We start from the raw sequence: 112182 nt of genomic DNA on the forward strand, positions 1-112182 counted from the left end.
GTGGCGCCTGCGGTCGGGACGGATTGTGCGATGGCAGCCTGGGTACCCATCGCCAGCGCGGCAGCGGCTACAGCTTTCAGGACGGTCATTGTTATTCTCCTTACGTGATGACGATGGACGCACTTTAACCGAAATCAAATCACAAAACTGTCGCAGTTCGTGAGCGTTTGTAACACTCTGATAACTTGAAGCGTACTTTTGTGGTCCACCGACGAAGCGCCAAAGTCGAGCGATTCCAACTTCGCGTCAGCAACAGGGCGGCGCATCGCGCCCGCAATAAAGGCGACCTGCTCTTCCAGGCTGCGATAGGCTGCTTCCACACGGCGCTGCTCCAGCTTTTTCGTGGTCTCCTCGTTCAGCCCGAAATTGACGCTCTTGAGCGCCAGGACTTTCTGGGTAGAGGCAACCGTAGCCGGCAAGGAGGCGAAATCGCCGGTTACAAGCCTCACTTCCTGGCTGACACGCCATCCGATTTGCTGCGCATCGCGCTTCTGGGAACGCGCAAGTGCTTCGTCGTAGACCGCGAAAGTCCGGTAGCTGTCCAGCGATAGCCGCGCATTCGGGTTGGCCTTTTTCAGCGCTGCGATGCCCTGCTTCAGCCGCAAGTTGGCATTGGACGCCAGCGCCGCCTTGTCCTTGCCCTGTTCTTCGTAGCCGAAGACGAGCTGCGCCTCATCGTTAGGCGCGGTGACGCTGCCGATCACAGTCACCGTGACCAACGCGTTTTCCTTATCGAAGCTCGAATGTAACTGAAACTGATACAAAAGTGTCATCTGCCTGACACCGGGCTGTGGCATCATCACGTGTCGTCCACTCCATACATGAACAAGGAAAATGGCAAAGCACCTGATTCCCGCACTGGCCCTGGCGGCCTCGTTCGGCGCTTATGCAGCGCCGGCAAAACAGCCAGCACAACCAAAACTCGTCCTCGTGATGGCCGTCGATGGCCTGCCGCAAGAGCAGGTGACGCGCTACGCCAGCCAGTTCGGCCAGGGCGGCATCCGCCGCCTGCTCGAGCAGGGCGCATGGTTCAGCAATGCGCACCAGGCGCACGGCATCACCGTGACCGCGGTCGGCCATGCAGCCATTTTGAGCGGCGCCTATCCTTACCAGCACGGCATTGTCGGCAACAACTGGGTGAACCCTGCCAATGGCGGCAGCATGTACTGCACCGAGGACCAGAACTACAAGTACATTGGTAGCGAAAAGACCGATCCGCATGACGGCACCGCGCCAACCAACCTGCGCGTAGATACGCTGGGCGATCAGTTGCGTTATGCCACCGGCCAGCAATCCAAGGTCATCACGGTTTCGGGCAAGGACCGCGGAGCGATTCTCCTGGGTGGCAAAACCGGCACGGCCTACATGTACATGGAAGAAAGCGGCAATTTCGCTTCTTCTACCTTCTACATGAAAGAGCACCCGCAGTGGGTGCAGAAGTACCAGGCTGGCAAGCCGCAAGAGCGCTATTACGGCGTGAAGTGGAAGCCGCTGCTGGCTGATTCGGCTTACGCGGGCGATTACGGCGATGCGCCGAACCTGCAGCTGTCCAGCGAATCGGGCCAGACCGACGCCGCTTATTACAAGCGTCTGAAGGCATCGCCATTCCTCGACGAACTGACCGTAGAATTCGCGCAGGCTGCCATTGAGGGCGAAAACCTGGGCAAGAACCCGGCTGGCGTGCCGGACCTGCTGGGCGTGAGCTTCTCCGCACACGACCTGGCGAACCATGAATACGGGCCGGAGAGCAAGGTCTCCCACGACCACCTGATGCGCCTGGACCGCATGCTGTCCAACTTCTTCTCGTACATCGACAAGCGCATCGGCATGGACAACGTGCTGGTAGTGCTGACCGCCGACCACGGCTTCCCGAACACGCCGGAGTTTGCCAATGAAATCCAGAAGGCGGGCGTCAACCGCATCGACGGCAAGAAGCTGGTCGATGACCTGAACGCGCACCTGTCGTCCAAATTCGGCTTGAACAAGGGCGTATCGGCTTACTCGATCCCGAACATCCACCTGGATTACGCGCAGATTGAGACCAAAGGTTTGAAGCGCGAGGACGTTGAAAATGCCGCTGCACGTTTCCTGATGTCGCAGCCTGGCATGGCGGATGTGTTCACCCGTACCCAGATGGAAAGCGGCGCCGTTGGCGGCACCCGCGTCGCAACCCTGATGCGCCGCGCCTGGAACCGCCAGATTTCCGGCGACCTGATGGTAGTCGCCAAGCCGCACTGGATCTTCGGCTTCCCGACCGGCAAAGGCACCACCCACGGCGCCCCGTATGCCTACGACACCAATGTGCCATTGATCGTGATGGGCAAGCCATGGGTGAAATCCGGCCACTACGGACAGTATGCCGAAGTCGTCGACATCGCCCCCACCCTCGCCTACCTGCTGAACGTGCGCCCGCCTGCCGGCGCCGAAGGCCGCGTCCTCACCGAAGCGTTGAAGTGATTCAAGAAATGTCCGCCTAGGGTCAGGAACCAAGTGGACATTTCTTCTTTTCAGACCTTTATAATGAGGGTCCATTCCCTTTTCGGAGCAGATATGTCGACATGCCGCATCATCCTCGCTTCCGCCATCCTGGTATTGGCCACCGGTTGCTCAATTAACCGCCCAGTTGCCGACGATTACAGTACCTATTTAGGGAACAATGCGCGCACAGGCGCCTTGCCGAGTGCGAAGGTTGCTGACAAATATTATCTGCCGCCCGCCACACAAGCCCATCACTACGAATTCAAAAGTGTGATGGGTGGGTATGCAAATACCTGGGTAGTCGAATTCGGAAAGGTGCTCGACGCAACCATGCGTTCTTCCGACGTTGTCACCGCCCTTGGAAACCTGAATAAGGCCGGCAATGACAAGCCGGCCGCCGGGAATACCCTTGTATTTGACCTGCTTCGCTATTCGTTCGAAGAGCATGGCGCGCACATTGAGCTGGCGATCAGCATCCGCAATGCCAAGGGCGAGGTCTTCCGCAAAGTCTACAACGCTGACGGACAGACGCAGGGAGGCAAGATGTTCTGGGGTGGCGCATTCGCGATGAAGAACGCAGTCCAGCAATCCACCAAACTGGCCATGGACGATATACTGGCCCGCTTTATTCGCGACGCGGGGAGCAGCAACGTAGCTTCGGCAGGAAAGTGATCCGTGCAGTAACGGCAGAGCCCGTGTCACACCTTGGGGTCTGACCCCACGGTGTGACACGGGCTCTTCACTTGCCATAAAAAAAACGGCCCCGAGGGGCCGTTGAAGTTTGCTTCTAGGGACAATCAGTTCTTGGACTGGTCGACCAGTTTGTTTTTGGCGATCCAAGGCATCATTGCGCGCAGCTTGGCGCCGACTTCTTCGATCTGGTGCTCGGAAGTCAGGCGGCGGCGGGAGATCAGGGTCGGTGCGCCGGCCTTGTTCTCGAGGATGAAGCTCTTGGCGTATTCGCCAGTCTGGATGTCTTTCAGGCACTGGCGCATGGCTTCCTTGGTGGCGGAGGTCACCACTTTCGGGCCGGTCACGTACTCGCCGTACTCCGCGTTGTTGGAGATCGAGTAGTTCATGTTGGCGATGCCGCCTTCGTAGATCAGGTCGACGATCAGCTTCAGCTCGTGCAGGCACTCGAAGTAGGCCATTTCAGGCGCGTAGCCTGCTTCCACCAGGGTTTCGAAACCGGCCTTGATCAGTTCCACGGTACCGCCGCACAGCACGGCCTGTTCGCCGAACAGGTCGGTCTCGGTCTCTTCACGGAAGTTGGTTTCGATGATGCCGGCCTTGCCGCCGCCGTTTGCCGATGCGTACGACAGGGCGATGTCGCGGGCGGAACCGGATTTGTCCTGGTACACGGCGATCAGGTGCGGCACGCCGCCACCCTGGCGGTAGGTGCCGCGCACGGTGTGGCCTGGGGCCTTCGGTGCGATCATGATCACGTCCAGGTCGGCGCGCGGCACGACTTGGCCGTAGTGCACGTTGAAACCGTGGGCGAAGGCCAGCACGCCCCCTTGCTTGATGTTCGGTTCGACGTTTTCCTTGTACACCTGGGCGATGTTCTCGTCCGGCAGCAGGATCATCACGACGTCGGCGTTCTTCACCGCTTCGTTCACTTCCGCCACTTTCAGGCCAGCCGCTTCGACCTTCTGCCAAGAAGCGCCGCCCTTGCGCAGGCCCACGGTCACGTTCACGCCGGATTCGGTCAGGTTCTGCGCGTGCGCGTGACCTTGCGAGCCGTAGCCGATGATGGCAACGTTCTTGCCTTTGATGAGGGAGAGGTCAGCGTCTTTGTCGTAGAAAACTTTCATGGTCATTCCTTGGGTGTGAATTCGGTTCGTATTGTTTAAACTTTGAGGATGCGTTCGCCGCGGCCAATGCCGGAACCGCCAGTACGGACAGTCTCCAGGATCGAGGCGCGGTCGATCGCGTCGATGAAGGCGTCCAGCTTGCTCTTGGCGCCCGTCAGCTCAATGGTGTAGGTCTTTTCGGTCACGTCGATGATGCGGCCGCGGAAGATGTCGGCGGTGCGCTTCATCTCTTCGCGCTCCTTGCCGACGGCACGTACCTTGATCAGCATCAGCTCGCGCTCAATGTGTTGGCCTTCGGTCAGGTCCACCACCTTCACCACTTCGATCAGGCGGTTCAGGTGCTTGGTGATCTGTTCGATGATGTCATCGGAACCAGTGGTCACGATGGTCATGCGCGACAGGGTCGCATCTTCGGTCGGCGCAACGGTCAGCGTTTCGATGTTGTAGCCGCGGGCGGAGAACAGGCCCACCACGCGGGACAGCGCACCCGCTTCGTTTTCGAGCAGTACAGAAATAATGTGTCGCATGATTACAGGTCCTCCGAGCCAAGCAGCATTTCGGAGAGGCCTTTGCCGGCTTTCACCATCGGCCACACGTTTTCACTCTGGTCGGTAATGAAGTTCATGAAGACCAGGCGGTCCTTCATGCCAAACGCTTCTTTCAGCGCGGCTTCGACGTCACCCGGTTTTTCGATGCGCATGCCGACGTGGCCATAGGCCTCGGCCAGCTTCTCGAAGTCCGGCAGCGAATCCATGTAGGATTCGGAATAGCGCGAACCGTAGTCGATCTGCTGCCACTGGCGAACCATGCCCAGGAAGCGGTTGTTCAACAGGATGATCTTCGGCGTCAGGCGGTACTGTTTGCAGGTCGCCAGTTCCTGGATGTTCATCTGGATCGAGCCTTCGCCGGTAATGCAGGCGACAGTCGCATCCGGATTGGCCATCTGCACGCCCATGGCGTACGGCAGGCCGACCCCCATGGTGCCCAGGCCGCCGGAATTGATCCAGCGGCGCGGTTTGTCGAACTTGTAGTACTGCGCAGCCCACATCTGGTGCTGGCCGACGTCGGAGGTGATATAGGCGTCGCCCTTGGTGATGTCGAACAGCGACTCGACCACTTGCTGCGGCTTGATCACCAGGTCGGACGTGGCGTAGGCCAGGCACTTGCGGCCGCGCCATTCGTTGATCTGCTTCCACCAGTCTTTCAGCGCGGCGGCATTCGGGCGCTGCTCGGTCGCTTCCAGCTGCGACAGCAGTTCGACCAGCACGTCCTTCACGTTGCCGACGATAGGAATGTCCACTTTCACGCGCTTCGAGATCGACGAAGGGTCGATGTCGATGTGGATGATCTTGCGCGGGTTCTGGCTGAAGTGCTTTGGATTGCCGATCACGCGGTCGTCGAAGCGGGCGCCGATCGCAATCAGCACGTCGCAATTCTGCATCGCGAGGTTGGCTTCGTAGGTGCCGTGCATGCCGGGCATGCCGACGAAGCACGGGTCGGAAGCGCGCGAACCGCCAAGGCCCATCAGGGTATTGGTGACCGGGAAGCCGAGTTTATCAACCAGTTTGTTCAGCTCATTCGACGCATGCGCCAGGATCACGCCGCCGCCGGCGTAGATCATTGGACGCTCTGCCGACAGCAGCAGCTGCAGCGCCTTGCGGATCTGGCCGGCGTGGCCTTTGTCAACCGGGCGGTAGGAACGCATCTCGATATCCTTCGGATACGAGTACACGTGCTTGTGCATCGAAATGTCTTTTGGAATATCGACCAGCACCGGGCCTGGACGGCCGGTCTTGGCGATATAGAAAGCCTTCTTGATGGTTTCCGCCAGGTCTTTCACGTCCTTCACCAGGAAGTTGTGCTTGACCACCGGGCGGGTAATGCCGACGGTGTCGCATTCCTGGAACGCATCCTGGCCAATGGCGTGGCTCGGCACCTGGCCGGAGATCACCACCATCGGAACGGAATCCATGTATGCGGTGGACAGGCCGGTCACCGCGTTGGTGACGCCAGGTCCGGAAGTGACCAGCGCCACGCCCACTTTGTTCGAGCTGCGCGAATACGCATCGGCGGCATGGATGGCGGCCTGCTCATGGCGAACGAGGATGTGCTGGAATTTGTCCTGCTTGAAGATGGCGTCGTAGATATAGAGAACGGCGCCGCCGGGATATCCGAAAACGTGTTCTACGCCTTCCTCAGCGAGGCAGCGGACAACGATTTCGGCGCCCGTGATGGGAGCTTCGGTATTCATGAAACATTCCTTTCAAGGTCCATAGGAGATTGATCGGATGCTCTTGCCTAGCGAAGTGGGCGACACCGTGCACGACTCTCAGCTTCCCTTCTTTCTGCGGTCACACTGACCCTTCCCCCATGCGTAGCTGGAGTACAAGCCGGTGCTAAACGCAACTCGTTTGGCCGGAGTTTTGCAGCGGTTTCTGGCCTACCTCTCGCGCTTGTGGCACGGGTTAGAGCAAACTGCTGACAATAGAAAGCTGGCTTTCCAGAACGGCTTTGTGTGCCTGTCCCGAAGAACCGGGGAGCCTTGTGGTGTGCAAAGCGTCCTTAACGTTACCGCGCTGCACCATATTGGTCAAGCATATTCTGCATTTTTTGTTAAAATGCCGGATTGTTCAGACTTGCGATATAGCGCAGCCCTCTTCCCGACGCATGGCCACAGACAAAGAATTATCGGATTTCCTCGAAAGTGTCGAGCGCCGCGCCTTCAAACAAGCGGTCTATGCCGTCCGAAAGGACGAATCCGCACTGGACATTGTTCAGGATGCAATGATTAAATTGGCAGAAAAGTACGGCGACAAGCCGGCAGCCGAACTGCCAGCGCTGTTCCAGCGCATCTTGCAAACGACTATACTTGATTATTTCCGCCGCGAAAAAGTCCGTAATACCTGGGTAAGTCTTTTCTCGGGCCTTGGCCCTGGCCAGGAAGAGCATGAGGACTTTGATATACTGGAATCCTACGAGGCTGAAGAGGGTTCCCAGGCGGCCGAGTCGAGTGCAGACCAGGTAGAACGGGCACAGATCTTGCAGATAATTGAAGAAGAAGTGCAAAAACTACCTGCGCGTCAACGAGAAGCGTTCCTCATGCGTTACTGGCAGGACATGGATGTAGCAGAAACTGCCGAAGCGATGGGATGTTCCGAAGGGAGCGTAAAGACGCATTGCTCACGAGCAACACACACTCTCGCTGAATCGCTCAAAGCCAAGGGAATTAAGTTATGAACACCGAAGACACCAACTTTGCATACGGCGTGCGGCGCGCGCTCAATGAAAAGCTAGACGATCTGCCAGCCTCGACCACAGACCGCCTGGCCGCAGCCCGCATGGCTGCAATGAAGCGCAAGAAGGCCGATGCGCCGGCCCGCGTGCGCGTGACCCGTACCGCCCCGGCAGTGGCCGGCGGCGCTAATGGCTTCTTCGCCAACCCGTTTGCCTGGTTCAACCGCGTCAGCGTGGCCCTGCCCTTGCTGCTGCTGATGGGCGGCATGGTTGGCGTGTACCAGTACGAACAACAGCAATCGATCGTGGAACTGGCAGAAATGGACGCCGCCGTGCTGTCCGATGAACTGCCGCTGTCTGCTTACCTTGACCAGGGCTTTGGCGCCTATCTCGAGACCCGCGAGCAATAAAGTATGGCGCGTGTAAGTGGCAGGACAAAATGGGTTGCTGGAGCAATCACGCTGCTGGGTGTGGGGATCGCTGCCGTCGTCTGGCTGGTGAGCCGTCCTGCTTTGCAGCCTGCGTCAGCGCCATCAACTGCCGCTACCGCCGCGGAGCCTGCCAAGCCGGTAGGTGAAAAGCCGCACTGGTCCGATCTCAAGCCAGCCCAGCAACAGGCCTTGGCGCCCCTCGAGTCGACCTGGGAAGAACTGGGCCCGGTGCGCAAGCAAAAATGGATTTCCATCGCCAACCGCCTGGCCAAGATGAAGCCGGACGACAAGGCGCGCGTACAGGAACGCATGCGTGAATGGGTGGCGTTGTCGCCAGCCGAACGCAAGCAGGTGCGCGAGAACTATGCGCGCGCCCAGAAGAAAGCGACGCCACCGGGCCAGCGCGCTGCCGAGTGGGAGCAGTACCAGCAACTGCCGGAAGAAGCCAAGAAGGCCCTGGCAGAAGCCGCCGCGGCAAAGAACAACCAGGTGGTCAAGACGCCTAGCCTGGCGCAGTCCAGCGTGAAGACCCCTGCTCCAGTCAAGGCCCAGGGCCACGGCCTGGTGCCGGCGCCGGGTACCGTCCCGCCGGGTACCGTACCGCCAGCCCCGATCGGTTTGCCGCAAGGCTCTCCTGCCGTCGTGCCGCCAGGCAGCTCGCTGGGTGCAGGCAACGTCGCTCCGGCAACTGCCGCAGCGCCTGCAGCCGCCTCCGGCACCGCTGCGCCGGCCGCGACGACGACCGCCACCCCGGCTGCGCCAGCAGCCGATGCGAACGCACCAGCGTCCCCGTCCCCTGCCGCACCAAGCGCCCCGCCGGCCGTTCCCAATGCAAGCAAATAACGCTGTCCCGACCGTCAAGCGTCGCCTCATTTGCATCGTGTACGAGTCGCTCCTGCTGCTCGCGGTGGAAATGTTTGCGATCGCGGTCTACCTGCTCGTGACGTTTGCGGCGCATTCGCCTGTCCTGGATGCGGGACGCGGCATTTTCGTGATCCTGGTGGCGGCTGCCTATTTCATTTACTCCTGGACGGGGAGCGGCCACACCTTGGCCATGAAAACCTGGCGCATCAAGATTGCATCTGCTGGCGCCGGCCGAATTTCGCTCCGTGCAGCGGCAACCCGCTTCATCCTTGCATGGGGCTTTGTGGCGCCGGCACTTGTCATCATCCATGTATCTCAGCTGCTGACAACACGCGCAGGCATCAGCATGGCTGTCGCAATTCTGGTCGGCAACATCGTGCTGTGGTCGCTGACAGCCCTCCTTGACAAGGATCGCCAGTTCCTGCACGACCGCATGGCCGGCACCCGCCTGCTGCAATTGCCGAAACCGGAGAAAAAAGCCGCGAAAGCCGCCTAAGCAATCGCTATACTGGACTTGGACAAGGGAGGCAACCATGGACAAGGACAGCAGCTTCACTGGCTCAATTCCGGAAACTTACGAGCGTGCCATGGTGCCGCTCCTCTTCACCCCCTACGCGATCGACATGGCGCACCGTATCGCGCAGCGGCGTCCCGCGCGCATACTGGAAGTGGCAGCCGGCACCGGCGCCGTTACCCGCCACCTGCTGCAGGAGATCCCCAACGCGCAAATCGTCGCCAGCGACCTCAATCCCGCCATGCTGGACCAGGCACGCAAAGCCGTCGATTCGCCGCGCGTCGAATGGCGCGAGGCGGACGGGCAGGCGCTCCCCTTCCCCGACGCCAGCTTCGACGCCGTGGCATGCCAGTTCGGCGTCATGTTCTTTCCCGATAAGGCGCGCGGATTCAGCGAAGCACGCCGCGTACTAAAGCCGGGCGGCCTGTATTGCTTCAATGTATGGGATGGCATCAGCCACAACGACTTTTCCGCCACCATCAATCATGCACTGGCCAAGGTATTCCCCGACGACCCACCGCGTTTCCTGGCGCGCGTGCCTTACGGCTGGCATGACATCGACGTGATTCTTGAAGAGCTGAAGCGTGGCGGCTGGACCGGCAACATCACACATGAACTGGTGACGGCCACCAGCCGCGCCGGCTCCGCGGCGTCCACTGCAACGGCGCTATGCCAGGGTTCGCCGCTCAGGGCAGATATTGAAGCGCGCGATCCGGCGCGCCTGCAGGAGGCAACCGACGTGGTAATTGCCGCACTGACCGAGAAGTTCGGCAGCGGCGCCATCGAAGGCAAGATGCAGGCGATCGTCTTTACTTGCGAGGCGTGAACTCGTAGACGCGGGCGCCCTCGCCCACGTCAACATCGTCGCCAAGCGCCAGCTCGCCGCGCTCGAAAGCCGCGACCACTTCCAGTGCCTGCTCCAGTTCGTCCTGCGGCACCATTACACGCGCACCGCCAATGGCAGGCGCCAGCAGGAATGCCGCCTGCACGTGCTGGTCGTCCATCACCGTTGCATTCAGTCCCGCCGCACGCAGGCAGCCGCACAGGATAAAGGCATCCGCCGGAATCAGGCAGCGGCGAACGAGGCAAAAGTCGTTGTCCATGCCCCCATCATAGCAAGCCTTGGTCATCCACGCCGAAACGGATGCCTTGCCGACCGTGGACAATATACATGGCGGCGGCCATCCACACTGTGCCGTTCATCGAAGGTGTCTGAAAGGCGAATCAGGGTCGTCCTTGCATTCCAGGTAATGCGATTTCTCATCCAGCTTTTCGAACCCGTGGGGGCAAATCCGGTCGAGGCCAGGTTGCACATAAGTCTCCAACAGTTTTCCCCTGGCGTCGAAATCGAAGCCCTGCCCCCCGACCAGCGCCGAATCATAGCAATCGGGGTGCGTGCAGTAATACTCGCACTCCTTGCAGGCCGAGCCGATTCCATCATCGTGGAAGGGATGGCAATGGTCATATTCTGCCTGCACGACAATCTTGAACGTGCTGGACTGGAAATAGCCGCATTTGCCGTTCTCACGGAAGCGTCCTACGCCTAGCGGCGCATACGGATAATCGAAATCGCCGGTATGGTAGATGCCCGGCACAACGACACGGCCACGCCGGTCAAGCGCCACCACTTCGTTGGGGCCAGGGTCGCCGTCAATGACAATAACCGACTTGCCCGACTTTTCGAAGGCGAGCTTGCGCAGGTATTGCGGCTTGAGCTGGCGCACACCCTCCCGCACGGTGAAGCAGAGCGGGGACCATTCCTCTCCTCCATCTCGTGCTGGACAGGCCGGCTTGGCAGCAAGGGCGCAGAGTGGCGCCAGCACGAGCAGCAACGACAGGATCGCCCGCATCATTCATTTTTCTCCGGTCAGCAAAGGGTGTTGGGCGGTGAAGGCCGCCAAATGTTCAAGGAGGGCGCGTACGCGGGCCGGCAGGTAACGCTGCTGCGACCAGACGGCATAAACGCTGCGCTCACGCGATGTCCAGCCCGGCAGGAGCCGCACCAGCGCGCCAGACTCCAGGCTGGCGTGGCACTGCAGCTCTGGGGCCAGTACGATGCCAAGGCCCGCCTCCGCCATCATCACCGCCAGCCGCACCTCGTTGACGCGCACGCGCGGTTCGGGATGCAGCACAGAGTGCGCGCCCGTAACCGGGTCCTGTAAATGCCATTCACGCAGCGGCAGCGTGGCGATTGTGGAATGTCTTTCCAGTTCAGCCACATCGGACGGCGTGCCGAACTGAGCGAGGTAAGCCGGCGACGCAGCAAGCACCAGATTGACATTTCCCAGCTTGCGCTGGGTGAGCGTGGAATCGGCCAGTGCGCCGATGCGGATCGCCAGGTCGGCACCAGTGCCAACAATGTCCTGCACTTCGTTGGACAGTTCGAGCTCCAGCCTCACCTTCGGATACTGTTCAAGGAAGCTGGCCCATGCCGGCGCCAGGATCTCGCTCGCGAAATTGACCGGCGCCAGAACGCGGATCGTGCCTTCGATCGCGCCCAGCGTGGCGTCCAGCCGCAGCGTAGCCTGGCGCAGCGACTGAACCAAGGGGCGGCACTGTTCGTAGTACTGCATCCCCTCTGCAGTAGGCTGGGTGCGACGAGCGCTGCGATGCAAGAGGCGATAGCCGAGCGCCGCCTCCAGCTTTTGCAGGCGGCGAGTGACAGTCGCGGTCGGCAGCCCCTCTTTCTCGGCAGCAGCGTTCAGGCTGCCCGCTTCGACGATGGCGATAAACAGGGCGAGGTCATCCAGCATGATTCCATTTTTGGAATTAGAGATTGAATTTTCATCGCTAGTGTACGCCAACGAAATTAACTACGCTTGAGTCATTGATAACTTGCTGGAGAAAGCCATGACTGACCTGCGTACCCGGATGATCTTTGCAGCCCTGATGTCGTTCCTGATGAGTGTGATCATGAGCGGCTGGATCACCTGGCTGAACATCGGCTTCCACCCCGAATATACGGCGCGCTGGGGCCACGCCTTCCTCGCCGCCTGGCCGGCCGCCTTCTTCGCCGTAATGACGATCGCACCGATGGTGCAGCGCCTTACCCAGCGCCTCGCCGCGGCCTTACGCTAGGTTCTTCAGAAGCGTTCGTAGCCTTGGAGGTAGCGCCATTCGCCGGGCTGGAGGCCGGACATGGAGATGCGCCCGATGCGCTGGCGCTTTACTGCGGTGGCTTTCAGGCCGACGTCGGCGCAAAGCTTGGCGACCAGGGCTGGCTTCGGCGGCTTGACGGCGAAGCGCAGGCGGCGTTCGTTTTGCCAGCTCACCTTGCCTGCGCCCTGGTTCAGGAGCGTGAGGCCGTTGTCGGCAATCTCGCCTTCGACATCGACGATCAACTCCTGTTCGACCGTGGCGCCTTCATCCACCAGCTTGCGCGCGACGCGGAAGTCTTGCGTGAACACGAACAGGCCACTGGCTTGCTTGTCCAGCGCGAGGCAGGCGGTCAGGTTGCGCAGGTGGCGCTTGAGGAAGCGAACGCGCTGGGCGTCCTTGCTGCGCGCTTCCGGCAGCAGGCATGCCAGCGCATCGGCGCCGGCAGGCTTGTTCAGAAGGATCGTTACCGGCGCGATGTCGAGCAGGGTTGCGTCGGCGGACAGCACGACTTGCTGGCCGGGCGCGACGCGCGCACCGGGTTCTTCGACGATTTCGCCGTCTACCGTGACGTAGGCGCCTTCGATGTAATTCTCTGCTTCGCGGCGCGAGCATGGAACCATGTCCGCCACGCGCTTGGCGAGGCGGATGGTGTTGTCTTCGTTGTTCATTATTGCTTGAAGTAGTGGGCGAATACGGCGGCGACGTGTTCGAGGTCGGCGCGCGTTACGTCCAGGTGGGTCACGAGGCGCAGTGTCGGCGCCATCGAGACGCGGATGCGTTCTGCTGCCAGCTCTGCATTCAACCCTTCGCAGGCTTCGCGTGGCATGGTGACGAACAGGATGTTCGTTTGCGGCACGCTCACTTGCAGCACGCCGATCTTTGCCAGTTCGGCGGCGAGCCAGCTTGCGTTGGCGTGGTCCTCGGCCAGGCGCTGGACGTTGTTCTGCAGGGCGTATAGGCCTGCGGCAGCAATCACGCCAGCTTGGCGCATGCCGCCGCCCAGCATCTTGCGCCAGCGCTTGCCCTGCTCGATTAATTCACGGCTGCCGCACAGGACGGAGCCGACCGGGGCGCCGAGGCCTTTGCTCAGGCAGACGGAGACGCTGTCGAAGCCTTTTACCGCGTCCTTCAGCGAGATGCCTTGCTTGACGGCGGCATTGCAGATGCGGGCACCGTCGAGATGCGTGGCCAGGCCGCGTGCGTGCGCGAGGCCGGTGGCTTGCGCGACGTATTGCTGCGGCAGGACCTTGCCGCCGATGGTGTTTTCCAGCGCCAGCAGCTTGGTGCGGGCGAAGTGGAAATCGTTCGGCTTGATGGCGGCTTCGATGTCTTGCAGCGCGATGCTGCCGTCCGCCTGGTTGATGATCGGCTGCGGCTGGATACTGCCGAGGACTGCGGCGCCACCACCTTCGTACTTGTAAGTGTGGGCGTCCTGGCCGACCAGGTATTCGTCTCCCCTGCCGCAATGGGCCAGCAGTGCAATCAGGTTGGTTTGCGTGCCGGATGGCGCGAACAGCGCAGCTTCGTAGCCGAAGAGTTCCGCTGCGTAGGCCTGCAGCGCATTGACCGTGGGGTCGTCGCCGTACACGTCGTCGCCGACCTGGGCGGTGAACATGGCTTCGCGCATTTCGGCGCTGGGATGCGTGACAGTGTCGCTGCGCAGGTCGATCCAGCGTTCGCCGTCTGCGGCGAGCGACATTGCGCCTGCGCCGGCCGGATAGCCGGTGCTCACGGCGCCACCTCGGCGTCAGTTGGCGTTGCGACAGGCGCGCCGGTGTAGAAGCGTTCGCCCATTTCGTCGAGGCCGATGGTGGACAAGACTTCCTTCAGGCGCTCGGCAGGCTTGCGGCGCGGGAGGTTCTTGTATGTGGCAACGATCAATTCGTTCTTCATCGAATGCTCCCAGCCTACGAGTTCGGTGACGGTGACCTGGTAGCCGTGCGACTCAAGCTGCAGGCAGCGCAACACGTTGGTGATCTGGCTGCCGAATTCACGGGTGTGAATCGGGTGGCGCCACAACTCAGTGAGCACATTCTTGCCCAGCGAAGAGCCCTTGTTCTTGCGCAGCACGGAGGCGACTTCGGCCTGGCAGCATGGCACCAGCACGATGTGTTTAGCCCTTTTCTTCAGCGCGAAATCGATGGCGTCGTCGGTGGCGGTATTGCAGGCGTGCAGCGCGGTGACGATGTCGATCTGCTCCGGCAGCTTGTCGGAGGTGGTCGATTCGGCCACCGACAGCGGCAGGAAACTCATGCCGGGGAAATCGAACTTGCGCGCCAGCTCTTCGGAACGCGCCACCAGTTCTTCGCGGGTTTCGATGCCATAAATGTGCGAATCGTCGCCCAGCGCCTTGAAGAACAAGTCGTAGATGATGAAGCCGAGGTAGGACTTCCCTGCCCCGTGGTCGACCAGCGATACCGAGCCCTTCGCCGTGCGTACGTCGTTCAGCAGCGGTTCAATGAACTGGTAGAGGTGGTAGACCTGTTTGAGCTTGCGGCGGCTGTCCTGGTTCAGCTTGCCGTCGCGGGTGAGGATGTGCAGCTCCTGCAGCAGCGCGACCGACTGGCCGGGCTTGACTTCAGGGATGTCTGTGACGGTAGCGGGCAGCGGCGTGCCCGGGGCCTTACTGCGCTTCATCGATCCACGCCTGCTGGATCGCTTCCAGCACTTTTTCGCCGCCGCGCTTGTGGTCGTCGTCGAAGCCATCCAGGTCGACGATCCAGTTGTGCAGGTCGACAAAGCGCACCGTCGTCGGGTCGACGTCCGGGAACTTGTCGTACAGGGCTTCGGCAATCGCCGTGACATCACTCCATTTCAGCATGGTGCACCTCGGCTCAGTGGCCGCCTTCGCTGGCGTGGTTGATCGTGTACTTCGGAATTTCGATGACCAGGTCTTCGTCCGCCACGATGGACTGGCAGGACAGGCGCGAGCAGGCTTCCAGGCCCCAGGCCTTGTCCAGCAGGTCTTCTTCGGTGTCGGTCGCTTCGTTCAGGGAGTTGAAGCCTTCACGCACCAGCACGTGGCAAGTGGTGCAGGCGCAGGACTTCTCGCAGGCGTGTTCGATGTGGATGTCGTTCTCCAGCAGGACGTCGCAAACGGACTTCCCTGCTTCGGTTTCGATCACGGCGCCTTCGGGGCACAGCTTGGCATGCGGCAGGATGACGATTTGTGGCACTTCTATTCCTCAGTCAATTAAACAACCTGGTCCAGCGTCTTGCCGGCCAGTGCGCTGCGCACGCTGCGGTCCATGCGGCGCGATGCGAATTCTTCGGTGCCCTGGGCCAGGGCTTCGTAGGCGGCTTTCACCGCGTAGTGGTCGGCTTCGCCGCTGCCGGATTTCACCAGCATGTCCATGGTGGTGGCCATCAGGGCGTTGATGGCGGCGCGCTCGTCGTCGTTCAGAAGGTTGCCGTCTTCGTCCAGCGCGGACTGGGTGGCCAGCATGATGCGCTCGGCTTCGACCTGCTCTTCGCGCAGAGCGCGGGCTTTCATGTCGGCTTCCGCTTCGGTGTGCGATTCGGACAGCATCCGTGCCACGTCGTCGTCACCCAGGCCATACGAAGGCTTGACGGTGATCGATGCTTCCACATTCGAGCGCAATTCGCGTGCGGAGACGGACAGCAGGCCGTCAGCGTCCACCTGGTAAGTGATGCGGATGCGCGCCGCACCGGCCGCCATCGGCGGAATGCCGCGCAGTTCGAAGCGCGCCAGCGAACGGCAATCGCTCACCAGTTCGCGCTCGCCTTGCAGCACGTGCACCGCCAGCGCGGTCTGGCCATCCTTGAAGGTGGTGAACTCCTGCGCGCGGGCGCATGGAATGGTGGAGTTGCGCGGGATAATCTTCTCGACCAGGCCGCCCATCGTTTCAATACCCAGCGACAGCGGGATCACGTCCAGCAGCAGCCAGTCGTCGCCTGCGGCGCGGTTACCGGCCAGCAGGTTGGCCTGGATGGCGGCGCCCAGCGCCACGACCTTGTCCGGATCGATATTGGCGTGCGGGATAGTGTGGAAGTATTCGCCTACCGCGCGCTGCACGTGCGGCATGCGGGTCGCGCCGCCGACCATGACCACGCCGTCGATATCGTCGGCGTCGATGTTGGCGTCGCGCAGGGCCTTCTTCACCGCGTTCATGGTCTTGGCGACCAGGTGCTTGGTGATGTCGGCGAAAATTTCAGGGGTCACGCGCTGGTGGACTTCTTCGCCCGAGCGCAGCACGGCGTCGATGGTGACTTCCGGCTTGGTCGACAGCAGCTCTTTCGCCTCGCGCGCCTTGACCATCAGGGTCGCGGTGTCTTCGTCGGACAGCGGCGCCAGTTTTTCCTGCTCGTGAACCCAGCAGAACAGGCGGTGGTCGAAGTCGTCGCCGCCCAGCGCGGAGTCGCCGCCTGTGGCCAGCACTTCAAACACGCCTTTCGACAGCTTGAGGATCGAGATATCGAAGGTGCCGCCGCCCAGGTCGTACACGGCGAAGATGCCTTCGGAGCCGTTATCAAGTCCGTAGGCGATGGCCGCGGCAGTCGGTTCGGACAGCAGGCGCAATACGTTGATGCCGGCCAGTTGCGCGGCATCCTTGGTGGCCTGGCGCTGCGCTTCATCGAAGTAGGCAGGCACGGTGATCACGGCGCCGACCAGGTCGTCGCCCAGCGAATCTTCCGCGCGCTGGCGCAGGGTGGCCAGGATCTGGGCCGACACTTCAACCGGCGATTTCACGCCGGCGACAGTCTTCAGCTGCACCATGCCCGGAGCATCGACGAAATCGTATGGCAGGTTCTCGGCGTAGGCGATGTCCTTCAGGCCGCGCCCCATGAAGCGCTTGACCGACACGATGGTGTTTTTCGGGTCGGTGGTCTGGTGCGCCTGGGCTTTGTATCCGATATTGGCATGGCCGTTTGGAAGGTAACGCACCACGGAAGGCAGCAGCGGGTGGCCGTCTTCGTCGTTCAGCACTTCAGGAATGCTGCTGCGGACGGTCGCTACCAGCGAATTGGTGGTGCCGAGGTCGATGCCCACCGCCAGGCGATGCTGGTGCGGGGCGGTCGACATGCCCGGTTCGGAAATCTGCAAAAGAGCCATGGTGAAACCTGTCTTGTTCTTTTACGCCTCGATGGCGTCGTAAGCGAAGCGCACTTCTTCGCCAAATTTTTCGATGAACATCAGCGCGCGCACACCTTGCGCGACTGCGTGATAGTCACCGCTATTGCAATGCTGTTCGATCTCCGCCAGCTGAGCCTTGCGCGCGGCACGCAACTGACCGTCCAGCTTGTCGAGCAAATCGCCATCCTTGCCGGCGCGGGCTTCGGACAGCTCTTCGCGCCACTCCATCTGCTGCATCAGGAATTCCATCGGCATGGCCGTGTTGGATTCCATCTTCAGATCGACGCCATTCAGCTCGCACAGGTACTGCGCGCGCTTCTGCGGATTCTTCAGGGTCTGGTAAGCCTCATTGGAGCGGGTCGACCATTGCATGGCGACGCGCTTTTCGGCATCGGTGGCGTTGACGAATTTGTCCGGGTGGACGCGGCTCTGGACTTCGCGGTAGGCGGCGTCCAGGGCGCTCGTATCGACGGCGAACTGCTGGGGAAGCTGGAAGAGTTCGAAGTGGTTCTGCACGATATTAAATGCGGAAGCTTTCGCCGCAGCCGCATGCATCCTTCTCGTTCGGGTTGTTGAACTTGAAGCCTTCGTTCAGGCCTTCGCGGGCGAAGTCCAGCTCGGTGCCGTCGATGTACGGCAGGCTTTTCGGATCAACGAAGACCTTCACGCCATGCGACTCGAAGACCGAATCTTCCGGCGTCACTTCGTCCACGTATTCCAGCTTATAGGCCAGACCGGAGCAGCCGGTCGTGCGTACGCCAAAGCGCAGGCCAATGCCTTTGCCGCGACGCTCGATGTAGCGGTTGATATGCTTGGCTGCTTTTTCGGTCAGGGTGATTGCCATACTTCCTCCGCGCGCTGCTTAGGCGCCGTGTTTTGCCTTGTAGTCGTTCACAGCTGCCTTGATGGCGTCTTCCGCCAGGATGGAGCAGTGGATCTTCACTGGCGGCAGTGCCAGTTCTTCCGCGATCTGGGTGTTCTTGATGGCCAGCGCTTCATCCAGCGACTTGCCCTTCACCCATTCGGTGACCAGCGAGCTGGAGGCGATTGCCGAACCGCAGCCGTAGGTCTTGAATTTCGCGTCTTCGATCTTGCCGTCTGCGCCAACCTTGATCTGCAGCTTCATCACGTCGCCGCAAGCTGGTGCGCCGACCATGCCGGTACCGACGGTTTCGTCGCCCTTTTCAAAGGAACCGACGTTGCGCGGGTTTTCGTAGTGGTCGAGAACTTTTTCCGAGTATGCCATTTTGATGCTCCTGTAATCGTTGAATTAGTGCGCTGCCCACTGGATGGTGCTCAGGTCGATACCGTCCTTGTACATTTCCCACAGTGGCGACAGTTCGCGCAGCTTGCCCACTTTGCCTTTCAGCAGTTCGACGGCGAAGTCGACGTCTTTTTCAGTGGTGAAGCGGCCGATGGTGAAACGGATCGAGCTGTGCGCCAGTTCGTCGCTGCGGCCCAGGGCGCGCAGCACGTAGGATGGCTCCAGCGAAGCCGAGGTGCAGGCGGAACCGGACGATACGGCCAGGTCTTTCACGGCCATGATCAGGGACTCGCCTTCCACAAAGTTAAAGCTCACGTTCAGGTTGTGCGGCACGCGGTGGTCCATGTCGCCGTTGACGTAGGTTTCTTCGATTTCCTGCAGGCCCTTGGCCAGGCGGTCGCGCAGTGCGCGGATACGCTCGATCTCGGAGTCCATTTCCACTTTCGCCAGGCGGAAGGCTTCGCCCATCGCCACGATCTGATGGGTCGGCAGGGTGCCGGAGCGCAGGCCGCGCTCATGGCCGCCGCCGTGCATCTGTGCTTCGATACGCACGCGCGGCTTGCGGCAGACGTACAGGGCGCCCACGCCTTTCGGGCCATAGGTCTTGTGCGCGGTGAAGGTCATCAGGTCGACTTTCAGGTCTTGCAGGTCGATCGCCACTTTGCCGGTCGCTTGCGCGGCGTCGCAGTGGAAGATGATGCCTTTCTTGCGGCAGAAGGCGGCGATTTCCTTGATCGGCTGGATCACGCCGATTTCATTGTTGACCATCATGACCGAAATCAGGATGGTGTCCGGGCGCACAGCCGCTTCCAGCTGCTCGATGGTGATCAGGCCATTGTCCTGGGTGTCCAGGTAGGTGGCGTCGAAGCCCTGGCGCTCCAGTTCACGCACGGTGTCCAGCACGGATTTGTGCTCGGTTTTCACGGTGATGATGTGCTTGCCCTTGGACTTGTAGAAATTGGCCGCGCCTTTCAGGGCGAGGTTGTTCGATTCGGTGGCGCCGGAGGTCCAGATGATTTCGCGCGGGTCGGCGTTGACCAGGGCGGCCACGTGGCCGCGCGCTTCTTCCACCGCTGCTTCCGCGGTCCAGCCGTACATGTGGCTGCGGGAGGCCGGATTGCCGAATTGTTCGCGCAGGTAAGGGATCATCTTGTCCGCAACGCGTGGATCGATCGGCGTGGTGGCCGAGTAGTCCATGTAGATCGGGAAGTGCGGTGCGGTCTTGAATTCTACCGGTGCTACCTGGGCGACGTTCTTTTCGGGGGCGTTCATCTAAATTACTCCAATTCGGTTAACCGAGGGCTGCTTGGTTGCTGTTGCGGTGCACATGGACTGGCTGCTCTGCCGCGGCTTTGGCTTTTTGCTGGTCCACCAGGTCCTGCAGCGACACGGAATCCAGGTAGTCGACCATCTTTTCGTTCAGGGTGGCCCACAGTTCGTGGGTCATGCAGCGGGCGCCGTTCGCATGGTCGGCGCCGTGGCAATTCTCCTTGCCGCCGCACTGGGTTGCATCGAGCGGTTCGTCAACAGCAATAATGATGTCGGCGACGGTCACCTTGTCTGCCTTGCGGGCCAGGCTGTAGCCGCCGCCAGGGCCGCGGATCGATTCCACGATTTCGTGGCGGCGCAGCTTGCCGAACAATTGTTCGAGATAAGACAGGGAAATCGACTGGCGCTGGCTGATTCCGGAAAGCGTCACCGGACCCTTGCCCTGGCGCATAGCCAGGTCAATCATCGCAGTCACTGCAAAACGGCCTTTGGTAGTCAGACGCATCACAACCTCGGTTCAACTCAGTTAAAATATCGTTCTGTTCTCGCAAATCAAAACCTGATTACTTGAACGATTTAGTCAAGTATAACAGACTTGCGCAGACCTTGCCGGACGCGCCTTTCGCTGTCCGAGGGGCAATACGCGCCCTTCTTACCTCTTCAGCAATCCCATCGGGCCGAACAGCGCCTGCATTTTCTTATTAGCAATAAACGACAGGTTGTAAGGGTGTTCCGCCACGATCTGCGGCAAGGCCTGCACGCTGGGCAGCTTGTTGAGCTGTTCGGCGATCTTTCCCCAAAGAATTAATTTTGGCTGCTGGATGGCCAGCGCCTGCATGACGGTCTCGAAGAATGGCAGCCAGGCCTTGGCATCTTTCACTGGAGCAACATGCGGGCGGAACACCAGCGAGGCGTTCAGCAGCAGGAAGCCGTGGCCGTGCAGGCGCTCCTGCATCTCGGCCAGGGTCTGGATCGCGGCGCCGGACTTGGCACGGGTTGAACAAGCGGCGAGGGCTTCGCCGGCGGTATTGCTTTCCTCGAGCTGGCCATCGGCGACCAGCAGCATTTTCATGAAGTTGCGCAGCGAAGTGGCTTTATTGACGGGCTTGGACAGGCCGCCGCCCTCTTCTTCCGACCACAGGCCTTTGACAGCGCCGTCCATGAAACAGACGCCGGTAGCGCTTTCTGCACGCGGATAAGGCCCCTCGCCCACCAGTACGTAGCGCACCTGCTCCAGCGGCTGCTGGAAGGCGGCAAACAGGCGCAGTTCGGTCGGCAGGTAGCTGTCATCCGCCAGTTCCGGCAGGTAGGCCGGGTTGGCCGCTGCAATCGCCTGCAGGCCGCGCTCCAGGATCGGACGCCACGAAGGGTGGGCACGGTCGAGCGCTTGCAGGATGGGGCTGGGAATCGTCATGGCGGCTGTCGGTGATGGGCAAAGGCGAGATTGTATCGCCGCCAGCCATTGCGGTCTACGGCTTGGGCTTCTCCGCACCGTAGACTTTGGCGAGGTAATCCACCATGGCGGGGACGTCGTCGTCCGAGAACTGGGCGCCGAACGGTTTCTTCATTTTCTTCACCGTAGCCTCCCAGTAGCTGCGCGGCGACGTTGGCGGCTGCATCTGCGCGTACTGCGCCGAGTGGCATAGCAGGCAGTTGGCCAGCACGAGCTGGTAGCCCGGCAATGTGCTCTGTTTGTAGGCCGCCGTCTCGTCGGGCAGCTTGATCTCGGCAGCGCTGGCGGCGCCGGCGGACAGCAGGAGCATGATGGCAAAGGTCTTCATCGGTTCCTCCTCAAGCCGCGATGACGCGGGTGGTTTCCACCACGTTGCGCATATAGCCGGCCGCGTTCCACAGTGCGGTCGAAGGCTGGCTCTGGCCGATTCGGTTCACGGCGCGCACCATCAGTGTGTGCTCGCCCTTGCCCGGCTTGAACGAAGCGCTCCACTCGCGGAAGGAATACTTGCCCATATCCTTCCCGAGCGTCGCGGCCTGCCAGCTCTTGCCGCCGTCGGCAGAGAAGGCGACTTCGGTGATGCCGTAGCCGCCGTCGAAGGCGATGCCTTTCACAACCACCTGCTTGCCTGCTTTGAGCCGCGCACCGTCCTGGTGGCTGGTAATGAAAGACCGCACATTGAAGCGGTTGATCGGCACCGTTTTGGCCGGCGTCGTGCCCGGCGTTACGCAAGCGCAGGCGTTATCTGCAATGCGGTAGGCGCTGGCGACCCAGAAGCCGTTGAAGGGCTTGTCCAGCACCGTGATGTCCGACAGGTGCTTGATCCAGTAAGTGCCGTAATAGCCCGGCACTACCAGGCGCAGTGGATAGCCGTTCAGCATCGGCAAGTCTTCGCCATTCATTTGCCAGGCCAGCATCACTTCCTCCTCAAGCGCGTGGTCGATATTGAGCGACTTGACGAAATCGGGGCCGTCGCCGGCGGGCGGCGTATCGAGGCCATTGAACGCCACCTGCACTGCGCCGGCCTTGATACCCACGCGCTCCAGCACTTTTTTCAGCGGCACGCCAGTCCAGCGCGCATTGCCCATGGCGCCGTTCGAAAGCTGGCCGCCGTTGGCGCGCGGGGCAAAGTGGCCACGGCTATTGCCCGAGCATTGATTGACCGCGACAATCTCGATTGGGTCGGCGAGCTGGCGCAGTTCCGCCAGCGACAGTTCCAGCGACATGTTGACGTGGCCGCCGATCTTCAGGCGGTAGCTCTGCGGGTCGATCGAGGTCGGAATGGCGCTCCAGTGATAGCGCACGAAGAAGGCATCGTTCGGCGTCAGCACACCTTCGCCGAACACGCTGAAGGGTGTTTCGAGCTGCGGCGGGCGGCTGGTCAGCACGATCATCGGGCGCTTCTGCGGAAACGCCACCAGATCCCTTTCGCCATTTTCAAACGGCAGCGTCACGCTGCGCGAATCGGCCAGCGCCGACAGCGCCGGGCTGCCCAAAGCGGTCGCCACGCCCGCCATGCCTGCCTGTTTCAGGAATTCACGTCTTGGAATGCTGCTTTTCATGCCTGCCTCCCGGTGGGTGATTCACTCGAGATGCAAATTTATCATGCTATTCCGCTGGGGAATCGGAATTCTTCAGCCTGACGTTGGCGGCGCGCAGCTTGCGGTACAGGAAGGCCACCGCGAGCAAGGCCGCCGCGGCCAGTGCTGCGGCCACCGACCAGGCCAGCCGCAGCTTCGACTGGTTGCGCAAATCCTTGGTATTTTCATCCTTCTGGCGCAAGAGTTCTTCGTCTTCGCGTTCTCTTTTCTGGAGTTGGGTCTGGACCGTGTTGGCGTCCTGCGCCTTGCGCCCCGCGCGCGCGTAGACCTGCAGCGCAAGCTCCTTCAGACCGACATAGTCCAGCGCCCGCGCATATTCCGATAGCGCGTCGGCATCCATCATCTCGATGTTGACCGCCTCGATGGCATCCCTGCCGGCGTCAAGCTGGCCCAGGTAAATCAGGGCGATCCCTTCGTTGAACTGCGAAATCTCCGCCATTTCGCTGTTGCCGGTAGCCAGGGCAGCCTTCTTGGATTCCTGGCTGAGCGACAACGCCTCCTTGTAGTCCTGGCTTTTCAAGCTCATGTCCGCTAGTGTGACTTGCAGCTCGGGCACATCTTCATCCATATGGTGTTTCTGCAGCCAAGCCACCACATCGTTCAGGGCTTCGCGGGCGCGTGCAACCTGGCCAGCGCTTTCAGCGATCTCCCACTCGGCATAGCGGGCCCGGATCATCGGTCCGTCGAGCGGGATCAGCGCAGCCTTGGCTTTCAAGACGTCGATCGACTTCAGTGCTTCCTGGCTGCCGCCGGCCAGTCCGTTCAACGCATAGGCCCTGGCGCGCAGCGCCATGAATTGAGCGATGGGCTGCCCCGACTTGTCAGCCAGCGCCACGGCATTGTCGATGTACTCCAGTCCCTTGCGCCCATTCCCGCGGCGGATTTCATCCTGGCCAACAGTAAGGATTACTTTGGCCTGGAGCGCAAAATCGCTGGTCTGTTCGGCCAGCTGGCGCGCCAGTTCCAGGTTCTTGCTCGCGGCCTCCCGGTCTTCCAGCGCGGAGAAAAGATAGGAACGGTCGAGCAAGCTGTTGGCGATGATCGATTCGTCATCCAGTTGATGGCCGATGCGCTCTTCCTCCGCGACCGCCTTCAGCGAGGTGGCGCGGTCCGAAGTCCGGGTAACTTTGCTGAGCACGGAATAATAAGTCGCCTGGTCACGCTGCGGCCACTGCCCGACTTGCGGTTTCAGTTTCTGCAATTCGGCCAGGGTGCTATTGGTGGCGAGGTAGGAAAACTCCCGCAACTGCCCCAGGCGAGCTGTCACATCCTGTCCCCAGGCCAGCGGCTGGGCCAAAGTAGCGGCGAGGAAGGACATGCGAAGCACGCGCGGAATATTGCAAAACATACAGCTTTCGATTTGATAGGGAGTAAATATATTTTACTGCCCGGCAAACAAATCGTGTGCATTCAGGATTGCAAAAGCGATTTCCGGGTGTCGATCAAGGCATTTGCGTATCGCCGCAGGTACAGTTTGCCGCGTTTTTCGACACAGGCCGGGCTGGTCGCCCAGCTCGATCTGGAAGCCGCGCACAGTGCGCACTTCGTTCGGGCCGGGCGCGATGCGGACCGAGACGCCAAGCTGCTCTTCCAGGCGCTGGCCAATGCGCATCAGTTCCGCATACGTGGAGATCGCCTCGATGCGTTCGAGCAGGCGCTTCTCTTCCTCCTTGGTCAGGCGCAGGACGCGCAAGTCGGCCTGCGGGTCCTCGAGCAGTGACTCGCGCTGGCAGTCGCAGGCGCCCGGCGGGCACTCCTTACGGATGGGAAAAGGCGGCATCGTCATCGCCCCAGTATCCGTTGCTTGCATCGTGCTGTCAAACGCGGCCGGAGCCTTGTCTGTATAGGACACTTGTGTGCGCCGTTCAAGTTCCGTACAGTGCAGAATTGCTAAAAATTACAGCTAGAGAAACGTGTGACTATCAATCCGGAAAGCTTGCAGTTTCTTGCTTCCCCAGGTGCGCTCGGCCAGCAGATCGCAGCCTTCGACTGGTCTTCCACGCCGCTTGGACCGCTCGATGCCTGGCCGCAGAGCTTGCGCACGACCGTCAACCTGATGCTGAATTCGAGCCATCCGATCTGGATCGGCTGGGGTCCGGATGCCACTTTTCTCTACAACGATGCCTACATCGACGTGCTGGGTGCGGCCAAGCACCCATGGGCGCTGGGCCGGCCGGCGCAGCAGGTCTGGGCCGAAATCTGGCACTACTGCGGCCCGCTGGTCGACAAGGTATTCCAGCGCGCCGAATCGAGCTACGTCGACGCGGTGCAGCTTTTCATGAACCGCGGCGACTGGGTGGAGGAAGTCTGGTACTCCTTTTCCTACAGCCCGATCTTCAATGAAGCCGGCGCAGTCGGCGGCCTGTTCTGCCCTTCCACCGACACGACAGGCACGCGCCTCAATGCGCGCCGCCTGGCCGCGCTGTCGACGCTGTCGGCCAGCGCCTTGCGCGAGCAGGACGTGGCCAGCGCCTGCGCCACCGCCATGCACACGATCGCCGCGAATCGGGACGATATGCCTTTTGCGCTGTTGTTCAAGCGCGCCGGCGACACCATACGCCTGCAGCAAACGGCGCACGTTGCGGAGGAAGCCTGCGACCTGGCGCTGTGGCCAGTGGAACAAGTCCTGGCCAGCGGCGAAGCGGCAACAATTGCAACGGATGGCATGTCCGGCCTGCCTTCAAGCCTTGCAGGTCAGGCGGTGCGCTTGGCGCTGGCCTTGCCCATCACGGATGGGGTGCTCGTCCTGGGCATCAGCCCCGCCCGCCAGCTCGATGCGGAATACCGCACCTTCTGCGACCTGGTGGCGGGCCAGCTATCGGCTGCCGTGCAGAATGCCAGCGCCGCTGCCGAGCAGCGCCAGCGCGCCGAAGCGCTGGCTGAACTGGACCGCGCCAAGACCGCCTTCTTCAGCAACGTGAGCCACGAATTCCGCACGCCGCTGACGCTGATGCTGGGCCCCATCGAAGAAGCGCTGGGCGACAGCGCCAGCCGCCTGCCGGCTGTGCACCACGAACGCCTGCGGCTTGCGCAGCGCAACGCCCTGCGCCTGCAAAAGCTGGTCAATACCCTGCTTGACTTCTCGCGCGTGCAGGCCGGCCGCATGCACGCCACATATGCCAGGGTTGACCTGGCCGGCCTCACCCGCGACCTGGCCAGCGGCTTCCGCTCGGTGGTCGAAAGCGCGGGCCTGTACCTGGCAGTCGACTGCGAGGAAGTCGATACCGGCGCCTGGGTTGATGTCGCGCTGTTCGAGAAAATCGTGCTGAACCTGCTGTCCAACGCCTTCAAGTTCACCTTCGACGGCGGCATCACGGTCAGGCTGCGGCAACAGGGCCAGTCAGCCGTGCTGTCGGTGACCGATACCGGCGTCGGCATTTCGCCCGACCAGCAGCAGCGCATTTTCGAACGCTTCCGCCGCGTGGAAGGCTCGCGCTCGCGCACGCACGAAGGTTCCGGCATTGGCCTGGCGCTGGTGCGCGACCTGGTGGAGTTGCTGCACGGACGCATCGACCTGGAAAGCAGGCCGGGTGTCGGCAGCACATTCTCCATCACGCTGCCGCTTGGCCACAGCCACTTGCGCGAGGACCAGTTGACCAATGTCGCCGACGCCGACACCAGCGAAGTGCGTGAAGCCTTCCTGCTGGAAGCGCAGCGCTGGCTGCCGCAAGAAGACGACGAGGAACCATTCCTCGACCTGGCCGACGACGAGAGCCTGCTGACGCTTGGCGCACACGTGCTGGTGGTGGACGACAACGCCGACATGCGCGCCTACCTGGCGCGCCTGCTGCGCCAACGCTGGCACGTCAGCACAGCCGCCAACGGGCGCGAAGCGCTCGACGCCATGGCCGCCGGCATGCCGGAGCTGGTGGTGTCGGACGTGATGATGCCCGAGCTGGACGGCTTTGGCCTGATCGCGGCCATGCGCGCCGACCATGCGCTGCACGACGTGCCGGTGCTGCTGCTCTCGGCCCGCGCCGGCGAGGAGGCGCGCATTGAAGGCGTCAATGCCGGCGCCGACGACTACCTGGTCAAGCCCTTCTCCGCCCGCGAACTGCTGACGCGGGTCGACTCGCAGCTGATGCGGGCCCGCATCCGCCAGGCCGAACGCGCCCATATGGTACGCATGGCCAACACCTTCCAGCAGGCGCCGGCCGCCATCGCCATCGTGCGCGGCCCCGACCTGGACTTTGAACTGGCCAACGATCGTTTCGTGGAACTGAGCTGGCAGCGCGAGCTGATCGGCTTGCCGATGCGGCGCGCCTTCCCGGAACTGGAGGGCCAGGGCATGGTGGAGGAAATGGAACTGGCGCTCACCAGCGGCCGGCCGGTGACCGGCAAGGCGCGCCGCGTCATGCTGAAGCGCGACGGCGGCCTGCAGGAATGCTATTTCGACTATGTGCACCAGCCGGTGCGCAATGCGCGCGGCGAAGTGGACCGCGTCGCCATCGTCGCTTTCGAAGTGACGGAACTGGTGCGCGCGCGGCGCGATGCCGAACTGGCCAACCGGACCAAGGATGATTTCCTGGCGATGGTGGGGCACGAGTTGCGCAACCCGCTGTCGCCGATCCTGATCGCCCTGGAACTGATGCGCCTCAAGGGCCTGGGCGGCCTGGCGCGCGAGCATGCAGCCATCGAACGCCAGGCCCACCACCTGGTGCGGCTGGTGGACGACCTGCTTGATGTGGCGCGCATCGCGCAAGGCAAGATTGCGCTGCGGCCCGAGCGCGTCGAACTATCCAGGCTGCTGGCGCAGGCGCTCGAGACGGTCAGCGGCCTGCTGGAAGAACGCCAGCAAACCCTGGAACTGGACGTGCCGCCGCACGGCCTGGCGGTCGATGCCGACCCGATGCGCTTTGTGCAGGTGCTGGTCAACCTGCTCACCAATGCGGCCAAGTATTCCAACCTGGGCGGCCATATCCGGCTGCAGGCTGGCGCCGTCAAGGGGCGCGCCGTGATCAAGGTGCGCGATACGGGCATCGGCATCGGCCCGGAAATGCTGCCGCACCTGTTCGACAAATTCGTGCAGGCGCCGCAATCGCTGGACCGTTCGCGCGGCGGCCTGGGACTGGGCCTGGCGATTGCCCGCAGCCTGGTGCAACTGCACGGCGGCGAGATCGAGGCGCACAGTGCCGGACTTGGCGCCGGCAGCGAGTTCACCATCCGCATGCCGCTGGCGGGCGACCTGGCCAGCGCGCCCCTTGCCAGCGCCGCGCCGGGCGGCCTGGCCTCCGCCGCGCCGCGCCGCGTGCTGCTGGTGGACGACAACCAGGACGTGCTGCAAGGCTTGCGCGCCCTGCTGGAAGTCGGCGGTCACGAGGTGCAGGCCGTCGCCGATCCTGCCAGCGCACTACGTGCCAGCGCCAGCTTCGTGCCCGACCTGGCCATCCTCGACATCGGCCTGCCCGGCATGGATGGTTATGAGCTGGCCACCGAACTGCGGCGCCGTCCCGGTTATGGCAACACGCGGCTGGTGGCCCTGACCGGCTACGGCCAGCCGGCCGACCAGGCACGCGCCCATGCGGCCGGCTTTGCGGCCCATCTTGTCAAGCCGATTACGCCCGCCCAGCTGTACGCCCTGCTGGTCGATTAAATGCGCCGGGAGCGTTGCAAAACTGCCACGATAGTTGCCTTTAGGGAAATTAAGTTGCACGCGACCGTGCTACACTCATTTCCCCTATGCGCCCCCACTTTTCCCGCCGTGCTGTCCAGTGCCTGGCCGCCGCCTTGTGGCTGGCCTGCGCCTGCAGCCATGCCCTGGCGGACGAACGGCGCGTACTGGTGCTGTACTCTCTGGGCGCCGATTCTTCCTCGGGCTGGCAAAGGCTGGTGCACAAGGGCCTGTACGACGAACTTGAACGCAGCAGCCAGGGCGCGACGCCGGCCATCTTCGAAGAGCGCTTCGACGCCAACCGGGTCGGCGAGGACAAGTCGCAAGAGGGCATGGCGCCCTACCTCGCCACCAAGTACGCCGACGTCAAGTTCGATGCCATCGTGACCGAGAACTTCGTCGCGGCGCGCTTCCTGTCCAGCCATCCGGAACTGTTTGCCGGCGTGCCGCGCCACTATGTCAATCACGGGCGCGAGCAGTGGCAGCCGCGCGATGGCATGGCTTACGAGGTGAGCTCCGATTTCGAGCGCGCGATCGGCGTGATTCCGCTGGTGGCGCCGAACGTGCAGCATATCGCCATCGTCGGCGACAAGACTACGCGCGGCCAGCTGTGGCTGGAGCGCATCCGCAGCGTGATGCCGCGTTTCCCGTCCATCCGCTTCGAGGTGTGGGACGATGGCAGCGTGCAGGAATTGCGGCAGCGCGCCGCGCGGCTCGATCGCAGCAGCGCCATCTTCATGCTGGCATCGCTGCGCGGCGAAGGCAATGCACGGCTCCAGCCGCGCGAGCTGGCGCTGCAGATTGCAGCAGCCACCAGGGCGCCGCTGTTCACCCACTCCGAATCGCTGGTGATGCCGGGCGTGGTGGGCGGCTATGTGGTCAGCGGCGAGGCAGTGGGCCGCATGATGGCGCGCCTGCTGCTGGGCCAGCCGGCCATGACCAGCCAGGTGCAGGGCTATTATTTCGACTATCCAACGGCGCGCCAGGCCGGCTTGCGCAACCTGCCGCAGGATGCGGTGATCCTGAATCGTCCGCACAATGTGTGGGAGCTGTACCGCTGGCAGATCGTCACGGCGGGCGCGCTGATCGTGTTCGAGGGCCTGCTGATCACAGCGCTGGTGTTGTCGCTGCGCTCAAGGCGCCGCGCAATGTCTGAGCTGGCATCGGAACGCAGCAGCCTGGAGGACCGCATTTTGCAGCGCACGCTGGAACTGCTGCAGGCCAACCGCAAGCTGGAACAGCTGGCCACCACCGACCCGCTGACCGGCATCGCCAACCGGCGCAAGATGACGGAGCAGATTGCGCAGGAGCTGGAACGCGCGCGGCGCTTCCACCACCCGCTGTCGCTGCTGATGATCGATATCGACCACTTCAAGCGCATCAACGATACCTACGGCCACGAGGTGGGTGACCAGGCGATCATCCAGACTGCGACGTTGCTGACGGCGAGCCTGCGCGCGGTGGACATGGTGGCGCGCTTCGGCGGAGAGGAGTTTGTGCTGCTGATGCCCGAAACCCATATCGCGGTGGCCGTGCATGCGGCGGAGCGCTTGCGCGAACGCGCGGCGGAGCTGCGCGTGCGGATAGAGCCGGGCGTCGAGGTCGAGCTGACGATCAGCATCGGCGTGGCGGCAGCCGACCCGCATGGCACGCCGGACACGCCCTCCTCCCTGCTGGTGCGCTCCGACAAGGCGCTGTACCGGGCAAAGAAGGAAGGACGCAACCGCGTCGTGCAGTTCTGATTACTCTGCGTCAGGCTGCGAGGAAGGATGCGCCGCCTTAAACGCCGGCAAATCGGCACAATTGGCAGCAATGCGCGCCACGTTCGGATAGGGCGTCAGGTCGATATTGAAGCGCTGCGCGTTGTACACCTGCGGCACCAGGCAGCAATCGGCAATGGTCGGCGTGTCGCCATAGCAGAAGCGGCCGGCGTCGCCGTCGCGCTCCAGGTGTGCTTCGAGCGCCTGCATGCCCTCGCCCATCCAGTGGTAGTACCAATCCATCTTCTGCTCTTCGCTCAGGCCCATCGGACCCTTGATGTGCTTGAGCACGCGCAGGTTCATCAGCGGGTGCGTATCGCAAGCGACCGTCTGTGCCAGGGCGCGCACGCGGGCGCGGCCCACTGCATCCTGCGGCAGCAGCGGCACCATCGGATGCACCTCTTCCAGGTACTCCATGATGGCCAGCGACTGCGTCAGCACGATGCCGTTGTCCTCCAGCGCCGGCACCAGCCCCGCGGGATTGACCTTGCGATAGGCCGGCGCCAGTTGCTCGCCGCCGTCGCGCAGCAGGTGCACCGGCACCGCTTCATACGCCAGCCCTTTCAGGTTCAGCGCAATGCGGACGCGGTAAGCGGCCGAGCTGCGGAAGTAAGTATAGAGCTTCATTGACGTTCCCCGTAATTGCGCACGGTCTGGTCGATGGCGCCGAAGATGGTCTTGCCTTGCGCATCATGCATCTCGATGCGCACGGTGTCGCCGAATTGCAGGAAACCGGTTGCCGGCTTGCCGCCTTCGATGGTTTCGTACATGCGCACTTCGGCCAGGCAGCAGTAGCCCACGCCGCCGTTGGCAATGCTGGAGCCATGCAGGCTGCCCTGCTTGTTCGACACGGTGCCGGAGCCGATGATGGTGCCGGCGCACAGCTCGCGCGTCTTGGCGGCATGCGCCACAAGCTGGGCGAAGTTGAAGGTCATGTCTTCACCGGCATTCGGCTTGCCGAATGGCTGGCGGTTGATCTGCACCAGCAGCGGCAGGTGCAGCTTGTTGTCCTGCCAGGCCTTGCCCAGTTCTTCGGGCGTGACGGCCACCGGCGAGAACGCACTGGCTGGCTTGGAGTTGAAGAAGCCGAAGCCCTTTGCCAGTTCGTTCGGGATCAGGTTGCGCAGCGAGACGTCGTTGACCAGCATGACCAGGCGGATGGCCTGGGCCGCTTCTTCATCGCTGGCGCCCATCTTCACGTCGCCGGTGATGACGGCCACTTCCGCTTCCAAGTCGATGCCCCAGGCTTCGTCGAGCGCGTACACCGGGTCGCGCGGGCCGACGAAGCTGTCCGAGCCGCCCTGGTACATCAACGGGTCGGTGTAGAACGATGCCGGCACTTCCGCGTTGCGGGCCTTGCGCACCAGTTCCACGTGGTTGATGTAGGCAGAACCGTCGGCCCACTGGTAGGCGCGCGGCAGCGGCGAGTGGCACATGCTTTCGTCGAAAGGCTTGGCGCCCGATGCGCTGCCCTGGTTCAGCAGGGCGTAGATCTGTTTGAGCTGCGGCGCGGCGACGTCCCAGTTGTCCAGCGCATCCTGCATGGTGGCGGCGATGTTCGGTACCGGCTGGCAGGATTTCAGGTCGCGGCTAACAACGACCAGGCGGCCGTCGCGGCTGCCGTCTTTCAGGGAAGCGAGTTTCATGTATTTCCTTAGTTCCGGATCTTAATTCTGCGGCGCGTGCATCCAGGCTGCATGCTTGGGCGCCTTTTTCGTTTTAGACCATTCTTCCAGCATTTCCCACTTCACATCATCCAGCTTCCGCATCATTTCCGGAGTGCCGGTGTTGGCGGCCAGTTCCAGGCGGTGGCCGTTCGGATCGAAGAAGTAGATCGACTTGAAGATGGTGTGGTTGACAGGGCCCAGCACCTCGATGCCGGCGGCCACCAGGCGCTCCTTGGCGGCCAGCAGCTCGTCCATCGATCCTACTTCCAGCGCCAGGTGTTGCACCCAGGCCGGGGTATTTTCGTCGCGCCCCATTTCCTTCTGGGTCGGCAGCTCGAAGAAGGCCAGGATGTTGCCCTGGCCGGCGTCCAGGAAGACGTGCATGTAGGGGTCCGGGGCCTTGGTCGAAGGCACTTCATCCTCCGCGATGGCCAGCACGAAGTTCATGTTCAGGTGCTTGACGTACCACTCGACGGTTTCCTTGGCGTCTTTGCAGCGGTAGGCAACGTGGTGGATTTGCTTGATTTTCATGGCGGGCTCCTTTGTATCCCGCCATTAAACTCTTGTTTCAGCTATCATACAAACGATATTTTCACGTCAATTTATTAGTTTTTCTGATGAGTCCAACCGTTCGCCAGATGCGCGCCCTGGTCGCCGTCGCCCGCACCGGCAGCTTTACCGCGGCCGCCGAACTGCTGCATGTCACCCAGTCCGCCCTGTCGGGGCAGATCAAGGAGCTGGAGCAGCTGCTGGGCGTGAAAGTGGTCGAACGCAATACACGTCGCGTCCAACTTTCCGAAGTGGGGCGCGAGCTCTATCCGCTGTTCGACAAGATGCTGCAGGACCTGGATGGGGCGATGGCCGATATCGCCAGCCGCAAGGCTTTGAAGAAGGGTATCGTGCGGGTGGCCGCGCCACAGATGATGGCCTGCACCTTGCTGCCGCAGGTGATCGGCGCCTTCCGCGCTTCTTATCCGGACGTGCAGGTGCAACTGGTGGATTGCCCGGTCGACAACGTCGCCGCACGCGTGGTCAGCGGCGAGGTGGATGTCGGCATCGGCCCGGAGCGCGACGTGACGGCCGAAGTGGACGCGCAACTGCTGTTCGAGATGCCTTTCGTGGTGGTCTTCCCGTCCGCGCACCCGCTGGCCGCCCGCCGCACGGTCGCCTGGGCGGAGGTCAACCAGCATCCCTTCATCGCCTTGCAGGGCCAGTTCACCGAACGGCTGCTGCGCGACATGACCACGCTGGCGCCCTACAACGAAGTGACCTTCATGACGACGGCCCTGGCCATGGTGGCCGAAGGGCTCGGCATCACCGCCTGCCTGCCCTATGCGGAGCCGATGGTGCGGCTGTACGGACTGGAAATGCGTCCGCTGGTCGAGCCGGAACTCAAGCGCAAATTCTTCATCTACACCAAGACCTCGCGCACCCCCTCCCCGGCTGCGGAACGCTTCATCAGCGTGCTTGGCGAGTATTCCCTATAATTTGCCGCATGTCGCACAATACGATTGAAGCCAACCAGGCTATGGACAAGTTCGACGGCCACCACCAGGTGTGGCTGTTCGGTTATGGCTCGCTGATTTACAAGGCGGACTTTCCCTTCATCGAGCGCCGGCCCGCGCACATCTTCGGCTGGTCGCGCCGCTTCTGGCAAGGCTCGCACGATCATCGCGGCACGCCTGACGCGCCCGGCCGCGTGGCCACGCTGATTCCAGCCGAAGGGGACGTCTGCCACGGCATGGCCTACCTCGTTACGCCGGAAGAATTCGCCCACCTCGACCATCGCGAAAAGAACGGCTACCTGCGCGTGGCCATCGACATCCATTTCGAAGCAGGCGGCGTGGAAGAAGGCCTGATCTATATTGCCGCCGCCGACAACGCGGCCTGGCTGGGCGAGGCGAGCGTGGAAGAAATCGCCCACCATATCGCTTCCGCATCCGGCCCAAGCGGCCCGAACATCGAATACTTGCTGCGCCTTGCTGCTGCCTTGCGGGAAATGGGACATCACGACGAGCATGTGCATGCCATCGAGGCATATCTCGATCGCCTGTAAGAGGCCCATCAGGCGACGAGAGGCAAGCCGATCAGGAAAACCACAAAACCGATCAGGCCAGCAAATCCGCCGAGATTCACGAGGAACTTACCGGTATGTTCAGTGTCCTGGAAGTGATACTGAAGAAATTCGTTGATCATGGTGGCCTCCTTCTGCAATGGGCGCACTTCATCATAGTCCGAATTGAACTACCAGACGAACCAAGGCTGCCCAAACGGTCAATAACAGTGAGAACGCAAACGTTGAGTAATGGCGGAGCGGGGCAACACCTTCAGGCCTATGCAGCGAGGTTGGAAATGTTGCGCCACCAGCAGCTACGATACTTGATGCCGCAATGATGAAGACTGCTACTCCCTGTATGTAGCCAACACTCGTGGTTCCCGGAACGCTTCTTCCAACGCCGATTTCATATAACGCTGATGCAGAAAAGGCGATTGCTGTCCAGGTGCCGTAAGCGGTAGCATGACATTGATCAGAAACCAGCCCATCATCGCCTCCCATTTCAGAAAAGGTTCATTTGCCCCGCTTTGGCTGCAGCAACTGCGCGGGCGCCGGAGGGTGGAATGTATTCGGGTCGCTTGAACTGGGTGCAGTCGAGCGAGCGGAACTTGCTGTGGCGGCCGTGGAAGCCGAAGCGGGTGATGCCTTTCTCGATGCGCTGCAGGATCAGGTCCGCCCACACGCCTTCGCCACGCATGCGTGCGCCGAACTCGGCTTCGTAATCCTTGCCACCGCGCATGTCACGCACGCGGTTCATCACGCGCGCGGCACGGTCGGGGAAATGCGCTTCCAGCCACTCCTTGAACAAGGGGCTGACTTCCCACGGAAGTCGCAGTACGACATAGGTTGCCATCACCGCGCCGGCATCGCGGGCTGCGGACATGATCTTTTCGATATCGGGCTCAGTGACAAAAGGAATGATCGGCGCAATGCTGACGCCAACCGGAATGCCGGCCTTCGCCAGCGTCTCGATTGTGCGCAGGCGGCGTGCGGGCGCGGCAGCGCGCGGCTCCAGGGTGCGCGAGATTTTGCTGTCCAGCGTGGTGATGGTGACCGATGCGGCGGCCAGGTTGCGCGCAGCCATCGGCGCGAGGATGTCGATGTCACGCTCGATCAGCGAGGATTTGGTGATCAGGCCAACCGGATGGTTGCACTCGGCCAGCACTTGCAGCACCCGCCGCGTGAGCTGGTATTCGCGCTCGCAAGGCTGGTAGGCGTCGGTATTCACGCCCAGTGCGAGCGACTCCACCTGATAACCTGGCTTGGACAATTCGGCGCGCAGCAGGTCCGGCGCATTCACCTTGGCGAACAGCTTGGTCTCAAAGTCCAGGCCGGGCGACAAGCCCAGGTAGCTATGCGATGGCCGCGCAAAACAATAAATGCAGCCATGCTCGCAGCCGCGATAAGGGTTCAGCGAAACGTTGAACGGAATATCGGGCGACTGGTTGCGCGTGAGGATGGTCTTGGCCGTCTCCGCGGTGACAATGGTGCGCGGTGGAAGCAGTTCAGCCTCGGCATCGTCCGGATCGGGTGCCCAGCCGTCGTCGAACGCTTCGCGCGCCTGCAGCTCGTACCTTCCTTGCATGTTTGATACCGCACCGCGCCCTTTTTTGGCCTTGAGCGATTGCGGCGGCAGCATCACCTGCCCTTCGAATTCATGGTCCTGCATGCGGCGCCCCGAAGTATAACTGTATATACATACAGTATTCTAATCCGCCTGCGCCAAGGCTGCAAGCCAAGCTGGTATCATGCGCACTTCTCCGGGATATCCCCCGACATTCAAAGAGCAATAACATGAGCAAAACCACCAATCTGCCCTCCTTTGGGAGCAGGATTTCCCTCGCCTTTGGCGCCTTTTTCAAAACCCTGGGCGATGCTGAATTCGCCGCCCGCGTGCGTGACGACAGCGTGGGCCCCGCAGCGGCTCCGGCTGCCGCGCCAGCACCTGCACCAGTCGCCGCCCCAGTGCCAGCCGCCGCGCCCCTGCGCGAAGCCACGCCCGACGCAGCACTGCAGCTCCTGTCCCTGTTCCAGCGCGAAGCCCGCCTGATCGACTTCACGCAGGAAAACCTGTCCGGCTATTCGGATGCCGACATTGGCGCCGCCGCCCGCGTGGTGCACGAGGGCTGCTCCAAGGTGCTGCGCGAGCATTTCACCATCGACGCAGTCCGCTCCGAAGCGGAAGGCAGCCGCGTGACGCTGCCGGAAGGCTTCGATGCATCCGCCGTGCGCCTGACCGGCAATGTGGTCGGCAAGGCGCCGTTCACCGGCACCCTGAGCCACCGCGGCTGGCGCGCCTCCAGCGTGCGGCTGCCGAAACTGGCGGAAGCGCATAACGCCAGAGTATTGGCCCCGGCTGAGGTGGAACTGTGAGCGATCCGCGTTTTGCCATCGGCATCGACCTTGGCACCACCCACAGCGCGCTGTCCTACGTTGAACTGGCGGGCAGCGATGGCGAGAAAACCAGGCATGGCGTGCTGGGCGTGCCCCAGCTCACCGCGCCAGGCACGGTAGAAGAACTGCCGCTGCTGCCAAGCTTCCTCTACCTGCCGCATCCGGACGAGCTGGCGGCCGGCGAACTGGCCCTGCCCTGGGCTGCTGCCGACGGGACGCCCGCAGTGACGGGCGAAATGGCCCGCAGCCGCGGCGCCACCACGCCGATCCGTTTGGTGTCGAGCGCCAAGAGCTGGCTGTGCCACCCTGGCGTGGATCGCCGCGCAGCCATCCTGCCGCATGACGCGCCGGAAGAGGTGTCGCGTGTGTCGCCGCTGGAGGCTTCGACCCGCTACCTGAAACACCTGCGCGCTGCATGGGACAACGCCCATCCGGATGCGCCGTTCACGCAGCAGGCAGTCACGGTCACCATCCCTGCATCGTTCGACCCGGCCGCGCGCGAACTTACCGCCGAAGCGGCTCGCGCCGCCGGCTACGAGAACGTCACCCTGCTGGAAGAGCCGCAGTCGGCGCTGTACAGCTGGATCCAGAGCAGCGACGGCCGCTGGCGCAAGGAAGTCAAGCCGGGCGACATCATCCTGGTGGTGGACGTGGGCGGCGGTACCAGCGACTTCTCGCTGATCGCCATCCTCGAGCGCGACGGCAAGCTGGAGCCGCACCGGGTGGCTGTGGGCGACCACATCCTGCTGGGCGGCGACAATATGGACTTGGCGCTGGCTCACCTGGTGGCGCGCAAGCTGGCTGCCAACGGCACCCAGCTCGACGCCTGGCAGATGCGCGCGCTGACCTACGGCTGCCGCGCGGCCAAGGAAAACCTGCTGGCCAACGCGCAGGCCGAAACCTGGCCGATCGTGGTGCCAAGCCGCGGCTCGAAGCTGATCGGCGGCTCGATCCGCACCGAACTGACGCGCGCCGAAGTCACGGCCTTCATCACGGACGGCTTCTTCCCGAAAGTGGAAGCTTCCGCACGCCCGGCCGTGCGTTCCCGCGCCGGCCTGACCCAGCTTGGCCTGCCTTACGCGCAGGACGCTGCGATCACCAGGCACCTGGCAGCTTTCCTGGCGCGCCAGGCAGGTGCTACGGCGGAACTTGAAGGCTTTGCCGCCAATCCGGCCCATACCTTCCTGCATCCAAGCGCGGTGCTGTTCAACGGCGGCGTGTTCAAGTCCGAACTGCTGGCCAATCGTGTGATGGAAACCATCAACGAATGGCTGTCCATGGAAGGCGCGGAACCGGCGCGCATGCTGGACGGCGCAGACCTGGACCTGGCCGTCGCGCGCGGCGCGGCCTATTACAGCTACGTGCGACGCGGCGCCGGGGTACGCATTCGCGGCGGCACGGCGCGTTCCTATTACGTTGCGGTGGAATCGTCGATGCCGGCCATTCCGGGCATGGAGCCGCCGATCCAGGCGCTGTGCGTTGCACCGTTCGGCATGGAAGAAGGCAGCGAGCTGGAACTGCCGGGCCAGGAATTTGGCCTGGTGGTCGGCGAGCCGGTGCACTTCCGCTTCTTCGGTTCTTCCGTGCGCCGCCAGGACCAGATCGGCGCCGTGCTCGATTTCTGGGGACCGGAAGAACTGATCGAGCTGAACGAAATCCAGGCCACGCTGTCGCCGGAAGGCCGTTCCGTTGGCGAGGTGGTGCAAGTGCGCCTGCATGCCTGCGCCAGCGAGTCCGGTACCCTGGAACTGCTGGCGGTGGCGCAGGATGGGCAGCGCTGGAAGGTGGAATTCGACGTGCGCGGCGCCGGCGAAGGCCAATGACGCAGTACCTGGTCAGCATCGACCTGGGCACCACCAATTCGGTGCTTGCCTATGCCGCGCCGGGCGGCGACGTGCAGTTGCTCGAAGTCGAGCAACTCACTGCGCCCGGCGAGGTTGGCAGCGCCGTGCTGCTGCCCTCCTCCCGTTATCACCCTGCCAGCGGCGAATTTGCCGCGGGCGAGTTGCAGTTGCCGTGGCCGGAGCCGGCCGTGGCGGACGCGCCGCCCGCAGCGGTCATTGGCCGCCTGGCACGCAAGCTGGGCGGACAGGTGCCGGGCCGGCTGGTCGCCAGCGCCAAGAGCTGGCTGTCCCACACCGGCGTCGATCGCATGGCGCCGATCCTGCCCTGGGGCGCCGCCGCCGACGTCGAGCGCGTTTCGCCGGTGGCGGCCAGTGCGAGCTATCTCGCGCACCTGCGGGCGGCCTGGAATGCGCGCTTTCCCCACGCGCCGCTGGAGCATCAGCAGCTGGTGCTGACCATTCCCGCATCGTTCGACGAGGGCGCGCGCGCGCTCACGCTGGAAGCGGCGCGCATGGCGGGCTTGCCGGCCCTGCGCCTGCTGGAAGAACCGCAGGCGGCCCTGTATGACTGGCTGTATCGCCACCGTGCAACGCTGGCGCAGGACCTGGCCCAGGCGCGCCTGGTCCTGGTCGCCGACGTCGGCGGCGGCACTACCGACTTCACCCTGGTCAAGGTCGAGATGGCCGGCGGCGAACCGCAATTGACCCGCATCGGCGTCGGCAACCACCTGATCCTCGGCGGCGACAATATGGACCTGGCGCTGGCCCACCTGGCCGAACAACGCCTGGGTGGCGACGGCAGCGGCGCGGCGCCCCCGCAGCGCCTGTCCGCAGCGCGCCTGGCGCAGCTCACGGAACGCTGCCGCGCGGCGAAAGAAATCCTGCTCGCGGCCGACGCACCGGAGCAAGTCGCGGTCACTTTGCTCGGCTCCGGCTCAAAACTGATCGGCGGCAGCCGCTCCGTCGCGCTGCTGCGCGCAGACGTCGAGCGCATTGTGCTGGACGGCTTCTTCCCCCTCAACGAAACCCAGCAGCTCGCGCAGTCCAAGCGCGGCGGCATCGTCGAATTCGGCCTGCCTTACGCCAGCGACCCGGCCATAACGCGCCACCTCGCCAGCTTCCTGCGCCAGCACGCTGGCGCCGCGCGCGAAGCATTGAGAGTGCCGGACGACGGCAAGCTTGCCGTCCCCGACACGCTGCTGCTGAACGGGGGCGTATTCCGCGCCGCCAGGCTGGCCGCGCGCCTGGCCGACACGCTGTCGGCGTGGCGCGGCCAGCCTGTGCGCGTGCTGCACAATGACGATCCCGATGTCGCGGTCGCGCGCGGCGGCGTCGCCTATGCGCTGGGCCGGCAAGGCATGGCGCCCGCCATCGCCGGCGGTTCTCCGCGCAGCTATTGGCTGCTGCTCGATAATGCCCGCGCTCCGGGCGTAACGCGCCGCGCCGTCTGCCTGCTGCCGCGCGGCTCCGCCAGCGGCCATGAAGTGCGCCTCGCCGATCGCAGCTTCGCGCTGCGGCTCGGACGCCCGGTGCGCTTCCACATCGCCACAACGCTGGCCGATGCCGTGCCACCGCAAGCGGGCGAGGTCGCCGACCTGGCGCCTGGCGAGCTGACCGCGCTGCCGGCCATTGCCACCGTGCTACGCGACAGCAAGGACGCCAACGCGCGCAAGGAAATCACCGTGCAGCTGGCGGCCTCGCTGACTGAAGTGGGCACGCTGGAAGTGCATTGCGAAGGCAACGGCCAGCGCTGGCAGCTCGAATTCCAGCTGCGCGAACACGGCGCGGACGCCACGGCGGCAGCCGACGCCAACGATGCCGATGACGATGACGCCGCGGCAGCTCCCCTGCCGGTTCGCCTGCCCGAAGCGCTGGAGAAGATCGACCGCATCTTCGGCAGCCGCGCGCAACAGGTCGACGCCAGGGAAGTGCGCCAGCTGCGCGGCCAGCTCGAACACCTTCTCGGCAGCCGCGAACGCTGGGCAACGCCCGTGCTGCGCCGCCTGTTCGATGCCCTGCTGGAACGCGCCAAGGGTCGCCGCCGGTCGGCGGAGCATGAACGCACGTGGATGAACCTTGCCGGCTACAGCCTGCGGCCGGGCTTCGGCCATCCGCTGGACGAATGGCGCATCGAACAGCTCTGGGCGATGTTCGACACCGGTGTGCAAAACCACAAGGACAACCAGGTCTGCGCCGAGTGGTGGACACTGTGGCGCCGCGCATCGGGCGGTCTGCCGCCAGCGGCCCAACTGCGCCTGCTGGACGATTTCGCCTTCAACCTGCAGGCCGACGCCAGTGAACGCGGCCGCCGTCCCGTCACCCTGGTCAACGGCAGCGAAGAAGACATGCTGCGCCTGGGCGCTTCGCTGGAGCGCATTCCATCGGCCTACAAGGCGGAAATCGGCAACTGGATGGTGGGGGAGCTGGGGAAAGCCAGGAGTCTCGCCGTGCAAACCCGTTATCTCTGGGCGCTGGGCCGTGTCGGCGCACGCCGGCCATTCCACGGCAGCGCACATGACGTGGCGCCGGTCGAAACGGTGGAGCAGTGGCTGCAGGCGGTCATGCTGCTGGACTGGCGCAAGGTGGAGCCGGCGGGCTTCGCAGCAGCCCACCTGGCGCGCATGACCGGCGACCGTTCACGCGATATCAGCGATGCCCTGCGCCTCGAAGTCGTGCGCCGGCTGCAGGCTGCGGGAGCGCCGCCAGGCTGGCCGGCCATGGTGCGCGAGGTTGTCCAGCTCGACCAGGCCAGCGAGCAGCGCATGCTGGGCGAGGCGCTGCCGCCGGGCCTGAAGCTTCTCAGCTAGCCGCGCTGCCGCGCGCAGCCTGCGCTTGCTGCTGCGCGACGAAGCCGTCGAAGGCCGCGATGACGCACTGGTAGCCTTGCTCCGTGCCCTCCAGCTGCGCCAGCGCGTAGCAGCTTGCTTCCAGCGTCGAGAGCTGGTCCGGCGCGTGCGCCTTGCGGATCAGGTAATGCGATGGCGGCGTGTCGCGCAGCGGAAGGCGCGGCAGGGCTTGCAGCGCCGGGTTCAGGTACAGCATCTTGCGGCTCTTGCGCCAGGTGGCGTCCAGCACCACCAGCCGGACTTGCGCCGGCGCCAGCACGGCATTGAACTGCGGCGGCGGCGCGATGCCGTGCGAACGGTCGCCTGGCGTGTCGGGGTACAGCAGCACCGGCTGGCGGCCGCCTGCCTCGAGCAGGTCCTGCAGCGCGGCTTCATCAAACTGTTCGCCAACTTCCATGCGGCTGCCAGGCAGGCAAAGATGCAGCAGGCGTGCACTGCCCTTGGCGTTGCTCACTTCCATGGGATGCTGCAGGATCAGGACCTCGACCGTGCTGGCCACCGGCGCCGCCCAATGGCAGATGCAGGTGGCGGCAGGGCGCAGGCAAGTGCTGCAAAGAAGTCGGCGCGGCAGGCTGTTCATGCCGCGGATCATACACTAGGCCGGCGGCGCGGCGCCCAGCAGTTCGTCCAGCTGCGCGATCTGCGCCGGGTCCTTGACCACGGCGCGCAGCCATTCGTGCAGCGGCAGGCTGCCCCAGTTGGCGGCCTTCTCCGCCAGGTAGGCGACGGGGCTGTGCGGCTCGGTGCGACGGAAGAATTCAGCCACCAGTCGCAATTGCGCCAGTGCGTGCTCGCGGGTCTGCGGCATCGCCGGCAGGCTTTGCACGCCCACGCTGGCGACGACCATGCTCCCGCTGGCAGCGCCGCTGCCTGCCGCGCTGTCGGCCGAGGGCAGCCTGCGCGCTGCATCGTCGACTGCTCTTTGCACCGCATCCCGTGCCGGCCCGAACGCCGGGCCGGCCGCGCCAAGGCGGGCGTCGACCGCTTCCTGCAGCTGCTGCAAGGCAGCCAGGCAATGGCGCGCATCCTGCAGGCCAGCATCCGCATCGCTGACTGGCGGGAAGTCTTTCACCAGCGCCGGCGTGCGCCCCAGCAGCCACGCCAGGTTGCCGCTGCGCAGCTCATGCTCGCCATCCTCCGGCAAGGGATGCACATGCTCCCAGAAGCGTTCGCACAAGCCGGCCAGCAGCAGGAAGCCATCGCCCAGGCCGCGCATGCCGTGGGTGTGTGCGCGCGCCTCCGCCAGCCACGCAGCCAGCCGCAAGTCCTTGCTGCGTGAGCGCAGCAACTCGGCGCAGCGGCTGGCCACCAGCGGCCAGTCCGCGCTATGCAGCGGTGTCGCCCATTCGCCCTGCTCCAGCGTGGGATCGTCCTGCCGCCTTGCCGCAGCTATGGCGTCCATGCAGGCATCAAACGAGACATCCTCGCCGCAAGGCTGGGCGACGCTGAGCGGCACCAGCAAGTCCTCATTCGTGAACATACGGCCTCCTTATTTGGCGCTAATCCTGAACTGGCCCTGGCGCGTTACGCCCGCCTTCACCTTCGTCACCGGCATGCCTTCCGCCATGCGCGCCAGCAGCATATCGGCCACGCCCGGCAGCAAGCTGCCGTGCAGGATGCTGTCGATATTGCGGGCGCCGGAATCGGTCTCGGTGCAGCGTGCCAGCACTGCCTGCACCAGCGCATCGTCCCAGCAGAATTCGGCGTGGTGGTTTTCGCCGATGCGCTGGCCGATCCGGCCCAGCTTCAGCGCAATGACCTGGGCCAGGGCTTCATCCGAAATCGGATAGTAGGGCACCACTTGCAGGCGTCCGAGGAAGGCCGGCTTGAAATGCCGCACCAGCTGCGGCCGCAGCAGCGCGTCGAGTTCCTCAGGCGTCGGCAGCGGCGCCTCGCCCCGGTTCAGGCAGGCCTGCATGATGGCGCCCGACCCGAGGTTGGACGTCAGGACGATGACCGCGTTGCTGAAGTCGACCATCTGCCCTTCCGAGTCCTCCAGCATGCCCCGGTCGAACACTTGATAGAAAAGTTCCAGCACGTCCGGGTGCGCCTTGTCGGCCTCGTCGAGCAGCACCACGCAGTAGGGGTTGCGCCGCACCGCCTCGGTCAGCACCCCGCCCTCGCCATAACCGATATATCCGGGCGGGGAACCTTTCAGGCCTGCCACACTATGCGCCTCCTGGTATTCGCTCATGTTGATGGTCACCAGCTTGCGCTCGCCGCCGTACAGGAGGTCGGCCAATGCCAGTGCGGTTTCCGTCTTGCCTACTCCGGAGGGACCCGTCAGAAGGAAAACGCCCTTGGGCTTGCGCGGATCATCAAGCCCGGCACGCGCAGTGCGCATGCGCTGCACAATGGTCTCGACGGCGTGCGGCTGCCCCAGCACGCGCGACTCCAGCGCAGGCTTGAGCTGCTGCACGGCGCGGATTTCGTCGCGCAGCATGCGGCCTACCGGGATTCCGGTCCATGCAGCGACCACACCGGCCACGACGTGGCGGTCAACCTCCAGCGGAACCAGGGGAGACTCGCGCTGGATTGCGTTCAGCTCCTGTTGCGCGCTCACCGCAGCGGCGGCATCGCCCTCGTGGCGCAGCGCCATCACCCGGGCGCACAGTTCGCGCTCATGCTCATGGCGGGCGGCCAATTCCGCGTGCCAGGCCTGGAGGCTGCCCCGCTCGTCGCGCAATGCCGACAGTGCCGATGGCCCGGCATCGGCGGCAGTTGCCGCATCGCGTTCCAGCGCCGCGATGCGCACCGACAGCCGTTCGATCTGGCAAGCTGCATCTTCCAGCAAGGCGGGCGATGCGCACTGGCCCAGCGCCACGCGGGCGCATGCGGTATCGAGCACGCCGACCGCCTTGTCCGGCAGCTGGCGGCTGTTGATGTAGCGATGCGCCAGGCGCACTGCCGCCGTCACGGCGTCGTCGCGCACGCGCACGCCGAAATGCCGTTCCATCAGCGGCACCATGGCCCGCAGCATGCCGGCGGCCGTTTCTTCGTCCGGCTCCTCGACCTTGACCACCTGGAAGCGGCGTGCCAGGGCGGCGTCCTTCTCGACATAGCGTTTGTACTCGCTCCAGGTCGTCGCGGCAATCGTGCGCATCTCGCCGCGTGCCAGGACCGGCTTCAGCAGGTTGGCTGCATCGCCCTGCCCGGCGCTGCCGCCGGCGCCAATCAAGGTGTGCGCCTCGTCGATGAACAGAACGATGGGGTGCGGGCTGCGGCGCACTTCCTCGATCACGTTTTTCAGGCGGGCTTCGAACTCTCCGCGCACGCTGGCGCCGGCCTGCAGCAGCGCCAGGTCCAGTGCGTGCAAGGCAACGTTGCGCAACGGCGGCGGCACCTCGCCGGCTGCGATGCGCAAAGCCAGTCCTTCCACCACGGCCGTCTTGCCGACGCCGGCTTCGCCGGTCAGGATCGGGTTGTTCTGGCGCCGGCGCAGCAGGATGTCCATCAGTTGCCTTACCTCCGCAGCGCGGCCGACGACAGGATCGAGCTTGCCGTCGCGCGCCAGTTGGCACAGGTTGACCGTGTACTGTGCCAGCGCCGGCGACGAGGGAGGCACGGCCTGCTGCGCGCCAACATCATGCGTTGCGGCCGGCACCGCCGCCTCTGCCGAACCGGCAACATACTTCTCCATGCGGTGCTTCAGCCCATCGACCGGAAAGCGGGCGAACAGTCCCGAGATCCGCGCCGCCTGCTGCGACAGTTCCGACTCGGTCAGAAGAGCGAGCAGCAGGTGGCAACTGCGCACCTGGTCCGGCTGCGGCAACGCCAGCGAGGCAATCAGCCAGGCATGTTCCAGCATTATCTGCAGGCGCCGCGCGAATACCGGAACGCGCGTCGCGGCAATGCGGACACCGGCCAGTTCGCACCGCAAATCGGCTTCCAGCGCGGTGGCGCTGACGTCGCTGCGGCGCGCAATGACCAGCAGGTCGCATTCCGGCTGCTCCAGCAGCGCAAGCAAGAGGTGCTCGACATCGACTTCGCCGTGTCCCATGCCGATGGCAATATTGGCGGCGCGCGTTGCGGCAGTACGGCAGGCGTCGTTCAGCTTTCCAATCAGGGTTTTCAGTTGAATGCTCATGCAATGGCTCCGCGCTTGATGGAATAATGCATCGATGACGGTTGCAAGGCCGCGCTGAAGCTCACGGCTTCGTTGGCGCCATTTGCCCGCAACATGCCGGAAATGACGATGTCGATGCGATTGACGGTGCCGCTGCGCTCGGCCAGCGTAACCTGCACATTGCACAGCCGCGGCTCGTAGCGTTCGACTGCCTGGCGGATGCTGCCGCAGATGCGCTGCCTGTCCTCGCTGCCGCTATGAGACAAGCCGGCGAAATCGGCGAGTCCGAAGTTCAGGATCGAGCGCGCACATTCCGGATAGGACTGCAACAGCTGCTGCGGCAGCGCGCTGCGCGTGTTGAGCAGCGCCTCCAGGTCGCGCGCTACGCTCTCCTTCAACTGCTCCTGCGTCAGGAAACGCCCGCCAGGATGGTTCCCCAGCAAACGGTCCAGCAAGCCTGGCCGGTAACCCTCCATGCCGCACCTCCCAAAAAAAGCGGCTGCAGCACGTGCGCACCGCAGCCGCAACTCCCTCCAAAATCATGCAATACGGTTGGTCGCCAGGTCCCAGCCGCCGGACGTATTGCCGCCCATCCCGCCCGAAACGCGCTGCTGCGTGTATTTCCAGCGCACTTTCGAGAATTTGAATCCCACCTCCTCGGTCATGATGTCGCCCTCGCTGACCGATGGAGATACAGCGCCAATGAGCACGTTATCGAGTTCGATTTCAAAGTACTTGACCCGCTCGCCCTGCGCATCGGCGCGCATGAATTCCAGCTTGGCCTTGGGAATGGTGCGGCCTGCGGAGCAGGTCTGCATCAGGATCGGCGAAGCCAGGTCGGCCAGCTTGGTGATCACCACGTCGCGGTGCTCGCAGCGTTCGGCCGTATGGCCGCCACCTGTGGAAGAAGTGGCCGAACGCGGTTGCTCCACCGACCAACTGACCGATTTGCATTCTATCCAGTCCTTGTGACGGTCATCGGTCGACTCCCCCTTGATGCCATCGATATGCAGGTACACGTCAATTGCCATTGCAATGCTCCTTCTCAGTAGTTGGTGGTTTGCGGCAGTTCCGCCACGAGGCGGAGGGAAACGGTCAGCTCGTCGAGCTGAAAATGGGGGCGCAGGAAGCTGACGGCGCGGAACACGCCTGGCCGCCCGGGCACCTCGCTGACCTGGACCGAAGCTTCACGCAGAGGGAACTGCGCCTTCTGTTCCTGGCTGGCGTTATCGTCCAGCAGCACGTACTTCATCAGCCAGCGGTTCAGGAAGTCTTCTACATTCGAAGCGGCTGCAAAGCTGCCGATCTTGTCGCGCATCATGGCCTTCATGTAGTGCGCGATGCGCGACACGGCGAAGATGTATTGCAGTTGCGAGGACAGCACGGCATTGGCGTTGGCCGCGTCGGAACTGTAGCGCATGGCCTTCTGCGCCGATTGCGCGCCGAAGAAGGCGGCGTAGGCGGTGTTCTTGCAGTGGACCAGGGAGATGAAACCGAGGTCGCTCAGTTCCTTTTCGCGCCGGTCGGTGATGGCCACTTCGGTCGGGCATTTCAGCGCCACCTCGCCTTCGTCGGTCTTGAAGGTGTGGGTCGGCAGGTCGTCAACCAGGCCGCCACCCTCCACGCCGCGGATGGCGGCGCACCAGCCGAATTCCTCGTGGGCCTTGGTCAGCCTGGCGCCAAAGGCGTAGGCGGCATTGCACCACAGGTATTTGTGGTGATCGCGGCCATCCACGTCTTCCACGAAGTTGAAGCCTTCCACCGTGGTGCCGTCGACCGGATTGAAAGGCAAGCGGCCAAGGAAGCGCGGTAGCGTCAGGCCGACGTAGCGCGCATCTTCGGATTCGCGGAAGGCTTTCCACTTCGCGTATTCCACGGTGTCGAATACCTTGGCCAGGTCGCGCGGCTTGCCAAGGTCGCCGTAGCTCTCCAGTCCGAACAGCTCGGGCGAAGCGGCGCTGATGAAGGGGGCGTGCGCCGCTGCAGCCAGGTGCGACATCTGTTCGATGAAGTAGATATCCTCGGGCTGGCGCGAGATCTCGAAGTCCCCCAGCAGCGCCGCATAAGGTGAGCCACCGAAGGTGCCAAATTCCTCCTCGTAGACTTTCTTGAAGATGGTGCTCTGGTCGAAATCGAGCGCACTCTGGAAGTCACGCACCAGTTCGCGCTTGGTGGCGTTCAGCAGACGGATTTTCATCGTAGGCCCGGTCGCAGTGCTGCGCACCAGGTAATGCAGGCCGGTCCAGCTTTGTTCGAGCTTCTGGAATTCAGGCGCATGCATGATGGCGCTTAATTGCTCCGAGATCACGCGGTCCAGCTCAGCCACGCGCGCATCGATGGTAGCCGACAGGTTATGCGACAGCTGCACGCTGCCCTGGACCACCTGCCGCGCCAGTTCGCCGATGATGTCGCGGGCGCGTTCGTGTTCGCTGCTGGATTTGGCTACCCTGCTTTCCTCGACGATGCGGTCGAGCAGGTCGCCATCTTCGATCGCACTCGCCGCTGCAGCCTTCATTTGCGCGCTCATTCAGTCCTCCTTGGGCGCGATGGCCGCCAGGTTTTCAGTGCTTTGCAGCACGTCCGTCAGCAAGTCCTCCAGCCTGTCGTTGCCGGCCAGCTTGTTGCGCAGGTCAGCCAGCTTGCTGCGCGCTTCCAGCAGCTTGCCAAGCGGTTCGACCTGGCGCACGATGGCTTCCGGGCGAAAGTCCTGCATCGATCCGAAGCGCAGCTCTACCGGGAACTCGCCCTGCCCGCCGAGGCGGTTCTGCACCTGGAAGTTCAGCACCGGGCTCACGCCGGCCAGCACCTCGTCGAAGTTGTCGCTGTCGATGTTGACGAAGTTGCGCTCCTTCAGCCGCTTCTGCGGAACCTCCGGGTTGCCGCCAAAGTCGCCCATGACGCCGACCACGAAGGGCAACTCCTTGTTCTCCAAGTCGCCGCCAACTTCAACGTCGTAGGTCATCTGCACGCGTGGCGGGCGGACTTTGGTCAGGCGCTTCTGCACGCTGTCACGATTTGCCATTGCCTGCTCCTTATTTGAGTGCGCCGAATGGATCGGCGGCGGTGGAAGGGTTGGGTGCCGAGCGCGACGCCGGCAGCTTGATCGGGGGCGCCGTCTTTTTCGGCTGGCGCGCACTTCCGGCCACTGGCACCAGGACGTCTTCCCCGAGCGTATTGCGCAGCGTACGCGCCAGTTCCTGCGCTTCGCTGCGCACCGACCCGCCAAGGCTGCTTTGCTGGTTCAGTTCCGCCAGCGAACGGGTTGACAGGCGCAGGCCGGCGACGGCGATGATGCTGAGGGCTTGTTTGTCGGCTGGATCGCGCTGCAGCGCTTCCTGCGCTTGCACGATGGCGTCGCTGTAATTGCCGCGGTCAAATCGCATCTGCGCCATTTGCAGCCAGGGCGCTTTCTCGGCGGGGTAGCTAGCGGCGGCTGCCTTCAGCGCCGCGTGCGATTTCTCATGCTGGCCCGCCGCAGCAGCGCGGTCGGCATCTGCCAGCATTTTTTCCAGTGTCTGGTGGCTGGCCCGGTCGGCGCCCTGCAGCGGCGCATCAACGGCGCATCCGGCCAGCGTGGCCGCGCCAATCAATACTGCGGTCAATGATCTGCGCATCGTTCTCTCCTTCCGCAAAGTGAAGGCCATTATTGAATCGATGCGCATTCCCGCCATTGCGTTGTCTCAAAGGCCGCCGACATCGCCGCGCCGCTGTTTGCGCCCGCGCAAACGCTGGCTGCACGCGGCCAGTTTTAATGGATACCTCAACCAAGGAGGCCGGCATGACACTACCTGCAAAGATCCTCTGGAGCGAAGGCTTGTTCCTGCGTCCGCAACACTTCCAGCAGCAGGACCGCTATCACGAAGCGCGCATGCACGCGACCGTTCTGGCCGCGCAGCCGATGCTGTGGGGCGTGCAAACGGTGGAGTGGGACACGGCGGCACTGGTGAACGGCAAGCTGCGCGTGCTGGCCTTGCGCGCGATCTTCCCCGAAGGCGGGATATTCGACGCTCCCGCCAGCGACCCGCTGCCGCCAGCCATCGACCTCGCCAGCCTGCCGGCCGAGGTGCAGGAAGTCTGCTATCATGCCGCCCTGCCATCGCAGGACGCCGACCGCTTCCAGCAGTCCGAGCGCGAGACGGCGGACCTGTTCAGCGATGCCCTGCCTGCCGGGCTGACCTACCTGCGCAAGCAGGTGCGACTGGTATCGGACCTCGAACCCCGCGGCGCCTATGACAGTTTTCCCTTGCTGCGGCTGCGCCGCGTCGTATCCGGCTGCTTCGAGATCGATCCATCCTTCATGCCGCCCTCGCTGTCCATCAACGCGACGCCGCGCCTCAAGCTCCTGCTCGACCAGCTGATGGACGCGCTGCAGGCCAAGGTCAACGCCTTGCAGGGCCACATGCGGGAGCCGAGCCGCAATGTGATCGAGTTCCGCAGCGGCGACGTATCGTCATTCTGGCTGCTGCACACGGTCTCCACGTCGGCGGCAACCTTGCTGCACCTGCTGCGCCACCCGTCGCTCCATCCGGAACGCCTGTACCAGGCCATGCTCGGCCTTGCCGGCGGGCTGATGACGTACTCGCGCCTGGTCCACCTTGGCACCCTGCCTTCCTACGACCATGCCGCCCCCAGCACGCCTTTCCTGCAGCTCGATGCCCTGATCCGGGAGCTTCTCGACACGGTGATATCGGCGCGCTACTTCGCCGTCGCCTTGCGCGAGGATAAACCCGGCTACCACATCGGCAAACTCGATTCGGGCAAGATCGGCGCCGGCGCCACCCTCTATCTCGCCATTGCCGCGGCCATACCGGTACTTGAGCTGGTCGAGGCAGTGCCGCTGCGCGTCAAGGCCGGTGCGCCGGACGACGTGGAGCAATGCGTGCTTTCCGCCATGCCGGGCGTGAAACTGGTGCACGCACCGCAGGTCCCTTCCGCCATTCCGGTGCGTCCCGACACCTGCTACTTTGCGCTGGAAAACCGCGGCGTGCTGTATGAGCAGATGCTCAAGGCGCAATCGATTTCCATCTATGTCCCTGCGGGGATCAAAGAACTGCGGCTTGAACTGCTGGTGGTGACGGCATGAGCCATTTCATCGAACGGCGCGCCGCGCCCCCGCAACAACGCGTCCCGGCCCTGGTGGACCTGATGCACGAAGGTTTCCACATGCTGTCCTTGCTGCGCCACGGCAGCGCGCCTCCCGGCGAGACCGAGTTCGCCGCCGCCATCCGCAGCTTCCTCGACGAACTTGGCAGCCATGCACGCGAACTGCACATCGCAGCCGAAGACATCGACGCCGCGAAGTACGCCTTCTGCGCCGCGCTGGACGAGACCATCCTGGCGTCCGCATTTCCCTTGCGCGACGCCTGGGAGCGCAGGCCCTTGCAGTTGCTGCTGTTCGGCGACCAGTTGGCGGGCGAGCATTTCTTCGACAAGCTGGAACAGCTTCGCCTCAGCGGCAGCGAAAGGCTGCAGGCGCTGCAGGTATTCCATATGTGCCTGCTGCTTGGCTTCAAGGGCCGTTATGCCCTGGACAATGCCGACCGCCTTTCCTACCTCACTGCCCGCCTGGGGGACGAGATAGCGCACCTGCGCGGCAAGGAAAAGGGCTTTGCCCCGCGCGCCGCGCGGCCGGACAATATCGCGCACAAACTGCAAAGCAATGCGCCGCTCTGGATCGCGGGCGGCGTCTTCGCCCTGGCCGCACTGGCCTCTTTCTGCGCCATGCGCTATTCGCTCGCCAGTTCCACCAGTACCACGCTGGCGGCCTACCAGGACGTTGTCAGGCAGCCGCCGCGACCGGCCACCCTAGCCATGACCCTGCCCTAGTCCGCGACCCGGAACTCGATGCGCCGGTTGCGCGCACGCCCTTCTGGGCTGGCGTTGTCTGCCACCGGCTGGTCCGGGCCTGCACCCGCAACCGCGATGCTGGCTGCCGCAATGCCCTTGGCCGCAAGATAGCTGCGCACCGCGCCGGCGCGGGCCAGGCTTAGCGACAGGTTGCCCTCACGCGTTCCGGTATTGTCCGTGTGGCCGATCACTTCAACCTTGCGGCCGCCGATCTGTCCCAGGACGGCCGCCATTTCGTCGAGGATCAGCATGCCGGAAGGGCGAAGCACCGCTTGCCCGCTTTCGAATTCGATGATGCGCCGAGCCAGAGCAGTATCGAGCATCTTTTGCGCCGGGGCGTTGACGCGCAAGCCGTTGCTGATCGTATAGGTTGGATTGAGGCTGTTGGCAAGGTCGCTGGCCACCTGCTGCCGCAGCGCCTCGTTCGCGACATCGCCGCGGATTCCAACCCGGTTGCCTTCCACCGTCAACTGGCCCTGGGTCACCTGCTTCAGTGGCTCGGCAAGCAGCTTCTGCATATGCGCGCTCCAATTGGGCGGCGCCACCACGCTGCCGACCGCAAGCTGGTCGACTACCCGCGCAGCGCCATACAGGGCCCGCGCCCGCTGCAAGATGGCCGCCCTGGTCGCTTCGTCGGGCACGGTGCCCGATACGATGACCGGCGCAAGTTGCGCGAACGCTGGCGTGCAGGCCAGGAAAAGGACCAGGGCCGACTTGCGCATGGCAGGCTCCCTTATCAGCAGAAGGTTTCATGGAACAGCTGCATGGCAACGGGCAGGCCAAGCTGCCCCTGTTCCAGGCATGCCGAGAGGCGCTGCAAGGGAGCATCGCCATGGGCCGCGGCTTCGGCCCACGCGCAGTCGCCAAGCACCACCATGCCATCCTGCCCCGCCTCCGGATCTATCACGGAATACAGGCTGGCCGGGTTGGCGCCATCGAGCCCGAGGACCAGCGACGGCTGCCCGGCGACAGGCGCGAGGAACATCGCAATTTCGAGGTCCTGGCGCGCCAGCAACGGCGCAGCCAACGACATCCAGAAGGCGGCAACCGGCGCACGCAATACTGCGTCGCGCGGCAAAGGCAGCGCCAGGCTGCGCGCGGTGACCGGAGGGTGTTCGCTGAGCGGCGACAACAGCAAACCCAATGCCAGCAGCAGGTTCCGTACCGGCATGCTTCCCTGCTGCGCCGCCAGCGAATTTTCCAGGCTGTCCAGGCAGGCGTGCGCAAGGTAGTCATCCAGTGAAGCTTGCGCCGGCGCCAGCTCGCGCAAGGCCACAGGCAAGATGCCGTCGACAGGCCGGGTGGCTGCAGCAGTGGCTGCACCGGCTGCGACAGCCAGGCCCTCCCATGCCGGCGCCAGCGCCAGCGGGCTGCAGGGAAGAAAATCGTGCGGCTTTGCGACCTGGTGCACCGCCATGCAAGTGAAAGGAAAACGGCGTTCGGACTGGTCCCGGCTGGCCAGCAGACGTCCGCAGACAACCTGGCGCGAGCGCGTGCCGATAAACGCAAAGTCCAGCGGAGGGCATGCGTCGTAATGCTGGCGCCAACGCGGATTACCGGCGAGGCGCTGCATGACAGCTGCCAGCCACTGGTCCATCAACTCCACCAATACCTGGTCGCCGGGCGAGCGCACAAAATCAGCGCATCCAGGCAGCTTGCCGAAATAGGCGACGCGCTGTGACTGGGCGTTCATGGCGCGCTTCCTTTGCCGACCACTACCTCGGGCAAGCGCATGCCCCGGAATCCGCCGTCGCCCTGTACGCTCCCGGGCGTGCTGGTGATGCGCAAGTCCACCGCGACCATCACGCTGCCGCTGCTCCAGCGCAGTTCATGCACACCCTCTTCCTTGCGCGTGCGAGCGGCGGAATCGATCATCCGCCGCAGCCCGGTGGCGCCGCTCTCGCTAAACAGCTCTACCACCTTTCCGTCCGGCGTGACGCCGCTGATGCGCACGCCGCTGCTTCCCTGCGGCCCCGGGTAAACCATGTTCGCCCATTGCGGCACGCCGTTGCGAAAGCGCAGCAACTGGCCGTCTATCTCGATCGAATATTCTGCCAACCCGGTGCCGGCATGCGGCAAGAGCTGGAAGACCGTTTGCGTAGAGGAGGCAACCCCGCCCGCCGCCACTGGCGCCATCCAGGCCGGAAAGCGCTGCAAGGCCTGCGGCGCAAAGTTGATGCCCATGTCGGCCCAGGTCCGCGGAGCCAGCACGTCGCCGCGCCGCACGACCAGCGCCCCCAGCGCGCTGCCGGCAAACTTTGCGATTGCGCCATCCGGTCCGAACACCTGGCCAATCTCCGCCTGGCTCGCTTCTGCGCTACCGGCGGGGGCGAAAGGGAATTTTCCCGCGAGCGTACGGTTGAACGGCTCGTAGACCTGCGCCTGCCAGGTCTTGTTGATCTCGGCCTCCGCCGGAGCGACCAGCCCCGCAAAGACCTGCATCAAGGGTCGCACCAGCAGCGGCCGCACCGCCTGCCTTTGCGCCTCCCCCAGCCCCGCCATCATCTGTTCATCGACATGGCGCAACGCATCGGCCAGTTCGGAACCCGGGCCCTCCAGCGTTTGCTGCATCAGCTGCCTGGCGCCCGGGCCTGGGTCGCCCTGGTTGCGGATGCCGTTGAGGCGTGCGCGCAGCCGCGAAAGATGGTCGAGGTAGGTCCGCATCTGCGAGCCATCCCTGTCACGCGCTGCCAGCAAGCCGGCCACCGGCGCAAAATCGCGGCCCAGCGCGCCGGCCTGCGGCAACGAGGCCGCAACCACGCCTGCGGTTGGCGTGCGCTCGAACAGCCGCGCCTTGAACCAGTGCGCCAGGCTCTGTTCCGCCTGTTGCGCGCCGGCCGCAGCCAGGCCCGGATTGTCCCACCCCGTCTGCGCCACCACGGTGCTCCAGACCTTCAGCAGCGGCGAGATGGCAGGGTCGCCCAGGCGGTTCATGGCCTCGACCGTATGCGAAAAGTCGGGCATTGCGGCAATCGCGACGCCTTGCAGGAAGGCTTGCCACTCCTTGGCGTATTCCGCCTTGTAGCTGTCGGTCAGCGCCTTTTGCACCTGTTCCGGACTGCCCTCCAGCGTCAGGTCCGTGCGCTCCTCCGTTTTCAGCACCCAGTCACGCGATTGCAGCGCGCTGTTTGCTGCCTCGCGGATCGCAGCGCGGACGTAGCCCTCCCATGCCTCGCGCGTGAACGCGCCCGATACGGCATGGCTGCCCTGCACCAGCTCCCGATCCTGCTCCCCGACAATGCGCGCCACCGTCATCGCTGGATAGCGCGTGCTGGCGCGCGCCTTGATCTCGGCATACACGCGCTCCCGCGCCGTCATGCCGCGCACCACCTGGCGCAATTGCTCGCGCGCCGTATCGACCAGCGCCAGCTTGGGTTCGATGCGCGGCCAGGCCGGATCGTTCAACTGCGAAAGGTAAAACGATAACAAGCCTTCCCCACTGCGCAATAGTTGTTCGCGCGGCATGGCGCCGCGGTTGGCCTCAAGCCAGCTGCGCCAGTGGCGCGTAAGCTGGTCACCCAGATGGCCGGTTTCCGCATGCTCCTTATCGGCCAGCATCAGGTAGGTTTTCAGCGCGTTATAGGAGTCCTCGACATTGCTCGTCTCGCGCTGTCCAAGGGCGAACAATTGCGTTTCCAGGCTGGCTGCGACAGGCTTGAGCAGGATTTCAGCCATCCCCTTGAAGTACTCGCTGCGCAGCTTGCGGCCCAGCACCTCGCCCTGATAAAGGCCCATGCCCAGCAGCCATGGCGATTCGCGGTCCAGCGTATCCAGTTGCCCGATCCGGTCTTGCAAGAGCTGCAGCGCTTCAAGGCGCGATTGCAGGTCCGGGCGTTGCGCCTGCAGCTTGACAGCCTTGTCCAGGTCCGCCGCCGCATTGGCGACTAGCTGCGCGTTGCCCGAATACGACCAGGTCCATGCGCCAAGCGCCACGCCGAGCAGCAGGATCGCCACGGCAAAGCCGCCGTTGCGCAACAGCCGCTGCCTGCGCGTCGCATATTGGGAGACCAGGTCCTTGTCGGCGAAGATCACCTCACGGAAAAGACGGGGCAGGAAATATCCGGCTTGCGTCCCCGTTCCCATGCGAGGCTCCGGCTCGGCGGGTCGAGTCAGTCCGAAGCGCTGCGCAACCCGCAGCGACTGCGCGCACAGCGGCTGTCCTTCCTGCAACGCGCTGGTAAAGTAGTATCCCCGGAACAAGGGGCGGAACTGGAAAGGATTGTCTTCAAACAGCGTGGCCAAGAAGGCTTTCAACGGTGCGCGCAACGCCGCGAACTCCAGCGGCAAGGTATGCACGCCGGCGGGCACCAGCTCGCGGCGGCGCTGGGCCATGGTGGCGATCCCCATTTCGCGCAGTCCTTCGCATAACTCGTCGAAACTCTGCTCGAAGAAGGCCAGCATGTCGCGGCAGCCGGCCTTCTGCCGGAAAGGCATTGTGGCCCCCCAGGGCCGCTCGCGCTCGGCCGCCTCCGCGTCCATGAAGAAGTCAGCAAACCCGGCCACCAGGTCGGCCTTGGTGAACATCACATACACTGGCGCGAACACTTCGAGTTTCTCGATCAGGTCCTGCACGCGCTGGCGCAAACTGCGCGCAAGCTGCAATACCGACTCGGTGTCGTCGCCGCGCAACTCGGCGATGCTGACCGCGATGATGATGCCGTTGACGGGCGCCCGTGGCCGGTGCTTCTTCAACAAGCCGAGGAAGCCATGCCACTCTTCCCGGTCCACGGCCTGTACCGCGTAGCGGCCGGCGGTATCAAGCAGGATGCCTTCGGCGGTAAAGAACCAGTCGCACTGGCGCGTCCCGCCGACGCCCTGGACCGCCTTTGGATCGGCGAACGGAAACTGCAGGCCGGACTGGGTGATCGCGCTGCTTTTGCCGGCGGCCGGATTGCCGATCACCATATACCAGGGCAGTTCGTACAAGGCGCGTGCTCCGCTTGCTCGGCCCAGGCGCGAATTCCTGATCGTGGCGACGGCTTCCAGCATGGCGCTGCGAACGGCATTCAGGTCGGCCTCGGCGCGCGTTTCCGCGGCCGGCGGTGGTTCGGCTTCACGCCGGTGAGAGAGGTAGCGGCGGCCGCCCCGCACGGCCAGCGCCAGCAATGCGACCGCCGCGGTAGCGGCCAGCGCCCACACCAGCGCCAGTTGCAAGAGTTCTGCGCCAAGCAGGAATAGTCCCGCCAGCAATGCGAAGGCCAGGACATTCAGGGTGCGCCTGTCGGTGAGCAGGTACCAGGTTCGTTGCAGCATGATGGACCCGAAAAGGGAGGCAGGTTGGCCGATGTTGCCACCAAGCCGGGCGCCGCTTCTTGAGCCTCCTCAAGCCCTGGTTTCGAGTACGCGCAATTCGGTGTGGCCAAAGTCCATCATGGCCCAGCGGCCTCCCCACACCAGCCCTATCGCTTCCGCCGCTTCGCCATACAGCTGGTAGCCGCGCATGGCCCAGGGATCGCGTTCGCTGATGACCACCTTTCCTTCACGGATAAAGCCGCAATCGGCGGCCAGCCCGAACTGGTGGTAGCTCTGGAAGGCGCGCGCGTTGCTGACATGGCCGCCCGCCGCGGCCAGCCGGTCCTGCCGTTCAGGGCTGCGGTAACCTTCCAGAAGTGCCATCTCGTAGCCGTGCCGATCGCGCATGACATTGAACACCAACAGCAGGCGCTGCGCGAAATCCTTGTCCAACCGGTGCCAGTCGCGATCGGCCTGCGACAGCATCGGCCGCAGCAACTCCACTTCCGCCGTGGCGAAAGCCGGCGGCGGCAACGGGAGTGGCGGCACCAGTTGTTCGCCTTGCAGCAAGGCGGCAATTTGCGGATCGGCAGGCCGGCTGCTGTCGTCGAACGCCGGCAGCATCTGGCGTGGACGCAGCAGGCGCACCAACAATGGCGGCGCGGCTGCCAGCAGCGCAGTCGCGACACCACTCAACAGCATGCGCCGCTGGCGTGGGCTGGGCCGGCGCTTTGGCGGAAATAGCAACAGCCAGCCGGCGGCGCTGGCCGCGACGAAAATGCCCGCAACGATAAATGGCAACATGGTGCGATCCATCAATACGAAAGCGCATTTGGCGCGCGACACTGGAATCCTATGCCGCCCCGCAATCGGACGGGTCGAGCGAAATCAAGCTTGGGAGGACTTATGCGGCCGGACTTGTTTACAGGCCCCGCGCAGCGGGACGATCGCCATCGCATCCTGGCGCGGCTGGCCAATGGCGGCAGCGTGCCAGTCCCGGCCCGCCAATGGAGCGGGTGGAGTGCGGCGCAGCGCGCCCGTCTGGCGGCCATCGCGACGCTGCTCGCCGTAGCCGCCGCAAGCTGGGCCTGGCTTCAGGATGGCAGCCCGGTCCATGGGCCTACGCCGGAACTGCCGCCGGTATCGGCGTTGCCGGCCGCACCATCGCAGGCCTCAACGCCGGGGCACGCCGAGCGCGATGCCGCGTCGTCCCAGGCTGCGACGATCGTCAACGCTGTGGCGCCGCAGGGCGAACCTGCCGTCACACCGCAACTGTCCACGCCCGGCTTGACCACCACCGGGCCATCCCTCCCGACCGTAAAGCCGGCGCACCCACGTTCCGCCAAGGCGCCAGGTGCGCCGCGCAGGCAGCAGCAAGCCGCAACCGCGCTACCGGAAAGCGATGAAGACGTCACCCTGCTGGCGGCAATGCTCAAGCATGCCAAGCCGCAGAAGCCTTCTCCTACCCCGCCAAAGGATTGATGAAAGCCGCCATGGCCTGCAAGGCGGCATCCGGCAGTTCGATGTGTGGGCTATGGCCGCAGCCGGGCAAGAGCAGCTGGCGGGCGCCAGGCGTGCCCCTTTCAATGGCATCGAGTTGCGCGCCGGAGCCGTAATGATCTTCGCTGCCCTGCATTGCCAGCAACGGACAGGCTATCGCCGGCAGCAGGTATTCGATATTCCATTGCCTGAACCAGGGCGACAGCCAGGTATCGGCCCAGGAGGAAAACACTTGCTCGGCCTTGTCGCCGTGATAGCGCGCCAGTGCCCGCATCTTGCCGGCGCTGTGGGCCGCCAGCACTGTTTGGATGCCCTCGATCGTCACGTCTTCGACAAACACGTGCGCAGCAGCGGTGAGCACCCCGCGCAAGCCCTGCGGCCGTCCCGCCGCATAGATCAAGGCAATGCTGCCGCCATCCGAGTGTCCTACCACGATATGTTCGCGGCCCGGTGCCAGGCGCTCCATCACTGCCGGCAGTTCGGCCAGCGCAAACTGGTGCAGGTAATGAATGCTGCGCAGCGCCGGTTGCGGCGAAGACTGCCCGTATCCCTGGCGCTCGTAGACCATTCCTGCGCATCCCGTGGCGGCACAGAGCCGCTCCGGGAATTCCTTCCACATCCTGATGCAGCCGAGGCCTTCGTGCAGGAACACCAGCAATGGCTTGCTCAGATCGCCCTCGATCATCTCATAATGCAGTTGCGCGCTACCCAGTTCCAGCGTTGGCATGCGTGGCTCCTAGTGCAAGGCAAAGTCGACGCGGGCAGCGGCACCGGCTTTGGGCGCAACAAGGAAGATGCGTTCCGGCGGCACCTGGCCCTGCTTTACCAGCCAGTCCTTGGCCGCCTGCGCACGGCGGTTGCCGAGGGTGATGAAATCGTCCTGTTCCAGCTTGGTATTGGCCATCATCAGCTTTTCCATTTCATCCGCAGGGAGCGATTTGGCAAAGCCCAGCGCGTTGCGCGGCTTGACGAAGGTCTCGTCCTTGTAGGCACGCTCCAGCAAGCCGGCGTATTCCTCCCTGGCCACCACTACCCCGCCTTCCGGCAGCGCCGCACCGCGCGCCTGCAGGTCGCGCGTCTTGAGCTGGCGCAGCTTGCGTTCCAGCGCCACGTGCTTGAGCGCTTCCAATTCCGCCGCGTCATCGAAGCGGCCGGTAATATCCAGCTTCAAGCCAGGGCGCTCGGTCAGCGCCTTGGCCAGCGACTTCAGCTTGCCTTCCGATGCGGGCAGCAGCGCAGCGCGCCCCTGGTCGAATTCCAGCATCGACAACTCCTCGCCGCCGCCAAACAGGGAGCCTATCAGGGCGAATGGCGAAGTGACGGTCTTCATGATGGCGTTGCCGATCACCTTGAGGATGATCCCGCCCAGCGAGAACTGAGGATCGTCCAGCGATCCGCCAATCGGCACGTTGATATCGATCACGCCATTGCGGTCGCTAAGCAGTGCCACCGCCAGGTTCACGGGCAGCCTGGTGGCGTCAGGGTTCGTGCTCTCCTTGCCGAAAGTGAGCTGATCGAGCACCAGGCGATTCTCGGCTTTCAACTGGCGGTTCTGCAGCGCGTAGGCCACCTCGAACGTCATCTTGCCTTTCTCGATGCCATAACCAACGTATTTGTCCGCATACGCCGACAGCTGCGACAGTTCCATGCCGCGCACCTCCGCGCGCAGGTCCAGCGAAAGCTCCTGCTTCAGCGGGTGCACACGGCCGGCGATCAGCAGCGGCGCGCCGCTGACGTTGCCGCGCAGGTCTACGTTTGCATCATGCGCCGGATCCGACGACAGGCCGTTTACCGTGCCACCCAGGTCCTTCAGGTTGGCCGTGTAGTTTGGCTTGATGAAATTGTCGGTAAAGCGCACGCGCCCGCCGGAAAGCAGCACCTTGCCAATGCGGATCGGCGGCAGCGGTTCCGCAGACTTGGCCGCAGTCGCCTTGGGCGCAGCAGGCGCGGCGGCTGGCGGCGGCGCTGCCTGCGTCACCTCTTTCGCCCTGGCCTTGGCATCCTTGACTGCCTCGGCGCGCGTGCCCGCCTCGGTCAGGCTCTTGCCCTCTTCGCCTTCCTTGCGCATCACGTCCTGCACGTTCAGGCGGCCGTTCGGGTCGATGATGACGCGGGCGAAGAAATCATCCAGCGCCACGCGGTCGATGTTCAGGGTGAACGGTTTGAAGTTCACCTCCATGCCGCCAAAGGCCAGCGTTTTCCAGCTCAGGAAGTCGTTCGAGCTCGATTTGTCGACAGTGGAAAGCCGGTTCACGCTGACGTCGCCCTTGAAACCGCCGGCCACCGCACCGTCCTTGCCCGTTTCAAGCCGCAGGCGCGCCTTGCTGGAAACGTCAGCCTGCAACAGGCGCAGGTTGACGTAATCGGTGACATAAGGCTGCAAAGGCAGCAGGTCGAAATTCTTCAGCTCCAGCGCCAGATCCGCACTCAGCGGAGATGGCGCAAGCTTGCCCTTGATTTCCAGCTCGCCTTTATTGACGGCGGTTCTCAGCGCCACTTCGGAAGCCGCGCCCGGTGCGTTGGAATAGCCTTCAACGGTCAGAGACAGCGGCGACAGCTTGAACACGGTCGGTTCGTCACGCAGGTCCTCACGCAACTTCGCATCCCAGTCGGCAATCTCCACCTTGCCGATCCTGATCTGCGTCGTGCCTTCGCCTGCCGGCTTGGCTGCCGCCTGGTCGCCGGCTGGCTTGCCGGCCTGCTTACCCTGGTGGACGTCGATTTGCGCACTGCTCGAATTGACAGACGCGATGTCCAGCGTATGTTTGGCGCCGTCGAAAGCGATATCCTGCACAAGCAGCCCAAATTTCGCCAGGTCGGCGCGCAGGTTGCCCTGCGGCGTATCATCGGCATAGCGCAGCGCCGCCCCGTTGACAGCCAGTTCCTTGAGCAGCACGACCGGCCCGGTGGCTACCGGCTTGGCCGCAGGCACAGGCGCATCTGCCGGCGCAGGGGCGACGGCAGGCAGCAACTGATCCAGGTTCAGCACCCCATCCTTGCTGCGTTTGACATCGAGTTCCAGCCCATCGATGCCGACCTTCGCGATCTCGAAACGCTGCGCCAGCAGGTCCAGCTTGCCCAGCTTGACCTTCAGGGCGTCCAGCCTGGCCACTTGCGTGCCGTCGAGCTGCTGCAACTGCGCACCGGACAACGTCGCCTCCCCGCCCAACACCAGCGATGCCGGTTTTTCCTTTGGCTGCACCACGGTCAGGCTAAGCTGCGCCTCCAGGTGTGCCGACGGCAGCTTGAAGCCCGGCTTGAACGGCAGGTACCCCAGGTAGCTGGTCAGGTCGGCCTTATCGAGCTTCAGGTCCAGCGCATAGTCTTTCGGCTCGGCGAACGGACGCGCCTTGCCCTTCAGGAGCAGCGGCGCGCCATTGATATTGGCGCTGAACAGCGGCTCCACGAAAATCGTCACATCCGCGGGAAGCGAGGAGACAAACGGTAAACCCAGTTTCAGGTCCTGCACCTTATGCGTCACTCCAGCCGGTTTGTCATCGAAGGACAAGCTGCCCTCCTCCAGCTGGATGTTATTGACCGAGAAGCGCGCCGGCTCAGGCGACGGCGGCTGGCTCGCGATCAGTTTCAGGATGTCGTCGATGTTGTAGCGGTTATCGGCGTTGCGCGCCAGGTGCACATAAGGCCTGGTCAGCCGGATTTCCTGCACGACTGGCGCCATTTTCGTGACGGATTGCCACGACAGGTCCGCTCCCAGCCGGTCAAAGCTGGCAAAAACAGTGCTGCCATCCTGCTCCATCATCTTCAGGCCGCGCACCGAGGCGGCCAGCGTAAACGGATTGAACGAGACTTCCTCGATGCTGAGCTGGCGATGCAGTTTTTCCGAGGCCTGCTTGGCCGCTTGTGACTTGACGATGGCCGGCACGGCGAGGAAGCCGATGCCGGTGTAGGCAAGCAGCAGCCCGGCCAGGGTGCCGGGAACAAGGTATTTCAATGGTGGGATCTTCATAACCCGTTATTGTAATCGCACACGCCTTGCGGGAAGATCCGGGAGAGCCACGCTTTTTGCGCATCGCTGAACCTTATTGCAGGCCCATAAGTCCCGTCAGTATAGGCCTTCGCAAGGGGTTTCAGCCGGCATTTGAAGGTGTCGCCACGGATCGATTCGCCGGCCACCATGCGCGGGCTGGCATGGATCGGGAAAGCCTGCGTGCAGGCGCCAGGCTTGCCGCCATCCAGGATGCCGGCCCAGGCCTGCGGACCGGAAGCCAGCACGGTGCCGGCGCTGTCCACGCAGCGGTCGGCAAATTCGGCCGGCGCGCCGCCGCTGGAAAGATACTTGTCCAGCACCGATACCGCCTGCATCACCTGCCCCGAAAGATCCGTGTCCGGCCTTGCAAACCAGACAACCTGCCGCTTTGCTTCGCCCGGGTTAGCCGCCAGCAGGCGGGCGCGAATCGAAAACGCCTGCCGTGCATTGTGCATGTCCAGTTCCGCCTCGCGGTACGGACGCAGGTCGATCATCGGTATGCCAAGCCGCTTGCCGGTGAACACATGGCCGGAATCGAATGCCGCGCGTATCGCCCCCTGGTTGCCCTCCCGGCGCTGCGCCGGTGTCCCGGCCGGATCGCGGCAAGCCGCGCTACGGTGCATATTGGCCGAATCGAAAGGATCGCTGTCAGGCTTATACGGCACGAAATCGCGCTGTTCCTTCCAGCTTCCGGCGCAGGCGTTCAGCCGCAGGAATTCATCGGCACCAAGTTTGCCCGCTACCAGCGCGGCAAGGCCATACTGCACTCCCACATTGTCCAGCGGGATCGGCGCGAAACCTTCTGCATCCGAACCATAGAACTCCTCCAGGTCGTTCCAGTGCGTCCACTTCACGCCGGCGAAAGCTGCCGGCGCATAACCATAAAAGGCAATGGCCTTGTCGAATTTACTGTCGCGGAAATGCGGGTTCAGCACCGTCGGCATCGCAAAGCGCCAGCCATTGATGCACTCGGTGGTGCCGGGCTTGCCGGTAAAAGGATTCTTCACGGTGTCGCTGGCATTCATGCCCTGCACCAGCGACTGGCGGCTCCAGGTCGCCCACGGCGAATTAGGATCGCGCGCCACCTCGTCGCGGAAGTATTGCCCCAGCAATGGGCAGTCGGAAACCGGTATCGATTGCGTCACCATGTCCGGATAGGACTGCACCGGAATACCCGCATCGAGCAGGCCGGGGCGATTTTGCGCAAACATGTACTGCTGGACCGCCCCGCCCGAGCCACCGATGCCGATCGTATACAGCGGCTTGCCGTACTTCTCGACGAAGTAAGCCTTGGTCTGCGCCGCCGTCTCCTCGGCCAGCCGCATATTGTAGTGAACGCCGCTCTCGTTGCCGGAGGAATTGGCGATCGCATAGCCCTGCGCCAGCAGCTTCGGCATCAACTGCTTCTCCGAGCCGTTCAAGGCATCGCTGAACCACATTGCCGTGCCTTGCTGGTGGCCGATGCCGACACCGCCGCGCATCCAGTAAACCAGCTTGTGGTTCCAGGGCGCACGCTCAAGCATCGCAATCGTGTAGATGAAACGGTTGATGGTGCCGGCCTCCACGCGCACTACAAACGGCACCACCGTGCCATTCACGACTACCGTCTTGAGATCGGCAGGTGGCGATTGGTAGCCGTTCCCGATATCAAACGGCTTGAAGCCCGTGCCGGTGTAGTAAAAATGCTGGATGCGCGGCTTGATGGCGCACTGGCTGCTGTAACCGGCCAGCTTGCCGGCGTCATCGCGCACGGGATGGCCGATGCCCTGCTGGTTATCGACCAGGGGCTGGCCGAGGCCCGACTCCACCGTCCGGCAAATGAAGGGTTGCTGCTGGCGTGGTTGCTCGTGCGATTGCGGGGTGCTGCATCCTGCCAGGGTGATAGCCGTCACGACGGCCAATATCCAAGCTTTCATGGCGCCTCCTCCTTGCCAGCCAGTGTAACCCGGCCATTGCGATCGTGCCTATCGCTTGCCTGCCGGCTCCTGCGGCCGATACCACAACTCGCTGCGTGCCAGCGGTGTTTGCGGCGGCAGGTCTGGATTGGGAATGCGGAACAGGCGGCGCCGCGCCAGGCCGGAACGCTTGATCAGCGGACCCTTGTAGGTCATGAACAGCGCCTGCAGCGAACCATCCTGCACCATCGCCTCCAGCCCCGCCTCCAGCCGGTTCGCCAGCGCCTCCCCTTCCGCATCGCGGCGCGTGAAGAAGTAGCGCGCCAGCGGATAGTAAAGCGCGAGGTCAGGCTCCACCTCGAAGCCGAAGCGCTTGTGCCATCCATCGTATTCGCTCAAGGCTTCGTCGACGGAACGTGACAGGGCATCGAAGCGCCTGACTTCCAACATGGAGAACAAACCGTCGTAGTTATTTCCTTCCACCACCTTGAAGCCACCGGCCTGCAGGATGCCGATATCGACCCAGCCCTTGCCTTGGCCAATGCTAAAGCGGCGCAGCTGGTCGAGCGACTTGACCTCGGCGAACCGGGGCAAGTCCTCGTGGCGCACCAGCAGCAAGCGGTAGCCGATCAGGCCTCGATCAACCGGAATGCGCACCGGGCGAAATTGCTGCTCCAGTTGCGCCGACGTGGCCCTCACAAAAAGATTGATCGAGCCTGATCCTGCGGCTTCGGTCGTCACCCGTGCCGGCGACATGAATTGGCTGGCCTGGCGCAACTCGTAGGGCCCGAACCTGGCGCGGGTCTTCTCGAGCGCCGTGCGCAACACCTCCCAGTCGTACAGGTAACGGCTGTCATGCTCGGACTCCGGTCGCGGATAAACAACCTGCTGCGGCGCCTTGGCGGGGTTTGCAGCCGCCGGCTGCGTGGTCGACAAGGCCAGGAATAGCAGGCTCAAAAACATGGCGCGTCCCGTACGCCGGGCCCTGGTCTTTTTCATGCGGGTGAGCTTAACCCGAAACGAAGAAACTTGACTAGAATGTCATTCTAGAACAATATTCTAGACATGACCCAAGCCGACCGAAAATCAGCCATCCTGTCCGCCGCCCTTGCCGTGTTTTCCGAAAAAGGCATCGAGGCCACGTCGATCGACGACATCCGCCAGCGCAGCCAGTCGTCGGTGGGCAGCATCTACCACCACTTCGGCAACAAGGAAGGCATTGCCGCCGCGCTGTTTGCACAAGGGCTGGATAGCTACTGGCAGCAGATCAAGGCCAATGTGGCTCGGGCCGGAAACGCCGAATTCGCCATCCATGCCATCGTCAGCACCCACCTGAACTGGATCGTGGAGCAGCCGGACATGGCGCGCTTCCTGTTCGCCCGCCGCCAGGCCGTGAGTGCCGAACATGACGATGCCATCCGCCAGCGCACGGCGAGTCATTTCAAGGAGGTGTTCGAGAAGTTGAAGCCATGGTTCAAGCAGGGCGTGCTGCGCCGGATGCCCATCGAACTGTACGGCCCCCTGCTGCTCGGCCCATCACAGGAACTGGCGCGCAACTGGCTGGGAGGGCGCGTCGGCTTCAATCCGCTTAATGCAATTGATGAATTGAGCAGCGCCGCCTGGCGCACGCTCGCCACCAATCCATCCCACACCGGCGTCGCCTACGAAGGATCAAAACGATGAGCGCCACCCGCTTCACGCTGCAAGCCCAGGACGGCCAGCAACTGGCCGCCTACCGCCACGATCCGCCGCGCCCCGCCCGCGCCCAGGTGGTGATCGCCCCTGGCATGGCGATTCCCCAAGGCTTCTACGCCGCCTTCGCCGCCTTCCTGGCAGGATTGGGCTACCGTGTATGGACCTTCGATTACCGCGGCATGGGCGAGTCCCGCGAAGGACCGCTGCGCCGCTGCAAGGCCGACATCACGACCTGGATTGCGCTCGATCTCGAATCCGTCGTGCAGCACGCCGCGCGGCATGACGCCGCGCTTCCCCTGTTCTTGCTCGGCCACAGCCTGGGAGGACAGACCGCGCCACTGCTGCCGTCCATCGGCAAGGTAGCGGGCTTGATCAACATCGCCGTTGGCAGCGGCGCCACGCGCCACAACCAGCCGCGCATCCAGCGTACCGCGCCGTTGCTGTGGCACGTCCTGACGCCGCTGTTCTGCAGGGTGCTCGGCTACTTCCCCGGCAAGCGGCTGGGCATCCTTGGCGACATTCCGCGCGGCGCAATGATGCAGTGGCGCCGCTGGTGCCTCACGCCGGATTACCTGCTCACCGGCGAACCCGGCGCGCGCGAAGCCTATGCCAGCGCCAGCTTCCCGGTACTCGGCCTCACGTTCGGCGATGACGAACTATTGCGCGAATCAGGCTCGCGCATGCTGCACGAGGCGTACACCAGCGCAAAGGTTGATTACCGCGTGCTCAGTCCCGCCAGTTTCAACCAGGAGCGCATCGGCCACTTCGGCTTCTTCCGCTCGCACCAGGAAAAAGTCCTGTGGCCACTCGTCGGCGAATGGCTCGACCAGCACTGCTGATCAGAGTCTTCGGACTTGGGTGAGTTGGCAATTTGGTAAAATTCGGTGCATGAATCCGACCATCACCTACTCCGTTGAAGCGGACGTCGGCATCGACGAATTCCGCCATCTTTTGCACGCATCTGGCCTGGGCCGCCGCCGCCCTCTGGACGACACCGCGCGGCTGGGCGCGATGCTGGCGAATTCCAACCTGATCCTGACCGCACGCATGGATGATGGAAAACTGGTCGGCATCGCGCGCGCCATGACGGACTTCTCGTTTGCCTGCTACCTGTCCGACCTGGCGGTCAGCGACGAGGTGCAAGGAAAGGGCATCGGCGCGCGCCTGATCGAAGAAATGCGCGCGCATCTCGGTCCAACGGTCAACCTCATACTCAGTTCAGTCCCGGAAGCAGTACCCTTCTACCAGCGCATCGGCATGGCCGCATTGCCCGACTGTTTTTGGTATCGGCGGGAGTACTAGCAAGCGCCTGGTGATCATAGATTCCAAATCGGATCGCATCATTGGCACCATCTGGCATTTCCGCTCAGTACCCTACTTTAACGCGCGCGAAATCGGTTACACCATGTTCTCGGCCTAACTCCGGGGCCAAAGCATCGCCACCCAGGCTGTGCGGTTATTGGTGCGCCATTTGTTCGAAAGCCTGCTGATAAACCGGCTGGAGATTCGCATGGATTCCCGCAACCTGGCTTCCGAACGTGTCGCCATCAAAACAGGCTTTACCAAGGAAGGGGTGGCGCGGGGAGCCAACTTCGTGCGCGGCAAGCACATCGACATGAATGTTTACGCATTGCTACGTTGCGAATTACTCGACTGAATGGGCCATACGATTGTTGACAGCTTATCTTCCCGCCTCCTCCCACCTTGATGAACCTGGGGCCGATGCGATCTCGTAAATCACTTTCGCCTGTTCAGCCAATAGCGCGTTGAGTTCTATGCGCCATCATCCCCTTAGCTCTCCAACGGGCTCTGGGGCCGCGCCAAGGTTTTCGGCCCCGGCAATCGACTGTCGACTTGCCGATTCCTGCAGCTCCAGCGTCCATCCGAGGCTGCGCCCTTCCGCGCTTTAAAAAAACGCGTGAAGGCTGGGCACTTGTCGAGGAAAGCCATGCAACTTGCAGTTGAATTCGATAAACGTCGGTATGCCGCGCTATCGTGGATCGAGGCGCGCGAATTCTGCAAATACCGCGCCTTTGGGAATGCTGCCGATTGCCCCGCCATCCTTCTTTGCAGCGTACCAGGTGCAGCTCTCCATGGCCCTAGTGACTCCAACATAAGCGAGCCGCCTCGCCTCCGCACGTTGCGCCTCATCGTAGCTTCCAAGCCCTGCCTGCGCATAAAGGAAGTTCTTTACCGGGTTGGTACCATCGTAGTTGCAATCTCCGAGCAGTACCACCGATTGTGCCTCGAGCCCTTTCGAGCCGTGGATCGTCATGAGTTTCGCCTTCTTCCCCCAAGACCTATTCGGAGAGCCGCTAAGCTGCGTAAGGACGGCCCTGCTCCGCGCAAGCACCAGCATAGGGTGGCTTTCACTGGCTTTCGTTCGCTCGATTTCCGACGATATGTGCTGGCGGATCTCGGCGTACGGCAAGTCCTTCTTCGCTTCGAAAATTCGTACGGGCGTGGCAGAGTCTGCCCATTCCCCCTTCGCTCGACAGGTCTTGCTTTCCATTCCCGGAACGCCGGCCAATACGGACTCTGCACATCGCAGTATGCAATCACTGCTCCGGAAGTTCTCTTCCAAAAGGATCTTTCCGTGAGAGATTGCGGGGAAACTATCCTTGAACCGCACGAAAAATTCAGGCGAACTGCCCCTCCAGCCATAAATGGACTGGTAATCGTCGCCAACGCAAGTAAGCGACCCTGCCATCCCCCGCTTGACCAGCTCTTTTTGGCATCCACGCACCCATTTGACAATCTGCGGTGAAACATCCTGAAACTCGTCAATCATCAGGTGCCGCATGGCCCCGAGCACCTGGGAGGAGACCTTCGAAAAGTTCTCCGGATTGTCTTCAGAGAACCGGGCAAAAAGCTGGTTGAACGTGCAGATTCCGCGCTCTTCCAATACAGCCTCGAAATACGGCCAGAACAGGGCCGTGGCACGCATGAAGTCGATATCTCGCCCCAGGTTGTTATCCTTGGTCGCTTTAGCTGATGAGAGCGTGTCTGCCACGGGCAAGCCGAGGTTTTCGACGAACTGGGCAAGGCCATGGAAGCCCTTGACGATGGATTTCGACTTGAATTCGCCCGGGGCGATCATGTTGAACATGAGGACCTCGCTCCGCTTTTCCTCGTCGTCGGCCAGCCATTTCAGAGTGGCACGCAAGGCGGTCAACTGATCCAAGTCATCGATCCAGACAATCGGCTTTTCGCTAATCCCTGCCAGGAGTTTACGCTTTGTGTTGATGTTGCCAGCCGAAGGCACGTCATCAAATGAGGTGCCCTTGTAGAACTGCGCGCCGCCAAGGACAATGTGAGCCCCGATTTGGGGTACGTAGCCGTTGACCCAGAATTCCTGCGAAAACTGCGAGGACACAGAAATCGCTGTCGTCTCGGCCACGATTCCGGGCAGCGGCCACACGCCGGGGGCGACTTCCGCACTCCACTTGATGTCGAGCGCCTCGGTCATCTTTTTGTCCACTTTTGCAATTTTGGCGATGTTACCCTGCGTGCTCTTGTCCGTCGCGCGTCGGGTCAGCGTCAATCGCTGCTTGAAAAGCTTGACGACAAGGCCGTGGAACTCCTCGTTCCTGCTGAATGCCCGTTCGTAGGCTATGCGAAGAAGGTCGTCGAGATTATGCGTATCCGGGCTGTCATCGACGATGTCTTCGCGCCTGGAAGCAACCGAAGTTGCCTCCTGTTCGCTTTCATCCTCCAGCTCGTCTTCTTCGCTCAACTCGAGGAAGTTTTCGACATCGACGTCCCGCACTGGTCCTTTGCGTTCGCGATCCAATAGCTCCAGTACCTTAGGCGGGGGCGACATGCTCTGCCGCGCCATCTTCAGCACCATGGAATGGAATGTGCGCACAATGCTTCTCGCATCGGTTTCTGAGAGGTCTACTCCCCATTTTTTCATGGATTCGCGAAGTTTCTTCACGAAGTCCGCGCGGCTATCCTTGGTAAAGGTGAAAACCGAAATGCGGCTACGGTCAATTTCACGATACAGGTTGAGGGCGATGACTCGCAAAACGAGGGACGAGGACTTTCCTGAGCCAGCTCCCGCAATGACGTAGGTAGCGGGATCGTCGGCGAGTATCATTTTCCATTGCTGGGGCTGTGGCGGATATTCAACCCGCGCTTCCACGTCGCGCATGAACTCGTCGCGAATTTGGCTCGTGAATCCGATGGGAGTTGGACTAACAACCCATTTTGCCCGCTCGCGCGCAGCCTCCCGTTCCTTACGTTCGGACTCTTCGGCAGCGGCACGAATTCGCTCGGCATGTTCGAGCCTTTCGAACTCCCGGCCTTCGGCAAATCCCCGCCTGTAGGATGCTTCGGCATTGGCTTTCAATACCTCCGCATCGCGATGCAGCGCGTTCTCGACCTCTTCCCGTTGCGTCCGACTACTTTCTCGCAATTCCTCTAACGCCATCCTCGAATTGCGTCGGACCGCGGCCAATTCGTGCTTATGCCTCTGCACGGATACGAGTGAAAGTACATCCAAAAAAGCATCGAATAGAGACATGAGAACCTAGTTTGCTAACTGATGGCAATATAGTATCGCAGGGCGGCGCTCGAGCCCAATCCTTCAAGGTCTGTAGGAAATGCCTACCGTGGTGGGAATATTGGAGGAATAATCAAGTGAAAACGACCCCGCGACTTCTCTCGGGGCCATTCAAGAGCAGCTGGTGCCAGAACGTCATGGCGCTCTGCCGTCGGAATTTATTTGGCTGGAGCCAGCGTTGGAAACAAGGCGCCCAGCATCCCATTGATGACCACATCGGCGCCCATGTCTTCGAACGCATTGGCCACGGCGAGCACGCCGCTGTCCTGTTCGGGGAATAAAACGACTACCGCAAGCCAGTTGCCATCGGAACCCTGGTGCACCAGTGCCGGTCCCTTGCGTCCGGCGATTGACGCTTGCACTCCCCAGTCGAGCCCTGCCCCACTACCCGGCTGGGCCGTCTGCATCAGCGTATAGCTGGCTGGCAGCAACAGCTTGCCCCGTCCTTTAGCGCCAGCCAACTGGTCGAGACTGAAACGCGCCCAGTCAGCGAGGCTCATGTGCAGGAATCCAGCCGGCGCATACATGTCCGGCACGCCATCGGCTTCCTGCTTGACCTCCAGTTTCGGCCTGCCTTTGCTGTGGCCGCGGATCTGGCCGTCGTGGGTCGCACCGCTACCTGCTGTGGCCATGCCTAGCGGCCCGAAGACTTCAGCCTGCATCAACTCGTCGTAAGGTTTTCCAGTGGCGCGTTCGGCAATGGCAGCCGCGATCAGGAATCCAGTGTTACTTTCCGCATCACCAGCACGCCAGCAGCGGGGACCTTGGTGCCGGCCATGGCCCTGGCCAAGACGGCATCGAGCTTGTCCGCAGCACTAGCGGGCATTGCAGTGGTCAGGATCAGGGCCGCAGCGGCGGCGAGGAAGCGAAAGCGCATGTTCTCTCCTTCATGTTGGGCTATTGCCAATGAAACAAAGTCTACCGGCGATCCGATTACGCCCACCCATTACGTGCGACGAACTGCAATATCAGTCGCCTGAGCCGTCACTTTTCGATCGCAAACACGGCTTACGGAATAGAACGTCGCCAGGAGCGATCCCCAATCCTGTCTTCCGGAAGTCGCTGTATCTCAGGCCGCGCTTCCCTCACCTTGACCAAGCAATGCGTAGGTCTTTGCCCCGCGTGCTCCCACAACAAATTGCCAGTGGTGATTCGCTGGGTTTGCTCCAAAGGCTTGGAAGCGGAAAATATCCAAAGAGTGGGAATGTACTTCGTGCCAACGACTAAACAAAATGCTATCCTGCCTGCAATCCAAATCTTCCATCGAAAAATATGATCGAAATTGCAGGTCTCATTCTTGGCATTGTTGGCATTATCTTCGCCTTTGAAACACCACGACGTTGTGTCGTTGGTATTTTTGTTCGGGGATCGAAAATGCACTCTGACCGCGACCTTACAATTCCTGTAATTGATATATGCCGCAGGGGCATTTCAGTCAAAGAAATTGAGCCAAATAAATTACTTTTTGACATCCCTTATTGTGCTGGAAAGAACGCTAATGCTCATAATGTAAAGTTGCGAACTGCAGTTCTGCTCTGCGAGGGACCTGAAATCAAACTTCTTGCACCTTTTGGGGATGATTTCCCAGATGGGATTTCGCTGACCTACGAGTTGGGAAAATGTATTACCTACACCTTATCTCCCTTAAAATGCGAGCAGCTTCCGAATCTCTACATTGTAATTCGTGGGACGTACACCTCAGAGAAAAACGATAGAATCTTTCAAGTCTTCGATGTTTTCAAATTCAGTACTACCACAAATAGCTGGATTCGTACGTTAGGTGTAGAAGACAAACGAATTCGCGCATTCGTTAACGAAGACGGTTCGACTGAAGCCGCTAACGCATAAGCTCGTCATCACCTGCAAACCCCTTGCCATGCTAGCACTCGAATTGCTTTTTGATCAACTTTGAAGAGAAATTCAATTCACAAACATAGGATTGCAGTCGAAGCAACCTCAAAGGCAAAATCGCAGAAATCGGCTTCTTTCTCGGCCATATTCTTCGGGTTTCGGACGCGATTGTCAAAAAGCGTCTATCTCAGGATTTTCCAATTAGCTCTGATCTAGATGAGCTTAACTTCTTTTTTAGCGCGTATCTTAACTCGATTCAAGCACTTAAAGATGCAAGCGAGCTAGCAATGGATATGAAAAATACTTGGGAAGAGCTTTCGCCAACGTACGGAAAATTCATCTATTACAGCCGAACCGCTACCACGCATGACGGATCACTCCCAACAAACGCGGGACAAGGGCTCCAGACCGACATCGTAGGCCCACTTCGACGTGTTGACAGCAAAGGAAAAGTCAAAGAATTTGAGCCGCCACTGGAAGACGCAGCAATGCTGAGCCGAAATATAGCCTGTGAAGTTCTTCAAAGCATTAAGGCCATGCTTATTGAGAAAGGGGCTGATATCCCATCCCCGAGTCATGCAGATCTTATTGACCATTTGGAGGCGTCGATTAACAGCGACAACTTCATACCGCACTTCGTGAAGCAAATGATGCTGGAAAACCGTGATGAAATCTCAAGCTCACCAAGTGCTGCTAACTTCAACTACGCACGTGACACTCTAAGCGCAATTGAGACCGTAAGAAAACGATTTGAGCTGCCAATTAAGTGAGCCGCCACCTGCCCCGCTGCGCCCACAAAGGCCAGCCCCATGGCCTCCCCTATCCCCACTGCCCAAGCGCTTCACCACGGACCACTATGCGCAAATAAACGCCCCATGAAAAGCAAAAACCCAACCGGGTTAGGGCTGGGTTCTTGGCATGCTGCTGTATTCTGGCTCCCCGACCTGGACTCGAACCAGGGACCTGCGGATTAACAGTCCGTCGCTCTACCGACTGAGCTATCAGGGAAAAGAGGCCGCATTATATCGACCCATTTCCGATTTGCCTAGTCTTGGCCATTCATTTTTTTTGAACCGGCCCCGAATCGGTGTTTTTCGCCATGCGGCGGTCGCAGACATCGACCTTCCAGGATTCCGGCCACTGCTCGTCCTCGATAGCGTCTCCCAGTTCCTGTCGCTGCTTAAGGTAAGTATCCCGATCATTGGCGCGGCAAGCGTAAGAGGCATACTTGTTGCGGTTGTGGACCTGGTCCGGATAGCGCCGCAGCATGTCTTCAAAGCCAGCCTTCATCCGCTTCCAGTCCGGATCGCCCGGCCGGCCAAACTCAAACTCGTCGTCATAGTCCCGAATCCAGAACAAGCGCGCATACATGGCGCCGCCTTCACTCCGCTGCGACAGGCCGGCTGCCCGGCGCGCAAAGCGTTCGTATTCGCCTGGCGCCCCACCCCACTTGCGCTGCTTGGCGCGAGACATCGAAAAATGGATCTGCTGCGACTCCGGGAATGCCTTGACTGCGTCATCGTAAGCCGCGTCAAGGCGGTCCCGCGCGACGTTTGAATCAATCAGGACGTCGATGTAAGTGCTATGCCACAAAGGGCAGTTGCCCGCCACCGCCTTGGCGTCCTCCAGCCTTGCGCGAGCCTTCGCCATCCTTTCGCGGAACAATTCCCAGCCTTCTGGCGGCACGCTGCCGGCATATCCGCCGCCTCGGCCGTGCCAAGCGTATGCTTGCCAATACAATGCTTCGAGCAAAGCCTGCGCCGGCGAATCAGGCGACTTGCTGCGCCACGCGCGCAACGTCGTCCCCACGCCGCTCCAGTCCTTCCACGTGTTGAACTGCCTCACGAATGTACGCGAAAACACCAGGATTTCCGGCTGCCCGTCGGGCAGGCGGGTGTCCTCCGCGCACAATGCCAGCAGCAGCCGGTCAAGTTGTTGGTAGTCTTGCTGGTGCCACATTGCCGTCAATGGCATGCCTCGCAACCAGATAATGGTCTCCATCAGACACAGCTTGCTGACCACATCGTCCTGGCATGGCGCATCCTTTGGGACGCCCGGCAAGACTGGCTTGGGCAATATCGCCTTCAGCAGAGGGGTCGCGGCGTTACAAGTAAAGCTGGCTGCACACAGTAAGGCAATCGACAAAAGGCGGGCAAACGCATTCATTTGGCGGCTCCTTGCGGTGGCGTTCAGTCAGATTACCCTATCTCTTCCGAGCCGGAAAACAAAAAAAGCGGCCCGCAGGCCGCTTGTATTGATAAAGCCACGCGCTCGCGCGGCGGCTTTACCGGAGGATCAGAACGAACCCTTGAACTGCACGCCAAACTGACGTGGCTCGTTGACGAAGCCGGTCAGGTTGTTGAAGTCGATGGCGCCGGTGACGCGGCGCTGGTCGGTGATGTTGCGTGCAAAGGCTGCGACTTCATACTTGCCGCCGGCCCAGTTGTAGCCCACGCGCAGGCCGCCTTCGGTCAGCGGAGCGCCGGTGAATTCAACTGCTTCGTACAGGAAGAAGTTCACCTTCGAACGGTAGGACCAGTCGGTCACCACGAACAGGTTGCCTTCTGCCAGCGGGTAGTTGTAGCGGGCGTTCAGGTTGATGATCCACTTTGGAGCCTGCGGCAGCGCGTTGCCGTCGATGACCACGCGGCCGGACGAGTTGATCGGGTCCAGGATGGTGCACTGCGCGCACTTGTTCACGGACAGCGAAGGATCGCGGATCTCGGTGAAGTTGTACGAGGCGCTGGCGGACATCTTGAAGTCGTTGGTGATGAAGCCTTCGATTTCGCCTTCGATACCACGGCCCTTGGTCTTGGCAGCGTTAATCAGCTTGGTGACGTTGGAGTTGCCGCCAACAACGGTCAGCTGCTGGTTCTTCACGTCGTAGTCGTACACGCTCAGGGTTGCGCGTGCGCGGCGGTTCCACAGGTCGGCCTTCACGCCGGCTTCGATCGAAGTGATGGTTTCGGCGTCAGCCACGGTGATCGGCACCGCGGTGGAAGCGGCGGCGATCGATGGCGCGCGGAAGCCGGTTGCGTAGCGGGCGTACAGGCTGACATCGTTGTTCAGCTTATAGGTGCCGCTCAGGTCCCAGTTGAACTTGTCCTTGGATTCGGAAACCGATTTAGGACCAACCAGCGTGGTGCCGGTGGTTTCCAGGGTATCGAAGTCCTTCTTGTCTTCGGTGTAGCGCAGGCCGCCGCGCACGGTGAACGCGTCGTTCACGGCGTAGTTCACGGAACCAAACAGCGCCCAGGCTTCGTTCTTCTGCTGCGATTTCACGCGCGAGGTACGGTCGCCGGCAACGTTGAAGTTATCCTGGCCTGCCACTGCCTTCTCGTCGAAGTAGTACACGCCTGCCTGCCAGTTCATCGGGCCGGTGTACTTGGACTCTACGCGGAACTCCTGCGAGTACTGCTTGATGTCCGGTACGAAGGCTGCGGTGGCAACCTGGAACGGCACTGCTGGCGCGTCGCCCGGATTGCCGCCGTCGATGTCGCCGCGCGAGTTGTAGCGAGCCACGGTCTCGTAGCCGGTGATCGAGTACAGCTTGTGCGCGCCCAGGTCCCAGCTCATGCGCACATTGGCGCCCTGGGTCTTCAGTTCCTGGTCTTCACGGCCGTTGATAGCGATCTTTTCCGGATCGAAGCCGTCGGCGAAGGTATTGGAACCCTTCTTGATGATATTGGCGCGGAACAGGCGCGAGCTGCCGGTGGTCTGGCGCTGGTGCACGTTGAACAGGGCGTTGAACACGCCGTTCGGCTGGTACAGCACCTGCACGCGTTCAGCGTGTTCGTTGTAGCCTTCCAGCGCATCTTTCTCGCCGGTGTAGGTGTTGTCGACGAAGTCGTCGCGGTGCTGGCGCAGGGTCGAGACGCGCAGGGCCCACTCTTTCGACAGCGGCACGTTGGCGGCGGCTTCCAGGTTGACGGTAGCGTCGGTAGCGTAGGAAACGTTGTAGAAGCCTTCCACGCCACGCAGGCTTGGCTTGGCCGATTCGAACTTGACCACGCCGGCCGGGGTGTTACGGCCGAACAGGGTGCCTTGCGGGCCGCGCAGCACTTCCACGTTGGCCAGGTCGAACATCGGGTAACCCTTCAGGATCGGGTTTTCCTGCACGACGTCGTCGTAAATCAGCGAAACCGGCTGCGAGGCGAACACGGCGAAGTCGGCATTACCGTAGCCGCGAATGTAGAAGCGCGGGAACACACGGCCGGTCGACGATTCGACGTTCAGCGATGGCGTCTTGCCCGCCAGGACGCGGATGTCCTGGCCGCCGGACAGCAAAATGTCCAGTTTTTCGGCCTTGATCGAGGACACGGACACCGGCACGTCGCGGATATTTTCGGCGCGGCGCTGTGCGGTAACGGTCACTACTTCCATTTGGCCGGCTGGGGCCTGGGTTGCTTCCTGGGCCATGGCGGCCATCTGCACAGTAGCCAGGCTCACCAGCACGTGCATCTTGGACAACTTCATCATGTTCTTTCCTTGTGGGCGGTTTGATGGATGTCCCCTATTCTCCCCACAGGTTGCGGTCTGTCGCCGCAAAATAGCGGGCATTATATACCCACTATAATTTTTAGACACTATTCCGTGACCGTCAGCGTGCTATTGGAGGCTCCCGCATAGAACACCACCAGCTTGAGCGGAACCTTGCCAACGTTGCGGCCGTTATGCAGCGTATTGACCACTTCCGCCAGCGCCTGGCCCGCCTTCAGGTGCTTCACCGAGCCATCCTTCAGGCTCACTTCCAGTTCGCCTTCCAGGATATAGGCAAACGAGGCAACAGGATGCAGGTGCCAGCCCGTCTCCGCTCCGGGAGCGATCTCGATCAGCATGGCCGTCACCTCAGCCTGCCCGTTCGGGTATGCCAGCGCTGCACCATTCCAGCTCGTAGGCGTCTGCAGCAATCTGGTGACTTTGACGGAAGCGCTCTGTTCCAGCGCAAAAGCAGGCTGGGCAGCGAGGAGGGAGATCGCTGTAACGGTTGTGGCGAAAATTTTCATGGATGGCTCCGGTTGGTAGATGCCGTATGATAGGCACAAGCCAAATAAAAAAGGCTTTGCGAGCGATCGCAAAGCCTTTTTTTAATGCGGTGCCAAGAGGTTCAAGCCAGCGCTTCCTTCGCCGCTTCTTCCGGCGTCAAGCCGTCATAGAACAGGTCTGTGAACCACTCAATCTGTTCTTCGATATGGTCCTGGGCCTGCTCCACCGTGGCGCCGCCCTTGACCAGGAAACCTTCCACCTCGATGCACCACTGGATCAGTTCCAGGGTTTCCGGATCGAGTTCTTCTTTCTTTTTTGCCATGTCATCCTCCCGCGCAATGCAAAAAGCCCAACCGAATGGCCGGGCTTTCAGTACCAAGCCATTTTACCACCTACGCCCGCATTAAACGCCTGTCGGCGGCGGTCTGCGGGCACATGCCATGCAGCGGGACTGGGGGACGCCGCTGCGGTTCGACGATGCCTTCGTCGTTATCGAGCAGATTGATCAGCGATGCCAATACCAGTTTTTCGTCCGGCGATTCAGCCTGCAATGCAAGGTCGCGCGCAAGGTCGCGCAAGCGCCATTGCAGTTCCCGGCTCGCCACGTCCTTTTCGAATAGAAGAAGGCTGTCGGATGCAGCACCGAATGGCATGGGCTGCAAATAACCATCCAGGCCGGTACTGACGAAGGCGCGCTGGATCTTGCGCACGCGCTCCTGCGTCGCTCGCAAAAGTTTGCAGGTTCGCTCGGATTTCGCCGCCGGGCCATCAATCAGGCGCTCGCCCAGGTTAAGAATGGCCGCAATGCGTGCATACAAACCCGGCACGCTTTCGCCTGCCCGCCAGGCCGCTAACTCCGGCGCCACGACACCGTGCGGGCACTGACGCAAGGCGCCTGAAACGGCAGCCAACAGTTCCGGCGCTTGCTCACCCGGCACGATTTTCAGCGCCAGCTCCGCGCGTTCCAGCGCATGGTCTTTTAGCAACAGCCCGGCGATCATTTCGGCCACGGCGACTGCCTGCCCCGGGCCGCTAATCTGTTGGCCGCAGACCTGCCTTGGATAGCCCGTGCCGTCGTAACGTTCATGATGTTCAGCCACCGCACGCCCGACGGATGGCGGGAAGGATTCCAGCTGGTCGATCAGCATCTGGCCGGTGCGCGGGTGTACCACGACGTGCGCCCATTCATGCGGCTGCAAGCGCTTGCCGCGCGCAAGGAAACGGGGATCGACATACAGCTCGCCGATATCGTGCAGCAGGCCGGCCAAGCCCGCCGCCATCTGGTCCTGTTCATTGAGGCGCAAAGTCTTGGCCATGCAAATGGAAAGCATGCTGACCAAAACCGCATGTTCAAGCGATGGCCCGCCGGCCTTGTCCGACGCGGTCAACATCAGCGCCATCGCATTGCCGAATTCCATTTGCCGCAATACCTGCAGGGTCGAATTGCCGCCAGCCGGCACGCTGCGTAGCAGGCTGGATACAGGAGCACTGACATCGGCCAGCCTCTCGGCCACTTGGGCAACCGCCCGGGAGTCCACGCCATCGGTGATGCGGATCGAAGCTTCGAAGGGCCGCATCAACTTATGTGCGATCAGTTTTTCGCGCAAGGCTCGCGTGACGCGCGTGCCCTTCGACACCAGCTTCATGCCGCGCACATCGAGGATGTCGACAATCACCTCAACCGACATCTGTTCGGCAACGTCCATCACCTTGTCCAGGTAATGGGTGTTCACCGAGGCGTTGATGTGAGTGGGTTTCATGTCAAATGTCCAATCGTCAAACTTCACAAACTATCATATCACAAGTTTCCGCACGGCACTATTTATTTCTTTTTGATAATTTTTAAATGTTTGCAGGTTGGAACGATGTGCAAGAGAATGTCGAGCGAAAAATAAAAAACTAGCCGCACCAGTGGAAGCCGGTGTAATTCCGACTTCATTCAACTGACTTCTGGACTGGTTTCCGAATACAGAGCAGAAAGACCATCTCATGTTATCGACCGCTATTAAGGGCCGGTGCACAGCCGTTTTGCTTGCGCTACTCTGCGCCAGTGCGGGCGCGCAGGAAAGCAACCACCCTCCCCAGTTCCTGCGAGATCCCGTCCTGGGCCTGCGGTTTCGAGCCGACGCCAAGCTTGATCTTTTGCCTGAGGATATACGCGCACTGTGCATGCCAATGGCCGACAATGAAACCTGGGCCACGCGCGAATGGATATTCGGTGTAGCAACGCATTCCACAGCGACGTATTACCTCGTTAACGGGTATTCCAAACGCCGCAACCCCAAGCCAGGCCAGCGCCTGTATTTTCAGCACATTGACGGCGGCGTTTATAAGGTCGCCGGCAAGGAATGCAATGGCGATCCGGCGCGAGAAACGTTTGTGGCGCGCGACCCAAAGCAGATTCCAAGAGAAGTACTACAAGAACTCGCCCAAGATCTGGTAACCCGCCTGGCACGCGCCGCCGGAAGCACACAACGACTGCGTGCAGAAATCAAGAAGCAGCGCATCGACTTTCATCGATTGTCGCCCGAGATGCAAGAAGCGTTCAAACCCTACTTTGGGCCCGCACATTAAGCCTGTCGGCGGCAGCCCACCCTGGGGCAGTCGTGTGAGTGGCCGGTCTATGTTGAAAAATATCGCCGGGCTTTTACCGAGAAACCGAAGGCGTAAATCCAGTAAATAAAGACAAGGAAAACGACCACCGCAAGCGAGATCCAAAGCGGCGCGCCGTCGCCCGAGCCTGCGACGCTGAATGCGATGCATAGCAAGCTCGAAGAGACGCCAAGCGCAGCAATGAGTATGACTGCGACAAACTCGCACAAGCGATTACGGCGGTATCCGCAAACAACCACCACCCCCATCGCTAACAGCAGTACCACGCGGGGAGCGATGCCTTCCGCGATACTTTTACCACTTTCCAACCGTACCGGATCAAATAGCTGGAAGAAGCCGAGGAGCGCTACCAGCACTGCTATCCAGGCAAAAAACCTGTACATTGAAACTGCCACCGGTTTGAAAGGAAGCAGATCGTGCTCCGCCTGCACAGCGGCGCTTGGCTGGGAATATGGATTATCGGTCACGGTACGGTCTTCCAGTAGTCGAGAAAAGAAACGACACCATGAAAAAAGCCCAACCGGTGAAGGCTGGGCTTTTCAGTGTTCTGGCTCCCCGACCTGGACTCGAACCAGGGACCTGCGGATTAACAGTCCGTCGCTCTACCGACTGAGCTATCAGGGAAAAGAGGCAATATTATAACCGTCGTTCCTGCTTTTGCAAAGCCTATTTTAGATCACATGCCGAGGGACTTCAAAAGCTCGTCGGCGTCATCCGACGAGATGGCCTCGGCCGGTGCTGCAGCAGCCTGGGCAGCCTGCTCGCGCTCCAGCAGGGTATCCGGATCTTCGGCCTCGGTCTTCTCGAAATCATGCAATTTAATAAACTCGGTGCGATCGATCGCCAGTTCGAGGTAGAAGATATTGTTACGCTCGGTGAAGAAGGACACGCGGCGCATTTCCGGACGGTCGAGCGGGGTATCCACGCTCAGCGTCACCTGCTTGTTCAGCACCAGCATTTTCGGCTGGTTCTGGGTAATGTTGGTGTGCAGTTCGCTGCGTACCTTGCCAGTGAAGTCGCCAACGATCTGGTTCATCAGCTCGCCCATGATGTTCGCCACTTCGTCGGAAGTGAAAGAACTGGCCAGTTCGGATTTCGGCATGCCCATGCTGAGCATGTAGCGTTCGTAAATCTCCATCGCCGCTTCGGCCGAGAAGTTCAGTACAACCAGGCCGGTAAAGCCGCCGTCGAACAGCACGAAGCAGCCAATATCAGGTTTCAGGCCGACCTTGGTAATACGCTGCACCATGGCCGAGTAGGTAATCCGGCTTTGCGACGCCACGTTCAGCACGCGGGTGACCGACGAGCACAGGGTGGTCAGCAAGTCCTCGGTTCCGTACACCACCCGTTCTTCTTTTGTAATCATTCTTCAAATGCTCCGGATTAAATCTGATAGATAACTTGAAGAATAACTGATTCCACCCCAAAAGCAAAAAAGCTTATGTCCAGTTTGCCAACATTCAGTCTCATCCTTGCAATATCCAGGCCGCCCGCCCCTTGCCATCCAGCTTCAAGGAACGCTTCTCGCCGCGGTAGCGCACGCTGACGCTCTCGCCTGGCTTGCCGCGCAGCGCCAGGCGCCGCAGGCGCCCGCCGGACCACTCGACGTCGGCTTCGACTCCGCCGCGGGCACGGATGCCGTGCATGGCCCCCTCCGGCCACCCCTTGGGCAGCGCCGCCAGCACGTGGATTTCATCGCCCCAGGATTGCAGCACCATTTCGATGATCCCCGCCGCGCCGCCGAAATTGCCGTCGATCTGGAACGGAGGATGGGCGTCAAACATGTTCGGATAGGTGCGCTCCGGCCCCAGCAAGCCAAGCAGGATGGCGTGCGCGCGATCACCCTCCCCCATCCGTGCCCACAGGGCCAGCCGCCATGCGGTGGCCCATCCAGTCGATTTGTCGCCCCGCGTGTTCAGCGTGATCATCGCCGCCTGCACCAACTGCGGGGTGTCGCGCACGTTCGCCTGGCTGGACGGATAGATGGCATACAGGTGGGATACATGGCGGTGCTTCTGCTCCGGCGCCCCGGCATCCCAGTCTTCCAGCCATTCCTGGAACTGGCCTTGCGCACCAATGCAGTCCACGGGCAGGCGCGCCATCGTTGTCTCCAGTACGCGCCGCAGTTCGGCGTCGTCCTTCCTCAGCAGCACCTGAGCGGCCAGCGTGTTGCGGAACAGGTCGCGCAGTATCTGGCGGTCCATGGCAGGGCCCGCGCAAATCGCAACGCCCTTGTGATGCTGGTTTTCCGGCGAGATCGAAGGCGATGTCACCAGGCCCCTGCCCTTCGGATCTTCCACCAGGGTATCGATGAAGAACAGGCATGCGCCCCTCATCAATGGGTAGAGACGGCGCAACCAGGCCTCGTCACGCGAATAATCATAATGATCCCAAAGCGTATTGCACAGCCATGCGCCGCCGGTTGGCCAGATTCCCCACAACGGTCCATCGATTGGCGCACTGCCGCGCCACAGGTCGGTGTTGTGGTGGGTGACCCAGCCGCGTGCACCATAAGCCTTGCGCGCCGTGATGGCGCCGGTCACAGCAAGACCCTCGACCATGCGCAGCACCGGCTCCACGCATTCGCCCAGGTTGGCCGGCCCCGCCGGCCAGTAATTCATCTGGGTGTTGATGTTGATTGTGTACTTGCCGCCCCATGGCGGATTGGTACCCTCGTTCCACAGGCCCTGCAGGTTGGCCGGTCGCTGCCGGGGCGCGAACAGGAAAGCAGCAGGTAGCGCGCATATTGCACGTACAGCGCAGCCAACGTCGGGTCGGGCTGCGATTCCGCGGTGGCGATACGTTCGCTGGTCGGGCGCACATCCTGTCCTTTGCCCAGCCGGATCGAGAACCGGCGGAACAGTGACTGGTGCGAATTCACATGCTCCTGCCGCAAGAGCGCATAAGGCTTTTGCGCCGCCCCTGCGCAATCGCGGCGCACCCGCGCTACAGGATCGCCGCTCGTATCGGCAAAATTGACGTAGCTGGTAGCGGCAGCCACCAGCAGCGTCACAGTGCGCGCACCACGCACCTGTAAACGGTCGCCGGCCACGATTACCTGGCCGTCTGCGATCGCCTGCACCCGCACCGCGTAGCGCAGCGCGCCCGGAATGCCGGAAGAATCATTATTGCGTCCCTCTACCAGCAGCGCGCCATCGCCATCGGCGCCGATTGCCAACTGGGCCGGGCGCGCCGCCTCGTTCAGGTCTTCGCGCAACTCCACCGGCGCTTGCGTAGCACCATACTTGACCTGCGCCGGATGGCGATAGCCAAGATCGAAATCCAGCACGCCTTGCGTAGCGGTCAGCCGGGCCACGATTACCTGCGCGGGAGCGCTGGCAAATACTTCGCGCGTGTAGCGCACCTTGCCTGCCGCATAGCTGGTGTGGACCACGGCTGAATCGAGGCCAAGGGAACGGCGGTATACCGATGGCGCCGCAGGCGCGCCGATAAAGTCGATCAGCAGGTCGCCGGCAGAGCTGTAGGGCATCTGCTGGTGGGAGATCATGGTGCTGCCGCACAGGTCGTGGGCTTCCTTGAACCTGCCCTGATCGATCAGGGTGCGCACTTGCGGCAGCGCAGCCTGGGCGGTGGGCATGTTCGGGTCATGCGGGCCGCCTGCAAACAGGGTATCTTCATTGAGCTGCAGGCGTTCCTGCCCCACGCGCCCGTACACCATGGCGCCCAGCCTGCCGTTACCGACCGGCAGCGCCTCTACCCATGGCCCTGCCGGACGCGCATACCAAAGCTCCAGATCTTCGCGCTTGCCGCGCGCCGTGGCACTCACTGCGGCACCCGCGAGCCCTGGAAATGCCGCCGCCATGCCGAGCGAGACCATCAGGTGCCGCCGCCTGGAATTCACGCCCATCCTGCCTCCGTTCTTGTTAGCATGGGCAAATTATCCTCGTGCCTGACAGCGGCAAAGCTATGACTTATTTAACGCGAACTATGCCTATTGGGCCAGGTTGGTGCGCGCACCGGCGGTGGCAATCGCCTTGGCCTTCACGTCGGCGCCGGCAATCGGGGTATAGGAATAGCCGGTCGGGCCATAGGACTGGGTGCTGCCCCAGTTAGTGGCATTGACCGCGCCGCTCGGGGTGTCCCAGGTAATGCCGCTGCCAACATAGTTGTTGCGCAGCTCCCAGTAACCGATACGGCTGCTGTCGCGCGACGTGACCGGGTTCTTCACGTTCTCGAAGTAATTCGCTTCGATCAGCGAAATGCCGTCCATGCGAACGTTGATGCCGGACGTTTGCACGTCATTGAAGTAGTTGTTGAAAATGTGGCTCATGCCGAAACGCTGCAACGGCAAGCGCGACTTGACGTGCTCGAAGCGGTTGTTGTGGTAGGTGGTGCGGGCGTTGGCGTTGGCCGTATCGCTGTCGCTGTAGCCGTTCAGGGCCACCTTCTGGTAGTTGTACACGTGGTTGTACGACACCGTGATGTGGTGCGCGCCCTTCTTCATGTCGATGCCGCCATCGAACGACGCATCGCCTGCGCCTGGGCAGGAAGTCAGCGAAGCGAAGATGGTGTTGTGGTCGATCCAGATATTGCTTGGCTGGCCGGAGGACATGCCCTCGATCGATATCGAATCGGCCGCCTCGCCGCCCTGCAGCAGGCCGATCATCATGTTCTGCACAATCACGTTGTGCGCATTGCCGGCGATGTGGATGCCAAAGTTGGCGCTCGAATCGCTGGCGCCGATGATGGTGATGTTGCTCTTGTTCTTGATCTCCAGCGTCTGCGCCGGCTTCTGCCACTGCGCGCACACGTCGGTGATGGTGTTGTAGTCGAATTTGCCGGTATACCTCAGTACCAGGCCGGAGTTATCGGTGTAGGCGTTGATCTTAGCCTGGGCATCGGCCAGCGTGGCCACATTGACCGGGGTCTTGCTTCCACCGCCAGTGGTGGCGGCGCCATAGCCGACGGGTCCAGCAACTGCAGAGGTGGCTGCCGCGATAGCGGCCGCCAGGAAGACTACCTTGAGTTGATTAACTTTCATGCGCTTGTCTCCTGTGCTTTCTGGTTTGAGGAGCGCACAGGATGCATTTATTCCAACAGCGCGTCAATTGGCCTGACCAAAATACAACAATCGGACTTACCGCATTAATTTTGGTCCGACCAATATCCAAAGGCAAATAAACTTGGCGGTATGCTATCGTTGAAAAATGAGAAAAATCCTGATCGCCCTGCTTCTGCTGTCCGCCCTGCCCGCAAAAGCCGAGCGCGCCGCCGACATCGACCGCCTGGCCGAGCGTTACCACTCCCTCGGCCAACTGGATGGAGCTGTACTGGTCGCCGACCATGGAAAAGTGGTTTATCACCGCGCCTTTGGGCTGGCCAACCGCGAATGGAAAATTCCCCACACCACTGACACCGTTTTTCGCGTCGCCTCGCTGACCAAGCAATTCACCGCGACCCTGGTCATGCAACTAGCGGAGCAAGGCAAGCTGCAGCTGGACGACCCGATTGGTAAATACGTGCCCGAACTTGATTCGGGGATTGGCAAGCGCGTCACGCTGCACCAGTTGCTGAACCACACTTCCGGCATCGTCGACTACGCAAATTTCCCGGGCTTCTGGGCTAACCGCCTTGGCGAAAAAGTGCCGAAGGCCGATCTCCTCGCGATCATGAACCGCCCGCTGGAATTCGAACCCGGCAGCCAGGGCCACTACAGCAGTTCCAACTACACCCTGCTCGGCTGGGTCATCGAAAAGCAGACCGGAAAGACGTACAGCGAAGCCCTGGATAGCATGATCCTGCGCCCAGCCGGCATGCAGCGCACAGCATATGACGCGCCGGACCGCATCATCCCGCGCAAGGCATCCGGCTATGTGCGTGCCCTCGGCGAATACCGTCCCGCTGATCCGCTCTGGATTCCGAACGTCGGCGCCGGCGGCGGCGTCGCCAGCACCACCGGCGACTTCTTCAAGCTCGATCGCGCCCTGGCCGGCAACGCGCTGCTCAAGCCCGAATCAAAACGGCAGATGTTCACCGCCTATGTCAAGGACGATGTGTGGGGCGATCTCGGTTATGGCTACGGCTGGCTGGTTGGAACGCGCACCATTGCCGGCAAGCCGCGCCTGGTACACGAGCACGGCGGCAACGCCAACGGTTTCCGCACGTTGGTCACGCGCTATCCGGAAGACGGCAAGCTGGTTGTCATCTTCCTCAACGAAGGCAATGGCAACAAGGGGCCGGAGATTTATCGGATGCGCCGCGATTTCACCGACGTACTGTATGGCCAGGCCGTTGCGCAACCCAAGCCCTCTTTGAATGATGTGCTGGCTGCAGAAATTCGCCAGGCCGGCGCCGACGCGGCATTGGCGCGCTTCAAGTTCTTGCTGGCGCAAAGCGACACGCCGGAGGACGGCAATGCGTTGAACCGCCTGGCCTACCAATACGCCGAAGCCGGACAAGCGGCGACCGGCATCGCTATCCTCCAGCGCGCAAGCGAGCTTTTCCCGCGCGACGGCAACCTGCATGACTCCATGGGAGAGCTGTACCTGGCGCTGGGCGAGAATGCCAAGGCCATTGCGGCCTATCAGCGTGCGCTGCAACTGGATCCCGGCAATACGAACGCTGCGGCCATCCTGAAAAGGCTCCAGCCCGAATAGGACGGATCAGTACCGGCCCTGGCAAGTCGGGTATTTATTGTCCATCTATTGTCCATCACGTAGGAATTGGTGAGTGTCTTCCTGGACTGGTTGACCGCCGGAAGTGTTGAAATAAGGATGGCCACATGAAGTTACCTTAGCGACCACACTAATTAACTTTCATCAAATGTAGCACTTACTAATGCAACTAAATTGGGCACAGATGTTGCGACAGGGCGCAATGCGGCCCTGAAATGCAAAAAGCCCAACCGGTTAAGGCTGGGCTTTTCTATATTCTGGCTCCCCGACCTGGACTCGAACCAGGGACCTGCGGATTAACAGTCCGTCGCTCTACCGACTGAGCTATCAGGGATCATTCTCTGACCGCGTTGCGATCAGAGAGCAGCATATTAAAGGACCTTGGCGATGGCGTCAACTACCACATCAATATTCTTCGAGTTCAGCGCTGCAACGCAGATACGGCCGGTGTCCACAGCATAGATCGACTGCTCGCGCAGCTTGCCCACCTGCTCCTTGGTCAGGCCGGAATACGAGAACATGCCGACCTGCTCACGCACGAAGTCGAAATCGTGGCCAGGCGCCTTGACCTTCAGCTTCTGCACGAAGGCCTCGCGCATTTCCTTGATGCGCACGCGCATGCCGGCCAGTTCGTCTTCCCACATCTGGCGCAGCTCTGGGGTTGCCAAGGCGGTTGCCACTACCTTGCCGCCGTGGACCGGTGGGTTGGAGTAGTTGGTACGCACCACGCGCTTCAGTTGCGACAGCAGGCGCGAAGCTTCTTCGGCGGATGCAGCCACCACGCTCAGGGCGCCCACGCGTTCGCCATACAGCGAGAAGGATTTGGAGAAAGAGTTCGACACCAGCAGCGCCACGCCAGTCGCGGCGAAGCGGCGCACTACGGCGCCATCTTCCGCAATGCCGGCGCCGAAGCCCTGGTACGCCATATCCAGGAACGGCACCAGGCCGCCGGCGACTACAGCGGCGATCACCTCATCCCACTGGGACTGGGTCAGGTCGGCGCCGGTCGGGTTGTGGCAGCAAGCGTGCAGCACGACGATGGAGCCGCGCGGCATGGCCTTCAGGGCAGCCAGCATGGCGGCGAAGTTCACGCCATGGGTGGTCTCGTCGTAGTAAGCGTAGTTGTTGACTTTGAAGCCGGCGCTTTCGAACAGCGCGCGGTGGTTTTCCCAGCTTGGATTGCTGATGTAAACCTCGGAATCCGGCGAGAAGCGCTTCAGGAAGTCGGCGCCGAGTTTCAGCGCGCCGGTACCGCCCAGTGCCTGCACGGTCACCGCACGTTTCTCTTGAATTACGGCGCTGTCGGCACCAAATACCAGCTCTTGCACGGCCTTGTCGTATGCGGCCAGGCCTTCGATCGGCAGGTAGGTGCGCGGGGCGTGCTGTTCGATCAGGATTGCTTCCGCCTTTTCCACGCACTTCAGCAGCGGCACTTTGCCATTGTCGTCATAATAGACACCTACGCCCAGGTTAATCTTCGCTGGGTTAGTGTCTGCATTAAAGGCTTCGGTGATGCCGAGGATCGGGTCGCGCGGGGCCATCTCGATGGCGCTGAATACGGAAGGGTTCGTCATGATAAGTTTAGTAACGTTTGAAGGCGGGTCGATGCAAAAGCAGGCCGGCACCCGAACAAAATCCGGTCAGGGCCGCTGACAATCGCATATTCTATCAAAGGTCTGCAGTAATGTCTGATTCCCAAAATACCAGTGCCCCGGCTTCGGAAGTTATCACTTTCCCGGATTCGCCTTACCGGCTGCACCAGCCCTTCCCTCCCGCCGGTGACCAGCCGACCGCCATTGATGGCTTGTGCGAAGGAATTGAAGACGGCTTGTCGTTCCAGACCCTGCTCGGGGTGACGGGTTCCGGCAAGACCTACACCATGGCCAATGTGATCGCCCGTATGGGCCGTCCGGCCATCGTGTTCGCGCCGAACAAGACGCTGGCCGCGCAGCTGTATTCCGAATTCCGTGAATTCTTCCCGGAGAACGCGGTCGAGTACTTCGTGTCGTACTACGATTACTACCAGCCGGAAGCCTACGTGCCGCAGCGCGACCTGTTCATTGAAAAGGACTCGTCGATCAACGAGCACATCGAACAGATGCGCCTGTCCTGCACCAAGTCGCTAATGGAGCGGCGCGACGTAGTGATCGTGGCGACCGTGTCGGCCATCTACGGTATCGGTAATCCGAACGAATACCACCAGATGATCCTGACGCTGCGCGCCAAGGACCGCGTGTCGCAGCGCGACATCATCGCGCGCCTGATCCAGATGCAGTACACGCGCAATGAGATGGACTTCGGCCGCGGCACCTTCCGCGTGCGCGGCGACACCATCGACATTTTCCCGGCCGAACACGCCGATCTGGCGGTGCGCCTGGAAATGTTCGACGACGAGCTGGAATCGATCCAGCTGTTCGATCCGCTGACGGGCAAGGTCAAACAGAAGATTCCGCGCTTCACCGTCTACCCAGGCTCGCACTATGTGACGCCGCGCGCCACCGTGCTGCGTGCGATCGAGACCATCAAGGAAGAACTGCGCGAGCGCCTGGAATTCTTCCGCCGCGAGAACAAGCTGATTGAGGAACAACGCCTGGAACAGCGTACCCGCTTCGACCTGGAGATGATGTCTGAAGTCGGCTTCACCAAGGGCATCGAGAACTACTCGCGCCACCTGTCCGGCGCCAAGCCGGGCGAACCGCCGCCAACCCTGGTCGACTACCTGCCGCGCGATGCGCTCATGTTCCTGGACGAGTCGCACGTGCTGATCGGCCAGTTGTCAGCCATGTACAACGGCGACCGTTCGCGCAAGACCAACCTGGTGGATTACGGCTTCCGCCTGCCATCGGCACTGGACAATCGACCGCTGAAGTTCGAGGAGTTCGAGTCGAAGATGCGGCAGACGGTTTTCGTCTCCGCCACCCCGGCCGAGTACGAGAAGAAGAACGCCGGCGCCGTGGTCGAACAGGTGGTGCGTCCAACCGGCCTGGTCGACCCGCAAGTGATCGTGCGCCCTGCCCGTACCCAGGTCGACGACCTGCTGGGCGAGATCAACGACCGCATCGAGAAGAATGAACGCGTGCTGGTCACCACGCTGACCAAGCGCATGGCGGAGCAACTGACCGAATACCTGGGCGACCACGGCATCAAGGTGCGCTACCTGCACAGCGATGTGGATACCGTGGAGCGCGTGGAAATCCTGCGCGACCTGCGCATTGGTACCTTCGACGTGCTGGTGGGGATCAACCTGCTGCGCGAAGGCCTGGACTTGCCCGAAGTATCGCTGGTGGCGATCCTGGATGCCGACAAGGAGGGCTTCCTGCGTTCCGAGCGCTCACTGATCCAGACCATTGGTCGGGCGGCGCGTAACCTGAACGGTGTGGCGATCCTGTACGCGGACAACATCACCGACTCGATGAAGCGCGCGATCGATGAAACCGAACGGCGCCGGGCCAAGCAGATTGCCTATAACGAGAAGATGGGCATCACGCCGCGCGGCGTGAAGAAGATCATCAAGGATCTGATCGATGGCGTCTACAGCGCTGCGGCCCGCGAGCAGTTGGAGGTATCCGAGGAAGCCGCGAAATACGAGGCCATGAGCGAGAAGCAGATCAGCAAGGAGATCAAGCGGCTCGAGAAGCTCATGCTGGACCACGCGAGGAACCTGGAGTTCGAAAAGGCGGCACAGGTGCGGGATCAGTTGCACCACCTCAAAGAGCAGCTGTTCGGCGCGCCTGGCGCCGATGCGCTTTAAAACCGGTAAACCTGGGTCTGACCCAGAGGGTCAGACCCGGGACTTTCGACGAAGATCAAAGGCGCACAACCAAACCCGTACGGTTTCAGGAAGGCTGCTTGACGATCCGCAGGTAAGGCTTAGGCGCCTTCCACCCGCCTGGGAACAATCCCTTGGCATCATCATCGCTGACCGAGCCAGCGATAATCACATCTTCCCCATCCTTCCAGTTCACCGGCGTGGCCACCTTGTGCTTGGCGGTCAGCTGCATCGAATCGAGCACGCGCAGGATCTCATCGAAATTACGGCCGGTGGTCATCGGATAGGTCAGCATCAATTTGATCTTCTTGTCCGGGCCAACGATGAATACCGAACGCACGGTCGCATTGGTGGCAGCGGTGCGGCCATCCGCAGTACCCGGCTCCTCAGCCGGCAGCATGTTGTACAGCTTTGCCACATTCAGGTCCGTATCGCCAATCATCGGATAGTTCACCTTGGCGCCCTGGGTTTCTTCGATGTCGGAAGCCCACTTGCTGTGGTTCTCGACCGGGTCGATCGACAAGCCGATGATCTTGGTATTGCGCTTGGTGAACTCCGGCTCGATCTTGGCCATGTAGCCCAGCTCCGTGGTGCAAACCGGCGTGAAATCCTTCGGATGCGAGAACAGGACGGCCCACTGGTCGCCAATCCATTCATGGAAATCGATCGGGCCCTTGGTAGTCTGGGCCTTGAAATTTGGTGCGGTATCGTTGATGCGCAGGGACATGACAGCTCCTTTAATGATTGGCATGGCGGGATCAATATCGTGCCACGCCGTCATTATCAAAGCAACATGTTTAGTCCAGAAGTTTGCCAAACAGCGAGACGCCATCGCCGATCAGGTCGATGACATCCAACCCCGTCGCCACGCCATCGATGACGTCCGACGCTGCGCTGCCCTGGGCCTGCGGGCGCGGTGCGGGATGCTGTGCAAGGCGCTTGCGTGCCTCTTCCATGCGCGCATGTTCAGCGTCGCGTTGTGCGATCATTTCCGGTGCAAGCCTGGCCTCGGCAGGCAGGTCGGCGCCGCAATACAGGCAGCGGGCCACGCAGCGATTCAAAATGCCCCGGTTGCAGCCCGTGCAGCGGAACATGGGTTCAAGTTGTTTCATGCCGGCATCTTATCATGCACCAGCACTGCGCCGACCAGGTCTCCCTGCGCAACCAGTACCGAGCGCCCTTGCGCATCCAGCGCAAACAGGCCGCGGCCGTTGCTGTAGACAATGGTGCCGCCCGGCGTCATATCAAACGAACTCACATTGTTCGCCACCACCGCCTCGCCACCGCTGCGCGTGCGGCGCATCAGCTGCCACGACGACGGCACCAGCGAAGGAATGCCGCCGATGCTGGCTTCCTGGCGCAGCGCACGCTCGGCGTCGATACGCTTGCCCTGCAAGACGATGTTTTTCATGTCCGCCTGCATCGGCATGCCGCTCGCACCGGTCAGCGGCTTGCGCGAGTACATCAGCGAGAAGAAATTCAGGTAATGGAACACGGCGCGCAGCAGCCGGAATGGGAAGAACAGCGTATCCAGCACTACATTGCCGGCGTTGTACTGCGGCGGTTCATAAGGACGGCGAATGAAGAACAGCACCCCATCCGGCGCCACGCGTGGGGACAGGAAGTCGTAGCGCGGATCTTCCAGCACCGGCGTAACGCGGCCGGTCGCGGTATTCAATTCCTGCAGCGTCACATGGCCCGTTGCGGCCCAGCCGCCGTGCTGGTCGCGTCCAATCGCTGCGGACTGGTAGATGACTTTGGTCTCGTCACCCGGCACGGGCGCAGGCGCGGAATCGATCGTATCTCCGCCGGTGAGTTCGCGCAGTCCATCGCCATTGCTGCGCATGGTCGCAATATGGCTGGCGCCACCACGCGCCCGCAGCGTGCAGACAATCGTCTCGCCGGACGGCGACAGGCACAAATCATCGAGCTGCAATTGCTGGCGATGCAGCAGGCGTTCTTCCTGCCCGCTGGCGGTGTCGTAAGCGAACAGCCCGCCCATGCCATGGTCTGCCTGGAAGTACAGCAGTTTGCCGTCGCCGGTGAACAGTGCCGACGAAATCAGGAAAGGATCGGTCTGATGATCGAAGTCGCGGTAATTGCCTTGCGCGGCGACACCGAAGGCAGTGTCCTTCTTCCACGCGTTCTTTTCGCGGCTGCGTTCCGCGCGGTCCATCGCCTGCTGCGCATAAGGGCTGGAAATCTCCTGCACTGCGCCATAACCGCCCTGCACGAACAGCTTGCCGTTGGAGACCCAGCCAAGCTGCACCGGCGGCGCGTTGCCGCCCATGGCTTGCGTCGGCGCCGGGGCTGGCGAGCCGGCTGGCTGCACATACTGGTTGGTCGACTTATAGAACAACACAACCAACAACACGACGATTCCCAATATGATCAGGACATGCATGGATCACCCTACCTGTGGCGCCGCGGCGCGGCAAATTCGGATGATTATATTGCCATTGCCCGACAGAAAAAGTCACGGAAAATCACGAGGCGTTACTGCCGCTTTAAAGCGTCTTGACGAACTCGCGCACGCCGCCCAGCAGCATCTCGATCGACATCGCCGCGAGGATCAGCCCCATCAGGCGTTCGAAGGCCGTCATCACCTGCGAACCGAGGGCCTTTTGCAAGCGCTCGGCGCCGAGGAACACCACCAGCCACACCACCACCACGGCCGCCAGCGCCGCCACGTGCATCAGTACTTCGCCGGTGCTCTCGCGCGAGAACAGCAACACGGTCGCCAGCGCGGATGGGCCTGCCAGCGCGGGAATCGCCAGCGGCACGATGAACGGTTCCCCGCCCTCCTGCTTGCCCAGCACCCCGTCCGGATGCGGGAACACCATGCGGATTGCAATCAGCAGCAGGATCACGCTGCCCGCGATGCGCAGCGAGGCTTCAGACAGGCTCAGGGCCTTGAGGAAGTGGCTGCCGAAGAACATGAACACCAGCAGCACGACGAAGGCGATCAGGCATTCGCGCACCACGATTTTCGGGCGGCGCTTGGGCGGCACCGTGGCCAGCGCCGACGCAAAAATGGGAACGTTGCCGAACGGGTCGGTCACCAGCATCAGCAGGATAAAGGTCTGGAAGAAGTCTTGAGTCATGAGTGCGAGTTTACACCACCGGCTTGCGTCGGCGAAGTGGCGGCGGAGGCGCCCTTGCCCAGTTTGCGGTCGCAGGCCTCGGCACTGGCCACGTCCGGCCACAGCTCGGGCATGATGCGCTCGCCAAGTTCCTGGCGCAGCCGGAGGTAAGTCTCGCGGTCATTGGCACGGCAGGCGAATGAGGCGAACTTGTTGCGGCCGCGCAGGTCTTGAGGATGCCGCTGCAGCAGGTCTTCAAAACCGCTCTTCACCATGCGCCATTCCGGCAGGCCGCGTTGCTCGCGGAACTGGATCGCATCGCTGCCATTGCCATCTTCGCGCCAGTACAGGCGCGCGTACATGGCCCCGCCCTCCACTGCCTTGGTGAAGAACACGGCACGCCGTGCAAACTGGTCGAACTGGACCGCACTGCCGCCCGAACGCGGGCTGTAGGCGCGCGACATGGCGAAGTGGATCTGCAAGTCATTCGGGAAAGCCTGCACCGCGTCGAGGTATGCGCTGGCGGCACTGCGGCGCGAACCGGCGCCCTCCAACTGCAGGCTGATGTTCAGGCTATGCCACAGCGGGCAGGCATTGGCCTGCGCCTTGACGTGCTGCAGGCGCGCCATGCCGCGCCCCAACTGCTCCTGGTAAAACGCCATGGCCTCTTTCTGCAGGTGGCCAACGGCGCCCAGGCGCAGTTGCGAGGCATAGGCGCGCCAATAGATCGCTTCGACCAGCGCCTGCGCCAGCGCATCGGGCGCTTGCTGGCGCCATTGCTCCAGCGCGTTGCGGTCAGCTTCCCAGGTTTGCGTGCTGCGGAAATAGCTGTCGAATTGCGCTTCGAAGCCGGCCGGGTCGGATGTGCACGACTCGCGCAGGCTGCGCTCGATGGCGTCGAATTTGCGCTCGGCCCAGTGCTTGTGCAATGCGGCAGGTTTGGCGGCCTGGGCGCCGCCCGGCTCAGGGGGCGACACCGCCAGCATCACAGACAACAGCATCGAAGGAAACATCGACTATCCTGGCAACAGCAAAATAATGCCAAGAATTGTATAGTCATTTCCCCATGGAAATATCTTAAAATACCGATAGCTGCTGATTTTTCGCAATTTGTGGCGAATTCAGTACACTTGCTTCTTTGCCGTTTATTTTGAAAGAAGAACATGAAGCGACTGTTTTCCGCCTGCCTTATCGGCGCAAGCCTTACCCTGGCATTGGCCGGCTGCGAGCGCAGCAATCCACCGGCGCAATCCGAAGCCGCCGCCATCCCGTTCCAGAAGATTGATACCGTTGTCGGCACCGGCAAGGAAGCGCTTGCCGGCGCTAGCGTCGTCGTCAATTACACCGGATGGATTTACGAACCGAACTCGCCGCAGCAGCATGGCGCGCAGTTCGATTCGTCCATCGGCCGCAAGCCTTTCAGCTTCCCGCTCGGCGCCGGACAAGTGATTCCAGGCTGGGACCAAGGCGTGCAGGGAATGAAGGTGGGCGGCAAACGCACCCTGGTCGTGCCTGCTTCCCTGGGCTATGGCAGCAACGGCATCGGTCCGATTCCGCCGAACTCGAACCTGATCTTCGACGTCGAACTGCTGGAAGTACGCTGAAAAAAAAGCGGAAGGGCTTCCACCCTTCCGCTTTCTTTCGAAGCCGACGCAATTATGCGCCGGTCTCGCCTTTCTTGATCCATGCCGCCAGCTGGTGCGGACGCAGGCCGTCGTAGTCTTCGAACGGCTGGTGGATCCACGGATTGTGCGGCAGCTCTTCCATCTGGTAATCAGGCTTGAACGCGGAGCAGCCCTTGGTCCAGATCACGGCCGAACGCACTTCAGTCACGCCTTCAAAGTTGTCCTTCAGGTGCTTCATCACCTTGGTCAGGGTCACGCCGGAATCAGCCAGGTCGTCCACCAGCAGGATCTTGCCGGACAGCGGGCCCTTGGTCATGGTCATGTACTTGGCGATATCCAGGTCGCCGCGCACGGTGCCCGCTTCTTCGCGGTAGGAGCTGGTCGACAGGATCGCCAGCGGCACGTCGAAGATGCGCGAGAACACGTCGCCAGGACGCACGCCGCCGCGCGCCAGGCACAGCACCATGTCGAACTTCCAGCCCGATTCATGGACCTTCAGCGCCAGGCGCTCGATCAGGCGGTGATACTCGTCCCAGGAGACCCACAGGTGCTTTTGGTCGGATTGCGGAGTGCTCATTATTGCTTTTCCTTCTCTCTGAAATTGGAAAGGCGGGTCATTGACCCGCCCTACTGTCCGGCGCTGGCCGGTACGGGCGGGCTTGTGGCCCGCCTTGCAATGCGTTACTCGAACGGGTGGCGCAGGACGATGGTCTCTTCGCGGTCAGGGCCGGTGGAAACCATATCGATCGGCACGCCGACCACTTCTTCAATGCGCTTGATGTAAGCACGGGCAGCGGCAGGCAGCGCGTCCATCGACTTGGCGCCGACGGTGCTTTCCTTCCAGCCTGGCATTTCTTCGTAGATCGGCTGGCACAGCGCAGCGTCTTCGGCGCCGACCGGGAAGATGTCGACCTGCTTGCCGTTGATGGTGTAGCCGGTGCAGATCTTCAGGGTTTCCAGGCCGTCCAGCACGTCCAGCTTGGTCAGGCACATGCCCGACACGCCGTTGATCTGCACCGAACGGCGCAGCAGCGCTGCGTCGAACCAGCCGCAACGACGGGCACGGCCGGTCACGGTGCCGAACTCGTGGCCCACGGAGGACAGGTGGTGGCCGACGCCTGCATCGGTCGGCAGTTCGGATGGGAACGGGCCGGAACCAACGCGGGTGGTGTAGGCCTTGGTGATGCCCAGGATGTAGTGCAGCATGCCAGGACCGACGCCGGCGCCGGCAGCAGCGTTACCCGCCACGCAGTTCGACGAGGTGACGAACGGATAGGTGCCGTGGTCGACGTCCAGCAGCGAGCCTTGCGCGCCTTCGAACAGCAGCGAGCCGCCGGCCTTGTGGGTTGCGTACAGGGCGGACGACACGTCAGTCACCATCGGGCGCAGGCGCGGCACGTAGGCCAGCGCATCGTCCAGGGTCTTCTGGTAATCGATCTTCGGCGCCTTGAGGTAGTTTTCCAGGACGTAGTTGTGGTAGTCCAGGTTCTCTTTCAGCTTCTCTGCAAAGCGCTCGGCGTTCAGCAGGTCGGCCACGCGGATGGCGCGGCGGGCGACCTTGTCTTCGTATGCAGGGCCGATGCCCTTGCCGGTGGTGCCGATCTTGGCGGCGCCGCGGGCGGCTTCACGCGCCGCGTCCAGCGCCGTGTGGTAAGGCAGGATGACCGGGCAAGCCTCGGAGATCTTCAGGCGGGAAGCCACTTCCACGCCGGCTGCTTCCAGCTTGTCGATTTCGCGCAGCACGTCAGGCACGGACAGCACCACACCGTTGCCGATGTAGCAGGCCACGCCTGGGCGCATGATGCCCGAAGGGATGAGCTGCAGGGCGGTCTTGACGCCGCCGATCACGAGGGTGTGGCCCGCGTTGTGGCCGCCCTGGAAGCGCACCACGCCCTGGGCGTGTTCAGTCAGCCAGTCGACGATCTTGCCTTTGCCTTCATCGCCCCACTGGGTGCCGATAACAACAACGTTCTTTGCAGTTTTGTTTGACATCACAATTAACCTAAGTTTTTGAGAATCCAGTTACTACCACTTTCGTCGAGCACCAGCGCGCGATCGCACTCGAACTCGTCCTGTTCATCGTTATGACCCGGCAGCGACTGGATCACAACTTCGCCGGACTTGCGCAGCTCGGCGATTTTTTCTTTCAATTCCGGTGCATTGCCCCATGGCGCGCGGATCGAATGCTTGCGCTCCGCGGTCGGCAGCAGGCGCGCCAGTTCGCGCAGGTCCAGCGAGAAGCCGGTGGCCGGACGCGCGCGGCCGAATGCTTCGCCCACGTGGTCGTAGCGGCCGCCGCGTGCTACCGCATTCGGCAGGCCCGGCACGTACAGGGCGAACATGGCGCCGCTCTCATACTGGTAGCCGCGCAGGTCGGCCAGGTCGATCGCCACTTCGGCGCGGCCGATGGCCGATGCCGCCAGCGCAGCCAGTTCCGCCAGCGCATGGGTGATGCCCGGCAGTGGCGGCAGCACTTCGCGCGCGCGCTTCAGCACTTCGACGTCGCCGTACAGGTTCGGCAATGCCAGCAGTGCTGCGCGGGTCACCTCGTTGTACCTGGCGGTCTGCTGCTGCAGCCCCGGCGCATCCTTGCCGCGCAGCAGGGCCACGATGGCGTCGTAATCCCTGGTCGCGGCAGGATCCTGCGCCAGGATCGCGCGCAGCACGCCGACGTGGGTCAGGTCCAGGCGCATGTCGGTGAAACCGGCCAGCGACAGCGAGCCGAGTGCCAGTTCCTGGATTTCCGCGTCCGCTTCCAGGCCGGCATGGCCGTAGATTTCGGCGCCGATCTGGTAAGGCTCTCGCGTCGAATGCAGGCCGGACGGGCGGGTATGCAGCACGGAGCCGGCATAGCACAGGCGGGTCACGGTGGCGCGATTCAGCAGGTGGGCGTCGATGCGCGCCACCTGGGTCGTCATGTCGGCGCGCAGGCCCAGCATGCGGCCGGAAATCTGGTCCACCAGCTTGAACGTGCGCAGGTCCGTGTCGGCACCGGCGCCGGTCAGCAGGGACTCGACGTACTCCAGCATCGGCGGCATCACAAGCTCGTAGCCGTACAGCCGGAAGTTATCCAGCATCAGGCGGCGCAACTCCTCGATCTTGCGTGCTTCGGATGGCAAGACGTCGGCAATATATTCAGGCAAAAGCCAATTCGGCATGGTTGGTGCTATTGAATTAAAAACAATGCAGGCGCAACTACGCCATCCGGAAAATCGGATGACCAAACCGCGTATTTTACGCGAAATTGTTGCGGTGCAGGTAAAAAAATGGCGCCGCAGGAGCGGCGCCATAGCTGCTGAAACTGTTACTTGCCGGAGCCTGCGCTCTTGAAGTATTTGAAGAAGTCGGACTGTGGATCGACCAGCATCACGTCAGCCTTGGTCTTGAAGGAAGCACGGTAAGCTTCCAGCGAACGGTAGAACTTGTAGAACTCCGGATTGCGGCCGAATGCTTCGGCATAGATCTGGGACGCCTTGGCATCGCCCTCGCCCTTGATCTTTTCCGCTTCGCGGTAAGCCTCGGCCAGGATCACGGTACGCTGCTTGTCGGCGTCGGCGCGCACCTGCTCCGACTCGGCGGCGCCGGTGGAACGGGCTTCGTTGGCCACGCGGGCGCGCTCGGCCTTCATGCGCTCGTACACCGAGTTGTTGATCTGCTCAACGTAGTCCACGCGCTTCAGGCGCACGTCGACGATTTCCACGCCGATCTGCTTGGCCTCGTCCACCACCTTGCTGCGGATTGATTCCATCACCTTGCCGCGCTGGCCGGAGATCACTTCGCGCACGGTGCGCTTGGTAATTTCGTCGTTCAGCGCCGCCTTCACGATCTGCTGCATGCGGTCGCCGGCCCTGCTTTCGTCGCCACCGAAGGAGACGAAGTACAGGCGCGGGTCAGTCACCTTCCATTTGACGAAGGCATCCACCAGGATGTTCATCTTTTCAGCGGTAATGAAGCGGTCAGCCTCTTTCGGGTCCAGGGTCTGGATGCGCTTGTCCAGGTACACCACGTTCTGGAACGGCGGCGGCAGCTTGAAGTGCAGGCCAGGCTCGGAGATCACCTGCTTCACTTCGCCCAGCGCGAACACGATGGCGTACTTGCGCTGGTCCACCACGAACACGGTGGACGACAGCAGCATCAGGGCGATGAAGCCGGTAATCAGGATAGTTGCAAAGCGATTCATTAACGGCCCTCCCGGTCACGGGACGATTCACGCGAACGGCCATCGCGGCGGTTCGGGTCGGATGTCGGTTCCGGCGGCAGCAGCACGGCCGCTGGCGGCGGCGGCGTCACGCTGGCGGCGCGGCCCTCGGTAGCTGCCACCTGGGCGATCAGCTTGTCCAGCGGCAGGTACAGCAGGTTGCTGCCAGCCTTGGAATCGACCATCACCTTGCTGGTGTTGGAGAAGATCTGCTGCATGGTGTCCAGGTACATGCGGTCGCGCGTCACGGCCGGCGCCTTCTGGTACTCGGCCAGCACGGACTTGAAGCGGTCCGCGTTACCGGTCGCATTCTGCACCGTCATGGCGCGGTAGGCTTCGGCTTCCTGGATCAGGCGGAATGCCGCACCGCGCGCTTTCGGCACGATGTCGTTGGCATAGGCCTGGCCTTCGTTCTTCTGGCGCTCGCGGTCCTGCCCTGCTTTCACGGCGTCATCGAACGCGGCCTGCACCTGCTCCGGCGGCTGCACGCCCTGCATCGTCACGTTGGTCACTTGCGCGCCCGAGTTGTAGCGGTCCAGGATGGTCTGCATCAGTTGCTGGGTGTCGGTGGCGACCTTTTCGCGGCCTTCATACAGCACGAAGTCCATCTTGCTGCGGCCGACGATTTCGCGGATCGCCGTTTCGGCCACCTGGCCTACCGTGCCTTCCGCATCGCGATTGGCATACAGCCACTTCACCGGATCGCTTACCTTGTACTGCACGGCGAACTGGATGTCGATGATGTTCTCGTCTTCGGTCAGCATCAGCGCTTCGGAAGCCATCTTGGTCTTCGCGCTGCCGCGGTAGCCTACTTCGACCGTGCGCACCTGGGACACGTTGACGATTTCATTGCCCTGGAACGGATACGGCCAGCGCCAGTTGAAACCGGCCGGCGTGGTGTGGCTGAATTTGCCGAACGTGGTGACCACGCCGGTCTGGCCTTCCTGCACGATGAACGCGCCGGAGGCGAGCCACACCAGGGCTGCCACCGAAGCGACCGCGCCAACGGTGAAGCCGGCGCCCTTCATGTCGCCGCCGCCATTGCCGCCACCGCCCGGATTGCTGCCGCGGTTCTTGCCGCCGCCGAACAGGCCATTCAGGCGCTGGTTGAAATCACGCCAGAGTTGATCGAGGTCCGGCGGCCCTTCGCCGGGCTTTTTGCCTTCCTGGGCAATATAGTTGCCGAGTCTTTTCTTGAGAGAGGAAAAAGGCATATTTTTCTTTTAGTGAGATCCTACTTGGGTAAAGTTGAGAATACTGTCAGGCGCCAGCTCCTCCTTGGGGTTGGCCAGCGCCTCCTGCTCATCCCGTGCTGCCTCACAGATTGCATCGCGCAGCAGGTTCAGGCCTTCGCCCGTGCGTGCGCTGATGAATACGCGGGAAATCTTATCATACTCATTACGTTCGACCGCCGGCTCCAGGCCTGCCGCATCGATCTTGTTCCACACCAGGATCTGCGGGATATGGTCGGCGCCGATCTCGCGCAGCACCAGGTTGACCTGCTCGATCTGCTCCATGCGCACCGGCGACGAACCGTCGACCACGTGCAGCAGCAAATCGGCATGGATGGTCTCTTCCAGCGTGGCGCGGAAGGCGGCCACCAGCTGGTGTGGCAATTCGCGCACGAAGCCGACCGTGTCGGAGACCACCACGTTGCCGATTTCCTCGCCCATGTAGACCCGGCGAGAGGTCGTATCGAGCGTGGCGAACAGCTGGTCCGCGACGTAGACGCCGGCCTTGGTCATGGTATTGAACAGGGTCGACTTGCCGGCATTGGTATAGCCGACCAGGGACACCGAGAACGTGTGGCTGCGGCCGCGGGCGCGGCGCTGGGTCTCGTGCTGCTTGCGCAGCTTGGCCAGGCGGGCACGCAGCATCTTCACGCGTTCGCCGATCAGGCGGCGGTCGGTTTCGAGCTGGGTTTCACCGGGACCGCGCAGGCCGATACCGCCCTTCTGGCGCTCAAGGTGGGTCCAGCCGCGCACCAGGCGCGTGGCCAGGTGCTGCAACTGGGCCAGCTCGACCTGCAGCTTGCCCTCGTGGCTTTGCGCGCGCTGCGCAAAGATGTCGAGGATCAGGCTGGTGCGGTCAAGCACCCTGACGTTCAGGCGTTTTTCCAGGTTGCGCTGCTGGGCTGGGGACAGCGCATGATTGAAGATGACGATTTCGAGCTTGTGGTCTTGCACTGCATGACCGATTTCATCGGCCTTGCCGCTACCGACGAAATACGCGGCATCCGGCGAAGACCGTTTGCCGGTAATGGTGGTGACCGGCTCTGCGCCCGCGGAGCGGGCCAGCAGCATCAACTCCTCGATACTGGCAGCAAAGTCGCCCTGACCGAAATCTACCCCGACTAAAGCTGCACGCATACGAAGTGGCTTACTCCGCTGCCTCGGAGGAGTTATCCATGTTCAGGTTGACGGCGCGGGCAGGCACCACGGTGGAAATGGCGTGCTTGTAAACCATCTGGGTCACGGTGTTACGCAGCAGGACCACGTATTGGTCGAAAGACTCGATATGACCCTGCAGCTTGATGCCGTTGACCAGGTAGATCGAGACTGGAACGTGCTCTTTACGCAGCGCGTTCAGGAATGGGTCTTGTAACAATTGCCCTTTATTGCTCATAACAGCTCCGTTTTATGTTGTTGTGTACGAATTGGAGACGCTGCGCCTGTTTTTCAAGTGCTGGGGATGCTGCTCCAAAGACACTGTACCTTGTTTTTTTAAATCTTGCAGCCGGATAAACCTTAAGGTCAGCTTATTCCGGGGTCAGGGCCGGCATTTGCTCCGCAAATGCCGGCCCTGAACTCGCTGATCAAGCCTTCTCGCGCTTGTCGAAAGGATTCTTGCCGTTGCGCAACTCAATCCGCAGCGGGGTGCCGACCAGCTTGAAACTATCGCGGAAATGCTTCTCCAGATAGCGCTTGTACGGCTCGGACACCGCATCCAGCGAATTGCCGTGGATGACGATGATCGGCGGATTCTGGCCGCCCTGGTGCGCATAGCGCATTTTCGGACGCACGCCAGCCTTGCGCTTCGGTTCCTGCTTCTCGATCGCTTCCTGCAAGGCGCGGGTCAGCTTGGGCGTCGGCAGGTCGGCCGTGGCGGCGGCATAAGCGCCGTTCACGGATTTCATCAGCGGGCCGATGCCGGTGCCGCGCAGGGCCGAGATGAAGTGGGTATTGGCGAAGGACAGGAAGTCCAGCTTGCGGTCCATGTCCATCTTCACCTGGTCGCGGTCGTCCGACTGCAAGCCGTCCCACTTGTTGACCGCCACCACCAGGGCACGGCCCGACTCCAGGATGAAGCCCGCAATGTGGGCATCCTGCTCGGAGATATCCTGCTGCGCATCGAGCATCAGGATCACCACATTGGCTTCCGAGATCGACTGCAGCGTCTTCACTACCGAGAACTTCTCGATGGCCTCGAACACCTTGCCGCGGCGGCGGATACCGGCCGTGTCGATCAGGGTGTACTGCTTGCCGTCGCGCTCGAACGGGATCTCGATCGAATCGCGGGTCGTGCCCGGCATGTCGAAGGCGATCACGCGCTCTTCGCCCACCAGGGTGTTGATCAGGGTCGACTTGCCCACGTTCGGGCGGCCTACCAGGGCGATCTTCACGCCGCGTTCCTGCGGCAGCAGTTCTTCCTCGTCGGCCGGGCGCGAGGCGAAAGCCTTGTCCAGCGCTTCGGCCACCAGGTCGTGCACGCCGTCGCCGTGGGCGCCGGAAATCGCATACGGATCGCCCAGTCCCAGCTCGTAGAAGTCCGATACGGCAGCGGTATAGCGCATGCCTTCGGCCTTGTTCACCACGAGCAGCACCGGACGGCCGGATTTGCGCAGGAAATCGGTAATCGTCTTGTCGTGCGGGGTCATGCCCTGGCGGCCATCGACCAGGAACACCACCACGTCGGCTTCGGCCACGGCCTGCTTGGTCTGCAGGGCCATCTGGAACATGATGCCTTCCTTGGCGACCGGTTCGAAACCGCCGGTATCGATGACCAGGAACGGGCGATTGCCCACGCGGCCCTCGCCATAGTGACGATCGCGCGTCAGGCCAGGGAGGTCCGCCACCAGCGCATCGCGCGAGCGGGTCAGTCGATTGAATAAGGTCGATTTCCCGACGTTCGGGCGACCAACAAGTGCAATTACCGGCTTCATATTATTTTTATTCGACCGCGATAGCGGCCACAGTCCCATTCTGGGTTTGGAAAATCACATTCGGACCCGACAACAGCGGCGCCGACTTGATGGCGCTGCCGTCGGTGCTGATCCGACCTAAAATCGTGCCGTCTTCCCGCGACAGGAAGTGCACATAACCTTCGAGGTCGCCCACGGCCACGAAACGGCCATAGGAAACCGGAGCCGACAAGCGGCGGTATGCCAGCTTCTCGTTCTTCCATGCCGATGCGCCGCCTTCGCGGGCAAAGGCCTGCACGGCGCCCTTCTCGTCCGACACGAACACGAAGCGCTGGTCCACGCCCACGCCCACGTCCGACGATGCCGGCTTGGTCCAGCGGGCCACGCCGGTATTGATGTCCAGGCAGCCCACCTTGCCCTGGTAGCTCACCGCGCACAGGTCTTGCTCGAACACGGTCGGGGTGCCGCTGATGTCGGACACGCGTTCCAGTTCAGTCGCGCCGCGCGGTTCGGACAGCGGCACTTCAAAGCGCGGCACGCCGTTTGACAGCGCCATCGCCAGAATGCGGCCAGCAGGCTGCGCCGCGTACACATTGTTGTTGGCGATCACCAGGCCTGGCATATTACGCAGCGTCAGCGGCGGCGTGACACGCTGAATGAACCAGCGCTTCTTGCCATCGGCCGCGTCATAGGCGGTGACCTTGTTATCCACGGTGCGCACGATCACCACGTCGTTGCCGACTGCCGGCGAGGACAGGATTTCGCTCGACGCCTGGACTTTCCACAGCGCCTTGCCGCTGCCATCGAAGGCCATCAGCTGGCCTTTGACAGCGCCCACTGCCACCAGCTTGCCATCCGGGCTGACGCCGACGCCGGCGGTCAGGTCGGCGCCGGTCTTGCTGCGCCACTGCACCTTGCCGCTGGCGGCGTCCAGGCGCTCGATCACGCCGTCGGCATCGGCCACGAACACGCTGTTGTCTGCCAGCGCAGGCGTGAACACGTTGACGCCCGCCTTGCCGGTGCTGTGCTTCCAGACGATGCGGGCCGGCACGCCGGACTTCAGTTCTTCCAGCTTGGCCGGCGCGAACTTGTCTTCCTTCTTGAACGGATTCAGGCTGCCGCAGCCGGCAGCCAGCGCTACGACGCCCAGCGCAATAACAGTACGGGTGGCAAGCATCGGATCAGGCCTTCACTTCCGGCACCGTGCCGCCAATGGATTCGAGCTTGAGCTGGATCAGCTGGCGGCCGGGATTGTTCTTCTCGGCCGCTTCCAGTGCTGCCTTGTAGGCAGTGCGGGCCTCTTCCATCTTGTTCTGGGCAGCCAGGATGTCGCCCTTGCGGTCCTCCACGGAAGCCTTGAACTGCGGCAGCGCTGCCACGGCCAGCGCCTTCAGCGCGGCGTCGTAGGCCTTCTCGTCCAGCAGCACGCCGGCCAGGCGGATCGACGCGATGTTCTTGTGTTCATCGTTGCCGTGCGCAACCACCCACTCCAGCTGGGCCTTGGCAGACTTCAGGTCATTGGCATCGAAGAAGGACTTGGCAGCGCTCAGTGCGCCCAGCGAAGCATAGGCGGTGCGGCCGAACTTGGTCTCGATGTCGCCCGCCACGCGCGCCACCTTGGCATTGTCCTTGGCGTTGACAGCGCTCTGCAGTTCGTCAAACAGCACGGAGGCTTGCGCCGCCTGGTTGCGCTGGTAGTAGTTCCAGCCGTTCCAGCCCGAATAGGCGGCCAGGCCTGCGATCACCACCCAGGTGGTCAGGTTACCGTACTTTGCCCACCATGCCTTGAGGTTAGCAAGCTGTTCTTGTTCGTCGAGATCGTATGCCATGTTTCAGTCTGCCTGTTTCTTTAATTAATGGTGGTGGTGATGGTCGTGGTCACAATCGTCTCCGCATGTGATCTGGTCCACGACGTAATCGACAACGCCTTCAAACGCGACGGTTTGCTGCTGGCCCTCGCCTTCTTCAGCGCGCATTGCCTTGACGACGGCAGTGTTATTGGCCACTTCGTCTTCGCCGATGATGACTGCGAAGCTTGCGCCGGAGCCGTCGGCTTTTTTCATCTGCGACTTGAAGCTGCCGGCGCCATTCAGGCCGCCGCAGTGCAGGATCACGTCCAGGCCGGCGTCGCGCAGGCGCTCGCCGATGATGAAGGCTTGCATGCGCGCCGCTTCGCCCTGGTGCACCAGGTACACGTCGCACTGGCGCGGCGCTGCGGTGTCGCCGGCGCCTTTCATCAGTTCGATCAGGCGCTCGATGCCCATCGCAAAGCCGACCGCAGGGGTTGGCTTGCCGCCGAACATTTCGATCAGCGGGTCGTAACGGCCGCCGGCGCACACGGTGCCCTGCGCGCCCAGTTCGTCGGTGACCCATTCGAACACGGTGCGGTTGTAGTAGTCGATGCCGCGCACCAGGCGGGTGTTGACGGTGTACTGGATCGCGTTGGCGTCGAGGATCTTCTTCACGCCTTCGAAGTGCGCACGCGATTCATCGCCCAGGTAGTCCAGCAGCTTCGGCGCGCTGTTGACGATGCCTTGCAGGTCCGGGTTCTTGGTATCGAGGATGCGCAGCGGATTGGTATGCAGGCGGCGCTTGGCGTCGGCGTCGAGGTGCTCTTCGTGCTGCTGCAGGTAGGCGATCAGGTCGACGCGGTGGCGTGCACGCTCCTCGGCATCGCCGATGGAGTTGATTTCCAGGCGGATGTTTTCCAGGCCCAGGTCATCCCACAGGCGGCGGCACATCACGATCATTTCGGCGTCCACGTCCGGGCCGGTGAAGCCCACGGCTTCCGCGCCGAACTGGTGGAACTGGCGGTAGCGGCCGCGCTGCGGACGCTCGTGGCGGAACATCGGGCCCTTGTACCACAGGCGCTTGGGGCCTTCGTACACCAGGTTATGTTCCAGCACCGCGCGCACCACGCCGGCGGTGCCTTCCGGGCGCAGGGTCAACTGGTCGCCGTTCATGGAGTCTTCGAAGGAATACATCTCCTTCTCGACGATGTCGGTCACGGCGCCGATGGCGCGCGAGAACAGGCGGGTTTCTTCCACGATCGGGGTGCGGATCTGCTGGAAGCCGTAGCTCTGCACCACGGACTGCGCGGTGTTCTCGAAGATTTCCCACAAGTGGGCGTCGGCCGGCAGGAGATCGTTCATCCCCTTGATTGCCGAGATTTTGTCTGCTTTATTGGACATGTTCTTTAAGCTGCTTTGCTATAGTTTTTCTGTACGTAGTCGAGCACGATGGCCTGGAATTCGCTGACGATATTATCGCCGCGCAGCGTCGCCACCTTTTGGCCGTCGACGAAAACCGGAGCGGCCGGCGATTCGCCGGTGCCCGGCAGGCTGATGCCGATGTTCGCATGCTTCGATTCGCCCGGGCCGTTGACGATGCAGCCCATCACGGCCACGTTCATCGCCTCCACGCCCGGGTAGGTCTTTTTCCATTCCGGCATCTGCTCGCGCAGGTAGCTCTGGATATCGTCCGCCAGTTCCTGGAACACGGTGGACGTGGTACGTCCGCAGCCCGGGCAGGCGATCACCATCGGGGTGAACTTGCGCAGGCCCATGGTCTGCAGGATTTCCTGGCCCACCACCACTTCCCTGGTGCGGTCGCCGCCCGGTTCCGGGGTCAGGGAAATGCGGATGGTGTCGCCGATGCCTTCCTGCAGCAGCACCGACAGCGCGGCGGTCGACGCCACGATGCCCTTGCTGCCCATGCCCGCCTCGGTCAGGCCCAGGTGCAGCGGATAGTCGCAGCGCTTGCCCAGTTCACGGTACACCGCGATCAGGTCCTGCACGCCGGACACCTTGCACGACAGGATGATCTTGTCGCGCGCCAGGCCCAGTTCTTCCGCGCGCACCGCGTTTTCAATCGCGGAAGTGATCAGCGCTTCGTACATCACGGCCTGCGCGGTCCATGGATTTTCGCGTGCCGCGTTTTCGTCCATGATGCGTGCCAGCAGCGCCTGGTCCAGCGAGCCCCAGTTGACGCCGATGCGCACCGGCTTGCCGTACTTGGCCGCCACGTCGATCATCTGCGCGAATTGCGTGTCGCGCCTGGCGCCCTTGCCCACGTTGCCCGGGTTGATGCGGTACTTCGACAGCGCCGCGGCACAGTCCGGGTACTCGGTCAGCAGGGTGTGGCCGTTGTAGTGGAAGTCGCCCACCAGCGGCACGTCGATGCCCATCTTGTCCAGCTGGTCGCGGATGTAAGGCACGGCGGCAGCCGACTCCGGGCGGTCCACCGTCAGTCGCACCAGCTCGGAACCGGCGCGTGCCAGTTCCTTGATCTGGATCGCCGTCGCCACCGCGTCGGCGGTGTCGGTATTGGTCATCGACTGCACCACCACAGGCGCGTCGCCACCGACCCAGATCTTGCGCTCGCCATGCTGCACCAGCACGCGGCGGCTGGCACGGCGCGCCAGTGGTCCGGATGGGATCGGGTTGTTCGAAGAAGACATGCTTGGCTACTCTTATTACTTGATGTTCACGAGGGCATACGACTTGCCCGGACCTTGCGTCAATTCCAGCTTGCCGCCCGCCAGGCTGGCGCTCACGGCGCTCGGCTTGCCGACGATCAGCACGTCATCGGCGCGCACGTTGAAGGTCTGGGTGCTGCCGGCCTTCACAGTGCCACGGGTCAGGTTGGGCTGGCCGGCGCGGCGAATCTCGACCCACGAATCTTCCTTCACCGTCAGCACCAGCTTGCCGCCGGCAGTACCTACCGCGGGAGCTGCCCCAGCTACCGTTGCCGGCACGGCCGGCGCGGTTGCAACCGGTGCGGTGCCCTGCGCAGCGGCTGGAGCAACCGCCGTTGGCTTGGCCGGGATCAGGCCCGGCGAAGCTGGCGTCGTGGTTGCCGGCGCCGTGCCAACGGCTGGCGCACCGCCAACGGTCGGTGCAGCGCGGTTGACCGGGGCGACGCCCGCTACAGGCGCGCCTGCGGCATTGCCTGGCGCCGTCACGGGCGCAGTTGCCGGCGCAGCAACGCCGCCCGATGTCGTGGTCATGCCAGGAGCCATGGCCGCGACGGTGCCCGGCGCGGCTGCCGGTACAGCCGCTTGCGCAGGCACGCCGACGCCCGCCACCGCATCCGGCGCAGTATTGCTGCCTGGTTGCGGCGGCACCGAAATCAACGGCACGTTCTGCGTCTGCATTGGCGCTTCGGCAGGCTGCACACCCGCTTGCGTTACCACTGGCACCGCAGGCTCGGCCGGAGCTGCTGGCGCAGTGAGCCCGCCGCGGGTCGCCAGCGTCAGCGGCGACAGGATGCCCATCTGCCAGGCCGCTGCCAGGCCAAGCAATGCCAGCACGCCCACGCCGGCCACGATCGCGCCCAGCGGCTTGCCGTTATTGCGTTCGTTCAGCGAAGGGAAGCGCGACTCCTGGAACGAAGCCTTCACCATGGTCGGGCGCACGGTCGCATCGGCATGCCCTGCCGCCCCTTCCACTTCCACCATCGCCACCAGCGGCGCCGGGTCGAGACGTACTGCCTTCGCGTAAGCGCGGATGAAACCACGCGTTACCGCGCGGTTTGGCAAGGCATCGAAATCGCCCTGTTCGATCGCCACCACCTGGCGCGGCGCCAGTTTCAGTTGGTCGGCAACCTGCTCGACCGACAGCCCCATCGCCTCGCGTGCCGCTGCCAGTGCTGCCCCGGGCGCGGAAGCTTGCTGCCGGCTGGTCGGCTTGTCCTGCTCAGAATCCATTGGTTCCCCGTTCTCACTCATCAAACGCCCCACGTTGATACGCTGCGTACTCCGGCGACTGGGCGTGGTGACGCCGCAATTGGGTCGCGAAGCCCTGCTCCAGACCCTCATCGCCCATCTTGTGCTGCACCTTGATCGCCAGCCACAGTATGTCGGCCGGCAGGCTGTCCAGCTTCGCTACCTTGTGCAATTGCGTGATAAAGAAGCTGGCGCGCGGATAATCGCGCCGCGCATAGTACACCTTGGCCAGGCCGATATTCGTTTCCGGCACATCCGGCGTCAGCTTCAAGGCGCCCAGCAGGTAGCGCTCGGCCAGGTCGATGTCCCTGACCTTCAGCGCGCAGTTGCCCGCATTGTTCATGGCACCGGCCGGCGAGCGGTAATTGCGGTTCGCCAGCGCTGCATCGAAATGCTTGAACGATTCCTTGACGCGGTCGTTCTGGCACAGGAAGGAACCGTAATTATTGTTCAGGTCAGGATCGTTTGGCGCCAGCTTCAGCGCCTGCAGGAAGTTGTCATTCGCCAGGTCCTTCTCGCCCATGCGCATGTAGATGATGGCGCGCAGGCTGTAGCCATTGGCGCCCTGCGGATCGGCAGCGATCGCCTTTTTCACCTCGTCGAGCGCAATCGGGTAGTTACCCTGCTCGAAGTAGCCGATCGCGAGCTGCATGCGGATCTCGGCGCGCTTCTGCGCGGAAGTCTGGTCGGAAAGGGTCTTCAGATCTTCTCTGCCGCTGGGGCCATGCCCCGAAGTCGCGCAGCCCGCCAATACGCCGGCCAGCACGACCGCGGCCAGGCACTTGAAGCGGCGCTGGGCGAAATCGGTCATCAGGAACGAATCTCCACAATCTTGCCGAAATCGGCGCCGTACTTCTTCTGGTATTCGGTCATCTTTTCCATCCGTTCAGCCACGCGGGTGCGATCTTTCACTTCGCCCGCCAGCTGCCCGCAAGCCGCGTCGATATCATCGCCGCGCGTCTTGCGGATGGTGGTTACGATGCCCGCATTCATCAGAATTTCGGCGAAGGCCTTGATGCGCGGGTTCTTGGAGCGCAGCAGGCCCGATTCCGGGAAGGGGTTGAAAGGAATCAGGTTGAACTTGCAATTGACACCGAACTCCGGATGGTTCACCAGCGCGATCAGTTCGCGCGCATGTTCATCCGTGTCGTTGTAGTTATCGAGCATGCAGTACTCGAATGTGATGAAGTCGCGCGGCGCGAACTCCAGGTAGCGCTTGCACGCCGCCAGCAGTTCCTTCAGCGGGTACTTCTTGTTCAGCGGGACCAGCTCGTCGCGCAGCTTGTCGTTGGAGGCGTGCAGCGATACGGCCAGCGCCACCGGCACGTCCTGCGACAGCTTGTCGATCATCGGCACCACGCCCGAGGTGGACAGGGTCACGCGGCGGCGCGACAGGCCGTAGGCGTTATCGTCCAGCATCAGCTTGAGTGCGGTGGCGGTCGGTCCGTAATTCAGCAGCGGCTCGCCCATGCCCATCATCACCACATTGGTGATCTGGCGCTCGCCTTTCGGGCCGGGTTCGATGCCTTTGGTCTGGCGCAGCGCGAATTCGGCCATCCACAGCTGGCCGACGATTTCGCCCACGGTCAGATTGCGGTTGAAGCCCTGCTTGCCGGTCGAGCAGAAACGGCAATTCACGGCGCAACCGGCCTGGGTCGAGATGCACAGCGTGCCGCGGTTTTCTTCCGGGATGAACACGGTTTCCACGGCATTGCCATTGCCCACGTCCACCAGCCATTTGCGGGTGCCGTCGGCGGAAGTATGGTCGCTGATGACGGCGGGCGCCACGATGTGGGCGCGGGTCTTCAGCTTCTCGCGCAAGGACTTGGCGAGGTCGGTCATGCTGTCAAAGTCGGATGCACCGAACTGGTGGATCCAGCGCTGCAGCTGTTTGGCACGGAAAGGCTTCTCCCCCAGCTCCGCGCAGTAGGCGACTAGTTGCTCCGGATCAAAATCCAGCAGGTTGGTGAGGGATGTTTCCATGCTTTTTACTCAATTTCAAAAACGGCCTTGCCCCGGACCGAAGACCCGGGGCAAGGCGCAATACTACTGTACTACATTACAACCGCTAAAAATTAACGGGAGTAGACGTTCAGTGCTGGGAAGAAGTAGGCGATTTCAACGGCAGCGGTTTCAGCGGCGTCGGAGCCGTGAACAGCGTTAGCGTCGATGGAATCAGCGAAATCAGCACGGATGGTGCCTTTTTCTGCCTTCTTCGGATCGGTAGCGCCCATCAGGTCGCGGTTTTTCAGGATCGCGCCTTCGCCTTCCAGAACCTGGATCATCACAGGACCGGAAACCATGAAGTCAACCAGGTCCTTGAAGAAAGGACGCTCGCGGTGCACAGCGTAGAAGCCTTCGGCTTCAGCGCGGGACAGCTGGGTCATGCGGGCAGCGATCACTTTCAGGCCTGCGCCTTCGAAACGGCTGTAGATCTGGCCGATCACGTTCTTGGCTACTGCGTCAGGTTTGATGATCGACAGGGTGCGTTCGATTGCCATTATGAAAAACTCCAATAAAAAGAAAGGTTTAAAAGAAGAAATTAGATTCTCGATCAACCCTAGATTTTAACATAGTTCACTCTCTATGCCCAAGGAAACACTCCTCGGGCGCATATAAGGGCTTCCCCTAAGCGTTTTTAAGTATTTCCTAAGCCAGAAAGTCCCCATCCGGTCAGCGGCATGCTATGCTTTTTGGTAAAGGAGGCATTTAAATATGCAAAACGTACATCATTTTGGCAGCGCCGTCGCCACCGACAACGCGCTGATCCGCAACCGCGTGCTGCGCAATACCTACTGGCTGCTGGCCCTGTCGATGATCCCGACCGTGCTGGGCGCATTCGTTGGCGTGACTTTCGGCATGCCCTTCCCGCGCGGCTTCATCGGCGCAATCTTGTTCCTGGGTATCGCTTTCGGCTTCTTCTGGGCCATTGAAAAGAACAAGGACTCCGGCATCGGCGTCGCCCTGCTGCTGGGCTTCACCTTCTTCATGGGCCTGATGCTGACGCCGCTGCTCAGCCGCACCCTGGGTTACTCCAACGGCGCCACCTTGATCATGACCGCATTCGGCGGCACGGCATCGATTTTCGCCGCACTGGCCAGCTATGCCACCGTGACCAAGCGCGATTTCTCGATGATGGGCAAATGGCTGTTCGCCGGCGTGATCGTGCTGATGCTGGCTTCGATCGCCAACATCTTCCTGGGCATGAGCGCGCTGTCGATCGTGATCTCGGTGCTGGTGATTGCCGTGTTCTCGGCGTATATCCTGTTCGACGTGCAGCGCATCGTCAACGGCGGCGAGACCAACTACATCTCCGCCACCCTGGCCCTGTACCTGGACGTGTACAACATCTTCACCAGCCTGCTGAACCTGCTGGGCCTGGCCGGCGACCGCGAATAAGCGACAAGCTGTCCAATGAAAAAGCCGGCATCCGCCGGCTTTTTTTCGTTTGACCCACACCTTTGCGCCAACTCAA

The 112182-nt window shown here is 62.2% G+C and carries 108 protein-coding genes, 3 tRNA genes and 1 pseudogene (1 of these 112 only partly in view); 29 read left to right on the forward strand and 83 right to left on the reverse strand.

Features of this window, described 5'->3' with window-relative positions; translation table 11 throughout:
* Positions 1-89: the start of an SIMPL domain-containing protein gene (locus tag ACN9MY_RS22640; protein ID WP_426336185.1), read on the reverse strand. 670 nt of this gene lie to the left of the window's left edge; the window shows 89 of its 759 coding nt (coding positions 1-89); the start codon lies at positions 87-89; its stop codon lies off the left edge, out of view.
* A 45-nt stretch (positions 90-134) separates the two neighbouring features.
* Positions 135-800, reverse strand: a complete 666-nt coding sequence (locus tag ACN9MY_RS22645) for an SIMPL domain-containing protein (RefSeq protein WP_426336186.1) — start codon at positions 798-800, stop codon at positions 135-137.
* Between the two features lie 34 nt (positions 801-834).
* Here ACN9MY_RS22645 and ACN9MY_RS22650 point away from each other — a divergent pair, with 34 nt between their 5' ends.
* Together ACN9MY_RS22650 and ACN9MY_RS22655 are read left to right on the forward strand one after the other, a co-directional pair.
* Positions 835-2457: an alkaline phosphatase family protein gene (locus ACN9MY_RS22650; RefSeq protein WP_426336187.1), complete on the forward strand. Its 1623-nt coding sequence runs from the start codon at positions 835-837 to the stop codon at positions 2455-2457.
* Positions 2458-2550: 93 nt separating this feature from the next.
* A complete protein-coding gene (locus ACN9MY_RS22655; protein ID WP_426336188.1) occupies positions 2551-3150 on the forward strand; it encodes a hypothetical protein in 600 nt (199 codons plus the stop codon).
* Positions 3151-3275: 125 nt separating this feature from the next.
* Here ACN9MY_RS22655 and ilvC read toward each other — a convergent pair whose 3' ends face one another.
* From ilvC to ACN9MY_RS22670, 3 genes are read right to left on the reverse strand one after another with little or no spacing between them, the layout of a single operon-like run.
* Positions 3276-4292, reverse strand: coding sequence for a ketol-acid reductoisomerase (ilvC, locus tag ACN9MY_RS22660; protein ID WP_426336189.1), 1017 nt, complete (start codon positions 4290-4292; stop codon positions 3276-3278).
* Positions 4293-4327: 35 nt separating this feature from the next.
* Complete coding sequence (gene ilvN, locus ACN9MY_RS22665; protein WP_028104341.1) at positions 4328-4819, reverse strand: acetolactate synthase small subunit; 492 nt, start codon at positions 4817-4819, stop codon at positions 4328-4330.
* A 2-nt stretch (positions 4820-4821) separates the two neighbouring features.
* Positions 4822-6543, reverse strand: coding sequence for an acetolactate synthase 3 catalytic subunit (locus tag ACN9MY_RS22670; protein ID WP_426336190.1), 1722 nt, complete (start codon positions 6541-6543; stop codon positions 4822-4824).
* A 392-nt stretch (positions 6544-6935) separates the two neighbouring features.
* Between ACN9MY_RS22670 and ACN9MY_RS22675 the strand changes: the two genes are divergently transcribed.
* Genes ACN9MY_RS22675 through ACN9MY_RS22695 form a run of 5 tightly spaced genes read left to right on the forward strand, consistent with a single transcriptional unit; the run spans position 6936 to position 10161 of the window.
* Positions 6936-7529, forward strand: a complete 594-nt coding sequence (locus ACN9MY_RS22675; protein WP_426323830.1) for an RNA polymerase sigma factor — start codon at positions 6936-6938, stop codon at positions 7527-7529.
* Entirely contained in the window at positions 7526-7936 is a 411-nt protein-coding gene (locus tag ACN9MY_RS22680; RefSeq protein ID WP_426162909.1) for a DUF3619 family protein, read from the forward strand. The genes ACN9MY_RS22675 and ACN9MY_RS22680 overlap by 4 nt, the downstream gene beginning before the upstream one ends.
* A gap of 3 nt (positions 7937-7939) precedes the next feature.
* The gene (locus ACN9MY_RS22685) at positions 7940-8800 is read left to right on the forward strand and encodes a DUF3106 domain-containing protein (protein WP_426318698.1); all 861 of its coding nucleotides are present in this window, start codon (positions 7940-7942) and stop codon (positions 8798-8800) included.
* Complete coding sequence (locus ACN9MY_RS22690) at positions 8787-9317, forward strand: RDD family protein (RefSeq protein WP_426162914.1); 531 nt, start codon at positions 8787-8789, stop codon at positions 9315-9317. Before ACN9MY_RS22685 ends, ACN9MY_RS22690 begins: the two co-directional genes overlap by 14 nt.
* 37 nt (positions 9318-9354) lie before the next feature.
* Positions 9355-10161 carry a class I SAM-dependent methyltransferase gene (locus tag ACN9MY_RS22695; RefSeq protein ID WP_426162916.1) on the forward strand — a complete coding sequence of 269 codons (807 nt, stop codon included), beginning with the start codon at positions 9355-9357 and terminating at the stop codon, positions 10159-10161.
* Here ACN9MY_RS22695 and ACN9MY_RS22700 read toward each other — a convergent pair.
* From ACN9MY_RS22700 to ACN9MY_RS22710, 3 genes are all read right to left on the reverse strand, one after another.
* Positions 10145-10438, reverse strand: a complete 294-nt coding sequence (locus ACN9MY_RS22700) for a hypothetical protein (RefSeq protein ID WP_426162919.1) — start codon at positions 10436-10438, stop codon at positions 10145-10147. The genes ACN9MY_RS22695 and ACN9MY_RS22700 overlap by 17 nt on opposite strands.
* Positions 10439-10534: 96 nt before the next feature.
* A complete protein-coding gene (locus ACN9MY_RS22705) occupies positions 10535-11188 on the reverse strand; it encodes a hypothetical protein (RefSeq protein WP_426162921.1) in 654 nt (217 codons plus the stop codon).
* Positions 11189-12088, reverse strand: a complete 900-nt coding sequence (locus tag ACN9MY_RS22710) for a LysR family transcriptional regulator (RefSeq protein WP_426318699.1) — start codon at positions 12086-12088, stop codon at positions 11189-11191.
* Positions 12089-12185: 97 nt separating this feature from the next.
* Between ACN9MY_RS22710 and ACN9MY_RS22715 the strand changes: the two genes are divergently transcribed.
* Complete coding sequence (locus ACN9MY_RS22715; protein WP_426162925.1) at positions 12186-12413, forward strand: DUF2798 domain-containing protein; 228 nt, start codon at positions 12186-12188, stop codon at positions 12411-12413.
* 5 nt (positions 12414-12418) lie between these two features.
* Here ACN9MY_RS22715 and ACN9MY_RS22720 read toward each other — a convergent pair whose 3' ends face one another.
* From ACN9MY_RS22720 to ACN9MY_RS22795, 16 genes are all read right to left on the reverse strand, one after another.
* On the reverse strand, positions 12419-13102 hold the full coding sequence (locus ACN9MY_RS22720) for an RNA pseudouridine synthase (RefSeq protein WP_426162927.1): 684 nt from the start codon (positions 13100-13102) through the stop codon (positions 12419-12421).
* Complete coding sequence (gene ltaE, locus ACN9MY_RS22725) at positions 13102-14133, reverse strand: low-specificity L-threonine aldolase (RefSeq protein WP_426323832.1); 1032 nt, start codon at positions 14131-14133, stop codon at positions 13102-13104. Before ltaE ends, ACN9MY_RS22720 begins: the two co-directional genes overlap by 1 nt.
* Before the next feature lie 29 nt (positions 14134-14162).
* A complete protein-coding gene (locus tag ACN9MY_RS22730) occupies positions 14163-15071 on the reverse strand; it encodes a class I SAM-dependent methyltransferase (protein ID WP_426318700.1) in 909 nt (302 codons plus the stop codon).
* Positions 15058-15252, reverse strand: a complete 195-nt coding sequence (gene iscX / locus ACN9MY_RS22735) for a Fe-S cluster assembly protein IscX (protein ID WP_090444923.1) — start codon at positions 15250-15252, stop codon at positions 15058-15060. Before iscX ends, ACN9MY_RS22730 begins: the two co-directional genes overlap by 14 nt.
* Positions 15253-15268: 16 nt before the next feature.
* On the reverse strand, positions 15269-15610 hold the full coding sequence (gene fdx / locus ACN9MY_RS22740) for an ISC system 2Fe-2S type ferredoxin (protein ID WP_090444791.1): 342 nt from the start codon (positions 15608-15610) through the stop codon (positions 15269-15271).
* 17 nt (positions 15611-15627) lie between these two features.
* Positions 15628-17508: a Fe-S protein assembly chaperone HscA gene (gene hscA, locus ACN9MY_RS22745; RefSeq protein ID WP_426318701.1), complete on the reverse strand. Its 1881-nt coding sequence runs from the start codon at positions 17506-17508 to the stop codon at positions 15628-15630.
* Between the two features lie 21 nt (positions 17509-17529).
* Positions 17530-18045, reverse strand: coding sequence for a Fe-S protein assembly co-chaperone HscB (gene hscB / locus ACN9MY_RS22750; protein WP_426323835.1), 516 nt, complete (start codon positions 18043-18045; stop codon positions 17530-17532).
* A 4-nt stretch (positions 18046-18049) separates the two neighbouring features.
* Complete coding sequence (gene iscA, locus ACN9MY_RS22755) at positions 18050-18373, reverse strand: iron-sulfur cluster assembly protein IscA (RefSeq protein ID WP_028104360.1); 324 nt, start codon at positions 18371-18373, stop codon at positions 18050-18052.
* Between the two features lie 18 nt (positions 18374-18391).
* Positions 18392-18775 (reverse strand): Fe-S cluster assembly scaffold IscU, encoded by a 384-nt coding sequence (gene iscU / locus ACN9MY_RS22760; RefSeq protein WP_028104361.1) that lies wholly within the window; start codon positions 18773-18775, stop codon positions 18392-18394.
* A 24-nt stretch (positions 18776-18799) separates the two neighbouring features.
* Positions 18800-20065 carry an IscS subfamily cysteine desulfurase gene (locus ACN9MY_RS22765; RefSeq protein WP_426318702.1) on the reverse strand — a complete coding sequence of 422 codons (1266 nt, stop codon included), beginning with the start codon at positions 20063-20065 and terminating at the stop codon, positions 18800-18802.
* Positions 20066-20084: 19 nt separating this feature from the next.
* Positions 20085-20567: a Fe-S cluster assembly transcriptional regulator IscR gene (gene iscR / locus ACN9MY_RS22770; RefSeq protein WP_057259448.1), complete on the reverse strand. Its 483-nt coding sequence runs from the start codon at positions 20565-20567 to the stop codon at positions 20085-20087.
* Between the two features lie 147 nt (positions 20568-20714).
* Positions 20715-21476, reverse strand: coding sequence for a uracil-DNA glycosylase (locus tag ACN9MY_RS22775; protein WP_426162937.1), 762 nt, complete (start codon positions 21474-21476; stop codon positions 20715-20717).
* A gap of 55 nt (positions 21477-21531) precedes the next feature.
* Positions 21532-21843, reverse strand: coding sequence for a c-type cytochrome (locus tag ACN9MY_RS22780; RefSeq protein WP_426162939.1), 312 nt, complete (start codon positions 21841-21843; stop codon positions 21532-21534).
* Positions 21844-21853: 10 nt separating this feature from the next.
* Positions 21854-23077 (reverse strand): molybdopterin-dependent oxidoreductase, encoded by a 1224-nt coding sequence (locus ACN9MY_RS22785; RefSeq protein ID WP_426318703.1) that lies wholly within the window; start codon positions 23075-23077, stop codon positions 21854-21856.
* A 46-nt stretch (positions 23078-23123) separates the two neighbouring features.
* Positions 23124-24464, reverse strand: coding sequence for a hypothetical protein (locus ACN9MY_RS22790; RefSeq protein ID WP_426162944.1), 1341 nt, complete (start codon positions 24462-24464; stop codon positions 23124-23126).
* Positions 24465-24497: 33 nt separating this feature from the next.
* Positions 24498-24902: a hypothetical protein gene (locus tag ACN9MY_RS22795; protein ID WP_426318704.1), complete on the reverse strand. Its 405-nt coding sequence runs from the start codon at positions 24900-24902 to the stop codon at positions 24498-24500.
* 129 nt (positions 24903-25031) lie between these two features.
* Here ACN9MY_RS22795 and ACN9MY_RS22800 point away from each other — a divergent pair, with 129 nt between their 5' ends.
* Together ACN9MY_RS22800 and ACN9MY_RS22805 are read left to right on the forward strand one after the other, a co-directional pair.
* On the forward strand, positions 25032-28709 hold the full coding sequence (locus ACN9MY_RS22800; protein ID WP_426336191.1) for an ATP-binding protein: 3678 nt from the start codon (positions 25032-25034) through the stop codon (positions 28707-28709).
* Positions 28710-28795: 86 nt separating this feature from the next.
* On the forward strand, positions 28796-30469 hold the full coding sequence (locus tag ACN9MY_RS22805; RefSeq protein ID WP_426162950.1) for a diguanylate cyclase: 1674 nt from the start codon (positions 28796-28798) through the stop codon (positions 30467-30469).
* Here ACN9MY_RS22805 and maiA read toward each other — a convergent pair whose 3' ends face one another.
* The 3 genes from maiA to ACN9MY_RS22820 are packed head-to-tail and all read right to left on the reverse strand — an operon-like array spanning position 30470 to position 32685.
* Positions 30470-31114 carry a maleylacetoacetate isomerase gene (gene maiA / locus ACN9MY_RS22810; protein ID WP_426162952.1) on the reverse strand — a complete coding sequence of 215 codons (645 nt, stop codon included), beginning with the start codon at positions 31112-31114 and terminating at the stop codon, positions 30470-30472. It abuts the gene before it with no gap.
* The gene (locus ACN9MY_RS22815) at positions 31111-32133 is read right to left on the reverse strand and encodes a fumarylacetoacetate hydrolase family protein (protein ID WP_426162954.1); all 1023 of its coding nucleotides are present in this window, start codon (positions 32131-32133) and stop codon (positions 31111-31113) included. Before ACN9MY_RS22815 ends, maiA begins: the two co-directional genes overlap by 4 nt.
* 21 nt (positions 32134-32154) lie before the next feature.
* On the reverse strand, positions 32155-32685 hold the full coding sequence (locus tag ACN9MY_RS22820) for a VOC family protein (RefSeq protein WP_426162956.1): 531 nt from the start codon (positions 32683-32685) through the stop codon (positions 32155-32157).
* Positions 32686-32771: 86 nt separating this feature from the next.
* On the opposite strand from ACN9MY_RS22820, the gene ACN9MY_RS22825 reads away from it, so the two are divergent.
* Both ACN9MY_RS22825 and ACN9MY_RS22830 read left to right on the forward strand, forming a co-directional pair.
* Complete coding sequence (locus ACN9MY_RS22825; protein ID WP_426318706.1) at positions 32772-33641, forward strand: LysR family transcriptional regulator; 870 nt, start codon at positions 32772-32774, stop codon at positions 33639-33641.
* Between the two features lie 8 nt (positions 33642-33649).
* Positions 33650-34210, forward strand: coding sequence for a gamma-glutamylcyclotransferase (locus tag ACN9MY_RS22830; RefSeq protein WP_426318707.1), 561 nt, complete (start codon positions 33650-33652; stop codon positions 34208-34210).
* 8 nt (positions 34211-34218) lie between these two features.
* Here ACN9MY_RS22830 and ACN9MY_RS22835 read toward each other — a convergent pair whose 3' ends face one another.
* Both ACN9MY_RS22835 and ACN9MY_RS22840 read right to left on the reverse strand, forming a co-directional pair.
* Complete coding sequence (locus ACN9MY_RS22835) at positions 34219-34350, reverse strand: hypothetical protein (protein WP_426318708.1); 132 nt, start codon at positions 34348-34350, stop codon at positions 34219-34221.
* 362 nt (positions 34351-34712) lie between these two features.
* A complete protein-coding gene (locus tag ACN9MY_RS22840; RefSeq protein WP_426318709.1) occupies positions 34713-35879 on the reverse strand; it encodes a PA0069 family radical SAM protein in 1167 nt (388 codons plus the stop codon).
* Between the two features lie 125 nt (positions 35880-36004).
* Here ACN9MY_RS22840 and ACN9MY_RS22845 point away from each other — a divergent pair, with 125 nt between their 5' ends.
* The 3 genes from ACN9MY_RS22845 to ACN9MY_RS22855 are packed head-to-tail and all read left to right on the forward strand — an operon-like array spanning position 36005 to position 41255.
* Positions 36005-36583 carry a DUF2760 domain-containing protein gene (locus tag ACN9MY_RS22845; RefSeq protein ID WP_426318710.1) on the forward strand — a complete coding sequence of 193 codons (579 nt, stop codon included), beginning with the start codon at positions 36005-36007 and terminating at the stop codon, positions 36581-36583.
* Positions 36580-38427 (forward strand): Hsp70 family protein, encoded by a 1848-nt coding sequence (locus ACN9MY_RS22850; RefSeq protein ID WP_426318711.1) that lies wholly within the window; start codon positions 36580-36582, stop codon positions 38425-38427. Before ACN9MY_RS22845 ends, ACN9MY_RS22850 begins: the two co-directional genes overlap by 4 nt.
* Positions 38424-41255, forward strand: coding sequence for an Hsp70 family protein (locus ACN9MY_RS22855; RefSeq protein WP_426318712.1), 2832 nt, complete (start codon positions 38424-38426; stop codon positions 41253-41255). Before ACN9MY_RS22850 ends, ACN9MY_RS22855 begins: the two co-directional genes overlap by 4 nt.
* Here ACN9MY_RS22855 and ACN9MY_RS22860 read toward each other — a convergent pair.
* The 8 genes from ACN9MY_RS22860 to ACN9MY_RS22895 all read right to left on the reverse strand — a co-directional run bounded on the left by ACN9MY_RS22860 (position 41248) and on the right by ACN9MY_RS22895 (position 48974).
* A complete protein-coding gene (locus ACN9MY_RS22860; RefSeq protein ID WP_426162972.1) occupies positions 41248-41874 on the reverse strand; it encodes a tRNA-uridine aminocarboxypropyltransferase in 627 nt (208 codons plus the stop codon). The two genes, ACN9MY_RS22855 and ACN9MY_RS22860, sit on opposite strands and share 8 nt — an antisense overlap.
* Before the next feature lie 15 nt (positions 41875-41889).
* Positions 41890-42774 (reverse strand): type VI secretion system protein TssA, encoded by an 885-nt coding sequence (gene tssA, locus ACN9MY_RS22865; protein ID WP_426162974.1) that lies wholly within the window; start codon positions 42772-42774, stop codon positions 41890-41892.
* 9 nt (positions 42775-42783) lie between these two features.
* Entirely contained in the window at positions 42784-45381 is a 2598-nt protein-coding gene (gene tssH, locus ACN9MY_RS22870) for a type VI secretion system ATPase TssH (RefSeq protein WP_426318714.1), read from the reverse strand.
* Positions 45378-45836, reverse strand: a complete 459-nt coding sequence (gene tssE / locus ACN9MY_RS22875; protein ID WP_426318715.1) for a type VI secretion system baseplate subunit TssE — start codon at positions 45834-45836, stop codon at positions 45378-45380. Before tssE ends, tssH begins: the two co-directional genes overlap by 4 nt.
* 63 nt (positions 45837-45899) lie before the next feature.
* A complete protein-coding gene (locus ACN9MY_RS22880) occupies positions 45900-46391 on the reverse strand; it encodes an Hcp family type VI secretion system effector (RefSeq protein ID WP_426318716.1) in 492 nt (163 codons plus the stop codon).
* 14 nt (positions 46392-46405) lie between these two features.
* Positions 46406-47887, reverse strand: a complete 1482-nt coding sequence (gene tssC / locus ACN9MY_RS22885; protein ID WP_426318717.1) for a type VI secretion system contractile sheath large subunit — start codon at positions 47885-47887, stop codon at positions 46406-46408.
* The gene (gene tssB / locus ACN9MY_RS22890) at positions 47888-48382 is read right to left on the reverse strand and encodes a type VI secretion system contractile sheath small subunit (RefSeq protein WP_426318718.1); all 495 of its coding nucleotides are present in this window, start codon (positions 48380-48382) and stop codon (positions 47888-47890) included.
* 10 nt (positions 48383-48392) lie between these two features.
* Positions 48393-48974, reverse strand: coding sequence for a hypothetical protein (locus ACN9MY_RS22895; protein WP_426318719.1), 582 nt, complete (start codon positions 48972-48974; stop codon positions 48393-48395).
* 164 nt (positions 48975-49138) lie between these two features.
* On the opposite strand from ACN9MY_RS22895, the gene tssK reads away from it, so the two are divergent.
* Positions 49139-50443, forward strand: a complete 1305-nt coding sequence (gene tssK, locus ACN9MY_RS22900) for a type VI secretion system baseplate subunit TssK (protein ID WP_426318720.1) — start codon at positions 49139-49141, stop codon at positions 50441-50443.
* Entirely contained in the window at positions 50440-51186 is a 747-nt protein-coding gene (gene icmH / locus ACN9MY_RS22905; RefSeq protein WP_426162992.1) for a type IVB secretion system protein IcmH/DotU, read from the forward strand. The genes tssK and icmH overlap by 4 nt, the downstream gene beginning before the upstream one ends.
* Here icmH and ACN9MY_RS22910 read toward each other — a convergent pair.
* From ACN9MY_RS22910 to ACN9MY_RS22925, 4 genes are all read right to left on the reverse strand, one after another.
* Positions 51183-51929 (reverse strand): OmpA family protein, encoded by a 747-nt coding sequence (locus ACN9MY_RS22910; protein WP_426162994.1) that lies wholly within the window; start codon positions 51927-51929, stop codon positions 51183-51185. The two genes, icmH and ACN9MY_RS22910, sit on opposite strands and share 4 nt — an antisense overlap.
* Before the next feature lie 14 nt (positions 51930-51943).
* The gene (gene tagF / locus ACN9MY_RS22915; protein WP_426318721.1) at positions 51944-52900 is read right to left on the reverse strand and encodes a type VI secretion system-associated protein TagF; all 957 of its coding nucleotides are present in this window, start codon (positions 52898-52900) and stop codon (positions 51944-51946) included.
* Positions 52897-56460, reverse strand: coding sequence for a type VI secretion system membrane subunit TssM (gene tssM / locus ACN9MY_RS22920; protein WP_426318722.1), 3564 nt, complete (start codon positions 56458-56460; stop codon positions 52897-52899). The genes tagF and tssM overlap by 4 nt, the downstream gene beginning before the upstream one ends.
* Before the next feature lie 69 nt (positions 56461-56529).
* Complete coding sequence (locus tag ACN9MY_RS22925) at positions 56530-57243, reverse strand: M15 family metallopeptidase (RefSeq protein WP_426318723.1); 714 nt, start codon at positions 57241-57243, stop codon at positions 56530-56532.
* Between the two features lie 102 nt (positions 57244-57345).
* On the opposite strand from ACN9MY_RS22925, the gene ACN9MY_RS22930 reads away from it, so the two are divergent.
* The gene (locus tag ACN9MY_RS22930; protein ID WP_426163004.1) at positions 57346-57921 is read left to right on the forward strand and encodes a hypothetical protein; all 576 of its coding nucleotides are present in this window, start codon (positions 57346-57348) and stop codon (positions 57919-57921) included.
* Here the strand turns inward: ACN9MY_RS22930 and ACN9MY_RS22935 are convergent.
* From ACN9MY_RS22935 to ACN9MY_RS22950, 4 genes are read right to left on the reverse strand one after another with little or no spacing between them, the layout of a single operon-like run.
* Positions 57902-58666 carry an alpha/beta fold hydrolase gene (locus tag ACN9MY_RS22935; protein ID WP_426318724.1) on the reverse strand — a complete coding sequence of 255 codons (765 nt, stop codon included), beginning with the start codon at positions 58664-58666 and terminating at the stop codon, positions 57902-57904. The genes ACN9MY_RS22930 and ACN9MY_RS22935 overlap by 20 nt on opposite strands.
* Positions 58667-58675: 9 nt before the next feature.
* Complete coding sequence (locus tag ACN9MY_RS22940) at positions 58676-61891, reverse strand: DUF748 domain-containing protein (RefSeq protein ID WP_426318725.1); 3216 nt, start codon at positions 61889-61891, stop codon at positions 58676-58678.
* Between the two features lie 11 nt (positions 61892-61902).
* The gene (locus tag ACN9MY_RS22945; protein WP_426318726.1) at positions 61903-63843 is read right to left on the reverse strand and encodes a DUF6351 family protein; all 1941 of its coding nucleotides are present in this window, start codon (positions 63841-63843) and stop codon (positions 61903-61905) included.
* Between the two features lie 48 nt (positions 63844-63891).
* Entirely contained in the window at positions 63892-64821 is a 930-nt protein-coding gene (locus ACN9MY_RS22950) for a hypothetical protein (RefSeq protein WP_426318727.1), read from the reverse strand.
* 66 nt (positions 64822-64887) lie between these two features.
* Between ACN9MY_RS22950 and ACN9MY_RS22955 the strand changes: the two genes are divergently transcribed.
* The 4 genes from ACN9MY_RS22955 to ACN9MY_RS22970 all read left to right on the forward strand — a co-directional run bounded on the left by ACN9MY_RS22955 (position 64888) and on the right by ACN9MY_RS22970 (position 67174).
* On the forward strand, positions 64888-65505 hold the full coding sequence (locus ACN9MY_RS22955; RefSeq protein ID WP_426163016.1) for a TetR/AcrR family transcriptional regulator: 618 nt from the start codon (positions 64888-64890) through the stop codon (positions 65503-65505).
* Entirely contained in the window at positions 65502-66356 is an 855-nt protein-coding gene (locus ACN9MY_RS22960) for an alpha/beta fold hydrolase (RefSeq protein ID WP_426318728.1), read from the forward strand. Before ACN9MY_RS22955 ends, ACN9MY_RS22960 begins: the two co-directional genes overlap by 4 nt.
* A 49-nt stretch (positions 66357-66405) precedes the next feature.
* Positions 66406-66819 carry a GNAT family N-acetyltransferase gene (locus tag ACN9MY_RS22965; protein WP_426163021.1) on the forward strand — a complete coding sequence of 138 codons (414 nt, stop codon included), beginning with the start codon at positions 66406-66408 and terminating at the stop codon, positions 66817-66819.
* A gap of 133 nt (positions 66820-66952) precedes the next feature.
* On the forward strand, positions 66953-67174 hold the full coding sequence (locus ACN9MY_RS22970) for a GNAT family N-acetyltransferase (protein ID WP_426323837.1): 222 nt from the start codon (positions 66953-66955) through the stop codon (positions 67172-67174).
* Between the two features lie 333 nt (positions 67175-67507).
* Here the strand turns inward: ACN9MY_RS22970 and ACN9MY_RS22975 are convergent, their stop codons facing one another.
* From ACN9MY_RS22975 to ACN9MY_RS22985, 3 genes are all read right to left on the reverse strand, one after another.
* Positions 67508-69949 carry a UvrD-helicase domain-containing protein gene (locus ACN9MY_RS22975; protein WP_426336192.1) on the reverse strand — a complete coding sequence of 814 codons (2442 nt, stop codon included), beginning with the start codon at positions 69947-69949 and terminating at the stop codon, positions 67508-67510.
* A 290-nt stretch (positions 69950-70239) separates the two neighbouring features.
* Positions 70240-70797: a serine hydrolase domain-containing protein gene (locus ACN9MY_RS22980; protein WP_426323839.1), complete on the reverse strand. Its 558-nt coding sequence runs from the start codon at positions 70795-70797 to the stop codon at positions 70240-70242.
* Positions 70794-70958: a hypothetical protein gene (locus tag ACN9MY_RS22985; RefSeq protein ID WP_426318730.1), complete on the reverse strand. Its 165-nt coding sequence runs from the start codon at positions 70956-70958 to the stop codon at positions 70794-70796. The genes ACN9MY_RS22980 and ACN9MY_RS22985 overlap by 4 nt, the downstream gene beginning before the upstream one ends.
* Before the next feature lie 395 nt (positions 70959-71353).
* Between ACN9MY_RS22985 and ACN9MY_RS22990 the strand changes: the two genes are divergently transcribed.
* Positions 71354-71929: a hypothetical protein gene (locus ACN9MY_RS22990; RefSeq protein WP_426318731.1), complete on the forward strand. Its 576-nt coding sequence runs from the start codon at positions 71354-71356 to the stop codon at positions 71927-71929.
* Between the two features lie 290 nt (positions 71930-72219).
* Entirely contained in the window at positions 72220-72702 is a 483-nt protein-coding gene (locus tag ACN9MY_RS22995; RefSeq protein WP_426318732.1) for a hypothetical protein, read from the forward strand.
* A 162-nt stretch (positions 72703-72864) separates the two neighbouring features.
* Here the strand turns inward: ACN9MY_RS22995 and ACN9MY_RS23000 are convergent.
* The 6 genes from ACN9MY_RS23000 to ACN9MY_RS23025 all read right to left on the reverse strand — a co-directional run bounded on the left by ACN9MY_RS23000 (position 72865) and on the right by ACN9MY_RS23025 (position 78678).
* Positions 72865-72940, reverse strand: a tRNA-Asn gene (locus tag ACN9MY_RS23000).
* Between the two features lie 51 nt (positions 72941-72991).
* The gene (locus ACN9MY_RS23005) at positions 72992-74098 is read right to left on the reverse strand and encodes a hypothetical protein (RefSeq protein ID WP_426318733.1); all 1107 of its coding nucleotides are present in this window, start codon (positions 74096-74098) and stop codon (positions 72992-72994) included.
* A gap of 129 nt (positions 74099-74227) precedes the next feature.
* Positions 74228-76411, reverse strand: a complete 2184-nt coding sequence (locus tag ACN9MY_RS23010) for a TonB-dependent receptor (RefSeq protein ID WP_426163031.1) — start codon at positions 76409-76411, stop codon at positions 74228-74230.
* Between the two features lie 107 nt (positions 76412-76518).
* Entirely contained in the window at positions 76519-76938 is a 420-nt protein-coding gene (locus tag ACN9MY_RS23015; RefSeq protein WP_426163033.1) for a cupin domain-containing protein, read from the reverse strand.
* 101 nt (positions 76939-77039) lie between these two features.
* Positions 77040-77240, reverse strand: coding sequence for a hypothetical protein (locus ACN9MY_RS23020; protein ID WP_057259495.1), 201 nt, complete (start codon positions 77238-77240; stop codon positions 77040-77042).
* A 70-nt stretch (positions 77241-77310) separates the two neighbouring features.
* On the reverse strand, positions 77311-78678 hold the full coding sequence (locus tag ACN9MY_RS23025; protein WP_426318734.1) for an HD-GYP domain-containing protein: 1368 nt from the start codon (positions 78676-78678) through the stop codon (positions 77311-77313).
* Between the two features lie 229 nt (positions 78679-78907).
* On the opposite strand from ACN9MY_RS23025, the gene ACN9MY_RS23030 reads away from it, so the two are divergent.
* The gene (locus ACN9MY_RS23030; protein ID WP_426318735.1) at positions 78908-79492 is read left to right on the forward strand and encodes a hypothetical protein; all 585 of its coding nucleotides are present in this window, start codon (positions 78908-78910) and stop codon (positions 79490-79492) included.
* A 47-nt stretch (positions 79493-79539) separates the two neighbouring features.
* Here the strand turns inward: ACN9MY_RS23030 and ACN9MY_RS23035 are convergent, their stop codons facing one another.
* The 6 genes and pseudogenes from ACN9MY_RS23035 to ACN9MY_RS23060 all read right to left on the reverse strand — a co-directional run bounded on the left by ACN9MY_RS23035 (position 79540) and on the right by ACN9MY_RS23060 (position 84533).
* The gene (locus ACN9MY_RS23035; RefSeq protein ID WP_426336193.1) at positions 79540-79998 is read right to left on the reverse strand and encodes a hypothetical protein; all 459 of its coding nucleotides are present in this window, start codon (positions 79996-79998) and stop codon (positions 79540-79542) included.
* A gap of 81 nt (positions 79999-80079) precedes the next feature.
* A tRNA-Asn gene (locus tag ACN9MY_RS23040) sits at positions 80080-80155 on the reverse strand.
* A gap of 52 nt (positions 80156-80207) precedes the next feature.
* The gene (locus ACN9MY_RS23045) at positions 80208-80897 is read right to left on the reverse strand and encodes a DUF3334 family protein (protein WP_426163044.1); all 690 of its coding nucleotides are present in this window, start codon (positions 80895-80897) and stop codon (positions 80208-80210) included.
* A 100-nt stretch (positions 80898-80997) separates the two neighbouring features.
* Positions 80998-81315 carry a glycoside hydrolase family 95-like protein gene (locus ACN9MY_RS23050; protein ID WP_426337655.1) on the reverse strand — a complete coding sequence of 106 codons (318 nt, stop codon included), beginning with the start codon at positions 81313-81315 and terminating at the stop codon, positions 80998-81000.
* A pseudogene (locus tag ACN9MY_RS23055) lies at positions 81307-83399 on the reverse strand (glycoside hydrolase family 95 protein); the annotation flags it as partial. The pseudogene ACN9MY_RS23055 and the gene ACN9MY_RS23050, both read right to left, overlap by 9 nt.
* Before the next feature lie 84 nt (positions 83400-83483).
* On the reverse strand, positions 83484-84533 hold the full coding sequence (locus tag ACN9MY_RS23060; RefSeq protein WP_426163048.1) for a pectate lyase family protein: 1050 nt from the start codon (positions 84531-84533) through the stop codon (positions 83484-83486).
* A 166-nt stretch (positions 84534-84699) separates the two neighbouring features.
* Here ACN9MY_RS23060 and ACN9MY_RS23065 point away from each other — a divergent pair, with 166 nt between their 5' ends.
* Positions 84700-86148 carry a serine hydrolase gene (locus ACN9MY_RS23065; RefSeq protein ID WP_426318738.1) on the forward strand — a complete coding sequence of 483 codons (1449 nt, stop codon included), beginning with the start codon at positions 84700-84702 and terminating at the stop codon, positions 86146-86148.
* A 276-nt stretch (positions 86149-86424) separates the two neighbouring features.
* On the opposite strand, the gene ACN9MY_RS23070 is transcribed toward ACN9MY_RS23065, so the two are convergent.
* Both ACN9MY_RS23070 and ACN9MY_RS23075 read right to left on the reverse strand, forming a co-directional pair.
* Positions 86425-86500 (reverse strand) — tRNA-Asn (locus ACN9MY_RS23070).
* 37 nt (positions 86501-86537) lie between these two features.
* Positions 86538-87740: an amino acid aminotransferase gene (locus tag ACN9MY_RS23075; RefSeq protein WP_426318739.1), complete on the reverse strand. Its 1203-nt coding sequence runs from the start codon at positions 87738-87740 to the stop codon at positions 86538-86540.
* 110 nt (positions 87741-87850) lie between these two features.
* Here ACN9MY_RS23075 and uvrB point away from each other — a divergent pair, with 110 nt between their 5' ends.
* Positions 87851-89917 carry an excinuclease ABC subunit UvrB gene (gene uvrB / locus ACN9MY_RS23080; protein WP_426163056.1) on the forward strand — a complete coding sequence of 689 codons (2067 nt, stop codon included), beginning with the start codon at positions 87851-87853 and terminating at the stop codon, positions 89915-89917.
* 85 nt (positions 89918-90002) lie between these two features.
* Here uvrB and ACN9MY_RS23085 read toward each other — a convergent pair whose 3' ends face one another.
* From ACN9MY_RS23085 to ACN9MY_RS23105, 5 genes are all read right to left on the reverse strand, one after another.
* Positions 90003-90662, reverse strand: coding sequence for a peroxiredoxin (locus ACN9MY_RS23085; RefSeq protein WP_426163059.1), 660 nt, complete (start codon positions 90660-90662; stop codon positions 90003-90005).
* A gap of 70 nt (positions 90663-90732) precedes the next feature.
* Positions 90733-91047: a hypothetical protein gene (locus tag ACN9MY_RS23090; RefSeq protein ID WP_426163062.1), complete on the reverse strand. Its 315-nt coding sequence runs from the start codon at positions 91045-91047 to the stop codon at positions 90733-90735.
* A complete protein-coding gene (locus ACN9MY_RS23095) occupies positions 91044-92339 on the reverse strand; it encodes a TolB family protein (protein ID WP_426318740.1) in 1296 nt (431 codons plus the stop codon). Before ACN9MY_RS23095 ends, ACN9MY_RS23090 begins: the two co-directional genes overlap by 4 nt.
* Positions 92340-92442: 103 nt before the next feature.
* Positions 92443-93039, reverse strand: a complete 597-nt coding sequence (locus ACN9MY_RS23100; protein WP_057259514.1) for a MarC family protein — start codon at positions 93037-93039, stop codon at positions 92443-92445.
* The gene (locus tag ACN9MY_RS23105; RefSeq protein ID WP_426318741.1) at positions 93036-94031 is read right to left on the reverse strand and encodes a hypothetical protein; all 996 of its coding nucleotides are present in this window, start codon (positions 94029-94031) and stop codon (positions 93036-93038) included. Before ACN9MY_RS23105 ends, ACN9MY_RS23100 begins: the two co-directional genes overlap by 4 nt.
* A 150-nt stretch (positions 94032-94181) precedes the next feature.
* Here ACN9MY_RS23105 and ACN9MY_RS23110 point away from each other — a divergent pair, with 150 nt between their 5' ends.
* On the forward strand, positions 94182-94622 hold the full coding sequence (locus ACN9MY_RS23110; RefSeq protein ID WP_426318742.1) for an FKBP-type peptidyl-prolyl cis-trans isomerase: 441 nt from the start codon (positions 94182-94184) through the stop codon (positions 94620-94622).
* Positions 94623-94674: 52 nt separating this feature from the next.
* Here the strand turns inward: ACN9MY_RS23110 and ACN9MY_RS23115 are convergent, their stop codons facing one another.
* The 16 genes from ACN9MY_RS23115 to ndk all read right to left on the reverse strand — a co-directional run bounded on the left by ACN9MY_RS23115 (position 94675) and on the right by ndk (position 111208).
* Positions 94675-95220: a phosphoribosyltransferase gene (locus tag ACN9MY_RS23115; protein ID WP_426163072.1), complete on the reverse strand. Its 546-nt coding sequence runs from the start codon at positions 95218-95220 to the stop codon at positions 94675-94677.
* A 104-nt stretch (positions 95221-95324) separates the two neighbouring features.
* Positions 95325-96635, reverse strand: a complete 1311-nt coding sequence (locus tag ACN9MY_RS23120) for an adenylosuccinate synthase (protein WP_426163074.1) — start codon at positions 96633-96635, stop codon at positions 95325-95327.
* 5 nt (positions 96636-96640) lie between these two features.
* Positions 96641-97801: an ATP phosphoribosyltransferase regulatory subunit gene (locus tag ACN9MY_RS23125; RefSeq protein WP_426318743.1), complete on the reverse strand. Its 1161-nt coding sequence runs from the start codon at positions 97799-97801 to the stop codon at positions 96641-96643.
* 146 nt (positions 97802-97947) lie between these two features.
* Positions 97948-98823 carry a protease modulator HflC gene (gene hflC, locus ACN9MY_RS23130; RefSeq protein WP_426318744.1) on the reverse strand — a complete coding sequence of 292 codons (876 nt, stop codon included), beginning with the start codon at positions 98821-98823 and terminating at the stop codon, positions 97948-97950.
* Positions 98823-100055, reverse strand: coding sequence for an FtsH protease activity modulator HflK (gene hflK / locus ACN9MY_RS23135; protein ID WP_426163080.1), 1233 nt, complete (start codon positions 100053-100055; stop codon positions 98823-98825). The genes hflC and hflK overlap by 1 nt, the downstream gene beginning before the upstream one ends.
* Before the next feature lie 9 nt (positions 100056-100064).
* A complete protein-coding gene (gene hflX, locus ACN9MY_RS23140) occupies positions 100065-101210 on the reverse strand; it encodes a GTPase HflX (RefSeq protein WP_426318745.1) in 1146 nt (381 codons plus the stop codon).
* Between the two features lie 10 nt (positions 101211-101220).
* Positions 101221-101466 (reverse strand): RNA chaperone Hfq, encoded by a 246-nt coding sequence (gene hfq, locus ACN9MY_RS23145; RefSeq protein WP_055931606.1) that lies wholly within the window; start codon positions 101464-101466, stop codon positions 101221-101223.
* A gap of 190 nt (positions 101467-101656) precedes the next feature.
* The gene (gene der / locus ACN9MY_RS23150) at positions 101657-103003 is read right to left on the reverse strand and encodes a ribosome biogenesis GTPase Der (protein WP_426318746.1); all 1347 of its coding nucleotides are present in this window, start codon (positions 103001-103003) and stop codon (positions 101657-101659) included.
* A 7-nt stretch (positions 103004-103010) separates the two neighbouring features.
* Complete coding sequence (gene bamB / locus ACN9MY_RS23155) at positions 103011-104159, reverse strand: outer membrane protein assembly factor BamB (protein ID WP_426163090.1); 1149 nt, start codon at positions 104157-104159, stop codon at positions 103011-103013.
* A gap of 4 nt (positions 104160-104163) precedes the next feature.
* Complete coding sequence (locus ACN9MY_RS23160; RefSeq protein WP_426163092.1) at positions 104164-104811, reverse strand: YfgM family protein; 648 nt, start codon at positions 104809-104811, stop codon at positions 104164-104166.
* Positions 104812-104835: 24 nt separating this feature from the next.
* Positions 104836-106134, reverse strand: coding sequence for a histidine--tRNA ligase (hisS, locus tag ACN9MY_RS23165; protein WP_426318747.1), 1299 nt, complete (start codon positions 106132-106134; stop codon positions 104836-104838).
* Between the two features lie 44 nt (positions 106135-106178).
* Positions 106179-107441, reverse strand: a complete 1263-nt coding sequence (gene ispG / locus ACN9MY_RS23170) for a flavodoxin-dependent (E)-4-hydroxy-3-methylbut-2-enyl-diphosphate synthase (RefSeq protein ID WP_426318748.1) — start codon at positions 107439-107441, stop codon at positions 106179-106181.
* A 15-nt stretch (positions 107442-107456) separates the two neighbouring features.
* Positions 107457-108689, reverse strand: a complete 1233-nt coding sequence (locus tag ACN9MY_RS23175; protein ID WP_426336194.1) for a RodZ domain-containing protein — start codon at positions 108687-108689, stop codon at positions 107457-107459.
* A 13-nt stretch (positions 108690-108702) separates the two neighbouring features.
* Positions 108703-109518 carry a type IV pilus biogenesis/stability protein PilW gene (gene pilW, locus ACN9MY_RS23180; RefSeq protein ID WP_426318749.1) on the reverse strand — a complete coding sequence of 272 codons (816 nt, stop codon included), beginning with the start codon at positions 109516-109518 and terminating at the stop codon, positions 108703-108705.
* Entirely contained in the window at positions 109518-110690 is a 1173-nt protein-coding gene (rlmN, locus tag ACN9MY_RS23185) for a 23S rRNA (adenine(2503)-C(2))-methyltransferase RlmN (RefSeq protein ID WP_426318750.1), read from the reverse strand. Before rlmN ends, pilW begins: the two co-directional genes overlap by 1 nt.
* Before the next feature lie 92 nt (positions 110691-110782).
* On the reverse strand, positions 110783-111208 hold the full coding sequence (ndk, locus tag ACN9MY_RS23190) for a nucleoside-diphosphate kinase (protein WP_155441729.1): 426 nt from the start codon (positions 111206-111208) through the stop codon (positions 110783-110785).
* A 214-nt stretch (positions 111209-111422) separates the two neighbouring features.
* Between ndk and ACN9MY_RS23195 the strand changes: the two genes are divergently transcribed.
* Positions 111423-112106 carry a Bax inhibitor-1/YccA family protein gene (locus ACN9MY_RS23195; protein WP_426163108.1) on the forward strand — a complete coding sequence of 228 codons (684 nt, stop codon included), beginning with the start codon at positions 111423-111425 and terminating at the stop codon, positions 112104-112106.
* Positions 112107-112182 lie beyond the last annotated feature (76 nt).

It is taken from the genome of Pseudoduganella sp. R-31, assembly GCF_049913235.1.
Classification (GTDB): Bacteria; Pseudomonadota; Gammaproteobacteria; order Burkholderiales; family Burkholderiaceae_D; genus Rugamonas.

Bases quoted from the DNA above. Each gene is read 5' to 3' on its own strand.
- tssM (WP_426318722.1), bottom strand. From the start codon at position 56,460: ATGCTGCAACGAACCTGGTACCTGCTCACCGACAGGCGCACCCTGAAT.
- ACN9MY_RS22730 (WP_426318700.1), bottom strand. From the start codon at position 15,071: ATGAAGCGCAGTAAGGCCCCGGGCACGCCGCTGCCCGCTACCGTCACA.
- ACN9MY_RS22975 (WP_426336192.1), bottom strand. From the start codon at position 69,949: ATGGCGTTAGAGGAATTGCGAGAAAGTAGTCGGACGCAACGGGAAGAG.
- ACN9MY_RS22695 (WP_426162916.1), top strand. From the start codon at position 9,355: ATGGACAAGGACAGCAGCTTCACTGGCTCAATTCCGGAAACTTACGAG.
- ACN9MY_RS22990 (WP_426318731.1), top strand. From the start codon at position 71,354: ATGATCGAAATTGCAGGTCTCATTCTTGGCATTGTTGGCATTATCTTC.
- ACN9MY_RS22840 (WP_426318709.1), bottom strand. From the start codon at position 35,879: ATGCAGGACCATGAATTCGAAGGGCAGGTGATGCTGCCGCCGCAATCG.
- ACN9MY_RS22830 (WP_426318707.1), top strand. From the start codon at position 33,650: ATGTCGCACAATACGATTGAAGCCAACCAGGCTATGGACAAGTTCGAC.
- ACN9MY_RS22995 (WP_426318732.1), top strand. From the start codon at position 72,220: ATGGATATGAAAAATACTTGGGAAGAGCTTTCGCCAACGTACGGAAAA.
- hflC (WP_426318744.1), bottom strand. From the start codon at position 98,823: ATGAATCGCTTTGCAACTATCCTGATTACCGGCTTCATCGCCCTGATG.
- ACN9MY_RS23005 (WP_426318733.1), bottom strand. From the start codon at position 74,098: ATGAATGCGTTTGCCCGCCTTTTGTCGATTGCCTTACTGTGTGCAGCC.
- ACN9MY_RS22655 (WP_426336188.1), top strand. From the start codon at position 2,551: ATGTCGACATGCCGCATCATCCTCGCTTCCGCCATCCTGGTATTGGCC.
- ACN9MY_RS23175 (WP_426336194.1), bottom strand. From the start codon at position 108,689: ATGGATTCTGAGCAGGACAAGCCGACCAGCCGGCAGCAAGCTTCCGCG.
- iscU (WP_028104361.1), bottom strand. From the start codon at position 18,775: ATGGCATACTCGGAAAAAGTTCTCGACCACTACGAAAACCCGCGCAAC.
- bamB (WP_426163090.1), bottom strand. From the start codon at position 104,159: ATGCTTGCCACCCGTACTGTTATTGCGCTGGGCGTCGTAGCGCTGGCT.
- ACN9MY_RS22815 (WP_426162954.1), bottom strand. From the start codon at position 32,133: ATGAAACTCGCTTCCCTGAAAGACGGCAGCCGCGACGGCCGCCTGGTC.
- ACN9MY_RS22950 (WP_426318727.1), bottom strand. From the start codon at position 64,821: ATGAAAAAGACCAGGGCCCGGCGTACGGGACGCGCCATGTTTTTGAGC.
- ACN9MY_RS23105 (WP_426318741.1), bottom strand. From the start codon at position 94,031: ATGTTTCCTTCGATGCTGTTGTCTGTGATGCTGGCGGTGTCGCCCCCT.
- tssK (WP_426318720.1), top strand. From the start codon at position 49,139: ATGACACTACCTGCAAAGATCCTCTGGAGCGAAGGCTTGTTCCTGCGT.
- ACN9MY_RS23075 (WP_426318739.1), bottom strand. From the start codon at position 87,740: ATGACGAACCCTTCCGTATTCAGCGCCATCGAGATGGCCCCGCGCGAC.
- ACN9MY_RS23030 (WP_426318735.1), top strand. From the start codon at position 78,908: ATGTTATCGACCGCTATTAAGGGCCGGTGCACAGCCGTTTTGCTTGCG.
- ACN9MY_RS23010 (WP_426163031.1), bottom strand. From the start codon at position 76,411: ATGATGAAGTTGTCCAAGATGCACGTGCTGGTGAGCCTGGCTACTGTG.
- hisS (WP_426318747.1), bottom strand. From the start codon at position 106,134: ATGAACGATCTCCTGCCGGCCGACGCCCACTTGTGGGAAATCTTCGAG.
- ACN9MY_RS22775 (WP_426162937.1), bottom strand. From the start codon at position 21,476: ATGACGATTCCCAGCCCCATCCTGCAAGCGCTCGACCGTGCCCACCCT.
- ACN9MY_RS22925 (WP_426318723.1), bottom strand. From the start codon at position 57,243: ATGTTGCCATTTATCGTTGCGGGCATTTTCGTCGCGGCCAGCGCCGCC.
- ACN9MY_RS22960 (WP_426318728.1), top strand. From the start codon at position 65,502: ATGAGCGCCACCCGCTTCACGCTGCAAGCCCAGGACGGCCAGCAACTG.
- ACN9MY_RS23095 (WP_426318740.1), bottom strand. From the start codon at position 92,339: ATGCATGTCCTGATCATATTGGGAATCGTCGTGTTGTTGGTTGTGTTG.
- ACN9MY_RS22935 (WP_426318724.1), bottom strand. From the start codon at position 58,666: ATGCCAACGCTGGAACTGGGTAGCGCGCAACTGCATTATGAGATGATC.
- ACN9MY_RS23125 (WP_426318743.1), bottom strand. From the start codon at position 97,801: ATGCCGAATTGGCTTTTGCCTGAATATATTGCCGACGTCTTGCCATCC.
- ACN9MY_RS23085 (WP_426163059.1), bottom strand. From the start codon at position 90,662: ATGTCCCTGCGCATCAACGATACCGCACCAAATTTCAAGGCCCAGACT.
- ACN9MY_RS22680 (WP_426162909.1), top strand. From the start codon at position 7,526: ATGAACACCGAAGACACCAACTTTGCATACGGCGTGCGGCGCGCGCTC.
- icmH (WP_426162992.1), top strand. From the start codon at position 50,440: ATGAGCCATTTCATCGAACGGCGCGCCGCGCCCCCGCAACAACGCGTC.
- ACN9MY_RS22955 (WP_426163016.1), top strand. From the start codon at position 64,888: ATGACCCAAGCCGACCGAAAATCAGCCATCCTGTCCGCCGCCCTTGCC.
- ACN9MY_RS23065 (WP_426318738.1), top strand. From the start codon at position 84,700: ATGAGAAAAATCCTGATCGCCCTGCTTCTGCTGTCCGCCCTGCCCGCA.
- ACN9MY_RS22845 (WP_426318710.1), top strand. From the start codon at position 36,005: ATGAGCAAAACCACCAATCTGCCCTCCTTTGGGAGCAGGATTTCCCTC.
- ACN9MY_RS23100 (WP_057259514.1), bottom strand. From the start codon at position 93,039: ATGACTCAAGACTTCTTCCAGACCTTTATCCTGCTGATGCTGGTGACC.
- ndk (WP_155441729.1), bottom strand. From the start codon at position 111,208: ATGGCAATCGAACGCACCCTGTCGATCATCAAACCTGACGCAGTAGCC.
- ACN9MY_RS23020 (WP_057259495.1), bottom strand. From the start codon at position 77,240: ATGGCAAAAAAGAAAGAAGAACTCGATCCGGAAACCCTGGAACTGATC.
- ltaE (WP_426323832.1), bottom strand. From the start codon at position 14,133: ATGTCGCTCGCCGCAGACGGCGAACGCTGGATCGACCTGCGCAGCGAC.
- tssA (WP_426162974.1), bottom strand. From the start codon at position 42,774: ATGTTCACGAATGAGGACTTGCTGGTGCCGCTCAGCGTCGCCCAGCCT.
- ilvN (WP_028104341.1), bottom strand. From the start codon at position 4,819: ATGCGACACATTATTTCTGTACTGCTCGAAAACGAAGCGGGTGCGCTG.
- ACN9MY_RS22650 (WP_426336187.1), top strand. From the start codon at position 835: ATGGCAAAGCACCTGATTCCCGCACTGGCCCTGGCGGCCTCGTTCGGC.
- iscA (WP_028104360.1), bottom strand. From the start codon at position 18,373: ATGGCAATCACCCTGACCGAAAAAGCAGCCAAGCATATCAACCGCTAC.
- uvrB (WP_426163056.1), top strand. From the start codon at position 87,851: ATGTCTGATTCCCAAAATACCAGTGCCCCGGCTTCGGAAGTTATCACT.
- ACN9MY_RS23025 (WP_426318734.1), bottom strand. From the start codon at position 78,678: ATGAAACCCACTCACATCAACGCCTCGGTGAACACCCATTACCTGGAC.
- ACN9MY_RS23060 (WP_426163048.1), bottom strand. From the start codon at position 84,533: ATGAAAGTTAATCAACTCAAGGTAGTCTTCCTGGCGGCCGCTATCGCG.
- ACN9MY_RS22805 (WP_426162950.1), top strand. From the start codon at position 28,796: ATGCGCCCCCACTTTTCCCGCCGTGCTGTCCAGTGCCTGGCCGCCGCC.
- ACN9MY_RS22670 (WP_426336190.1), bottom strand. From the start codon at position 6,543: ATGAATACCGAAGCTCCCATCACGGGCGCCGAAATCGTTGTCCGCTGC.
- ACN9MY_RS22985 (WP_426318730.1), bottom strand. From the start codon at position 70,958: ATGCGCTTTCGCTTCCTCGCCGCCGCTGCGGCCCTGATCCTGACCACT.
- ACN9MY_RS23115 (WP_426163072.1), bottom strand. From the start codon at position 95,220: ATGAGCACTCCGCAATCCGACCAAAAGCACCTGTGGGTCTCCTGGGAC.
- ACN9MY_RS22705 (WP_426162921.1), bottom strand. From the start codon at position 11,188: ATGATGCGGGCGATCCTGTCGTTGCTGCTCGTGCTGGCGCCACTCTGC.
- ACN9MY_RS23045 (WP_426163044.1), bottom strand. From the start codon at position 80,897: ATGATTACAAAAGAAGAACGGGTGGTGTACGGAACCGAGGACTTGCTG.
- pilW (WP_426318749.1), bottom strand. From the start codon at position 109,518: ATGACCGATTTCGCCCAGCGCCGCTTCAAGTGCCTGGCCGCGGTCGTG.
- ACN9MY_RS22790 (WP_426162944.1), bottom strand. From the start codon at position 24,464: ATGTTTTGCAATATTCCGCGCGTGCTTCGCATGTCCTTCCTCGCCGCT.
- ACN9MY_RS22880 (WP_426318716.1), bottom strand. From the start codon at position 46,391: ATGGCAATTGACGTGTACCTGCATATCGATGGCATCAAGGGGGAGTCG.
- ACN9MY_RS22825 (WP_426318706.1), top strand. From the start codon at position 32,772: ATGAGTCCAACCGTTCGCCAGATGCGCGCCCTGGTCGCCGTCGCCCGC.
- der (WP_426318746.1), bottom strand. From the start codon at position 103,003: ATGAAGCCGGTAATTGCACTTGTTGGTCGCCCGAACGTCGGGAAATCG.
- tagF (WP_426318721.1), bottom strand. From the start codon at position 52,900: ATGAACGCCCAGTCACAGCGCGTCGCCTATTTCGGCAAGCTGCCTGGA.
- ACN9MY_RS22785 (WP_426318703.1), bottom strand. From the start codon at position 23,077: ATGAAAAGCAGCATTCCAAGACGTGAATTCCTGAAACAGGCAGGCATG.
- ACN9MY_RS22930 (WP_426163004.1), top strand. From the start codon at position 57,346: ATGCGGCCGGACTTGTTTACAGGCCCCGCGCAGCGGGACGATCGCCAT.
- ACN9MY_RS23195 (WP_426163108.1), top strand. From the start codon at position 111,423: ATGCAAAACGTACATCATTTTGGCAGCGCCGTCGCCACCGACAACGCG.
- rlmN (WP_426318750.1), bottom strand. From the start codon at position 110,690: ATGGAAACATCCCTCACCAACCTGCTGGATTTTGATCCGGAGCAACTA.
- ACN9MY_RS22645 (WP_426336186.1), bottom strand. From the start codon at position 800: ATGATGCCACAGCCCGGTGTCAGGCAGATGACACTTTTGTATCAGTTT.
- ilvC (WP_426336189.1), bottom strand. From the start codon at position 4,292: ATGAAAGTTTTCTACGACAAAGACGCTGACCTCTCCCTCATCAAAGGC.
- hscA (WP_426318701.1), bottom strand. From the start codon at position 17,508: ATGGCTCTTTTGCAGATTTCCGAACCGGGCATGTCGACCGCCCCGCAC.
- ACN9MY_RS22820 (WP_426162956.1), bottom strand. From the start codon at position 32,685: ATGAAAATCAAGCAAATCCACCACGTTGCCTACCGCTGCAAAGACGCC.
- maiA (WP_426162952.1), bottom strand. From the start codon at position 31,114: ATGAAGCTCTATACTTACTTCCGCAGCTCGGCCGCTTACCGCGTCCGC.
- tssC (WP_426318717.1), bottom strand. From the start codon at position 47,887: ATGAGCGCGCAAATGAAGGCTGCAGCGGCGAGTGCGATCGAAGATGGC.
- ACN9MY_RS22795 (WP_426318704.1), bottom strand. From the start codon at position 24,902: ATGACGATGCCGCCTTTTCCCATCCGTAAGGAGTGCCCGCCGGGCGCC.
- ACN9MY_RS22860 (WP_426162972.1), bottom strand. From the start codon at position 41,874: ATGAACAGCCTGCCGCGCCGACTTCTTTGCAGCACTTGCCTGCGCCCT.
- ACN9MY_RS22685 (WP_426318698.1), top strand. From the start codon at position 7,940: ATGGCGCGTGTAAGTGGCAGGACAAAATGGGTTGCTGGAGCAATCACG.
- ACN9MY_RS22700 (WP_426162919.1), bottom strand. From the start codon at position 10,438: ATGGACAACGACTTTTGCCTCGTTCGCCGCTGCCTGATTCCGGCGGAT.
- ACN9MY_RS22910 (WP_426162994.1), bottom strand. From the start codon at position 51,929: ATGCGCAAGTCGGCCCTGGTCCTTTTCCTGGCCTGCACGCCAGCGTTC.
- tssB (WP_426318718.1), bottom strand. From the start codon at position 48,382: ATGGCAAATCGTGACAGCGTGCAGAAGCGCCTGACCAAAGTCCGCCCG.
- ACN9MY_RS22780 (WP_426162939.1), bottom strand. From the start codon at position 21,843: ATGAAGACCTTTGCCATCATGCTCCTGCTGTCCGCCGGCGCCGCCAGC.
- hflK (WP_426163080.1), bottom strand. From the start codon at position 100,055: ATGCCTTTTTCCTCTCTCAAGAAAAGACTCGGCAACTATATTGCCCAG.
- ACN9MY_RS22690 (WP_426162914.1), top strand. From the start codon at position 8,787: ATGCAAGCAAATAACGCTGTCCCGACCGTCAAGCGTCGCCTCATTTGC.
- ACN9MY_RS23120 (WP_426163074.1), bottom strand. From the start codon at position 96,635: ATGTCAAACAAAACTGCAAAGAACGTTGTTGTTATCGGCACCCAGTGG.
- ACN9MY_RS23090 (WP_426163062.1), bottom strand. From the start codon at position 91,047: ATGAAACAACTTGAACCCATGTTCCGCTGCACGGGCTGCAACCGGGGC.
- ACN9MY_RS22945 (WP_426318726.1), bottom strand. From the start codon at position 63,843: ATGAAAGCTTGGATATTGGCCGTCGTGACGGCTATCACCCTGGCAGGA.
- ACN9MY_RS23110 (WP_426318742.1), top strand. From the start codon at position 94,182: ATGAAGCGACTGTTTTCCGCCTGCCTTATCGGCGCAAGCCTTACCCTG.
- ACN9MY_RS22715 (WP_426162925.1), top strand. From the start codon at position 12,186: ATGACTGACCTGCGTACCCGGATGATCTTTGCAGCCCTGATGTCGTTC.
- ACN9MY_RS22835 (WP_426318708.1), bottom strand. From the start codon at position 34,350: ATGATCAACGAATTTCTTCAGTATCACTTCCAGGACACTGAACATACC.
- ACN9MY_RS22765 (WP_426318702.1), bottom strand. From the start codon at position 20,065: ATGAACGCCCCCGAAAAGAACGTCGCCCAGGTAGCACCGGTAGAATTC.
- ACN9MY_RS22710 (WP_426318699.1), bottom strand. From the start codon at position 12,088: ATGCTGGATGACCTCGCCCTGTTTATCGCCATCGTCGAAGCGGGCAGC.
- ACN9MY_RS23160 (WP_426163092.1), bottom strand. From the start codon at position 104,811: ATGGCATACGATCTCGACGAACAAGAACAGCTTGCTAACCTCAAGGCA.
- hflX (WP_426318745.1), bottom strand. From the start codon at position 101,210: ATGCGTGCAGCTTTAGTCGGGGTAGATTTCGGTCAGGGCGACTTTGCT.
- tssE (WP_426318715.1), bottom strand. From the start codon at position 45,836: ATGGAGGGTTACCGGCCAGGCTTGCTGGACCGTTTGCTGGGGAACCAT.
- ACN9MY_RS22720 (WP_426162927.1), bottom strand. From the start codon at position 13,102: ATGAACAACGAAGACAACACCATCCGCCTCGCCAAGCGCGTGGCGGAC.
- ACN9MY_RS23015 (WP_426163033.1), bottom strand. From the start codon at position 76,938: ATGAAAATTTTCGCCACAACCGTTACAGCGATCTCCCTCCTCGCTGCC.
- ACN9MY_RS22965 (WP_426163021.1), top strand. From the start codon at position 66,406: ATGAATCCGACCATCACCTACTCCGTTGAAGCGGACGTCGGCATCGAC.
- ACN9MY_RS23050 (WP_426337655.1), bottom strand. From the start codon at position 81,315: ATGTTTGACGCCCATCCTCCGTTCCAGATCGACGGCAATTTCGGCGGC.
- ispG (WP_426318748.1), bottom strand. From the start codon at position 107,441: ATGTCTTCTTCGAACAACCCGATCCCATCCGGACCACTGGCGCGCCGT.
- ACN9MY_RS22855 (WP_426318712.1), top strand. From the start codon at position 38,424: ATGACGCAGTACCTGGTCAGCATCGACCTGGGCACCACCAATTCGGTG.
- ACN9MY_RS22895 (WP_426318719.1), bottom strand. From the start codon at position 48,974: ATGCGCAGATCATTGACCGCAGTATTGATTGGCGCGGCCACGCTGGCC.
- iscR (WP_057259448.1), bottom strand. From the start codon at position 20,567: ATGCGTCTGACTACCAAAGGCCGTTTTGCAGTGACTGCGATGATTGAC.
- hfq (WP_055931606.1), bottom strand. From the start codon at position 101,466: ATGAGCAATAAAGGGCAATTGTTACAAGACCCATTCCTGAACGCGCTG.
- tssH (WP_426318714.1), bottom strand. From the start codon at position 45,381: ATGAGCATTCAACTGAAAACCCTGATTGGAAAGCTGAACGACGCCTGC.